The organism is Paeniglutamicibacter sp. ZC-3, assembly GCF_025847175.2.
Lineage (GTDB): Bacteria > Actinomycetota > Actinomycetes > Actinomycetales > Micrococcaceae > Paeniglutamicibacter > Paeniglutamicibacter sulfureus.
Map to the genome: position 1 here is coordinate 1 of NZ_JAOYTG010000001.1, position 115,343 is coordinate 115,343.

The 115,343-nt window shown below is 65.0% G+C and carries 101 protein-coding genes and 1 pseudogene (1 of these 102 running past the window's edge); 37 read left to right on the top strand and 65 right to left on the bottom strand.

Going from position 1 to position 115,343, the window contains the following annotated elements; translation table 11 throughout:
- On the bottom strand, positions 1-620 hold a 620-nt coding region (locus tag OIU93_RS00005; RefSeq protein WP_264268011.1), incomplete at its 3' end, for a transposase.
- A gap of 213 nt (positions 621-833) precedes the next feature.
- Here OIU93_RS00005 and OIU93_RS00010 point away from each other — a divergent pair.
- The 8 genes from OIU93_RS00010 to OIU93_RS00045 all read left to right on the top strand — a co-directional run bounded on the left by OIU93_RS00010 (position 834) and on the right by OIU93_RS00045 (position 9,443).
- Positions 834-1,691: an ABC transporter permease gene (locus OIU93_RS00010; protein WP_264268012.1), complete on the top strand. Its 858-nt coding sequence runs from the start codon at positions 834-836 to the stop codon at positions 1,689-1,691.
- Positions 1,688-2,500, top strand: coding sequence for an ABC transporter permease (locus tag OIU93_RS00015; RefSeq protein WP_264268013.1), 813 nt, complete (start codon positions 1,688-1,690; stop codon positions 2,498-2,500). Before OIU93_RS00010 ends, OIU93_RS00015 begins: the two co-directional genes overlap by 4 nt.
- 1 nt (position 2,501) lies before the next feature.
- Positions 2,502-3,335, top strand: a complete 834-nt coding sequence (locus OIU93_RS00020) for an ABC transporter ATP-binding protein (protein WP_264268014.1) — start codon at positions 2,502-2,504, stop codon at positions 3,333-3,335.
- Positions 3,336-3,356: 21 nt separating this feature from the next.
- On the top strand, positions 3,357-4,433 hold the full coding sequence (locus OIU93_RS00025) for an MBL fold metallo-hydrolase (protein ID WP_264268015.1): 1,077 nt from the start codon (positions 3,357-3,359) through the stop codon (positions 4,431-4,433).
- 70 nt (positions 4,434-4,503) lie between these two features.
- A complete protein-coding gene (locus OIU93_RS00030) occupies positions 4,504-5,460 on the top strand; it encodes an AraC family transcriptional regulator (protein ID WP_264268016.1) in 957 nt (318 codons plus the stop codon).
- 135 nt (positions 5,461-5,595) lie between these two features.
- The gene (locus OIU93_RS00035) at positions 5,596-7,398 is read left to right on the top strand and encodes an FAD-dependent monooxygenase (protein ID WP_264268017.1); all 1,803 of its coding nucleotides are present in this window, start codon (positions 5,596-5,598) and stop codon (positions 7,396-7,398) included.
- Complete coding sequence (locus OIU93_RS00040; RefSeq protein WP_264268018.1) at positions 7,395-8,474, top strand: maleylacetate reductase; 1,080 nt, start codon at positions 7,395-7,397, stop codon at positions 8,472-8,474. Before OIU93_RS00035 ends, OIU93_RS00040 begins: the two co-directional genes overlap by 4 nt.
- 135 nt (positions 8,475-8,609) lie before the next feature.
- The gene (locus tag OIU93_RS00045; RefSeq protein WP_264268586.1) at positions 8,610-9,443 is read left to right on the top strand and encodes a dioxygenase; all 834 of its coding nucleotides are present in this window, start codon (positions 8,610-8,612) and stop codon (positions 9,441-9,443) included.
- Positions 9,444-9,969: 526 nt separating this feature from the next.
- Here OIU93_RS00045 and OIU93_RS00050 read toward each other — a convergent pair.
- The 5 genes and pseudogenes from OIU93_RS00050 to OIU93_RS00070 form a co-directional block, all read right to left on the bottom strand.
- Positions 9,970-10,044, bottom strand: a pseudogene (locus OIU93_RS00050) (ACP phosphodiesterase); the annotation flags it as partial.
- Between the two features lie 149 nt (positions 10,045-10,193).
- Positions 10,194-11,219: a DUF808 domain-containing protein gene (locus tag OIU93_RS00055; RefSeq protein ID WP_264268019.1), complete on the bottom strand. Its 1,026-nt coding sequence runs from the start codon at positions 11,217-11,219 to the stop codon at positions 10,194-10,196.
- Positions 11,220-11,394: 175 nt separating this feature from the next.
- Complete coding sequence (locus OIU93_RS00060) at positions 11,395-11,679, bottom strand: MGMT family protein (protein WP_264268020.1); 285 nt, start codon at positions 11,677-11,679, stop codon at positions 11,395-11,397.
- A gap of 2 nt (positions 11,680-11,681) precedes the next feature.
- Positions 11,682-12,239: a DUF488 family protein gene (locus tag OIU93_RS00065; protein ID WP_264268021.1), complete on the bottom strand. Its 558-nt coding sequence runs from the start codon at positions 12,237-12,239 to the stop codon at positions 11,682-11,684.
- A 105-nt stretch (positions 12,240-12,344) separates the two neighbouring features.
- A complete protein-coding gene (locus tag OIU93_RS00070; protein ID WP_264268022.1) occupies positions 12,345-13,808 on the bottom strand; it encodes a YdiU family protein in 1,464 nt (487 codons plus the stop codon).
- A 237-nt stretch (positions 13,809-14,045) separates the two neighbouring features.
- Here OIU93_RS00070 and OIU93_RS00075 point away from each other — a divergent pair, with 237 nt between their 5' ends.
- Together OIU93_RS00075 and OIU93_RS00080 are read left to right on the top strand one after the other, a co-directional pair.
- Positions 14,046-14,531 carry a DUF4383 domain-containing protein gene (locus tag OIU93_RS00075; RefSeq protein WP_264268587.1) on the top strand — a complete coding sequence of 162 codons (486 nt, stop codon included), beginning with the start codon at positions 14,046-14,048 and terminating at the stop codon, positions 14,529-14,531.
- Positions 14,532-14,545: 14 nt separating this feature from the next.
- Positions 14,546-14,914: a hypothetical protein gene (locus tag OIU93_RS00080; RefSeq protein ID WP_264268023.1), complete on the top strand. Its 369-nt coding sequence runs from the start codon at positions 14,546-14,548 to the stop codon at positions 14,912-14,914.
- Between the two features lie 84 nt (positions 14,915-14,998).
- On the opposite strand, the gene OIU93_RS00085 is transcribed toward OIU93_RS00080, so the two are convergent.
- Together OIU93_RS00085 and OIU93_RS00090 are read right to left on the bottom strand one after the other, a co-directional pair.
- On the bottom strand, positions 14,999-15,370 hold the full coding sequence (locus OIU93_RS00085; protein WP_264268024.1) for a hypothetical protein: 372 nt from the start codon (positions 15,368-15,370) through the stop codon (positions 14,999-15,001).
- Positions 15,371-15,707: 337 nt separating this feature from the next.
- Complete coding sequence (locus OIU93_RS00090; RefSeq protein ID WP_264268025.1) at positions 15,708-16,130, bottom strand: Hsp20/alpha crystallin family protein; 423 nt, start codon at positions 16,128-16,130, stop codon at positions 15,708-15,710.
- Positions 16,131-16,280: 150 nt separating this feature from the next.
- Here OIU93_RS00090 and OIU93_RS00095 point away from each other — a divergent pair, with 150 nt between their 5' ends.
- The 5 genes from OIU93_RS00095 to OIU93_RS00115 all read left to right on the top strand — a co-directional run bounded on the left by OIU93_RS00095 (position 16,281) and on the right by OIU93_RS00115 (position 20,602).
- Positions 16,281-16,601: a MerR family transcriptional regulator gene (locus tag OIU93_RS00095; protein WP_264268026.1), complete on the top strand. Its 321-nt coding sequence runs from the start codon at positions 16,281-16,283 to the stop codon at positions 16,599-16,601.
- A 194-nt stretch (positions 16,602-16,795) separates the two neighbouring features.
- Positions 16,796-17,758, top strand: coding sequence for an alpha/beta fold hydrolase (locus tag OIU93_RS00100; protein ID WP_264268027.1), 963 nt, complete (start codon positions 16,796-16,798; stop codon positions 17,756-17,758).
- Between the two features lie 407 nt (positions 17,759-18,165).
- Positions 18,166-18,579, top strand: a complete 414-nt coding sequence (locus tag OIU93_RS00105) for a GNAT family N-acetyltransferase (protein ID WP_264268028.1) — start codon at positions 18,166-18,168, stop codon at positions 18,577-18,579.
- A 360-nt stretch (positions 18,580-18,939) separates the two neighbouring features.
- Positions 18,940-19,689, top strand: a complete 750-nt coding sequence (locus tag OIU93_RS00110; protein WP_372342835.1) for a histidine phosphatase family protein — start codon at positions 18,940-18,942, stop codon at positions 19,687-19,689.
- The gene (locus tag OIU93_RS00115; RefSeq protein WP_264268030.1) at positions 19,673-20,602 is read left to right on the top strand and encodes an NAD(P)H-hydrate dehydratase; all 930 of its coding nucleotides are present in this window, start codon (positions 19,673-19,675) and stop codon (positions 20,600-20,602) included. Before OIU93_RS00110 ends, OIU93_RS00115 begins: the two co-directional genes overlap by 17 nt.
- 103 nt (positions 20,603-20,705) lie before the next feature.
- Here OIU93_RS00115 and OIU93_RS00120 read toward each other — a convergent pair whose 3' ends face one another.
- The 3 genes from OIU93_RS00120 to OIU93_RS00130 are packed head-to-tail and all read right to left on the bottom strand — an operon-like array spanning position 20,706 to position 24,338.
- Positions 20,706-22,790 (bottom strand): xanthine dehydrogenase family protein molybdopterin-binding subunit, encoded by a 2,085-nt coding sequence (locus OIU93_RS00120; RefSeq protein WP_264268031.1) that lies wholly within the window; start codon positions 22,788-22,790, stop codon positions 20,706-20,708.
- Positions 22,783-23,778, bottom strand: a complete 996-nt coding sequence (locus OIU93_RS00125; protein WP_264268032.1) for a xanthine dehydrogenase family protein subunit M — start codon at positions 23,776-23,778, stop codon at positions 22,783-22,785. Before OIU93_RS00125 ends, OIU93_RS00120 begins: the two co-directional genes overlap by 8 nt.
- Positions 23,775-24,338 (bottom strand): 2Fe-2S iron-sulfur cluster-binding protein, encoded by a 564-nt coding sequence (locus OIU93_RS00130; RefSeq protein WP_264268033.1) that lies wholly within the window; start codon positions 24,336-24,338, stop codon positions 23,775-23,777. The genes OIU93_RS00125 and OIU93_RS00130 overlap by 4 nt, the downstream gene beginning before the upstream one ends.
- Positions 24,339-24,890: 552 nt before the next feature.
- Between OIU93_RS00130 and OIU93_RS00135 the strand changes: the two genes are divergently transcribed.
- The 6 genes from OIU93_RS00135 (at position 24,891) to OIU93_RS00160 (ending at position 31,773) form a co-directional block, all read left to right on the top strand.
- Positions 24,891-26,189 carry a sodium:proton antiporter gene (locus tag OIU93_RS00135; protein WP_264268034.1) on the top strand — a complete coding sequence of 433 codons (1,299 nt, stop codon included), beginning with the start codon at positions 24,891-24,893 and terminating at the stop codon, positions 26,187-26,189.
- Positions 26,190-26,283: 94 nt separating this feature from the next.
- A complete protein-coding gene (locus OIU93_RS00140; RefSeq protein WP_264268035.1) occupies positions 26,284-26,943 on the top strand; it encodes a cyclodeaminase/cyclohydrolase family protein in 660 nt (219 codons plus the stop codon).
- Positions 26,944-27,680: 737 nt separating this feature from the next.
- The gene (locus OIU93_RS00145) at positions 27,681-28,292 is read left to right on the top strand and encodes a DUF305 domain-containing protein (RefSeq protein WP_264268036.1); all 612 of its coding nucleotides are present in this window, start codon (positions 27,681-27,683) and stop codon (positions 28,290-28,292) included.
- 83 nt (positions 28,293-28,375) lie between these two features.
- A complete protein-coding gene (locus tag OIU93_RS00150; protein WP_372342836.1) occupies positions 28,376-29,239 on the top strand; it encodes a F510_1955 family glycosylhydrolase in 864 nt (287 codons plus the stop codon).
- Between the two features lie 44 nt (positions 29,240-29,283).
- Positions 29,284-30,012: a GNAT family N-acetyltransferase gene (locus tag OIU93_RS00155; RefSeq protein WP_264268038.1), complete on the top strand. Its 729-nt coding sequence runs from the start codon at positions 29,284-29,286 to the stop codon at positions 30,010-30,012.
- Between the two features lie 297 nt (positions 30,013-30,309).
- Positions 30,310-31,773 (top strand): amino acid permease, encoded by a 1,464-nt coding sequence (locus OIU93_RS00160; protein ID WP_264268039.1) that lies wholly within the window; start codon positions 30,310-30,312, stop codon positions 31,771-31,773.
- A gap of 376 nt (positions 31,774-32,149) precedes the next feature.
- On the opposite strand, the gene OIU93_RS00165 is transcribed toward OIU93_RS00160, so the two are convergent.
- Complete coding sequence (locus tag OIU93_RS00165) at positions 32,150-32,734, bottom strand: hypothetical protein (RefSeq protein ID WP_264268040.1); 585 nt, start codon at positions 32,732-32,734, stop codon at positions 32,150-32,152.
- Between the two features lie 599 nt (positions 32,735-33,333).
- Between OIU93_RS00165 and OIU93_RS00170 the strand changes: the two genes are divergently transcribed.
- A complete protein-coding gene (locus OIU93_RS00170) occupies positions 33,334-34,113 on the top strand; it encodes a type 1 glutamine amidotransferase domain-containing protein (RefSeq protein ID WP_264268041.1) in 780 nt (259 codons plus the stop codon).
- 412 nt (positions 34,114-34,525) lie between these two features.
- Here the strand turns inward: OIU93_RS00170 and OIU93_RS00175 are convergent, their stop codons facing one another.
- Complete coding sequence (locus OIU93_RS00175; protein ID WP_264268042.1) at positions 34,526-36,892, bottom strand: multicopper oxidase domain-containing protein; 2,367 nt, start codon at positions 36,890-36,892, stop codon at positions 34,526-34,528.
- Positions 36,889-37,518 carry a DUF4352 domain-containing protein gene (locus OIU93_RS00180; RefSeq protein WP_264268043.1) on the bottom strand — a complete coding sequence of 210 codons (630 nt, stop codon included), beginning with the start codon at positions 37,516-37,518 and terminating at the stop codon, positions 36,889-36,891. The genes OIU93_RS00175 and OIU93_RS00180 overlap by 4 nt, the downstream gene beginning before the upstream one ends.
- A gap of 311 nt (positions 37,519-37,829) precedes the next feature.
- Here OIU93_RS00180 and OIU93_RS00185 point away from each other — a divergent pair, with 311 nt between their 5' ends.
- Positions 37,830-38,564: a hypothetical protein gene (locus OIU93_RS00185; protein ID WP_264268044.1), complete on the top strand. Its 735-nt coding sequence runs from the start codon at positions 37,830-37,832 to the stop codon at positions 38,562-38,564.
- A gap of 214 nt (positions 38,565-38,778) precedes the next feature.
- On the opposite strand, the gene OIU93_RS00190 is transcribed toward OIU93_RS00185, so the two are convergent.
- The 4 genes from OIU93_RS00190 to OIU93_RS00205 form a co-directional block, all read right to left on the bottom strand.
- Positions 38,779-39,516, bottom strand: coding sequence for a YceI family protein (locus OIU93_RS00190; RefSeq protein WP_264268045.1), 738 nt, complete (start codon positions 39,514-39,516; stop codon positions 38,779-38,781).
- A gap of 413 nt (positions 39,517-39,929) precedes the next feature.
- Positions 39,930-40,199: a 30S ribosomal protein S15 gene (gene rpsO, locus OIU93_RS00195; RefSeq protein ID WP_264268046.1), complete on the bottom strand. Its 270-nt coding sequence runs from the start codon at positions 40,197-40,199 to the stop codon at positions 39,930-39,932.
- A gap of 169 nt (positions 40,200-40,368) precedes the next feature.
- Positions 40,369-41,184, bottom strand: coding sequence for a class I SAM-dependent methyltransferase (locus tag OIU93_RS00200; RefSeq protein ID WP_264268047.1), 816 nt, complete (start codon positions 41,182-41,184; stop codon positions 40,369-40,371).
- A complete protein-coding gene (locus OIU93_RS00205; RefSeq protein ID WP_264268048.1) occupies positions 41,177-42,124 on the bottom strand; it encodes a bifunctional riboflavin kinase/FAD synthetase in 948 nt (315 codons plus the stop codon). The genes OIU93_RS00200 and OIU93_RS00205 overlap by 8 nt, the downstream gene beginning before the upstream one ends.
- Positions 42,125-42,300: 176 nt before the next feature.
- On the opposite strand from OIU93_RS00205, the gene OIU93_RS00210 reads away from it, so the two are divergent.
- Complete coding sequence (locus tag OIU93_RS00210) at positions 42,301-42,915, top strand: DUF937 domain-containing protein (protein WP_264268049.1); 615 nt, start codon at positions 42,301-42,303, stop codon at positions 42,913-42,915.
- Positions 42,916-43,006: 91 nt separating this feature from the next.
- Here the strand turns inward: OIU93_RS00210 and OIU93_RS00215 are convergent, their stop codons facing one another.
- The 4 genes from OIU93_RS00215 to OIU93_RS00230 all read right to left on the bottom strand — a co-directional run bounded on the left by OIU93_RS00215 (position 43,007) and on the right by OIU93_RS00230 (position 45,380).
- A complete protein-coding gene (locus tag OIU93_RS00215; protein WP_264268050.1) occupies positions 43,007-43,504 on the bottom strand; it encodes a hypothetical protein in 498 nt (165 codons plus the stop codon).
- The gene (locus OIU93_RS00220; protein WP_264268051.1) at positions 43,501-43,875 is read right to left on the bottom strand and encodes a hypothetical protein; all 375 of its coding nucleotides are present in this window, start codon (positions 43,873-43,875) and stop codon (positions 43,501-43,503) included. The genes OIU93_RS00215 and OIU93_RS00220 overlap by 4 nt, the downstream gene beginning before the upstream one ends.
- Positions 43,876-43,949: 74 nt before the next feature.
- Positions 43,950-44,828: a tRNA pseudouridine(55) synthase TruB gene (truB, locus tag OIU93_RS00225; RefSeq protein ID WP_264268588.1), complete on the bottom strand. Its 879-nt coding sequence runs from the start codon at positions 44,826-44,828 to the stop codon at positions 43,950-43,952.
- 117 nt (positions 44,829-44,945) lie between these two features.
- On the bottom strand, positions 44,946-45,380 hold the full coding sequence (locus OIU93_RS00230) for an OsmC family protein (RefSeq protein WP_264268052.1): 435 nt from the start codon (positions 45,378-45,380) through the stop codon (positions 44,946-44,948).
- Positions 45,381-45,523: 143 nt separating this feature from the next.
- Here OIU93_RS00230 and OIU93_RS00235 point away from each other — a divergent pair, with 143 nt between their 5' ends.
- Positions 45,524-46,960, top strand: a complete 1,437-nt coding sequence (locus OIU93_RS00235; RefSeq protein WP_264268053.1) for an MFS transporter — start codon at positions 45,524-45,526, stop codon at positions 46,958-46,960.
- 157 nt (positions 46,961-47,117) lie between these two features.
- Here the strand turns inward: OIU93_RS00235 and rbfA are convergent, their stop codons facing one another.
- The 5 genes from rbfA to rimP form a co-directional block, all read right to left on the bottom strand.
- Entirely contained in the window at positions 47,118-47,552 is a 435-nt protein-coding gene (rbfA, locus tag OIU93_RS00240) for a 30S ribosome-binding factor RbfA (protein WP_264268054.1), read from the bottom strand.
- Positions 47,553-47,669: 117 nt separating this feature from the next.
- Positions 47,670-50,558 (bottom strand): translation initiation factor IF-2, encoded by a 2,889-nt coding sequence (gene infB, locus OIU93_RS00245; RefSeq protein ID WP_264268055.1) that lies wholly within the window; start codon positions 50,556-50,558, stop codon positions 47,670-47,672.
- Positions 50,559-50,719: 161 nt separating this feature from the next.
- Positions 50,720-51,049 carry a YlxR family protein gene (locus tag OIU93_RS00250; RefSeq protein WP_264268056.1) on the bottom strand — a complete coding sequence of 110 codons (330 nt, stop codon included), beginning with the start codon at positions 51,047-51,049 and terminating at the stop codon, positions 50,720-50,722.
- 230 nt (positions 51,050-51,279) lie between these two features.
- Positions 51,280-52,254, bottom strand: coding sequence for a transcription termination factor NusA (nusA, locus tag OIU93_RS00255; protein WP_264268057.1), 975 nt, complete (start codon positions 52,252-52,254; stop codon positions 51,280-51,282).
- Position 52,255: 1 nt separating this feature from the next.
- A complete protein-coding gene (gene rimP, locus OIU93_RS00260) occupies positions 52,256-52,834 on the bottom strand; it encodes a ribosome maturation factor RimP (RefSeq protein WP_264268058.1) in 579 nt (192 codons plus the stop codon).
- Between the two features lie 118 nt (positions 52,835-52,952).
- Here rimP and OIU93_RS00265 point away from each other — a divergent pair, with 118 nt between their 5' ends.
- The 3 genes from OIU93_RS00265 (at position 52,953) to ggt (ending at position 57,642) form a co-directional block, all read left to right on the top strand.
- Complete coding sequence (locus OIU93_RS00265) at positions 52,953-54,164, top strand: hypothetical protein (RefSeq protein WP_264268059.1); 1,212 nt, start codon at positions 52,953-52,955, stop codon at positions 54,162-54,164.
- Positions 54,165-54,463: 299 nt separating this feature from the next.
- Positions 54,464-55,411: an Ltp family lipoprotein gene (locus tag OIU93_RS00270; RefSeq protein ID WP_264268060.1), complete on the top strand. Its 948-nt coding sequence runs from the start codon at positions 54,464-54,466 to the stop codon at positions 55,409-55,411.
- Positions 55,412-55,818: 407 nt separating this feature from the next.
- Positions 55,819-57,642, top strand: coding sequence for a gamma-glutamyltransferase (gene ggt, locus OIU93_RS00275; protein ID WP_264268061.1), 1,824 nt, complete (start codon positions 55,819-55,821; stop codon positions 57,640-57,642).
- Between the two features lie 164 nt (positions 57,643-57,806).
- Here ggt and OIU93_RS00280 read toward each other — a convergent pair whose 3' ends face one another.
- From OIU93_RS00280 to OIU93_RS00305, 6 genes are all read right to left on the bottom strand, one after another.
- Positions 57,807-61,910 (bottom strand): Pls/PosA family non-ribosomal peptide synthetase, encoded by a 4,104-nt coding sequence (locus tag OIU93_RS00280; protein ID WP_264268062.1) that lies wholly within the window; start codon positions 61,908-61,910, stop codon positions 57,807-57,809.
- A gap of 46 nt (positions 61,911-61,956) precedes the next feature.
- Positions 61,957-63,342 (bottom strand): diaminobutyrate--2-oxoglutarate transaminase family protein, encoded by a 1,386-nt coding sequence (locus OIU93_RS00285; protein ID WP_264268063.1) that lies wholly within the window; start codon positions 63,340-63,342, stop codon positions 61,957-61,959.
- Positions 63,343-63,650: 308 nt separating this feature from the next.
- Positions 63,651-64,985, bottom strand: coding sequence for an aspartate kinase (locus OIU93_RS00290; RefSeq protein WP_264268064.1), 1,335 nt, complete (start codon positions 64,983-64,985; stop codon positions 63,651-63,653).
- A gap of 740 nt (positions 64,986-65,725) precedes the next feature.
- Entirely contained in the window at positions 65,726-66,541 is an 816-nt protein-coding gene (locus OIU93_RS00295; RefSeq protein WP_264268065.1) for a TSUP family transporter, read from the bottom strand.
- Between the two features lie 2 nt (positions 66,542-66,543).
- The gene (locus tag OIU93_RS00300; RefSeq protein ID WP_264268066.1) at positions 66,544-68,340 is read right to left on the bottom strand and encodes a proline--tRNA ligase; all 1,797 of its coding nucleotides are present in this window, start codon (positions 68,338-68,340) and stop codon (positions 66,544-66,546) included.
- Positions 68,341-68,861: 521 nt separating this feature from the next.
- Positions 68,862-69,872 (bottom strand): iron-siderophore ABC transporter substrate-binding protein, encoded by a 1,011-nt coding sequence (locus OIU93_RS00305; RefSeq protein WP_264268067.1) that lies wholly within the window; start codon positions 69,870-69,872, stop codon positions 68,862-68,864.
- A gap of 136 nt (positions 69,873-70,008) precedes the next feature.
- On the opposite strand from OIU93_RS00305, the gene OIU93_RS00310 reads away from it, so the two are divergent.
- The 3 genes from OIU93_RS00310 to OIU93_RS00320 are packed head-to-tail and all read left to right on the top strand — an operon-like array spanning position 70,009 to position 73,006.
- The gene (locus tag OIU93_RS00310) at positions 70,009-71,067 is read left to right on the top strand and encodes an iron ABC transporter permease (protein WP_264268068.1); all 1,059 of its coding nucleotides are present in this window, start codon (positions 70,009-70,011) and stop codon (positions 71,065-71,067) included.
- Positions 71,064-72,155, top strand: a complete 1,092-nt coding sequence (locus OIU93_RS00315; protein WP_264268069.1) for an iron chelate uptake ABC transporter family permease subunit — start codon at positions 71,064-71,066, stop codon at positions 72,153-72,155. Before OIU93_RS00310 ends, OIU93_RS00315 begins: the two co-directional genes overlap by 4 nt.
- Positions 72,152-73,006: an ABC transporter ATP-binding protein gene (locus OIU93_RS00320; RefSeq protein WP_264268070.1), complete on the top strand. Its 855-nt coding sequence runs from the start codon at positions 72,152-72,154 to the stop codon at positions 73,004-73,006. The genes OIU93_RS00315 and OIU93_RS00320 overlap by 4 nt, the downstream gene beginning before the upstream one ends.
- A gap of 67 nt (positions 73,007-73,073) precedes the next feature.
- Here OIU93_RS00320 and OIU93_RS00325 read toward each other — a convergent pair whose 3' ends face one another.
- From OIU93_RS00325 to OIU93_RS00345, 5 genes are all read right to left on the bottom strand, one after another.
- Positions 73,074-73,886, bottom strand: a complete 813-nt coding sequence (locus OIU93_RS00325) for a hypothetical protein (protein ID WP_264268071.1) — start codon at positions 73,884-73,886, stop codon at positions 73,074-73,076.
- 75 nt (positions 73,887-73,961) lie between these two features.
- On the bottom strand, positions 73,962-74,870 hold the full coding sequence (locus tag OIU93_RS00330) for a DUF4081 domain-containing GNAT family N-acetyltransferase (RefSeq protein WP_264268072.1): 909 nt from the start codon (positions 74,868-74,870) through the stop codon (positions 73,962-73,964).
- Complete coding sequence (ispG, locus tag OIU93_RS00335) at positions 74,824-75,969, bottom strand: flavodoxin-dependent (E)-4-hydroxy-3-methylbut-2-enyl-diphosphate synthase (protein WP_372342856.1); 1,146 nt, start codon at positions 75,967-75,969, stop codon at positions 74,824-74,826. Before ispG ends, OIU93_RS00330 begins: the two co-directional genes overlap by 47 nt.
- Before the next feature lie 165 nt (positions 75,970-76,134).
- The gene (locus OIU93_RS00340; protein ID WP_264268073.1) at positions 76,135-76,425 is read right to left on the bottom strand and encodes a YciI family protein; all 291 of its coding nucleotides are present in this window, start codon (positions 76,423-76,425) and stop codon (positions 76,135-76,137) included.
- 205 nt (positions 76,426-76,630) lie between these two features.
- Positions 76,631-77,026, bottom strand: coding sequence for a hypothetical protein (locus OIU93_RS00345; RefSeq protein ID WP_264268074.1), 396 nt, complete (start codon positions 77,024-77,026; stop codon positions 76,631-76,633).
- Positions 77,027-77,312: 286 nt separating this feature from the next.
- On the opposite strand from OIU93_RS00345, the gene OIU93_RS00350 reads away from it, so the two are divergent.
- The gene (locus tag OIU93_RS00350; RefSeq protein WP_264268075.1) at positions 77,313-77,816 is read left to right on the top strand and encodes a universal stress protein; all 504 of its coding nucleotides are present in this window, start codon (positions 77,313-77,315) and stop codon (positions 77,814-77,816) included.
- A gap of 156 nt (positions 77,817-77,972) precedes the next feature.
- On the opposite strand, the gene OIU93_RS00355 is transcribed toward OIU93_RS00350, so the two are convergent.
- From OIU93_RS00355 to OIU93_RS00415, 13 genes are all read right to left on the bottom strand, one after another.
- Positions 77,973-79,019, bottom strand: a complete 1,047-nt coding sequence (locus tag OIU93_RS00355; protein WP_264268076.1) for a hemolysin family protein — start codon at positions 79,017-79,019, stop codon at positions 77,973-77,975.
- Positions 79,012-80,364: a hemolysin family protein gene (locus OIU93_RS00360; RefSeq protein ID WP_264268077.1), complete on the bottom strand. Its 1,353-nt coding sequence runs from the start codon at positions 80,362-80,364 to the stop codon at positions 79,012-79,014. The genes OIU93_RS00355 and OIU93_RS00360 overlap by 8 nt, the downstream gene beginning before the upstream one ends.
- A 257-nt stretch (positions 80,365-80,621) precedes the next feature.
- Positions 80,622-81,674, bottom strand: coding sequence for a hemolysin family protein (locus OIU93_RS00365; protein WP_264268078.1), 1,053 nt, complete (start codon positions 81,672-81,674; stop codon positions 80,622-80,624).
- Positions 81,671-83,062 (bottom strand): hemolysin family protein, encoded by a 1,392-nt coding sequence (locus OIU93_RS00370; RefSeq protein WP_264268079.1) that lies wholly within the window; start codon positions 83,060-83,062, stop codon positions 81,671-81,673. The genes OIU93_RS00365 and OIU93_RS00370 overlap by 4 nt, the downstream gene beginning before the upstream one ends.
- Positions 83,063-83,288: 226 nt before the next feature.
- Complete coding sequence (locus OIU93_RS00375; RefSeq protein ID WP_264268080.1) at positions 83,289-84,137, bottom strand: universal stress protein; 849 nt, start codon at positions 84,135-84,137, stop codon at positions 83,289-83,291.
- Between the two features lie 153 nt (positions 84,138-84,290).
- A complete protein-coding gene (locus OIU93_RS00380; RefSeq protein WP_264268081.1) occupies positions 84,291-84,680 on the bottom strand; it encodes a CBS domain-containing protein in 390 nt (129 codons plus the stop codon).
- A 40-nt stretch (positions 84,681-84,720) separates the two neighbouring features.
- On the bottom strand, positions 84,721-85,071 hold the full coding sequence (locus OIU93_RS00385; RefSeq protein WP_264268082.1) for a P-II family nitrogen regulator: 351 nt from the start codon (positions 85,069-85,071) through the stop codon (positions 84,721-84,723).
- Entirely contained in the window at positions 85,068-86,549 is a 1,482-nt protein-coding gene (locus OIU93_RS00390; protein WP_264268083.1) for a DUF1538 domain-containing protein, read from the bottom strand. The genes OIU93_RS00385 and OIU93_RS00390 overlap by 4 nt, the downstream gene beginning before the upstream one ends.
- A 372-nt stretch (positions 86,550-86,921) precedes the next feature.
- On the bottom strand, positions 86,922-88,304 hold the full coding sequence (locus tag OIU93_RS00395; protein ID WP_264268590.1) for an RIP metalloprotease: 1,383 nt from the start codon (positions 88,302-88,304) through the stop codon (positions 86,922-86,924).
- Entirely contained in the window at positions 88,298-89,548 is a 1,251-nt protein-coding gene (gene dxr, locus OIU93_RS00400; RefSeq protein ID WP_372342837.1) for a 1-deoxy-D-xylulose-5-phosphate reductoisomerase, read from the bottom strand. The genes OIU93_RS00395 and dxr overlap by 7 nt, the downstream gene beginning before the upstream one ends.
- A 141-nt stretch (positions 89,549-89,689) precedes the next feature.
- Complete coding sequence (locus OIU93_RS00405; protein WP_372342857.1) at positions 89,690-91,300, bottom strand: tripartite tricarboxylate transporter permease; 1,611 nt, start codon at positions 91,298-91,300, stop codon at positions 89,690-89,692.
- A 21-nt stretch (positions 91,301-91,321) separates the two neighbouring features.
- A complete protein-coding gene (locus tag OIU93_RS00410) occupies positions 91,322-91,825 on the bottom strand; it encodes a tripartite tricarboxylate transporter TctB family protein (protein ID WP_264268085.1) in 504 nt (167 codons plus the stop codon).
- The gene (locus OIU93_RS00415) at positions 91,822-92,829 is read right to left on the bottom strand and encodes a tripartite tricarboxylate transporter substrate binding protein (RefSeq protein ID WP_264268086.1); all 1,008 of its coding nucleotides are present in this window, start codon (positions 92,827-92,829) and stop codon (positions 91,822-91,824) included. The genes OIU93_RS00410 and OIU93_RS00415 overlap by 4 nt, the downstream gene beginning before the upstream one ends.
- Before the next feature lie 258 nt (positions 92,830-93,087).
- On the opposite strand from OIU93_RS00415, the gene OIU93_RS00420 reads away from it, so the two are divergent.
- Both OIU93_RS00420 and OIU93_RS00425 read left to right on the top strand, forming a co-directional pair.
- The gene (locus OIU93_RS00420; protein WP_264268592.1) at positions 93,088-94,662 is read left to right on the top strand and encodes a sensor histidine kinase; all 1,575 of its coding nucleotides are present in this window, start codon (positions 93,088-93,090) and stop codon (positions 94,660-94,662) included.
- Positions 94,659-95,324 carry a response regulator gene (locus tag OIU93_RS00425; RefSeq protein WP_264268087.1) on the top strand — a complete coding sequence of 222 codons (666 nt, stop codon included), beginning with the start codon at positions 94,659-94,661 and terminating at the stop codon, positions 95,322-95,324. The genes OIU93_RS00420 and OIU93_RS00425 overlap by 4 nt, the downstream gene beginning before the upstream one ends.
- Positions 95,325-95,336: 12 nt before the next feature.
- Here OIU93_RS00425 and OIU93_RS00430 read toward each other — a convergent pair whose 3' ends face one another.
- Together OIU93_RS00430 and OIU93_RS00435 are read right to left on the bottom strand one after the other, a co-directional pair.
- Complete coding sequence (locus OIU93_RS00430; protein ID WP_264268088.1) at positions 95,337-95,867, bottom strand: MaoC family dehydratase; 531 nt, start codon at positions 95,865-95,867, stop codon at positions 95,337-95,339.
- Positions 95,868-95,976: 109 nt separating this feature from the next.
- Positions 95,977-97,140, bottom strand: a complete 1,164-nt coding sequence (locus OIU93_RS00435; RefSeq protein WP_264268089.1) for an acyl-CoA dehydrogenase family protein — start codon at positions 97,138-97,140, stop codon at positions 95,977-95,979.
- Positions 97,141-97,381: 241 nt separating this feature from the next.
- Between OIU93_RS00435 and OIU93_RS00440 the strand changes: the two genes are divergently transcribed.
- Together OIU93_RS00440 and OIU93_RS00445 are read left to right on the top strand one after the other, a co-directional pair.
- Positions 97,382-97,996 (top strand): TetR/AcrR family transcriptional regulator, encoded by a 615-nt coding sequence (locus tag OIU93_RS00440; protein ID WP_264268090.1) that lies wholly within the window; start codon positions 97,382-97,384, stop codon positions 97,994-97,996.
- Positions 97,997-98,033: 37 nt separating this feature from the next.
- Positions 98,034-98,498: a GNAT family N-acetyltransferase gene (locus tag OIU93_RS00445; protein WP_264268091.1), complete on the top strand. Its 465-nt coding sequence runs from the start codon at positions 98,034-98,036 to the stop codon at positions 98,496-98,498.
- 99 nt (positions 98,499-98,597) lie between these two features.
- Here the strand turns inward: OIU93_RS00445 and OIU93_RS00450 are convergent, their stop codons facing one another.
- From OIU93_RS00450 to pdhA, 11 genes are all read right to left on the bottom strand, one after another.
- Positions 98,598-100,301, bottom strand: coding sequence for an ABC transporter ATP-binding protein (locus OIU93_RS00450; protein WP_264268092.1), 1,704 nt, complete (start codon positions 100,299-100,301; stop codon positions 98,598-98,600).
- Positions 100,298-101,338, bottom strand: a complete 1,041-nt coding sequence (locus OIU93_RS00455; RefSeq protein ID WP_264268093.1) for an ABC transporter permease — start codon at positions 101,336-101,338, stop codon at positions 100,298-100,300. Before OIU93_RS00455 ends, OIU93_RS00450 begins: the two co-directional genes overlap by 4 nt.
- A 40-nt stretch (positions 101,339-101,378) precedes the next feature.
- Positions 101,379-102,896 carry an ABC transporter permease gene (locus OIU93_RS00460; RefSeq protein ID WP_264268094.1) on the bottom strand — a complete coding sequence of 506 codons (1,518 nt, stop codon included), beginning with the start codon at positions 102,894-102,896 and terminating at the stop codon, positions 101,379-101,381.
- A gap of 113 nt (positions 102,897-103,009) precedes the next feature.
- A complete protein-coding gene (locus OIU93_RS00465) occupies positions 103,010-104,812 on the bottom strand; it encodes an ABC transporter family substrate-binding protein (RefSeq protein ID WP_264268095.1) in 1,803 nt (600 codons plus the stop codon).
- A gap of 451 nt (positions 104,813-105,263) precedes the next feature.
- Positions 105,264-106,964: an ABC transporter ATP-binding protein gene (locus OIU93_RS00470; protein ID WP_264268096.1), complete on the bottom strand. Its 1,701-nt coding sequence runs from the start codon at positions 106,962-106,964 to the stop codon at positions 105,264-105,266.
- A gap of 4 nt (positions 106,965-106,968) precedes the next feature.
- Positions 106,969-107,955, bottom strand: coding sequence for an ABC transporter permease (locus tag OIU93_RS00475; RefSeq protein WP_264268593.1), 987 nt, complete (start codon positions 107,953-107,955; stop codon positions 106,969-106,971).
- A gap of 19 nt (positions 107,956-107,974) precedes the next feature.
- Positions 107,975-108,901, bottom strand: coding sequence for an ABC transporter permease (locus tag OIU93_RS00480; RefSeq protein WP_264268097.1), 927 nt, complete (start codon positions 108,899-108,901; stop codon positions 107,975-107,977).
- 165 nt (positions 108,902-109,066) lie between these two features.
- Entirely contained in the window at positions 109,067-110,710 is a 1,644-nt protein-coding gene (locus tag OIU93_RS00485) for an ABC transporter substrate-binding protein (protein WP_264268098.1), read from the bottom strand.
- Positions 110,711-110,927: 217 nt separating this feature from the next.
- Positions 110,928-112,322 (bottom strand): dihydrolipoamide acetyltransferase family protein, encoded by a 1,395-nt coding sequence (locus OIU93_RS00490; RefSeq protein WP_264268099.1) that lies wholly within the window; start codon positions 112,320-112,322, stop codon positions 110,928-110,930.
- Positions 112,319-113,326, bottom strand: coding sequence for an alpha-ketoacid dehydrogenase subunit beta (locus OIU93_RS00495; RefSeq protein WP_264268100.1), 1,008 nt, complete (start codon positions 113,324-113,326; stop codon positions 112,319-112,321). Before OIU93_RS00495 ends, OIU93_RS00490 begins: the two co-directional genes overlap by 4 nt.
- Entirely contained in the window at positions 113,323-114,453 is a 1,131-nt protein-coding gene (gene pdhA / locus OIU93_RS00500; protein WP_264268101.1) for a pyruvate dehydrogenase (acetyl-transferring) E1 component subunit alpha, read from the bottom strand. Before pdhA ends, OIU93_RS00495 begins: the two co-directional genes overlap by 4 nt.
- A 184-nt stretch (positions 114,454-114,637) precedes the next feature.
- Between pdhA and OIU93_RS00505 the strand changes: the two genes are divergently transcribed.
- Positions 114,638-115,153 carry an Lrp/AsnC family transcriptional regulator gene (locus OIU93_RS00505; RefSeq protein WP_264268102.1) on the top strand — a complete coding sequence of 172 codons (516 nt, stop codon included), beginning with the start codon at positions 114,638-114,640 and terminating at the stop codon, positions 115,151-115,153.
- Positions 115,154-115,332: 179 nt separating this feature from the next.
- On the opposite strand, the gene OIU93_RS00510 is transcribed toward OIU93_RS00505, so the two are convergent.
- Positions 115,333-115,343 carry the final stretch of a cation acetate symporter gene (locus tag OIU93_RS00510; protein WP_264268103.1) on the bottom strand. It continues 1,618 nt past the right edge of the window, so only the last 11 of its 1,629 coding nucleotides appear in the window; the start codon falls outside the window, past its right edge — the gene reads right to left on this strand; its stop codon occupies positions 115,333-115,335.

Genomic DNA, 115,343 nt, shown 5'->3' on the forward strand with positions numbered 1-115,343 from the left:
GCCTCGGTGACGAACTTCTTGGCTCCGCGGGCGGAGTTGGCTGCGCCCTTGCGCAGGCGTTGGGCGGCAATGAACGGCACCGCGTCCTTCGTGGATGCTGTGGCCAGCAAGGCGTTGAGACCGCGCACCCCGGAATATCCGTAGCCCGAGCCCTGCTTCTGGTAGCCGTGGACCTCGATGATGGTGTCATCGACGTCAAGGAAGATGAACTCGTTCTCCCCGGGGTTTCCCAGCAGCGGGGCCTTGCGGTTCAAGCCCACCAGGAACCGGGAGGCCACGGCATCGAGCTGGCGCACGTGCCCGAAGGTGAAGGATCGCAGGAAGGACCCCAGGGTGGAGGGGGCGTAGCAGGCATTGAAGACCTTCTTCATGGCCCCGTGCCGCAACAGGGCCATATCGTCAATGGAGTCGGCACCGGCCACCATCCCGGCCACGAGAGAAGCAACCTTTAGCCCGGCGTTGGCACCTTTGTCGGTGGGCACGCTGAGCCACTGGCCGGCCAGTTCATGCAGGCCCGAGTCCCGGGCCAGGACCATGGCCGGCAGCAACCCGGCGGCGGACACGAGGTTCGATTCGTCGAAGGAAACTGACACGGCGGAGGGATTGTGGGAAACTTGCATCTACGAGATGCCCTTCATTTCAGGAATGTTGTTACTGTCGCAAGTTCAATTTTCCCTGATATGACGGGCATTTCGTGGTTAAAACGCCGGGCAGGTCCCAAATCTCATCGGTGGATCAAGGCTTAGCGTCCCCGCCATGGAGCACACCGCAACACTCATGCAGGGGCTGGGCTTCCTGCCCGGGCCCGTCGACGTCGAAGGAGCCGTCTGGCAATGACCACCACCATGACCACCGCCCCGGTCGCAGGGCCAACCGCCCGGCGTACCCGCGCACACATCCGCAAGCGACCCGCCGCCACGCCCTTGGGGCGATTTGCCTTGGGTGCCGGCACGGTTGTCGTCGCGTTCGTGCTCTGGGAGGTACTCTCCCGCACCGGCGTCTTGCCGACGGAGGCCATCCCCCCGGCATCCGCGGTTCTCACGGAGTTCGCCGCGCAACTAGTGCTGCCCGCATTCTGGGCCTATCTCTGGGACACGTTGTCCGTGGCGCTGCTCGGCCTTGTGCTCATCATTGCGATTGCCACGCCGCTAGCCCTGTTGATCGGGTTGGTGAAGCCCTTCGCGGAGTCGACCTGGTTCCTGGTGGAGTTCCTTAAGCCCATCCCGCCGGTCGCCCTGATCCCCCTGGGGCTGCTTCTGTGGGGCCCCTCGCCCGGGATGAAGCTGTTCCTGATCATCCTGGGTGCCATCTGGCCCTTGCTCACGCAGCTGGTCTACGGCGTGAAAGAAGTTAACGGCGTGGCCACCGACATGGCCCGCAGCTACCGGTTGGGCTGGTGGCTGACCACTTCCCGGCTCGTCGCACCCTCGATCCTTCCGTTCGCGCTGACCGGCCTGCGCATTTCCGCCGCGATTGCGATCATCGTCGCCGTCGTCACCGAGATGATCGGGGGCGCCGCCGGACTCGGCCAGGGCATCGTCGTCGCCCAATCGGCCGGGGCACTCACCGAGATGTACGCGCTGATCCTCGCCGCCGGGCTTTTGGGCCTTGGCCTCAATGCTGCCTTCCGGGCGGCCGAAAAGCCTCTTTTGTTCTGGCACCCGTCCATCCGCGAGGAGTCATCCCGATGAGCACCACCGCCAACACCCGTGAGACCGCACGCCGCAATTCCCTGCGGCTCTTTCTCCTGCGCTCCTGGCTGCCCGTCGCGCTGGTCGTGCTGTGGTGGGTCGCCTCCGCCGGCAGCACCTCGCTCTACTTCCCGTCACTGTCCACGATCCTTGAAACACTGCGGACCGACTGGCTGGGAGCCGGGCTGACCGAGCACCTGCTCCCTAGCCTGGGCAAGTTCCTGGCCGGATTCCTGATCGCCGCCGCCGGCGGGATCGTCTTCGGGCTGCTGATCGGGATGTCGGGCACCCTGGCGGCCGCCGTCGAACCGATCGTGCAGTTCCTGCGTTCCCTTCCACCTCCTGTGCTGTTGCCGATCGGAATCCTCGTGTTCGGCATCGGCGCACCCATGAACATCGCCATTATCGCCTTCGGCGCCATCTGGCCGACCCTGCTGAACACGATTGACGGTGTGCGCTCACTGGACTCCCAGGTCCGGGACATGTCCCGCTCCTACCGCCTGACCACCCCCCAGCGTGTCCGCTACGTCGTATTGCCCAACGCGGGACCACAGATCTTCGCAGGCCTGCGCACCACCCTGCAGATCTCGATCATCCTGATCGTCGTCTCCGAGATGGTCGCCTCCGTCAACGGCATCGGCTACTACCTGCTCAACTCCCAGCAGACGTTCGCCGTCGCCCAGACCTGGGCGGGGACGCTGCTTCTGGGCATCCTCGGATATCTCGCCAACCTCATTTTTCTCCGCATCGAGGCCCGCGTCCTGCGCTGGCACTCCGGAATGCGGGCAGCCTCCGGAAAGGACGCATGACATGACCATCTCACCGAACACCACCGGGGATGCAACAGCCCCCGCCAACGACTCGCCCTTCGGCGAAGTCCTCATGGAACTGGAACAGCTGCGCAAGAGCTACGGATCCACCCGGATCCTCGACGGCGTGGACCTGTGCATCCGCAAGGGTGAATTCGTTTGCATCGTCGGGCCTTCGGGCTCCGGAAAGACCACGTTGCTCAAGTGCATGGCCGGCCTGCTCGATCCCACCGACGGCAGGACCATTTTCGAGGGCGAGACCGTCACCGAGCCGCCGGCCAAGCTGGCCGTCGTTTTCCAGGACTACTCTCGCTCGCTGTTGCCATGGTTGAGCGTGGCGGCCAACATCGAGCTTCCGCTGAAGAACAAGCTGCCCAAGGCCGAGCGACCGGCACGCATCGAGGAGGTCCTGCGGGCTGTGGGCCTGGCCGGCAAGGGCGCGTTGTACCCCTGGCAGATGTCAGGAGGCATGCAGCAGCGTGCCGCCATCGCCCGCGGGCTGGCCTACCAGCCCGACGTATTGCTCATGGACGAGCCGTTCGCTGCGGTCGACGCCCAGACCCGCATCGAGTTGGAGGACCTCGTTTTGCGCGTTCGCCGGGACTTTGACACCACGGTCGTCTTCGTCACCCATGACATCGACGAGGCCGTCTACCTCGGGGACCGCGTGATCGTGCTTTCCGGCGCACCGACCACGGTCAACCGCAACATCGTCGTGGACCTCCCGAGGCCTCGAGACCAGCGCGACACCAAGTTGTTGCCAGAGTACGCGCGGCTGCGCGCCGAGGTCTTCGAGCTCATCCAGTCCGCCCAGTCCCACGCCTCCATCTCCTAGCGCCAGGAAGGAAAATCCCCCATGGCACACCTCCCCTTGAGCGCCGAGCAAGCCGCCCGGCACCGCACCCGCGTCACCCTGTTGGGCACAGCCGGCGGCCCACCCTGGTGGGACGGCTCGGACCGCGCCGGCATCTCCACCGTCGTCTCGGTGGGCGAGGACCACTACCTCATCGACTGCGGCGAGGGCTGGGGCCCGCAATTCCGCAAGTCGGGTCTGGGGCCCACCGGCTTCCAGAAGGGCCTGGACAACCTGCGGGGCGTCTTCATCACGCACCACCACTCCGATCACATGATCGACTATCCCAACCTGTTGCTGCTGGCCTGGCACAATGGCTCCAACGGGCTCAAACAACCCATCCAGGTCGTGGGGCCCGGCGACCGCGGCACCCTGCCCCCGATCTTCGCCGAGGAGAAGCGCGAGCACCTGCCCGAGGTCTTTCACCCCGGCTCTCCCACCCCGGGACTCGTCGAGTCCACCCAGCGCCTCCTTGAGGCATACGCCATGGACATCAACGACAGGATGCGCGACAACGCGAAGCAGGACCTTCGAGAGATCTTTGAGTTCCGCGACATCGAGTTGCCGCCCGGCACCGGCCTGGACCCGAACGGCGACCCGACCCCCGCCATGGAACCCTTCGAGGTGTACCGCGATGAGAACATCCGGGTCACCGCGATCCTGGTGGACCACCGGCCGATCTTCCCGGCCTTCGCGTTCCGCTTCGAGACCCCCGACGGGGCCATCGTGGTCTCCGGGGACACCGGGGTATGCGAAAACCTGGTGAACATCTCCCAGGGTGCCGACATCCTCCTGCACGAGTGCATCGACATGGACTGGGTCGACGGGCTCATGGGCCCGGACTCCCCCATGCCCGACCCCAACCTGATGCAGCACATGCTCGCCGCGCACACCGCCATCGAGGAGGTCGGCCCACAAGCCGAAAAGGCAGGCGTCGACACCCTCGTGCTCACCCACCTGGTCCCGGGCAATACGCCCGTCGAGAAGTGGGAGAAGGCCCAAATCGGATTCTCCGGAACCCTCGTGGTCGGCGAAGACCTGATGGTCTTCGGACTCGGCGCCCCATCCGGGAGCGAATAGCCACGGTGTGTGTCCAAGCCCTGCACCGCCGCTGGTGCCGGGCTTGGGCACAGACCTACACTGGAGACACATGTCACATTCCAGCGCCACGCTCCCGGCGGGTTTTAGCCGTTTTTCAACGGACGGCCTGCCGAGCGAGCGGCGCATCCCGCAGTGGGAACGCCACAACGCCCGCGCCCTGGTCGGCCTCACGGCAGCGACCAAGGGTGCGGCATCCCTGCGTGCCACGGAGCTGAACCTTTCCCTGCCGCGCCTGGGCCTGGCCCGGGTCACCGGCACGGCGCACCGGGTACTCCGCGACGAGGCGCAGGTCGCCGCCCACCCCGCCGGTGGCCTCGTCGCCTACCTCGCGCTCCGCGGGACCGGCCGCTTTGTCCACCGCGACGGCACCGAGACCGTGACCCCCGGTCATGGCATCCTGATCGACGCCGACCAACCCTTCGAACGCGACTTCGCCGACGGGCTGACGGAATTGGCGCTCAAGGTGCCCCGCGGTGTCCTGGCCGGCCGAACCGGTTTCGCCCACCTGGCCGGCCCGCGCCTGTTCGACTTCGGGGGCACGGCCGGGTCTCCGGGTGCCCGGCTCGCGGCGGCCGCCGCGAACGCCCTGTCAGGTCGCCCCGCTGCCTGGGAGAGCCTCGAGGAAAACCTCATCGGGCTGGTCGCCGAACTGTTGACGGACGGACCGGCCGCCGGACACCTCGAGGCGGCCGAGGCCTTCATCGCCGACCACTACCGCCGGCAGGAGCTGTCCGCTTCCGGCATCGCCACAGGGATCGGCCTGTCCGAGCGCCAGCTCTCCCGCGTCTTCGCCGCCTCCGGGCAAAGCGTTCCCCAAGCGATCCTCGCCGCGCGCCTTCAGGGGGCGCAGCGGCTGCTCGCCACCGAGGCGTTGGCCCACATTCCCATGTCCGACCTCGCCACCCGGTGCGGATTCGCCTCGCAGGCGCAGTTCTCCCGCAACTACCGGGACTTCTTCGGCACGCCCCCGTTGCGGCACCGGCGCGAGCTCCTCGCGGGCCGATAGCGGCCGGTTGCGGCCAATCACATTTTTGCGTTTTTCCGCCGTGATCGCCGCCACTTCACCGTGAGAGGCAAATCACGGCCATGCTTGAGACAACCCCCCGCCGGCACGATCGCCGGCCGAATCCAAGGAGTTCCCATGGTTGTCTTCCATGACGGCGTAGCCGAGACGCAAACCCCTGAGACCTCAGTCGTCGAGACTGACGTCCTGATCGTCGGATCCGGGCCCGCCGGCTCGTCTGCGGCTCTCTTCCTGTCCTCGCTGGGCGTCCCGAACATCATGATCACCAAGTACCGCTGGACGGCCAACACGCCCCGGGCGCACATCACCAACCAGCGCACCATGGAGATCTTCCGCGACCTGGGCATCGAGGACCAGGTCCTGGCCGAGGCCACCCCGCACGAGATGATCGGCGACACCGTCTTTTGCACCTCGATCGCCGGGGATGAGATCGGACGCATCCTCACCTGGGGCAACCACCCGGCACGCCACGCGGACTACGAGCTCGCCTCCCCGTCGTTGAACTGCGACATCCCGCAGACCTACCTGGAACCGATCCTGGTCAAGAACGCGACCATGCGCGGCACGCAAGCCCAGTTCTCCACCGAGTACCTCTCCCACGTCCAAGACCAGGACGGCGTATCGGTCCGCGTGCTCAACCGGCTCACCGGCCACGAATACACCATCCGCGCCAAGTACCTCATCGGCGCCGACGGCGCGCGTTCGAAGGTCGCCGCCGACATTGATCTGCCCCTGGAAGGGCAGATGGACATCGCAGGTTCGATGAACATCACCTTCAAGGCCGACCTCGCCAAGCTGGTGGGCCACCGGCCCTCGGTTCTGTACTGGGTGGTCCAGCCCGGCTCCAACATCGGCGGGATCGGCGCCGGCCTGGTCCGCATGATCCGTCCGTGGAACGAATGGCTGATCGTCTGGGGCTTCGACATCTCCCAAGGCACCCCCGAGGTCACCGAGGAGGACGCCCTACAGGTGGTCCGCAACCTGATCGGGGTCCCGGACCTGGACGCCGAGATCACCGGCATCTCGCTCTGGGGCAACAACGAGCAGTACGCCACCACACTTCAATCCGGCCGGGTCTTCTGTGCCGGGGACGCCGTCCACAAGCACCCGCCAAGCAACGGGCTGGGCTCCAACACCTCCATCCAGGACTCCTACAACCTGGCGTGGAAGCTCGCCGCGGTGCTCAACGGCCAGGCCCCCGATTCCCTGCTCGACACCTACACCGCCGAACGGGCGCCGGTCGCCCAGCAGATTGTCACCCGCGCCAACCAGTCCGGACGCGAATTCGTGAAACTCTTCGAGGCCCTCGGGCTCACCGAGGCGGAGAACGAGGCCCAGATGCACGCGGCCATCGAATCCCGGAAGGACAACACGCCGGAGGGTGCAGCCAAGCGCACCGCGATCCGCGAAGCGATGGAAATCAAGAACTACGAGTTCAACGCACACGGCGTGGAAATGGGCCAGTACTACCATTCGGCAGCCATCGCCCCCGACGGCACGCAACGGCCCGCGCCGACACGGGACGCCGAACTCTACTACGAGCCCTCCACCCACCCGGGCGTCCGCCTGCCCCATGCGTGGGTCGGCGACTGGAAGCAGAAACTCTCGACCCACGACCTTGCCCCGTACGGGCAGTTCACGCTCTTCACCGGCATCACCGGCGAGGACTGGGACACCGCGGCCCAGAAGGTCTCTGACCAGCTCGGCGTCACGGTCAACGCGGTCGTCATCGGTCCCGGGCAACAGGTCACCGACCTATACTTCGACTGGGAGCGCCTGCGCGGCGTAGCCGAGGACGGCGCAGTCCTGGTCCGCCCCGACAAGCACGTAGGCTGGCGATCCCAAGGCCTCCCGGCGGATCCCGAAGCCGCACTGCGCGGAGCCATTTCAACCATCCTGGGCAACGGAGACGCATCATGAGCCTGACGTTCGAACACACCACCCTGGGCCAGCGCGTCCTCTTCGGTTCTGGCAAGGCCGCCGAACACCTGGCCGCTGAGGTGGCCCGTCTCGGGGCCACCAACATCATGGTGATCGCCTCCGACTTCGAGCTGAAGATGGCGCGATCGGTCGCCGCCGGAATCGACGTCGCGCTCTGGCACACCGACGTGGTGATGCACGTGCCGATCGAAACGGCGCAGGCCGCCCGCACGGCCGCCGGCGATGCAGGCATCGACCTGGTCGTCTGCGTCGGCGGCGGATCCACCACCGGTCTGGCCAAGGCGGTCGCCCTGACCACCGGGATCCCGGTCGTTGCGGTCCCCACCACCTATGCCGGATCGGAAGCCACCAACGTCTGGGGCCTGACCGAAGCCGCGCGGAAAACCACCGGGGTCGACGACCGAGTGCTGCCGACCGCGGTCATTTACGACGCCGAACTCACGCTTTCCCTTCCGGTGGACATGTCCGTGGCCTCCGGATTGAATGGAATGGCCCACTGCATCGACTCGCTCTGGGGCCCGCGTGCCGACCCGATCAACGCGGCACTGGCCGCCGAGGGCATCCGCGCCCTGGCGCAGGGCCTGCCCAAAATCAAGAACGACCCGAGTGGTCTCCCCGGCCGGGAACAAGCCCTCTACGGGGCCTACCTCTCCGCGGTCGCGTTCGCCTCCGCAGGATCCGGCATGCACCACAAGATCTGCCACGTGCTCGGCGGAACCTTCAACCTCCCCCACGCACAGACCCACGCCACCGTACTGCCCTACGTCCTGGCCTTCAACGCCACCGAGGCCCCCGATGCCGAGGCACGCATCGCGGCGGCATTCGGTGCCGACACCGCCACCGACGGGCTGGCGCGGCTGCGCGAGACCTTGGACGCACCGAAGGCGCTGAAAGACTATGGTTTCACCGCCGCGAACATCGCCGAGGCCGTGGCGGTGGCCCTGCCTTCCATCCCGGCGAACAACCCCCGCAAGGTGACCGCCGCGAACCTGACAGCCCTGCTCACCGCGGCACTGAACGGCGAAAACCCCAAGTCCCTTTCCGACCTTTCCTGACCGATTCCCAAGGAGATCGACATGAGCGAAACAACGGCTCGCCAGAGCCACAATGGCGGCATCACACAGATCAGTGACCACGCCCCGATCACCGACCAGCAGCGCCACGTCGAAGAGGAACTCACCGAACGGGTGATGGCGTCCTTTGACGGTTGCACGGACCCCCGGCTCAAGCAGGTCATGCAATCCCTGACCCGCCACCTACACGCTTTCATCCGCGACGTGAGGCTGACCGAAAAGGAGTGGGAGGCTGGAATCGGGTTCCTTACCGCCGCCGGGCACATCACCGACGACAAGCGCCAGGAATTCGTCCTGCTCTCGGACGTGTTCGGTGCCTCGATGCAAACCATAGCGGTGAACAACGAAGCCCAGGGCAACGCGACCGAAGCTACCGTGTTCGGCCCGTTCTTCGTCGAGGACGCACCCCGGATCCCGATCGGCGGTGACATTGCCGGCGGCGCCACGGGCCAGCCCTGCTGGATCGAGGGCACCGTCACCGACCTCGCTGGCCACCCCGTGCCGAACGCGAGGATCGAGGTCTGGGAAGCCGACGAGGACGGGTTCTACGACGTCCAATACACCGATGCGCGCGTCGCCGGACGTGCCTACCTCTACTCCGACGCTGAGGGGAAGTACGCTTTCTGGGGCCTGACCCCGACCCCGTACCCGATCCCGCACGACGGCCCCGTGGGCCAACTGCTCGCCTCCGTGGGCCGCTCACCGGTGAGGGCCTCGCACCTGCACTTCATGGTCACTGCCCCGAGCCTGAGGACCCTGGTCACGCACATCTTTGTCGAGGGCGATCCGCAGCTGGCGATCGGCGACTCCGTCTTCGGCGTCAAGGACTCGCTCATCAAGCGGTTCGAACCTCAGGCACCCGGCACCCCGACCCCCGACGGACGCGACCTCGACTCCGTAGGTTGGGCCCGCACCCGCTTCGATATCGTACTGGCCCCGGCCGACGCCTAGCCTCTCCAATCCCAATTCCGCGGCACCCGTAGCCACGCCACGGGTGCCGCGGGATGGCAACGGACGGCAATGGGTCCTGCACCCGTTGTCGTTTCACACCTTGCGGCCACATTCTGGGTCGTTGATGTGGAATTCCCCCAAGAATTTTCAAACCCCCGGCAACAGTAGGCGCGGGCCTACCGAATCAGGTCAGACAGTGGGCAAACCCTCGGCAATGCCAGAAAGAACCATTGGATTGTTCAGGCACGTCCGATACGGCCTCATCATGTATCCAATGACGTGCACAGTCGTTTGCGCCGCCAGCTGGCTCTGGGCTCACAGGTTCGGGGGGGCAGGGCAAAAATTCAGGTTCTGACAGGCACCGGGCATTGGTTCGCGTGCGGCGTCGTTCATGTACCGGGACAGGCCAGAAGCCCGATCCCGGCACTTTTCGATGGAATTTATCGCTACGGTGCTTCGACAGGATCCGCATCGCCGATGTGGCCTTCGGCATTGGTGTCTAGGACGCGCTCCACGAACGCCGCGCGCTGGGCTTGCGGGCAAAGGAGTTGGCTCCCCAGGGCCGGGAGCCCCAGTCGGTGGCGTTCTTCAGTGCGCCGGGCCCCAGAGCTGGGATCCGGATCATGGCAGCCAGCAGGAGGCAGGCCCTTGCAGCTCGTCAAAGAACCCCTGAGTCACCGAAAGAGAGGCACCGTGATGCGCCGTTAAGGCAACGCGCGGTGCCGCTCCCCCGGCAGCAGCTGTTACCGGCTACGGCGCGGGATCGACGTTGTCTTTCCCCGGCCGGAACCCGGCGATTGCTGCACGGACGTCGCCCTCCTCGTGGTGCCCGCCCGTCTTCTTGCCGAACGGCAGCACCTTGAGCAGCGGGTGGAGGATGGCCATGACGACACTGCCCCAGATGATTCCGAGGATGGCCGAGCACAGCGTGTTCACGAGCCAGGCCAGGAAGCCGCCCACTACGGGGATCCCGGCGAAAGGTGTCTCGAGGGCATGGACCAAGTCATAGGGAGCGTGCCACCCCAGATCGTGGGCCCCCTGCAACATGATGTGGCCGCCGACCCAGAGCATGGCGATCGTCCCGACAAAGGTGATCGCTGCCAGCACGGCGGGCATGCCCTTGACCAGCATCTCGCCGAAGCGCTTTGTCCCTGCGGAGTCCTTGGTGGCCAGGTGCAGGCCGATGTCGTCCATCTTCACAATGAGTCCGACGGCGCCGTACACGAGCACCGTGATCGCGAGGGCCACGACGACAAGGATGATGGCCCGCGACAGCAGGGACTCGGTGGCCACCTCGTTCATGGAGATGACCATGATTTCGCAGGACAGGATGAAGTCGGTGGTGATGGCGCCCTTGATGACCTTGGCCTCCGCCGCCGGACCGCGTTCGACCGCCGGGGACTTCTCGGCCTCGTGGTGGCCGCGGAGCTTGTGCCAGACCTTCTCGGCACCCTCGTAGCAGAGATAGGTGCCGCCCAGCATGAGGATGAACGGAATGGCCCCCGGAAGGAACGCGCTGACCAGCAGCAGCGCCGGCAGGATGATCAACAGCTTGTTGCGCAACGAGCCCCAAAAGATCTTCTTGATCATCGGCAGTTCGCGGGACGGGTCGGCCCCGGAGACGTACTGCGGGGTGACGGCGGCGTCGTCGATGACCACGCCGGCGGCCTTGGCCCCCGCCTTCGCGGCTCCGGCGGCGACGTCGTCCACCGAGGCGGCCGCGATGCGGGCCAGGGCCGCAACATCGTCCAGCAGGGCGACGAGACCGCCGCTCACAGGGCGCCCCGCTGTTGCTCGAGGGCGGACGGCTGAGCATGGGAGCCTCTGTCAAGGCGCATCATTGGCATGCTCCGAGTATATGTTGGCGAACAAACCGGCGACGAGGGAAACGGGAGTCGGCGGTACGGGAAAGGCTGATCCGGCCGGACTTTCCCCCAGCGCACGGAGGCCGTTAGCGGTTGCCGGTACGGCGGATCCTGGCCATGTCCACGTGGCCGTTGAGGAACGGAACGCCTTCGGCCTCAAGCAACGCCCGGGATTTTCCGCCGTGGCATGTCGCCGGCGTGCCGTCGGCATAGACGATCCGCCACCACGGTACGTCGTCATCCAGGGCCGACACCGCGCGACCCGCCTGGCGGGGGCCGATTCCCACCGCCCTCCCGATCTCGCCATAGGTCGCGACGCAACCGGCAGGGATCGACACCACCACTGCCCTGACCTCCTCGCCCACGTCCATGCTCAACCTTCCCCGGATGCGGGATAGGTGATTTTCCCGCCGTGCACCTTGGCGAACGCTGTCATGCTCGCCGGCCGGGTCAAGGAGGGTGACATGATGTCGGAGACCTCCACCCCGGCGACAAGGAGCCCGTCGGTGACCAACCTCCGGTGGCAGCGCCACGGCACCGCCTCGCTGCACATAATGGCCGGCACGGATTCGTCCGCGAGATCCAACAGCTCGGCGAGCCCGGACCCAAACTCGGCACTCGCCATGTAATCGGCGTAGTCACGGAAGGCCTTGACCCTCCACCCCGTGTTCGGACTGGCCACGCCGGCCGGTGTGTGCCTGCGACCGCCCAGATTCCGGATCCATCGGTACCCGATATCCTCGGGCAACGCTTCCTTGATCGCGTCCTGGTTCCACTGCGGAAACTTCCGTGACGCCGGAAAGGAACGGACGTCCACCAATTCGCTCACCCCGTTGGTTCGCAACATCTCCAGCACCTCGTCAAAGCCGCGTGTGGAATGGCCAATCGTGAAGACGCGCGGCTTGCCGTGGCCGGCTGCCCGATTCTCCATCGTCGAACCTCCCTCACGTGGGCCTGTGGATTCCGTACCGTGTGGGCATCCTTCCGCCCTGTACCAACGTTCCTATTCAGTCTGGCATGGCACTGCGGCAACGGCTCAGGTTCCGCAGAAGGTCCGGTAGGGGCCGAAGTCTTCCGGGGCCGCGGCGGCGAACCGCTCGAAGCCCGGACGCTCCTCGAAGGGTGCGGCGACCGCAGCCAGGAGCTTCGAGAACGGCTCCAGGTCACCCTCGACGGCGGCAGCGAGCGCCTCCTCGACGAGGTGGTTCCGTGGGATGTAGACGGGGTTGGTCCGGTCCATCAGCTCCGCATCCGGATCCAGTGCCCGCCAGCGCTGCGCCCAGGCAGCGAATGCGGCCGGGTTCGAGAACATGGAACGCGCGGGTTCGGCATCCCCGCGCGCGGCCGTGCCCAGGCTCCGGAAGAAGGACGTGTAGTCGACGCGGTCCTCCTGCAGGAGGTCGAAGAGTTCCCCGGTGAGTGAGGTGGCTGCTTCATCGTCGAGGTTGTGGGCCAGGCCGAGCTTGGTTTTCATGCCGGCCAACCACTCGGCGCTGTACTTGCCGTGGAAGGCGCCGAGCGATTCCTGTGCCAAGGCAACGGCCTGTTCCTGGTCCTCGTGGAAGAGGGGCAGGAGGGACTCCGCGAGACGGGCGAGGTTCCACTGCGCCACGATGGGCTGGTTGGCGTAGGCATAGCGGCCGCCTTCGTCGATCGAGCTGTAGACCGTGGCCGGATTGAATACGTCCATGAAGGCGCACGGCCCGAAGTCGATGCTCTCCCCCGAGATGGTCATGTTGTCCGTATTCATGACGCCGTGGATGAAACCCACCAGCATCCACCGGGCCAGCAACGATGCCTGGGCCTCGACCACGGCTTCGAAGAGCGCGAGGTACGGGTTCTGTGCCTGGGCCGCTCCGGGATGGTGGCGCGCGATGGCATGGTCTGCGAGACGACGCAGCAGGTCCTGATTGTCCATGGCCCGGGCATACTGGAAGATGCCGACCCTCAGATGGCTGCTTGCCACCCGGGTCAGCACGGCCCCGGGAAGCATGGTTTCGCGGCGCACCTGCTGTCCTGTCGCCACCACGGCCAGGGAGCGTGTGGTGGGAATGCCCAAGGCGTGCATCGCCTCGCTGATCACGTATTCGCGCAGCATCGGACCGACTGCGGCAAGCCCGTCACCGCCGCGGGCAAACGGGGTACGTCCGGAACCCTTGAGGTGGATGTCCCGAAGTCGGCCGTCGGCATCAAGAATCTCGCCGAGCAGCAGCGCCCGGCCATCGCCCAGACGCGGCGAGTAGGAGCCGAACTGGTGGCCGGCATATCCCTGCGCAACCGGAGTGGCACCTTGGGGTAGCGCGTTGCCGATCAGCAGCCCCAGGCCCCCTGCGTTGCGCAGGGACTCGGGGTCGAAGCCAAGCTGGGCGGCCAGCGGCTCGTTGAGCACCAGCAGCTGCGGATCCGGGGCCTGCTCCGCCTGCCAGGGAATGGCTAGTTCGGGAAGTTCACGGGCAAATTGGCCGTCAAAGGTGACGGCGGCTTGTGCTTCGACGCTCATCTTCCAAGGATACCGTCGAGGTGGTGCTGTCGGTGGGGGACGACGTCACCAGGCAACGCCCACGGCACCGATCTTTCACATGGCCGTCGGTTCGCCCATGCACGGGTGCCGGTGCCAGGTTGGTGAACCCAATTCGCGGAACCGCATTGCAAAAGAGTTCCCTCATCGGGTCCGATGATGCAACATGTGAGAACGCAGCAGGTCGCTGCAGCCACGATCCTCGGAAAGGGCCACACCATGACCAGCCACACTGCACGTACAGGCACAGAGCGCACCAATGTCCAGAAGGCGGCATTGGCCGTCGGCGCAGTCTTTCTACTCGTCGGGATCCTGGGATTTGTTCCGGGGATCACCTCCAACTACGACCAGCTTTCCTTCGCCGGCCACGACTCCGACGCAATGCTGATGGGCGTGTTCCAGGTTTCCATCCTGCACAACGTCGTTCACCTGCTCTTCGGCATCGGAGGCATTGCAATGGCCCGAACCCCCGGCACGGCCAAGAACTACTTGCTGTGGGGCGGGGTGGTTTATCTCGTGTTGTGGATCTACGGGCTGCTCATCGACCACGACACCGAGGCCAATTTCGTGCCGGTGAACGATGCGGACAACTGGCTGCATCTGGTCTTGGGTCTGGGCATGGTTGCCCTCGCCCTGTTGCTGACCCGCACCGCGGATGCGGGCACCCGCAGGCCCGGACACGGAGATCCCCACAAGAACCTGTGAATGGAGGTGCCACAATGAGCAGACACGAAGAACTCGAGCCACTGCGCATCGACGGACTCGAGGCAATCCCAACCGGGCGTTTCCAGTATTCCGTCCGCGTTGTCCGCAGCGGAAGGGAGCTGGGTGCAGTCCGCCTCTGCGACGACCACCGCTTCGAGGCCACGACCCGGACAGGAAGCTTCGCCGGGGTGCACAGGACATTGGTCGAGGCCATGGAGGCCTTGGCCTCGGGGGCGATGGACGACACCGCCCAGGTGCCCGAAGCACGCCTTGCCCCGGATCCTGCCTCGGTTCATCGGAATCCGACACCCTTGGAGCGCATCCGTCCGGTCCGCCGCGGCGTCTACATTGGTCTCATGGCCAGCCGCAGCGCTGCCCCGTGATCAGGCGCATAGCTCTCCCCGAACGCCGAGACCCGGATGGCACACCGGGTCTCGGCGCGGTGCCGGGTGCTCCCCGGATCGACGTCAGAGGTTTCCGGATCCCTCGATGAAGGCCTTGGCGTGGTCGACTGCCTTCTTGAAGGCGTCGTTGCGCAAGCTAATACTTCGCAGGTTCTCCGATTCGATGTAATCAGGGATACCCGGGCGCAGCAGCCAAATGTCGCCGGCCGGTGGCAGGTAAAACATGGCGAAAGACCTGCGATGCTCGTCGTCTGTCCATACGGGGACGACCGCCAGCGCGGCACCCGTGTCAATGTTGATCCACTGGGCCCGCGGCATGGGCTGTTCATGGACTTCCGGGTCCAAGAAAGGGGCGGTGCCCTCGCCCCAACGTTTCTCGAACCGTTCATGGAAGGCCGGCAGTAACGGCGAATCGTAGCGACGCCATGCGCTCATCTAAAAACACCTCCTGGCGGCGGTCCGACAACGGGACCGATGGTGACTGACTGGCCCTGCGCCCGCGCGAGCCAGGCGGCCCGCGGAACGGAAGGGACATCGTGTTCGACGGGAACGCTTCGGTTCCCCTCGAAGATGTCCTCCCCTTTGGGCTGTGTTTGAATGTGAGTTGGTCCCCGGCCGGGGGCCGGGGACCAAGGAGCGGAAGGCAATTCCAACGGACAACCGTGGCCCTTGCTGCGCCGTAACGTGTCCCATGGCAACCGCCTATGCCCAGGCACGGCAGGCCGTCGGCGTGCCTTCCAACTGCGGAACGTGGAACCTTGGGTATCGCGGTCTAGCTTCTAATGGCCTGACGCTCCCCGTCCTTGCTGGTGATGGCAATCTTGCGCGGCTTGGCCTGCTCGGCCACCGGGATGCGCAAGCTCAGCACGCCGGAGTCGTAACTGGCTTGGATGTTCTCCGTATCCAGGTTTTCTCCCAGGACCAGCTGGCGGCTGAACACGCCCCGAGGCCGCTCGGCGGCAAGCATCTCCACGTTCTCGTCCACATCCGGGCGTTCGGCCCTGATGGTCACCACATTGCGTTCCACGTCCAGGTTGATCGAGTCCGGGCTGACCCCGGGCAAGTCAAACTGAACCTCGAAGGTATCTCCGTCACGCCAAGCGTCCATGGTCATGGTGGTCGGTCGGGCTGAAGTCCCCAAAACCTGCTGGGCGAGCCGGTCGATTTCACGGAAAGGATCTGTTCGCATCAACATGGCTTTCTCTCCTTTGTGGTGTCATTTGATGCCGTTTTGGATGGTGGATCTCCACCAAAACCTATATCGGTGGAGATAGATTTTTTATAGCATGCGTGACAGTCTGGTGCAAGAGGATTTCTTGGAATTAAGTCTGGAAGGGGATCGACCATGGTCATCGGGGATCCAGGGGCGCGCGGGGTCTATGCCATCTCGGTCGCGGCCGAGCTGGTGGGGATGGGGCAGCAAAACCTGCGACTGTACGAACGGGCGGGACTGTTGGAGCCGGGACGCACCGAAGGAGGAACCCGCCGCTATAGCGACAACGACATAGTGATCCTGCGAAGGATTGCCGAACTCCTTGCCCTCGGCCTCAACCTCTCCGGCATCCGTTTGGCACTGGCCCTCGAGGCGGAAAACACGGCCTTGCGTCAGGAACTCTCACGGTACAGCGACGGTCCCGACGACGCGGAACCTGCAGCACAACCCTAGGGCCAGCCTCACCCACCACCACTCATCCAAAAGGCCAACGGCCGTTATCCAGGCATCGATGCCATGGGACACGGGCTGACCCCTCCCCCCCAACATCGCGGCCCAACCCCAGCACAGAGCATGGACTACAGGAGCAGGCACGGCTACTGTTTTCCCGAAGAGGACCGGTCATGGGCAAGAAACGAGGGGCTGGCATGTCCACAATTGCTGCAACGAACGCCGGCAACCGGGAAACTGCGTCCAAGACATTCATTGGGCCCGACATCGTTCCCGGTGTCCTCCTGGGCGTGGGTCTTGGCTTGGTCGTCGGCGGAATCTTGTTGCACCGACGGACCGACTCGGGGGCATCCCGAGGGACTGACCGCGGCCGTGGTCCGAGGTTCCATGTGGCGGGACGGCCCGGCACCCAGGTGCACGTGCATAGCGAGGGAACCGGCCCGGACACCTATGTCCTGATTCACGGCATCGGCGTCTCGTCGCGCTATTTTCGCCCACTCGCCAAGGAATTGGCACGCACCGCCACGGTCCACAACATCGAATTGCCAGGCCACGGAAGCACGCCGAAACCACGTCGAACCTTGAGCGTGCCGGATTACGCACGCGCCGTGTGGGACGCCCTTGACGAATTGGGGGCAGATCGGCCCATCCTGGTCGGGCACTCCATGGGGTGCCAGATAGCAGTGGAGATGGCGAACATGCGCGCGGCAGCGGCTCCCCGCCTCGTGCTGCTGGGGCCCACCAATTACCCACCCGAGCGCGGATTCTGGCTCCAGGCCCTCCGGCTGGGGCAGGACACCCTCCGAGAGCCATGGCGAATCAACGCCGTCGTACTGAGCGACTACATTTTCCGTTGCCGCCCGCCCTGGTACTTCAGGACAGTTCCAGCGATGCTTTCGAATCACATCGAAAACGGAATCGCCAATGTGCAGGTGCCCGTGGTGGTCATCCGCGGGATGAAGGATCCAATCGTCCCGGCAGCATGGACCTCCGCCCTCGCGCACCTGGCGCCGCAGGGCTCGATGGCGCAGATCGACGACGAGAGCCACGTCATGATGTACCGTTCCGCAGCCGAGGTTGCAGCGCTGTGTCGCGCGCCGGCTTCGCACGGTAGCTCCCGGCCAGGAGATACACGGCGGAAATTGGGTGCCGCAATGTGAGTTTCCAGTTGTTTCCAGTGCGGCCCAAGGTCTCGTGCGCCTGAACGTCCAGAACCGTCCCATGAGTGTCGCCATTGCCCGATGTCTGGCGGCCCCACAGGCGCCCTACCCCTCCCCCGGACGAAGGGACAGAGACTTCCAGCCCGCGGATTGGCTTGTCAGGTGAACTTCACCAATAGGGCATCAACTGATGGTTGCAAAGGTACTGGTCAGTGCGTGTCGGGTTTTCGGCGGACAGCGAAAATTCAAAACCCATAAGGTCTGGTCACGGTAAAAATATGGATAAGCGCTCCGGCGCCACACTTGCAGATGACTGTCCTGTTCATTTTCATTTACAACGCCTTACCTGGACCAAGGCGATGAAACGTTCGCCTTGGGGCCCGGGATGGCAATGGAGGTGTAGTGGTGTGTTTGTGATCCAGAACAATACCGAGGCTCAGAGGTACGAATTTTTTGAGGCCGGAAGTCGTATTGGATTTGTGCAGTACGAAATGCATGAGAAGCAGATGTGGGTGCTCTTCACCGAAATGCGGCGCAAGTTCAAGAGCGCTGCTCGGGCAAATAGGGCGATGGGTTTCATCCTGGAGGATGCCAGGCGCAGCCGTATCGAGGTGGTTCCATTCTGTCCCGCCTTTCGGGTGTTCATGTGCCAGAACCCGGTCAATCCCGCGTTGGTGCCGGAGGAGTGGCACGAACGGGTCGACGGTGCGATCAATGGCGAGCAGGACGAGCCCGATCGGGCGGTATTGAAGTACATCCGCTTCACCGGGAGCCCTTGGCGAAAATCATCGGCTGCGCAAGCTGCAGCCCTCGCCTCCTAAACAGCGGATCGCTTTTCCCTCCCCCTCGGCGTGTGCCGTTTCTGTCTGCGCAGGCGAAGCACGCACGATACCTGCACGAGAAAGCGGCACAACGTCGAGGGGGGTGGGTTCGATCCCCACATGTATCCCGTCGAAGGCCAAGCCCGAGGATCCAAATCGGTCCGCGCCGACGCGCTGCGCAATGCCCGCCGCGGCGCGCAGCGAGCCGCCGTGGATTTACGGGACAAAGACCTCCATCTTGGTGCCAGGTCGCGTACGTTTCGCTTCTCCCGTAAGTGCTGAGTTGGTAGTCTTCCAGCAATCGCAAAGACCGCAGAATGAGGGGTGGTTTCCTTGAATGAAGGTGGGCTGACTGACGCTGTGCAGGAAGCGGGAGCGGTGGAGTTGCTCTTGATCCGGCACGGAGAGAGCGAAGGCAACGTTGCTGCCACCGCCGCGCGCCTGGCCGGCGCGGAGGTCATCGAGGTCCCCGCGCGGGATGCCGACGTGTATTTGTCCGGCACCGGGCAGGAACAGGCCACGGCGTTGGGAGCCGCCCTGGCCCGGGTCGATGATGATGTCCGGCCCGATACGGTGGTGTCCTCGCCCTACACACGAGCCAAGCAAACAGCGGAAATCGCTGTGCAGACAGCCAATTGGCCGCTGGCGGTGCGCACCGATGAACGGCTGCGGGACCGCGAGCTGGGCATCCTGGACCGGCTGACGAGGCTGGGCGTGGACAGGCGTTTCCCGGAGGAAGCCGAGCGGCGGCTCTGGTTGGGCAAGCTGTACTACCGGCCTCCAAGCGGGGAGTCGTGGGCCGATGTGGCGCTCCGGCTGAGATCCGTCCTGGAGGAGCTGAACAGGCTCGGAAGCGGACGAAGGGTGATGCTGGTATGCCATGACGCGGTGATCATGCTATTCCGATACATCCTGGAGGGCATGTCGGAGGAAGAGCTTCTGGACCTTGCCGCAAGTACGTCCATCCTCAATGCCTCGATCACACGCTACGTGCGTCCCTCCGGCTCGGGGCCGTGGACATTGGAGAGCTTCAACGTAGCCGACCATCTCATCGAGCAGGGCGTGACGGTTACCGAGCACGCAGGAGACACCAATGTCCACCCGCATTGATCGCAAAGGCGGGGATCCCACGCCCGTGACACCGTCGCTGCTGCGCGACTGGCCGCTGCCGGCACCAGGGGAAGACAAGTACTCCCGCGGCACGGTCCTGGTCATCGGCGGTGGACGTACGACGCCCGGGGCCGCGGTGCTTGCCGGAACCGCCGCACTTCGTGCAGGTGCCGGAAAGCTCACGCTGGCAGTCGCCGAGTCCGTGGCAGTGCAGGTGGGAGTCGCGCTGCCGGAATGCGGGGCCATGGGCTTGCCGGAAAACGCCAACGGGTCCGTCACTGGAGAAGGGCTGGACCGGATTTCCTCGGCCCTGGATCGGGCCGACACCATCCTGGTCGGTCCCGGTTTGGACGATCTGGACCTGGCCGAGGAGTTGTTGCGCAGGCTGCTCGAGCGGGAAGATTCGGCCGATATGTCGGAAGGCGCACACCGGCCCGCCTTGGTCGTCGACGCCTACGCGTTGGCCGGGCTGCCCAAACTCGAAGAGAGACTGGAGCCGTGGCGGGGCCGGCTCATCCTGACCCCCAATATGCATGAGGCGGAAATCCTGTTGGGCCGGGGTCTGAAGGACCTGGAATCCGATGTGATGTCCATAGCCCGCCGTTTCGACGCGGTGGTGAGCTGTCAAGGCGTGATCGCAGGGTCCCCCGGAGACGGGTCCGGGAACGCCGAACTGTGGAGGATCACGACGGGATACGGGGGGCTGGGGACATCAGGAAGCGGAGACGTTTTGGCGGGTGCCATCGCCGGCGTCCGGGCACGCGGAACCAGCGGTCCCCAAGCCGCCTGCTGGGGAACCCACCTTCACGCGGCCGCAGCCGACCGCTTGGCCAGCAAACTCGGGCCTCTTGGATTCCTGGCGCGCGAACTGGCCGATGAACTCCCCGCGCTGATGCTGGAACTAAACACCTGACACCGCCCCCGATGCGGACGAGCCCCCCCGGCTCGCCTCGTCCTGCCGCACCCGGTTCCCGAAGATGCCGGGCATTCAGCCCGTTCACCACCGGGCCCACCGGTCAGGAAAGGAACTTGTCCGGGGTCAGCGGCAACTCGCGAATCCGGATTCCGGTGGCGTTGTAGGTGGCGTTGGCTATGGCCGCCGCCGCACCCACAATGCCGATTTCACCAATCCCCCGCGCCCCGAGTGGACCGGCACGGTGGTCGGTTTCCTCGAGCCAGATGGCATCCACGTCCTCAATGTCGGCATTGGCGGGTATGTGGTACTCGGCCAGGTCGTGGTTCATCACTTTCCCGAACCGGGCATCCATGACGCCGTCCTCGTGCAGCGCCATGCCGATTCCCATGGTCATGCCGCCAATGAACTGGGAGCGCGCCGTGCGGGGGTTGATGATCCGGCCGGCGGAGAACACCCCGAGCATCCTGGAGACCCGCACCTCCCCGGTGTCCGCGTGCACGCGGGTTTCGGCGAATTGTGCGCCAAAGGAGTGCATCGCGTAGCGCTCGGTGTCCGGGTCCTTCATGCCCTGGGCCTGCGCCTGCGCCCCGGCCTCCGGATGGTCGCCATGCTGGTTGCGGAAGGCCGCGGCTGCGGCGATGATCGCTCCTCCCCAGCTCGCGGTGCCCGAGGACCCGCCGGCCACCGAGGCAACGGGCAGGGAGGTGTCGCCGATTTCAAGTTGTATTCGCTCCACCGGGCATTCCAGTGCGTCAGCCGCGATCTGGGTCAACGTGGTCCAGGTCCCGGTGCCCAGATCCGCAGCACCGATTTGCACCGCATAGTTGCCGTCGGCATTGAAGCGAATCCGCGCGGTGTTCTCGGGAACGCGGGAGAACGGGTAGGTCGAACTGGCCACGCCCAACCCCACGAGCCAACCGTCTTCTTCCCGGCTGCCCGGCCGGGCATTGCGCCGGTCCCAACCGAAGCGCTCGGCCCCCTTGGCCAGGCACTCCAGCAGATGGCGGCTGGAGAACGGCTTCCCGGAATCCGGATCGATCTGCGGTTCGTTGCGGACCCGCAGCTCGATGGGGTCCAGCCCGCAGGCCTCGGCCAATTCATCCATGGCAACTTCCGGACCGAACATGCCAGGACATTCCCCTGGCCCGCGCATCCACGACGGGACGGGGATATCCAACTTGGCCAGGCGGTGGGTGGTCTTGCGGTTCGGCGACGCGTACATCATCCGTGCCGGCACGCCCGTTTGCTCGGCGAACTCCTTGATCCGGGACGTCGGCTCCACCACGTCCTGGCAGACCGCGGTGAGGCGGCCGTCCTCGGTGGCGCCCAGGCGCACATGCTGGATGGTGGGGGTCCGGTAGCCCGCGAGGGAAAACATCTGCTGGCGGGTCAGGGCGAACTTCACCGGCCGGCCATTGCTGCATTGGGCGGCCAAGGCTGCCAGAATCACGTGTGCGTGCGGCAGTCCCTTGGATCCGAAGCCGCCGCCCACATGGGGTGCAATGACACGGACGTTTTCGGGTTCCAATCCGAAGATCGGCGCAATGGTCTTCCGCACCGGATGCACACCCTGGGTCGAGTCGTACAGCGTCAGCGCATCGCCCTCCCACACCGCCACGGTGGCGTGCGGCTCCATGGGATTGTTGTGCTCGGCCGGGGTCGTGTAGACGTGGTCAATAACGACGGCGGCATCGGCGAGCGCTGCCTCGACGTCGCCTTCGGCGGTATCGGTGTCAAACCCCCCGTTGACCTCTTCGGGTGCATAGAGGCCCGGATGGTCGGAGGTCAGCAGGGCGTCGTGCTCGTCCGCCTCGTATTCGACGGTCACCAACCCGGCCGCGTGACGCGCGGTTTCGAAGCTCTCGGCAATCACCGCGCCCACGAATTGGCCGCGGAAACCCACCTCGGGGCCCTGCAGCACGGTGTATTCGGCATCATCGGTCTGGGCCAGCTTCGGGGCGTTAAGATGGGTGATGACGGCGATCACGCCGTCAAGTGCCTCGGCATCACCCGTGTCGATCCGGCTGACCTTGCCCCGCGCGATGGTCGCCTGAACCGGGTAGAGGTAGGCAGGGTTCTCCACCTCTTGGTCAAAGGCGTAGGGCGCGGTGCCGCGCACCTTGGCAAGGCCGTCAAGGCGACGCAGGTCGGTGCCGATGGCCTTGGAATCGATCAATTCAGACATTGCTCGTCCCTCCGGTGACCTCACGCAGCACGGCCACCATGGTGTTGCGGGCCATGGGTATCTTGAAGGCGTTGTCCCCGAGCGCCGAGGCCGATTCAAGTTCGGCCTCGGCTGCCCGGCGAAAATTCTCCTCCGAGGCCTGCGCCCCGCGCAGGATCTCCTCGGCGCGTTCTGCCCGCCAGGGCTTGTGTGCCACTCCCCCCAGCGCCATGCGGACCTCGCGGATGGTTCCGTCCCCGTTCATGGAAATCACTGCAGCCACGGACACCAGGGCGAAGGCGTATGAGGCGCGGTCCCGCACCTTCCGGTATGCCGAGTGGCTCTGCGTGGCCGGCGGCAGCAGCACCGCGGTGACCAGCTCCCCATGTTCCAGGACGGTGTCGCGTTCCGGTTCGTCGCCGGGAAGCCGGTGGAACTGCGCCAGCGGAATGTTGCGTTCCCCGCTTGGTCCCCGGACCACGACTTCGGCATCCAGTGCCGCCATCGCGACCGCCATGTCCGAGGGGTGGACGGCCACGCAGGCTTCCGAGGCGCCGAGGATGGCGTGGTTGCGGGTGTAGCCCCCAATGGCCGAGCAGCCGGTACCGGGCTCGCGCTTGTTGCACGGGGTGCTGACGTCCTGGAAGTAGAGGCATCGGGTGCGCTGGAGCAGGTTCCCTCCGGTGGTGGCCATGTTGCGCAGTTGGCCGGAGGCCCCGGCCAGCAGTGCCTGGGAAAGCACCCGGTAGCGTTCCCGAATGAGTGGATGGGCGGCAAGGTCGCTGTTGCGCACCGTCGCGCCGATCCGTACGCGGCCATCGGGCAGCTCTTCCACGACGTCCAGCGGAAGCCTGCTGATATCGACCAGCAGGTCCGGGTTGGCAATTCCGAGCTTCAGGTGGTCCACGAGGTTGGTGCCGCCTGCCAGGAACATGGCGCCGGGTTCTCCGGCCACCGCGGCCACCGCATCGGCCGGGTCCTCGGCACGCCGGTACTCGAACGGCTTCATGATCCTGTACTTCCCTTCGGTGCCGGGGCTGCGACACCGGTTGTGGACGCCGCTTCCTTCGCCGCCACGTCCCTGATGGCAGCAACGATGTTCACGTAGGCGCCGCAACGGCAAAGGTTCCCGCTCATGCGTTCACGGATCTCTTCATCGGTGAGTTCCACCGGGGCGCCGGCATCTGCGGTGACGTGGCTTGGGTGGCCCTGGGCTGCTTCCCTCAGCATTCCCACGGCGGAACACACCTGGCCGGGGGTGCAGAACCCGCACTGGAAACCGTCCCTGTCCAGGAATGCCTCTTGCATGGGATGCAGCTGCTCTCCCTCGCCCAGCCCCTGGGCCGTGGTCACGTCCGCGCCGTCCTGGGCCACGGCGAGCACCAGGCAGGAGGTCACGCGCCGTCCCTCGAGCAGCACCGTGCAGGAGCCGCACTGGCCGTGGTCGCAGCCCTTCTTGGGAGACGTGACCGCCAATCTGTCCCGGAGGGCGTCCAAGAGGGTCGTGCGGGTGTCAACGGTCAATGACCGCTCGGCACCGTCTACTGTCAGGGTGATCTGAACGTCCATGGATGAGCAACTCCGTTGGTCCGAGCGGATTTTTCGGCCATTCGGACTCGCGCCGAATGCCAAACGTGCTTGTCCCGAACCTATCCCAGCGCTCCGGGGCGGACAACCCCTTTGTGCATGGGCCCGGTTGGCCCCGACCCGGCGCTGGCAGTGCGGAGTGCGCCGCGGAAAGCTCCTTGTTTCCCGGGTTCCAGGGTCGCTGCGCTCGCCGGTGGGTGTTCATGGGCAACGCGACGAAACCTGCCCGCCGATCCTCCATGGGGGGGTCCGGTCGAATCCGAAGGGACGATGTCTGGAACATTCCGGCAACCACCTTCACGTCCACGGAATTGGTGCCCGGACAGTGTCCGCTGTCGAAGACGCACCCCGCCCTTGTGTGACAGGCCCCGGTACGTATACTCCGAAAGGACAGCAGCGAAAAAGGGATGGCTCCGATGCCCGTTCCGCGATTCGCCGGAGGGAACCTTGTCAGATCCCCGCCACCCGGGCGGGAAGTAGATGATGCATTGCTCTTTCAGTCCAGGAAGTGCGTGACCAAGCAAGGAGCCGCCGGTGTTCGAACCTCCCAGCATTGTCTTCGCCGCGGCGGGGGTCGCCGTCTTCGCCGCCGCTGTGCTGCCGCGGATACTGAGAAAAGTCCCGGTATCCATGCCGATGGTCTTCCTGGGGGCCGGGCTACTGGCCTTTACCGCGATCGGAACCCTGCCGGACCCCGATCCGGTCAAGTACGGGGAATTCACCACCCACTTGACCGAAATCTGCGTCATTGTCTCGCTGATGGGTGCCGGCCTGGCCCTTGACCGTCCCGTGGGCTGGCGGCGGTGGTCCACCACCTGGCGGATGCTGGGTGTGGCGATGCCGTTGTGCATCGCGGGCTTGGCACTGCTGGGGTTGTGGGTACTGGGACTCGGGCTGGCGGCTGCCGTGCTGGTCGCCGCCGCTCTTGCGCCCACGGACCCGGTACTGGCGTCAGAGGTCCAGGTCGGGGAACCAGCGGATGAAGATTCAGAAGCCGATCAGGAGGACGAAGTCCGTTTCGGGCTCACGTCCGAGGCCGGAATGAATGACGGACTGGCCTTCCCTTTCGTGTATCTGGCAATTGCGCTCAGCATGGCCGGGGCCTCCCCGGCGGAATGGTTTCCGCAGTGGTTCGCCGTGGATGTGCTGTGGCGGATCGGCATCGGAATCCTGGCGGGCCTCGGAACCGGAAAGCTGCTGGGGCGGATTTTCTTTACGGCAAGGCATGGCAGTATCCGTCTGGCTGAGCATTCCGAGGGGTTCGTGGCCTTGGCGGCAACGTTCCTGGCCTATGGCGTGACCGAGATGATCGAAGGTTATGGCTTCGTCGCCGTCTTCATCTGCGCGGTCACCATCCGGGCCGCCGAGCACACCCACGGCTACCACCGGGTGTTGCATAGCTACGTCGAGCAGTTGGAACGACTGATGACTGTCCCCATCCTGGTCCTGCTCGGTGGTGCCATCGCGCGGGGGCTGTTGCACGGCATCGGGTGGGCGGAAGTGCTGGTGGCCCTCGCTTTTCTTCTTCTTATCCGGCCGGTGGCGGGCTGGATTGGTCTTGCCGGAGGCAGGACCGGTCCGAGGGACCGCATCGCGCTTTCGTTTTTCGGCGTTCGTGGCATCGGTTCGTTGTACTACTTGGGCTACGCGCTGGGGGAAGGGAACTTCGAGGGCCAGGCCGAGAGGCTGTGGGCTATCGTCGGTTTGGTTGTGACACTGTCCATTGTCCTGCACGGGGTTTCCGCCGGACCGGTCATGACCTCGCTGGACCGACTCCGCGAACGGCGTGCCCAGCAGCAGTTCGGGGACCAAGGACAGGCCCCGACCGTCTAGCAGCAGCCAATCGTCGGGGTGAATCAGCCTCCGGATCATCCATCCACGGCGCAAAATGATGCGGCAGCCCAAGCTTCTGGGCAAAATTGGTGTCATGGACATCAGCGACGAAGTTACCACCCAAGGATCAACGGTCGAGGACTGGACGCGGGCCTTGGCGCAATCCACCGGCTCCCCCGGCGGGGGCGCCGGGACGGGACTGATGCTCGCCATCGCCGCTTCGCTGACTTCCATGGTGGCCGGCTACACCGAAGCCGAAGAACATGAGCGCGGGGAGCTAGACAGCATTCGGGCACGGGCCCGGTCCCTCCGGAATGACGCTCTCGAATTGGCCGATCAGGATGCGTCCGCGTCCCGCGCCTTTGGAGCCGCATTTCGGCTGGAACCCGGACCGGAACGGGAAGCGGCCATATCCCGGGCATCCGTCGATGCTGCCCAGGCATCCGCCGTGCTCGGCAAACGAGCCATGGACGCCATCAACGATTTGGCGTGGCTCGCCGCCAACGGCAACCCGGCACTAGTTGCCGACGTCGTTGTCGCGTTCGGCGCCCTCAGGGCAACGGTGGCCGGCGCGCGCACCAACGTCAGTTTCGACCTCGCTTCGCTCACCTCCGGCGGCAGCACCATGGAGCAGATCCGCGAGGAACATCCCGTCCTGTGGGCGATGGTCGGCGATCTCAACGACGCCATCGAGCGGATCGACACACTCACGGCCGAGATCGATCACCATGCCGCCCCAACCGACGCCGTCTAATCCGGGCCGCGTCTGCCGTATCCGGATACCCGTGGCCACCCTTGGATCCGTCCTGAACGCTTAACTGCTGTGTCGGATCGGAGTTGTCCCGACCACCGGCCGACGACCCCTGCGACCACCGCCCAAAACATCCCGGTAGGCTGGGAGGGCAGACCAACGATGGAAAGGCGGTACACATGGGCACCGGCAGAGCACCGCGCCGCCATCCCATTGCGGCTTTCCTCCCTTTACCTGCCCTTCTGGGAATGGTCCTGCTCATCCTCGGTCTCATGGGGATGCACACCATCTCCGGCAGCCACGCCGAAACATCCAAACCCACCTCTTCGGTGTCGGCTTCCACGGTTGGCGAGGGCCATCACCATTCCGGCCCCGCGGACCACACCCACGTTCCGTCCGCGTCTTCCCCCGCGTCAGCATGGGCGGATTCGCCTTGCCTAAGCTGCTGCGGCGACATGTCGCAGGCCTCGGCGTGCGACCTGGTGCCGGTGGCCAGTGGCCTGTCGTGGCTTTTGCTCCCGGTACTCATGGTCATGCCCGGCGGCCTGGGATTGCGTGGCCCACCAATGGTCACCGGAGCCACAAATCACGTCCCACCTCCTCCTTCACTGATCGAACTGTCCATCAGCCGTACGTAAGACACCGGTCCCCCGCCACAGCGGACGGGCCAGCTTGCGCACGCCCGCACCGCCGCGGGCCGATAGACAGAATCCAATCGATTTTTGAAGGAAAACTCTCCCATGAAACGCCTTACCCTTATTTCAGCGACGGCCGTTGCAGCCACCTTGGCACTTGCCGGGTGTGCCTCGGAGACCGGATCGGAATCCCCCATGCCGGGCATGGACCACGGCACCGCTTCCGCATCCCCGTCCGCCGAATCATCCGCAGCCGCAGCCGCAGAGCACAACAGCGCCGATGTGATGTTCGCCCAAATGATGATCCCGCACCACGAGCAGGCCGTGGAAATGAGCGACATGGTGCTGGCCAAGGACGGCATCGACCCGGCTGTCACCGAGCTGGCCGAAGATATCAAGTCAGCCCAAGGCCCGGAAATCAAGACCATGACCGGCTGGCTCAGCGCCTGGGGTGAACCGGTCGCCATGTCCGGGGACCACGGGATGGAGGGCATGATGACCGAAGACGACATGGCCGCCCTTGAAGCAGCTCAGGGAACCGAGGCAGCCAGGATCTTCCTGACGCAGATGGTCAAGCACCACGAGGGCGCCGTCAAGATGGCCCAGGAAGAAACCGCCAACGGGTCCAACCCGGACGCCGTCGCCCAGGCGGAAAAGATGGCCAAGGACCAGAGCGGGGAAATCGACAAGATGAAGGAACTGCTGGCCGGCCTCTAAGGCAGCATGCCGTTTGGTTGCGGGGCGCGATGCGCCCCGCAACACCCTCGTCATTTCTTTTTTCTGTTCTGGAGACTCCATTCATGATCCGCCCTGCCCTTTCCCCTGCCCGCACTAGGTGCCGTGCGGCTGCTGCCGCCGCCGCCCTTCTCCTCCTGCTAACCTCCTGCACCCCGGCGTCCCCCCAAGGCCCGCAACCCGAAGAGCCTGCCCAACCCTACGCCCACATCCATGGCATGGCTGTCGATTCCGAGACCGGAAAAATCGTCCTGGCCACCCACGACGGGCTCTTCGGCCTCGGCTCCGGAACCCCGGAAAAGATTGGCCCCGCCATCGACCTGATGGGCTTCGCACCCGCCGGCAATGACCACTACTACGCCTCCGGACACCCGGCACCGGACACCGGTCTGCCCGAACCGGCAGGACTGCTCCGCTCCCAGGATGGCGGGGAAACCTGGCAACAGGTCTCCTTGGGCGGCGTCTCCGATTTCCACGCCCTGGCGGTCACCCGCAGCGGAATCATCGGTTTTGACGGAACCCTGAAGACCACCGCGGACCTGGAAACCTGGACCACCCGCGAGGTCGGGTTCGACCCCTATCACCTGTCTGGGACACCGACCGGCGATGTCGTCCTGGCCACCACGGCTGCTGGCGTGCACCGTTCCACCGACGGCGGCAAGACCTGGGCGGCACCCTCGACCGGGCCGGTCCTGCTGCTGACGGCCTTTGCCACCGCTTCAACGGTCATCGGCGTGGCACCGGACGGGGCAGTGCATGTCAGCTCGGACGCTGGCCGGACCTGGCGGGCAACCGGGACCGTCCCCGGCCACCCCTCGGCACTGGCCGCCGCTGGCCCGGATGAGCGCCCGCAAATCTGGGTTGCCACGCCCACCGGCATCGAGCATTCCGTCGACGGCGGAGAAACCTTCAGCACGGAGACCAAGTGAATCCGTTCGGTAACGGCCCCAAAACCCGGAAGAACACCAAGCCAATGCCCCTTCCTGCAGGCGTCACGATTCGCCGCGCCTCATCCTCCGATCTTTCCCTGACGGGCCACTGGCAATGCCGATACCTCCGCGACGGGCTGTTTCCCCGGCTGGGTCCCAGGTTCGTCCGGCACTGGCATGCGACCTTCCTCGACGCACCGCGCGGGTTCGCATTCATCGCCGAAGCCCAGGGCCCGGACGGCCAGGTACCGTTGGGCTTCCTCTTCGGCTCCAGCGACCAGCTCCGCCACGTCGATGACGTGCTCCGAGTGCACCGGACGCGGCTGGCCGTCCAGGGTGGCCTCGCCCTGGTGATTCGGCCCAAGCTGTTCCTGGGATTCTTGCGCACCCGCGGCAGGTCCTACCTCAGACGACTGCTCAAGCGACCGGTCACCGTGGTGGCTCCTGCGGCCGTCCATGGGCCTGTGCCCGTGCCTCGTGTCGCTGTCATCACCGCTCTTGTGGTGCATCCGGAATCCCGGGGCCACGGCGTGGGCGAACGGCTGGTGAAACATTTCCTCTCCCAGGCTTCGGATGCTGGGGCGCCGTTGGCCGAACTGGTGACCAAGGCAGGTCCGGGCGGAGCCGGGCGCTTCTACGAACGGCTCGGATGGGCACCCGTGCATGCACATACAACCAAGGACGGAGAAACAGCGAAGACCTATCGTCTCGATTTGTCCCAGGGGAAACCCGAGGGGGATCGCCCTTCAGCGCAGGAGTTGCCGCAGGAGTAGTCGCCGAGCAGTCATTGGCCGAACCTTGGTTTGTGCCCGGACCCCGTCCGTCGTGATCTCGGTGCGAGCATCCATCGTCCATTGGTATCCCCTCGCCCAAGAACACCAGCGTGTCCAACAGCCGGGTAGGGTTTGGCGAGCATCTGCTACATGAGGCACCGATCGAATGTGCGAGTGCTCTCGAAGAGTTCCGGCGAAGTCTTCATAAATGGCCATGAGGCTCACATACTGATTTGACGGGACCGTCCCCGATGCGGGGCGGCCGAAATGCTGGACACGTCAGAGCAGGAGTCCCTCATGAATTCCAAAGACAGATCGCAGTCAATCATGCGGCGCAAGCCCATCGACGAGATCGAGGAAGAGAACAAACACAGCGGCCTGCACAAGTCCCTCGGACTGTGGCAGTTGACCGCAATCGGTGTCGGCGGCATCATCGGCGTCGGCATCTTCTCCCTGGCGGGCCTGGTGGCCCACGGCAGCGGCACCGAGCCCGGCGTCGGCCCCGCCGTGCTGATCTCCTTCCTGATCGCCGGACTGGCATCCGCGGCTGCGGCCCTGTCCTATGCGGAGTTCGCCGGCATGATCCCCCGCGCCGGCTCGGCCTACACCTATGGGTATGTGGCCCTCGGGGAAATCATCGGCTGGTTCATCGGCTGGGACCTGTTGCTCGAATACATCGCCATCGTGGCGGTGGTGGCCATCGGCATCTCCGGCTACTTCGATGCCTTCCTCGCCGGCATCGGCATCGACCTGCCCGACTGGGCGGCATCCACAGCCGACGAGGGCCGCGGCGGCATCGTGAACATCCCCGCCATCGTCGTCTGCGTCCTGGTGACCTGGATCCTCTCCCGCGGCACCCGGACTTTCGGGCGCTTCGAACTGGTCGCCGTCGCGATCAAGGTCGTGTTGATCCTGTTCATCATCGGCCTAGGCATCTTCTACATCAACACCCAGAACTACGACCCCTTCATGCCCAGCGGATTCGGACCAGTCGTCGCCGGCGCCGCGACCGTGTTCTTCGCAGTCTTCGGCTACGACGCCATGAGCACGGCGGCAGAGGAGTCCACCGACGGCAAGAAACACATGCCCAAGGCCATCATCTTCTCCCTCATCATCGCCATGCTCCTCTACGTCGCGGCCACGCTGGTGCTCACCGGCATGCAGAACTACCAGGACATCGACCCGACCGCCGGATTCGCTTCCGCCTTCAACGGCGTGGGGCTCCCGGTCATCGCGACGATCATCTCAGTCTTTGCTGTCCTGTCCATCCTCACCGTGATGCTGACCTTCCTTCTCGGCGTCACCCGCGTCTGGTTCTCCATGAGCCGCGACGGTCTCCTGCCCGGCTGGTTCTCCAAGACCGACCGCCACGGCACACCGCAACGCGTCACCTGGATCGCCGGCATCGCCTCCGCCTTCCTGGCCGGCGTCTTCCCGATCAAGGCCGTCGCGGACCTGACCAACATCGGCATCCTTGCCGCCTTCGTGGTGGTCTGTCTCGCCGTCATCATCTTCCGCTACAAGAAGCCCGACGCCCCCCGCACCTTCCGACTCCCCTTCATGCCGGTGGTCCCGGCCTTCGGCGTGCTGGCCTCCGGATTCCTGATGCTGCAGCTGCACTGGGAAACCTGGCTGAGGTTCGGCGTCTGGCTCGTGGTCGGCCTGGCCATCTACTTCTTCTACGGCCGCAAGCACTCCCTCATGAACCCGAACAGCCCGCGGCACGACGAACGCGTGGTCCTGCCCCACGGGGATACCTAGGCCGCCACGGAGCAATATTTTGCAGACCCATCCCCGCTGCGACCACGTGCTCCGAAGAAGCCTGGCACTACCTGAACGACAAGATGCAGCCCTGGTGGGATCGCCAGGTTGGTGCCATGTGCCGACGCTGCGCCCACAAGCCGATGAGCTGGCTGTGGGTTGTCCCCGTCCACGGTGGCTGGGGACATCTTGGCCCGAGCTAAATGGGCGGGAAGTGAAATTCCTTGGGCCATTCTCTATCAGATTTGATAAGTGAGAGAGCCCGGTTCGGAGTCCTGCAGATATTGAAGGGTCTCCGCAGCCGAGGATGCCATCGGGGGGGTGCCCATCAACTTGAACTCATTGAACCAACACCTACCACCGGCAGGCACCTGAATCATCCTCTGTGTGTCAGTCTAGGCAACACATCGGTGACGTCGTCCTGGGCCCGGAAGGCAGGGACAGGGAAATTGCCGGCAGCGATCTGTAACTTGACCTGCTCAAGCTCAATTTTGAGCTGGTCAACGGTGGCACGGTACTTTTCGAAGTCCGCTTTCCGGCGCCGGGCGCGGTTGAAACTGATGATGGCTGCGACGACCGCCAACGGGACTGACACCAGCAGGGCCCAGCCGGACGTGGCAAAGAATTCAAGCGCTACGGGAAGTGCGTGCTTGAACGCTAGGAATTCGTTCACCCCGCCAATCACTGACTGCAGAGCCGAATCCAAGGGGGCCAAATACTCCCCCACGACGGGCGTCCCGGAAAACGACGGAGCGCTCAGCGACGGCTCTCCCCCGGCAGACCAGCGCGAATCACCAATATGGCCTAGGACGTAGATCCCGGCACCAGCATTGAGTGCCGCGAAAAGCACGACGGAACCGAGCGCGGTCCAATGGAGACTGCGCCAGCGCAGGATTCCGAACACAAGCAAGTAAACGGCGGCGATACCCCACGAATAGATGTGGAACTGATCGCGGCTCATGCTGCCCAGTGGATCCAATGACTTCCCCGCCCGTTGCCGTTGGAGTCAATGCTTGCTCCAGACCGAAGCGATCCTATCCCAGTCATCCCCGGAATGCCGCGGAGGTTACTGGCGCAGAGACCTGAAGTCTGCAGGTGTCATCGATGCCTGGTTCTCGCGGTTTTAGCGAGCACCAATGCGTTTCCGAATCGGAGGACTGTCACCTCCGAACGATCCGGGATCGATATCAGGTCGACGTTGAGCAGCCTGCTCCACTCTTCGCTAACGACTCTGCCAATGTGTGGTGACGTCTGGACCCGTGCCAAGGGACCTGGTGACAACTTCGACGCGGCCAGGAGGGTGGCCGATATGTATTGGCGCGCCAACGCACTTGATAATGCAAACATCGCAGAGCTTCGAGATCGGCGCATCCGAGTCCGGCGCCGTCGTGCGTGGGCAAGAAGCTGCAAAAATCATGGCCGCTCCATCCAGCATCCGACACTTGTATATGTGCAGTATTCAAAGTTCGCGGCGGCGCAGATCCCATGGGGGCCCTGCATTCGGCTAGCCACGTTGTCAGGCACTCGCTTAGGGTGGGAAGTGGACGAAAGGAGCACTTCATGAAGAAAATCCTCATGGTACTTACCAGCGTTTCCGAGATCGGCGATACAGGAGAGAAGACCGGCTACAACGTGGCCGAGGCTGCACATCCCTGGAAGGTCTTCAAGGACTCCGGGCATTTCGTCGACTTCGCGTCCATCCAGGGCGGACAGCCTCCGCGCGACACGGTGGACTCCGAAGATCCCATCCAGGTTGCCTTCACGGAAGACGAGACCACCCGCGCCGGCCTCTACAACACGGCCCGGGTCGACGTCGTTGATCCCGACCAGTACGACGCGGTGTACCTTGTGGGAGGCCACGGCACCATGTGGGACTTCCCGGACAGCGAGGGCCTCCAGAACCTGGTGGCCAGCGTCTACAACACGGGCGGAGTGGTCGGCGCGGTCTGCCACGGACCAGCAGGCTTGGTGAACGTGGAACTGCAGAACGGGCTTCGCCTCGTCGAAGGCCGAAGGGTAGCCGCCTTTACCAACGACGAAGAGGTTGCCGCGGAGAAGGACAAGGTCATCCCATTCTTCCTGGCAGACCGGCTGGAGGAACAGGGTGCCACCCACGTGTCCGCGGGCGTCTGGGCGGAAAACGTAGTGGTGGACGAACGCCTGGTGACCGGCCAGAACCCGGCCTCCGCTGCCGGCGTGGCCAAGGAAATGGAGAAGCTTCTGGCCGAGGTCATCCATCAGGAGAAGGCCGCCGAGCATGACGAGGCCGATGCGCTGCGTGCTGAGAAGGACGCAGAAAAGGCAGCCAAGAAAGCAGCCGACGCACACACGGAGCACTGACGCCAACAGCGCACTGAGACTGGCGGCCGCCCCGGACAACGGGGCGGCCGCCAGTGGCAGCTTCACCGACCAAGTGCGACAGTCATGTCAGGTTGGGGGTAAACCAGCCTGACATGAGAAGCCGATTTCACACTATGTCGGCGCAATGGCGACGGGCATGATCAACGACTCTGAAAACTGTTTCCCCCGCACGTCGGGCGAAGGTTCCGTACCTAGCGAACTGAGAAAATGTGCGGTTGGAGTAACTCCAACCGCGAGGCAGCGATCCCACGACTGCCAACGGCACCAGCGGGCGGATCGATTAACTGCCCGTGTGAGCTGGTGGGCAGGTTTCTAAGAACTTCAAGACCACTGAACACCCGAGCCAATTAGCTGGAGATGCACCCGGCACCGGTGTGTGGAGGCACGTTTCTTAGGCTGCGGTGACGGCCACTGTGCGGGTGGCCTGCACCGCGCCGGTGACCCAATGCAGGAAATCGACAGTGATCGTGTACTTCCCCGCGGCTGGCGGATGCAGTAGAAAGTCGAATTTCTCGGCCGCCCCGGAGAGGATGGTGCTCGTTAGCAGGGGTTGTCCAGCCGTGCTCGGGTGCACAGCCGGCCCGTTGGCCGTCGGTGTATTCCAGAATGGCCGCCCGTCGTGTCCGAGCAATTCGACGATGGGCACAAGCCGGCCGGCCGCGTCCATTACTCTTGTGCGTGTGGGAAAGTAGTCGACATTGATCATCCGCACCAAGGTGGGCCGCTTCGTCCCTCCCGCAACATTGGCCCGCATTGACTTGATGGACCAGACCCTGTCGCCCCTTGGACGGGACGCGACCGCTCCGCCAAGCAGGTAGAAGTGCTTGGGAAGGTATCGGTTGAGGCCCGCGTCCTCACCGGAGAGCCCTGCGGCATGGTTCATTTCATGCCAGCGCGGATCGAGGGAGTAGGGGGCGAGCAGCGTCTCGGTTGCGATGTCGTAGTACGGTCCCTCGGCCGAGTAGCGGCGCGTCCCCGCCGGTGCCGGCGAGGCTGGATCGAGGCGCGGGTCAACGATGATGGGCCCGAACATGCCCATCTGGACGTGCAGCGGCGTGTTGACGTGGCAGTGGTAGAAATAGGTTCCGGAGGACCCGCGGTTGGGATTTCCCCGCTCTGCGACATCCGGCCGCCACTGGTAGGTGTAGTCGCCAGTGACCTCGTAGGAGGTATGGCCGACCCCATCGTTGCGCGGGTCCGGTTCGATGCCGTGCCAATGGATGGTGTGCACCTTCTTACTGGGCTTGATCGTCCCGTGGAACAGTTGGCCCTCAGTGAGCCGCACCAGCGGGCCGGGTAGCGCGCGGCCGGACTTGCCGTTTTCGAAGCTCCAGACGTCATGCTCGGACCCATCGGGGAAATCGAGTTCGCGGCTGAAGAAATCGAATTCCATCTTCACATCTGGCCGGAGCTTGAATTCCGTTTCCGGGCTGCCTTCGTGGGGCTGGTCCGAGGAGAAATCCACCTGGCTGCGGAACTCATGGTGGGCATCGTCTTCGACGGTTGCCGGCAAGCCGGACTCCGGCGTGGTTTGCGCGCCGAGCGTCCAGTCGCTCATCAGGCCACCCGGGTAGAGGCCTCCCGCCGCCGTCTGTGACGGTTCCGCGTGACAGTGCATGGGGTACTTCCAATCCCCGCTCCTCGCATTCCACACTTCATCCACCGAGTCGGGCGGACGGCGTACCGGGAGCATGGCCTCGGTACGTTCCAACGGACTCAGATGGATGGTGTCCTCCCAGTGCTGCAGGACCACCCGGCCGGCGGCCGTCACATGGCCTCCGCTGCGAGGAAAGTCCTCGCCATTGGAACGGACGGTCCAGACGTGGTTCCCGTGGTAGTGCAGCTGGTGATCCACGATCCCCGCGTTGACCATTCTCATCAGGTGGCCGGTGCGGACGGCGCCGGCGGACGGGGAGGCGCTGAAGTTGCGCACGTCGGTTTCACGTGGCAGCCCCGAGGGCAGGGATTCCTCCTCCCGGCGTTTGTTGAATTCCTCGTCAATCGTGATCCCAAGCCCCTGGAATCCCGAGTAGCCGTTGAGGGTGAAATACCGCGGCTGGGCCTGCACCCGGGCCGGATCCACGATCTGCCCCTGCGACGCGATCCGGGCCCAGTTGGCATCCACGTCGTGGCAGATCCAGAGCCACTGGCGCTCGAACTCGGGACCGCGCGCACTGAGCCGCCAAGCGTCCCGGGGGTCGATGACCAACAGTACTCCGTAGAGTCCCAGGGTCCGCTCCACCGAAGCGTTGCCCGGGTCCGAATAGAGGTACGTCCCCGGCGCGGGAGCTGGGAACTGCAGGAGTCTTGAGGCTCCTGGCGCGATTGGACCGGTCCCGACGTGCGGCCTTGCGGTCCCGGGGGCACCGGCGGCACCGGCATTGTGGAAACGAAGCTCGTGCGACTGCGGAAGATTGTTGCGGACCCGCACCGAAATCGTGCTTCCGGTCTCCGCGATCAGGGTCCTGTCCGGGAAGAAGCTCGCCCAGTGAGCCCGCCTCACCAGATACTGCCGCGGGTTCACAGGATCGAGGCGCAGCGGGGCGGGCCTGCCGCGCGGTGGCTTGGCCGCGTCCACGGGGTAGGTCCTGCTCGCGACGAGGGTGCCTTGGGCCGTGAAGACACGGGGGCTGATGGCCAGCGCGGGCCGTGCATCCCCCCGAGCACTCCGCCGGTCGCCGAAGCCCCTGTGGTAGACCAGTGATCCATCCACCATCGGCAGAAAGCCCTCGTTGATGTGGACATCCAGGGTACTCATGTTGCGCCTCCGATCATCATGACCGGCAGATCCAGCGCCAATCGCTCATCACGTTGCACGTCGTTGAATTCGAGTTGCAGGCCGGCACCCGTGCGCGGAGCGAGGTAGCTGACATATATGCTCTCGGAGGCTCCAACCGCGACTGTTCCCGTCGTGTGGTCGGAATCCTGCGGCGTGATCGTGGTTTCGGTTCCGGCCAATCTCAGGCGCAGCTGCCCGGGGCTGAACAACAAGGGTTCCTTCCCGTCGTTTCGGATGCTGATTTCCAGCACGACCACATCCGGCCACGTCAGGTTCATCGGTTCGGTCGATCCCGGTAGTGAGGGAACCGGTGCTCCCCCGCCATGGCCGTGGCCACCCCCGGCGGTCTGGGCCATCTTCATCGGCAGCACGCCGCCGCCGTGTTCGATGATGGAAACGGCGGCTGCCAGTCCGCTGAATGCCGGTTTTCCCAGTCCGTCCAAACGGGCCAGTCGTCCCGAGCGCACCACGGTTATTGAGCCGAAGGTCGTGGAGACTCGTGTTGCCAGGCTCGCGGAGCTCTTTGCCACGATGCCGTAAACGCCCGGCGCGGCCACCAGGACGGCACCCCAACCGAGTAACAGGCCAAACTGGCGCCGGCTCAATCCCCGTTCCGCCGCCCTATCACCATCTTGATACATAGACTCCCCCAAAAAAGCTATGTCGCGTGCTTCAGCTTCACCGTTGGACCTTGGGAAAAGGTTGTAAAGGCATCCGGGACAGCCCGATTCACGGCGCGCAGTCACCGCGTGCCAAGTCGCGGTCATCGCCCCGGAACCTCCCAGCGCCTCAGGAAAAGGGGATTCGTGACGAGGCGGTGCCCATCACGTCCAAATCGTCGCGGCCACTAGGTACGCTTTGTGTGTCAGGCATGTCGTCCGCTGCATGTCACTCGCACTTTCCAGGGGGAACCAGCATGTTCAAGTCATTACTGAGCCGTGGCACCGGCCTCGGCTTCGCCGTCGCGTTGGCCGTCGGCCTGCTCGCTACGGCGACACCGGCCCAGGCCAGCGAACGGCCCATCGACATCACCGGCTACAAGGTCTCGGACATCACCGTTTCGGATTCAAACTGCCGGAACCTCACCGTCACAGCTTCCACCAAGGTGAAGTCGGACTTTGTCGATTCCTTCGGGTCAATTGACGTCACCCGAAACGGTGGATTGGTCAGCATGCTCGGGTTTGAAGGACGCAAGATCATCGATCGCGCCATGATTTGTCCCTCCTTCAGCGGACTGGGCACATACAAAGTTGGTCCTGCCGAAATCTTCGCGGAGTTCGACTACTACGACTCGTACTTCGGGGAATACTGGAGCGATTACAGCGACTACACGGACAACACCAGCAAGACCTTCTACGTCCGCGGAAAGACCAAGAGCACGCTGACCGCAAAGCGGTCGGGTTCCAAGGTCACCCTGACCGCCAAGGCCGACGTCTACTCGCCGGAGAAGTACCGCTACGCGCAGTACAACGCCAAGGGTGCCAAGCTTCAGGTGAAGTCCGGCAAGACGTGGAAGACCATCAAGACGGTCAACCTGTCCAAGGGCAAGGCCACCGTCACCGTCAAGCAGTCGAAGAAGAAGACCTACCGTTTGCACGTCCCGACCGCCACCTGGGCAGCGTCGACGACCACGAAGAGCGTCTCGAAGTAGTCTGTTCCTTCGCGGGCCCGGGAACCTCGGTTCCCGGGCCCGCGGCATCTGCCCGCACGGTTCCGACCCTGTAGACCGACTCTGCACAAGTAGAGTCCCCGGCTCCCAACGAATCGGGAACCGGGGATCGGTACCCCCGACCATGCGCGGGTCCGAGAACTGCTATTGGCCAATCCACTAATGCCGATTCATGGCCCCACCCTGCATGCGGTTCTTAGTCTTGCGTGACGTTCAGCGAGAATTCGATGAAGCCGGTGTCCTCCACGGCAACGAACCCCAGGTTCGGTGCTTCGACACCGAATTCCTCCCAGGTGCTGGGGATCTGGCCAACCAGTTGTGCTTCACCATCGCTGAATGCACCCTGCACGTTGGCCTTGACGGACACCGTCTGGCCGTTGAGCGTCAAGTCACCCGTGATGGGGAAGGCCTGGTTACCACCCTCGAGTGTCGCGGACACGTCAACGGGCTCCGTGAGCGTGAAGCTCGCCTCGGGGAATTGCGACGTATCAACGGCCGAGGTGCGGAAGTACTGGTCGCGTCGGTTCGAGTCGGTGGTGATGGTGTCCACCTGAAGCGTGAGATCCGCGGCCGTGAGCTGGTCGTCGGCGACAGTCAAGGAGCCACTGACAACCTCGGTGCGGCCGGTGACTGTCACGTCTGCGCCATTGAGGACTTCGTCGAGTCGGTATCCTGCGTAGGACCCGGAACCAACGGTCCAGGTTCCTTCGTGGTCAGCGGAAGCCGCTGCCTCTCCCGCGTCCAGCGAACCACTTGCCGCCGCAGCGCTCGGCGCCCCCGTCAGCGTTGGCACAGCTTCGGCCTGTGCCGAGACGTTGGAGGCATAGATGCGGCTGCCAATGAAGGCACCGGCGATGACCACCACCACCGCAATGGCGATGATCCATAAGAGTCGCTTGTTCTTGGGGCGGGATGGCGCTTGCTGGTCGGTCATGAGATCTCCTGATCGATCGCGCCGTCCGGCGGCGAACTTTACTTGACTCTAAAAGTATTCCATCGCTTGCAGGACCTCTTCCCGAGTTGGGCGCTTCCCCGCCATCTTCACTCAAAACGCACAGACCACACACAGGGAAGATGCAGAAGCACGGCTGCAATGGTTCCCTGCGTGCAGCGAGCGGTCATCCCACCGACCTATGGGGCGTGAATAATGCCTCGGTCATCGATCTCTCTGTGTATCCGATCTCGTAGCGTGAGCAGTGCTCACAGCGGAACACCGGCTGTCTTGAGCGATGCTGCGAGAGTCACTACCCGTTGCGCGTCGATAACCAGAACCCCTTGGAGTTCTGATTTCGGGCAAAAAAAATTCCCCGGTTCCCTTTGACGGGAACCGGGGAATTTCAATCAAACCTAGCGACGCAGGCCGAGGCGCTCGATCAGCGCACGGTAACGCTCGATGTCGGCACCCTTGAGGTACGCGAGCATACGACGACGACGACCAACCAGGGCCATCAGGCCGCGGCGGGTGTGGTGGTCATGCTTGTGCATCTTCAGGTGCTCCGTCAGATCCAGGATGCGGCGCGACATCACGGCGATCTGGACCTCGGGGGAACCGGTGTCGCCTTCGCTGGTGGCGTAGGCCTTCATGATTTCCTGCTTGATAGCGGCGTCTAATGCCACAATAACTCCTAGAGTTGTACCGCGTTTCAAAACACCGTCACCGGCAGGTGCACTCGCAACCGCGGACTGCAGCGGGCACCGCAGATAAGTCTAGCAAACGGATGCCTGCCCTCGGCACCCTTGCGACCCAAGCCACATGAATCCGGGTGTCCGTCTTCGTGCTTGACACTTAGGCGCGCAGGCGGGCCCGCCATGCATGGGTCAGGTACGGCAAGCCAAATGGGACGCCGGGGACATGCCCGAGGTGGTCGAAGAGATACCACGTCAGGTTGTGTTCCACGCGGGCCCGCGTCGCCGCCCCGGCGCGCAGGTAGTAGCTGCGGGACTTGGCCAACGCAATGACCTGCTCAGGGGTCAATGCCTGTTCCCAGGTCCAGGCCCCGGATTCGGGCGCGTGGAACTCGGGACCCAGAGGAGGTACGAAGTCGGGGCGGTGCACATCCCCGGCATGCATGATCCGTGCCAATCGGTGGACCCAGGGCACCGAGACATCAAGTTGGTTCCAGACCAAGGCGAGCTGGCCGTTGGGGCGCAGCAACCGTGAGGCCTCGGCGCTGGCGGCCTTCGGATCCACCCAATGCCACGCCTGGGCATAGGTGATGACATCCGCACTCGAAGCATCCAGCCCCGTCTCTTCCCCGGTGCCGGGAACAGCGTCAACCTCGGGCAGCCGTTCGCGCAGCACGGCGAGCATGTCCTCGGAGGGTTCAACGGCGCCGACCTTCAGGCCGCGGCCCAGCAGCTGCGCGGTGAAGATCCCGGTGCCGGCCCCCACGTCCACGGCATCGCGCGCGGCCGGCGGCACCATGAAGTCCAGGGCGGCATCCGGATAGGACGGGCGCACGGCATCGTAGTGCGCTCCCCCGGCCTTGAACGCCCTGGCCAGTTCCCGGCGGCGCTTGGCATCCATGGTGAAGGCGCGGGCCGGCAACCCGGGGACCGGCCGCGGGGTTGCCCCGGTTGGCCCGGGGCCCGAATCAGGCATCAAGAAGGACGGTACGGGTGCGTGCCACGTCCTCACGCATCTGTTCGATCAGTGCCTCTATGCCGCGGTAGGCCACCATCGGTCGCAGGTGCTCGACGAACTCCACCGCTACCTGCTGCCCGTACAGGTCGAAGTCCTCCACGCCCTCGGCCGGGCGGTCGATCACGTGGGCCTCCACCTGGCGGCTGACGCCCTCGAAGGTCGGGTTCGATCCCACGGAGATGGCGGCGGGCCAGCGCACCTGGGCCTCATCGACCAGCCACCCGGCGTACACGCCGTCGGCGGGGATGATGCCCGAGGCCGAAGGGTCAAGGTTTGCGGTGGGGAATCCGAGTTCGCGGCCGCGCGCGGCCCCGTGCACTACCTCGCCGCGCATCCGGTGCGGGCGGCCGAGGATCTGGGCGGCGGTGGCAACTTCCCCGCGGTTCAGCGCCTCGCGCACCCAGGTGGAGGACCAGCGGCGGTGCTCTCCCACGTCTTCGACGCCAATGACGTCAAAGGCGTACTGCTTGCCGAGTTCGACCATCGCGTCGAAGTCCCCGGAATTGTCGCGCCCGAAGCGCACGTCGTGGCCAACCACCACGGTGCAGGCGTTCAGCGCGCCGACAATGACCTTGGCGACGAATTCCTCGGCGGTGGCGCGGGCAAAGTCCAGGGTGTAGCGGATCATGAGCAGTCCGTCGAGGCCCTCCTCGGCGAGGGTCTCGATGCGGTCTTCGAGTCCCATGATGAGTTCGGGGGCGTCGTCGGGGCGGTGCACCTGGGACGGGTGCGGGTCAAAACTGATGGCAACGGCCTTGGCCTTGCGATCCCGGGCGGTGGCCACCACGGCGGCGAGTACTTCGCGGTGCCCGCGGTGGACGCCGTCGAAGTTGCCGATGGTCACTACCGAGGGGCCGATGCCGGGCGGTACGGCTTCGAGGCCTTTCCAATAGTGCACGTTGCTCCTTCGCTGGTCATCCGGGCGGCCGCGTTGAGACCGGCCATAACCATTATGAACGACAAATACGCCAAGTGCCGATTCCTGTGTCCCCCTTGCGCCCATTGACGTGGCGTGAGACATAGGATGGGCGCGTGGCCGCAATTCCGACCGGCCCGTTTGGCAAAGGAGCCCTGATGGCCGACTTGAATGAACTGCTTGACATGATCCCCCTTGACCAGCTCGGCGCGAAGCTGGGCGTCGATCGCGACACCGCCCGCGCCACGGCAGCCACGGCGCTTCCCTCGCTGCTGGCCGGGCTGCAAAACAATGCCGCCACGCCCGAGGGCGAGGACGCCTTGGCTTCCGCCATCAAGCAGCACGACGCGACATTCCTGGACGGCGGAGTCGACATCGACGCCGTTGACACCGCGGACGGCCAAAAGATCGTGCAGCACGCCCTGGGAGAGAACCAGCCGGCGCTTGCCTCACAGCTCAACGGCGCAGCACCGGGCGGAGTCGACCTGGGATCGCTGGTGCAAAAGGCGTTGCCGATCCTGGCCCCGATCGTCATGTCCTATCTTGCCAAGAAGCTGTCCTCCTCGCAGGGCGGGCTGGGCGGCATGCTCGGCGGGCTACTGGGCGGCCAGGGCGGGGCCGCAGGACAACAGCCCGGCGGACTTGACCTCGGCGGGATCCTGGGCGGACTGATCGGCGGCGGAAACACCCAGCAACAGCAGCCCCAGCAGGGCCAGGCTGCCGGAGGCCTGGACCTCGGTGGAATCCTCGGCGGGCTCTTCGGCAAAAAGTAGCCCGGTCTCCACAAACACGGGAGCCGGAGTTCCCGCGCGCTGCCCCCATGGGCGGGGCGCGGGAACTCCGGCTCCTTGCATCAGTGGGGAACTAGGCCGCGGGTTGCGCCTGTCCGCGGTTCATGCGGTGGCGCGCCAGCCACCACAGGCCGATCAGCGGCAGCACCAGCGGCACGTAGCCGTAGCCGGAACCGAAGTGTGACCATACGGCGGGGTGGGCAAAGAGGCTCGGCAGGACGAAGCTCAGCGTCCCGACCACCAGCACGCCGATGAGCTCAAAGAGCACCGCGTACCACGACAGCCTCCAGCTGCCCGGCTTCTTCGAGGCCATTGCGAGGGTCGCCACGATGTAGACCAGCCCGGCCAGGGCGCTGAGCAGGTAGGCCAGAGGAGCAGCGGAGAAGTCCTGCATGATCTGGTAAACGGCCCGGACCGTGGCCGAAAGCGCCAGCACCCCGTACACGGCAATGATGATCCGGCCCAGCCCCGAGCTGCGCCCGCCGTTGGACCGGCCGGCCTTTTTTCCGCCGCGTGTTGCGGCGTCGGCGATGCGCGAACGCTTCACCGTGTTCTTTCCCTGCTCGCTCATGCCGGCAGTGCTCCGTCCCAAATTTGTTCCATCCTGTACAGCATGACAAAGACGATCGCCCCGGAGACCGCCAACACCGTGTTGGAGTACCGGGATTTGTCGGTCACCGCCCAGATGAACGCGAGCGCCGGTATCAGCAGCGCCGTAAGCAGGTAGCCCCAGAACTCCCACGGTTCCCCGCTGATCGGCTGTCCCCCGGCCTGTCGGATGGCCGCGGCGATCCCGTAGACCACCAGGAACACCTCCAGCAGCGCCACCGACACCAGGGCAAAGTCGTCCGGGTAGGTGCGGATGATGGTTGCGACCACGCCCAGCAGCACGGCCACGGCACACAGGATGGTCCCGGCAATAAAGAATCCGTCAACGATCACGGCGGAAGTTGCTCCTTAGAAGATTTTCGTTCATCCAATACCCCGGCCACCGGTGCCTTCCGGTGCGTGGGCACCTAGGATGCGGTGGCAAACACCAGTTCGGGTTTGGCGTTCTCGCCCTTGTTCTTCAGCAGCGCCACCAGGGTCCCGTCCGGGGCAAACGCCGCGGTCACGTCCTCGGTCTCGTTCAGGCCGATCCTCCGGCCGAAGGAGAGCTCGGTGCGCTCATGCTCGGTGAGGTCGCGCCGGGTGAAGAGCGCATCGGCGGCCTTTTCCATGGGCAGGTACTCGAAGTCCTTGGCCAGCTGTTCCAGCGTGCGCGCCCGTTCCAGCGTGTAGGGCCCGACCTCGGTGCGTCGCAGCGCGGTCAGGTGTCCGCCCACCGCCAAGTCCTCGCCCAGGTCGCGGGCCAGCGCCCGGATGTAGGTGCCCGAGGAGCATTCGACGGTCACGTCGATGTCCAGCACCTTGCCGCCGCGTTCGCGGCGGATGTCGTGCACCTCGAAGCGGTGGATGGTGACCGGGCGGGAGGCCAGCTTCACATCTTCCCCGGCGCGCACCCGGGCATAGGCGCGCTCGCCATTGACCTTGATGGCACTGACCGAGGAGGGCACCTGCTCAATGGGGCCGGTGAGCTTGGCAATGGAGTCGCGGATCGCGTCCTCGGTGACGGCAGCGGCGATCCGCACCTGCACGATCTCGCCCTCGGCGTCGTCGGTGACTGTCGACTCGCCCAGGCGGATGGTGGCGGTGTAGGTCTTGTTGGCGCCAACGATGTAGGTCAGCAGACGGGTGGCCTTGTTGATGCCCAGCACCAACACGCCGGTGGCCATCGGGTCCAGCGTGCCCGCGTGACCGACCTTGCGGGTGCCGGCCAGGCGGCGCGTACGGCCCACCACATCGTGGCTCGTCCAACCCTGCGGTTTGTCGACAATGACCAGGCCTGAGCCAATGGGTTCCGTGGGGTTCTGCGCGGCTGTTTTCACGCCCTCCAGTATAGGCCGGTTCCCTGGGCGCTTTTGCCTTGCCGAGTTCCACGCCACGGCCCATCGCCGGTGTCGCGCCTGGACTCAGTCCTGCTGCACGACGGTGCTGGTGACAGCCGCACCCAATTCGACGGTGCGTGAGACGGTGCAGTACTTGTCGTGGGATAGCTTCACGATCCGCTCGACCATGCCGGCGGCCTTGCGGCCTTCCTCCGAATCCGGGAACGCCAAATCGAAGGACATGCGGATATCATCCATCCGGCCGGCGCCGTCCTCGACGATCTTGTCCCCCTGGGCAGTCACCACGAAGCGCTCCGGTTCGGTGCGGCGCGTCGTGGCAGCGTCAACGTCGATCGAGGAACAGCCGGCAATGGCCGCCAACAGCAGCTCCACCGGGGTCATCAGCCCCTCGCCCTGCCCGAACTCGACGGAGGCTCCTTCGGGGTTCGTCGCGCGGTAGTGCATGGAGGAGAGCCGTTCGAGGCTGATCTGTCGAAGTTCTTTGCTGTTTTCGCTCATGAAACCATCCTCGCATGAAGGCCCGCCCGCAATGTCGCACTGCGTGGCCCCGTAGTCGATCCAGCGGGGCATTGACTTGCCTTGGGCCCGGCCCCTACCGTCGGGGCAAGGGATGCCGGGGAATCACAAGGGGGATGGAGATCATGAGTGGGCACGAGCGCACCGTGCTGTGGGTCGCCGTCCTTGCATCCTTTGTCGCCTTCCTGGACGGCTCAATCGTCAATGTGGCCCTGCCGGCCATCGCCAGGGAGCTGGGCGGAGGCATCACCACCCAGCAATGGGTACTTGACGGATACCTGCTCACCCTCGGTTCGCTGATCATGGTCGCCGGAAGCCTGTCAGACATTTTCGGGCGGGTGCGGATCCTGCGGATCGGGCTGGTCCTTTTCGGAATCGCTTCGCTCCTGTGTGCCGCGGCGCCGACCGGGGCCGTGTTGATTGTCGCGCGCCTGTTGCAGGGAGCCGCCGCAGCGTTGCTGGTCCCCAGCTCGCTGGCCTTGATCACCTCCACCTTTCAGGAGGGACCCCGGGCGCGGGCCATCGGCAACTGGACCGGGTGGACGGGCACCGCGTTTGTTGCCGGTCCGCTCCTTGGCGGGCTGCTGGTGGACACCGTCTCCTGGCGCCTGGTGTTCGCCATCAACGTCCTGCCGATCACCCTCACCATGCTCCTGTTGGCCAGGCTTCACGACCCGGCCGGGAATGGCACCCGGAGGTCAATCGACATCCCCGGCGCCCTGTTGGCGGCCTTCGGGCTTGGCGGAATCGTGTTTGCCTTGATCTTCCAGCACGAGCGGGGCTGGGGAGATCCGATCGTCTATGTGCCGTTCGCTGCGGGCCTGGCGTGCCTTGCCGCTTTCATCCGGCGCGAGGCCAGGATCCCGCATCCGATGATGCCGTTGCATCTGTTCCGGGAGCGGAACTTCGGCATCGGGAACCTGGCCACCGCGGCGTTTTATGCCGGCATCACGCTGGGGACGTTCATCATTCCGGTCTTCCTGCAGGAGGCTGCGGGCTTCACCGCGTTTGCCGCGGGGATGGCAACCATCCCGCTGACACTCATGTCGCTGGCCCTGTCCGCATTCTTTGGGACGTTGTCCGGCAAGTACGGGCCAAGGCTGTTCATGTCCGTGGGACCGGTGATCGGAGGAATCGGCTTCCTGCTGATGCTCGCCGCCGAGGACCCGGTGGACTACTGGCGGCAGATCCTGCCCGGTGTCGTGGTGTTCGGGCTTGGCCTCGCGGTGACCGTTGCCCCGCTGACCGCCGCCATCCTCGGTGCGGTCGATCCGGCGCAGAGCGGCATCGGTTCGGCCATCAACAATGCGGTGTCCCGGGTGGCGGGGCTGCTGGCCATTGCCGCCGTGGGCCTGATCGCGGGCCCGGTGCTGGACTACACGGCCTTCCACCGTGTCGTATGGGTGGCCGCGTTGCTCATGATCGGTTCCGGCATTGTCTCGGCCCTGGGCATCAGCAATGCCAGGCCCGCCGGCGCCCCACCCGTTCCGCCCGAGGCCACTGCCGCCTGTCATGACCGTGTGGTGCCGGACGGGCCCCTTCCGGGACACCACCACAGGTGAGATCGCGCTTCGAGGCACTGATGCCCTCCGGAAAGCTGGTGATCACCCGGATCAAGTAGCCACAACAAGGAAACCCCGCAGCGGGAACCCTGTCGAAACAGGGCACCGCAACGGGGTTTCCTTGTGCCCGGGACTCCGGGCGGAAGATACGGAGGACCTAGGCGTCTTCGTCTTCCTCGTCATGCTTGTACGGATCTGCGTCGCCGGCGAAGTTCTTGCCTGCGGCCAGTGCTGCAACCTCTGCGTCCTTGGCCTTGGCCACCCGCAGCAGCGCCTCGAGGTTCGAGGCGTTGACAGGGATCTCGTCGGCAACGAATTCCAGGGTCGGGGTGAGGCGAACGGTCACGTTCTTGCCGACCTCCTTGCGCAGGACGCCCTTGGACTTCTCCAGGGCGGCTGCCGCGTCGGATTTGGCTTCGTCGTCGCCGAAGACCGTGTAGTAGATGGTTGCGTGCTGCAGGTCGTTGGTCACGCGCGCATCGGTGACCGTGATGGCCTCCACGCGTGGATCCTTGACGGCCTTGCCCAGGGCCTGGGCAACGACCACCTTGATGCGTTGGGCCAGTTTTGCGGCGCGAGCTGAGTCAGCCACGTTCACTCCTTTTCCCGGCACCCGCCAAGGGTGCCGCTTAATGCGCTTCGACGGCGGGGAGCCGCAACCCCTGTGCGGTTGCGGCCCCCACCGTCGATGAGCAGCGCTTGATAATGACTAAGCGCGCGGCTTTTCGCGCATCTCGTAGGTCTCGATCGTGTCGCCGTCCTTGACGTCGTTGAACGAGCCCAGGCCGATACCACATTCGAAGCCCTCGCGGACCTCGGTGGCGTCGTCCTTGAACCGCTTCAGCGAATCCACGGTCAGACCCTCGCCGATGACCTTGCCATCGCGCAGGACGCGTGCCTTGGTGTTTCGGCGGATGGTGCCCGAACGGACGATGGAGCCGGCAATGTTGCCGAACTTCGAGGAACGGAAGACCTCGCGGACCTCCGCGGTGCCCAGCTGGGCCTCCTCGTATTCCGGCTTGAGCATGCCCTTGAGAGCCAGCTCGATGTCATCGATGGCGCCGTAGATGACCGAGTAGAAGCGCATGTCGACGCCTTCCTTGTCGGCCATGTCTGCAACGCGCTCGGCAGGCTTGACGTTGAAGCCAATGATGATGGCATTGTCAACGGTCGCCAGGTTGACGTCGTTCTGGGTGATCGCACCCACGCCGCGGTGGATGACGCGCAGCTGCACGCCTTCTCCCACGTCGATCTTGAGCAGCGAGTCTTCCAGGGCTTCCACGGCACCGGAAACGTCACCCTTGAGGATGAGGTTGAGGGTGTCGATCTTGCCGTCGGCAACAGCCTGGTCGAAGTCTTCCAGGGTGATGCGCTTGCGACGCTTGGCCAGGGCCGCGTTGCGGTCCGCTGCTTCGCGCTTCTCGGCGATCTGGCGGGCGGTGCGCTCGTCGTCGGTCACCAGGAAGGTGTCGCCTGCACGCGGCACCGAGGACAGGCCGAGGACCTGGACCGGGCGCGAGGGCAGTGCGACGTCGAGGTTCTCGCCGTTCTCGTCGAACATGGCACGCACACGGCCGTGTGCGGTGCCGGCAACGATGGTGTCGCCGACGGCCAGGGTACCGGACTGGACCAGCACGGTTGCAACCGCACCGCGGCCCTTGTCGAGGTTCGCCTCGATGGCGATGCCGCGAGCATCCTTGTCCGGGTTGGCACGCATGTCCAACGCGGCGTCGGCGGTCAGCAGCACTGCGTCGAGCAGTTCGTCGATGCCCATCTTCTGCAGGGCGGAGACGTGGATGAACATGGTGTCGCCACCGTATTCCTCCGGAACCAGGCCGTATTCGGCCAGTTGGCCCTTGACCTTGTCAGGGTTCGCCGCGTCCTTGTCGACCTTGTTCACTGCGACGACGATCGGAACACCGGCGGCCTTGGCGTGGTTCAACGCCTCAACCGTCTGCGGCATGACGCCGTCATCCGCTGCAACCACGAGCACGGCGATGTCGGTGACCTTGGCACCACGGGCACGCATGGCGGTGAACGCCTCGTGGCCCGGGGTGTCAATGAAGGTGATCGCGCGATCGATGTCTTCGTGGATGTGGTGGATCTGGTACGCACCGATGTGCTGGGTGATGCCGCCGGCTTCGCCCTCGATGACGTTGGACTTGCGGATCGCATCGAGCAGGCGGGTCTTACCATGGTCGACGTGACCCATGATGGTGACCACCGGCGGACGTGCCTCAAGCATGTCTTCGGTCTCGGCATCAAGCTCGGCGTCAAAGTCGATCGAGAACGAGGCGAGCAATTCGCGCTCTTCGTCCTCGGGGGACACGACGGTGACAACGTAGCCGAGCTCGGCACCCAAGACGTCAAAGGTCGCCTCATCCAGGGACTGGGTGGCGGTGGCCATTTCGCCCAAGTGGAAGAGCACGGTGACCAATGCTGCCGGGTTGGCGTTGATCTTGTCGGCGAAGTCGGTGATCGAGGCACCACGACGCAGACGGATCTCGGTGGTTCCGTTGCCGCGGGGCACGCTCACGCCGCCGAGGCTCGGAGCACTCATCTGCTCCAATTCCTGGCGCTTGGCGCGCTTGGACTTGCGCTGCTTGCCGCGGCCTGCGCCGCCCTTGCCGAAGGCACCCTGGGTTCCACCGCGACCGCGGTTGGGACCGCCGCCGCCCTTGTAACCGCCGCCGCCACCGGCTGCACCGGGAGCTGCGCCCGGGGCGCCGCCCGGACGTGCCGGACCGCCGCGGCCGCCCGCTGCCGGACGTCCTCCGGCCGGAGCCGGACGTTCGGTGCGGTTGGGCATCATGCCGGGAGTAGCGCGAGCGCCTCCCGGGGTGCGCGGGCCTGCACCGGGGGCACCGGCCGGACGCGGTGCGCCCGGACGTGGTCCACCGGCACCTGCCGGGCGGGGACCGCCGGCACCTGCTGCGGGACGGGGTCCACCGGCACCTGCCGCGGGACGCGGGCCACCGGGACGGGGACCGCCCGGACGGGGGCCTCCGGCGCCGGGACCGGCAGCGCGCATGCCCTGCTGGGATGCGAACGGGTTGTTGCCCGGACGCGGTCCGCCGGGCTTGGCACCCGGACGCGGGGCTGCTGAACGATCGGAACGCTCGGGGCGGTCCGTACGCTCGGTGCGCTCGGGACGTGCGTTCTCACCGGCCGGGCGCATGCCCTGCTGGGAGGAGAACGGGTTGTTGCCCGGACGCGGTGCGCCGGGCTTGGCACCCGGACGCGGTGCGGCCGGAGCCGAGGCTGCCGGAGCGGCCGGGGCCGCCGGGGCCGAAGCAGCAGGTGCCTCGGGAGCGGCAGGGGCCGGGCTCGGCGTGGTGCCGGCCGGCTTGGGTGCGGAAACGGCAGGGGCTGCAGGCGCTGCGGCCGGAGCCTTCGCTGCCGGTGCTGCCTTGGGTGCTGCCTTTGGAGCTGCCGGGGCAGCGTCGGGGAACGCGGAGCGCAGCTTGCGCACTACCGGTGCCTCGATGGTTGAGGATGCGGAACGGACGAATTCGCCCATTTCCTGCAGTTTGGCAACTGCATCCTTTGAAGTGATTCCGAGCTCTTTGGCGAGCTCGTGTACGCGGACCTTAGCCACATTTCTCCTGTCTGAAGGTCCGCACCACTTCTAAAAAGTTTCTGGCACGAACCAACGTTTGCTGTCTAGCCCAGCATCCAAAACGGATGCCACAGGCGCTGCGACGCATAACCGATTCATCATCGTTAGGCGCTCATCGCTTGGAACTCATCGGGTTTCCATCAGATTTCTGACCCGCTTTCAGGTTGGACGTTTATACAGGCAGGTTTCCCAGGTTGGGCCCTTGCCTTGGCCCGCTGCTCCGCCACAAGTGCGGAAACATCCACGTTGGTCCGAAAGGACCGTGCGAATGCCCCGCGTTGCACGGCGCGTTGGGCACATTCCGGATGGGGGTGCAGCCAAGCACCCCGACCGGGGAAGCTCCGGGTGGGATCGGGAACCGGAACGAATTTTCCGTCCCTTGCCCTCAACACCCAGCGCTCCAGCTGGTTCTGGTCCGCCACCACGCGGCAACCAATGCACGTGCGCTGCGGCTGTTGCTGCAATGACACGTTGGTTCTTCTTCCGACATTGATTTACCACGATGCATAGTGGACCACAGACAAGTCTAGCGCGTTTCGTCAATCCGTGGAGCGTGCCGTGGAACACTAGGGGCCGGCTCCCGGGTCGGGCCTGCGGGGCCGGGAACCGGGAAGCAAAAGGCCGTCGGCCCGCGGCCTTTTGGCACCCAGGCGGTGCCGAAAGTCCACGGGGCGCGACGGCCCTGTTGCGGGGGGTGCGACTACTTGGCGTCGACCGCGTCCGAGATGATGTCGATGCGCCAGCCGGTGAGCTTGGCAGCCAGTCGGGCGTTCTGCCCTTCCTTGCCGATGGCCAGCGAAAGTTGGTAGTCGGGAACCACGACGCGCGCCGAACGGGTTGCCTCGTCGGTGATGGTCACCGAGACGACCTTCGACGGGGAGAGCGCCGAGGCGATGAACTTCGCCGGGTCCTCGTTGAAGTCGACGATGTCGATCTTCTCCTCGCCCAACTCGTTCATGACTGCCCGCACGCGCGAACCCATCTCGCCGATGCAGGCACCCTTGGCGTTGACGCCCGGGATGTTGCCCTGCACGGCGATCTTGGTGCGGTGTCCGGCCTCGCGGGCCAGGGCGATGATTTCCACGGCTCCGTCGGCGATCTCCGGTACCTCAAGCTCGAAGAGGCGGCGCACCAGGTTCGGGTGCGAACGCGACAGCGTGACGGCCGGGCCCTTGGGGCCGCGGTTGACGTCCACCACGTAGCAGCGGATGCGGTTGCCGTGGGTGTACTTCTCCCCCGGTACCTGCTCCGGCGGCGGCAGCAAGGCCTCGACGGTGCCCAGGTTCACCTGGATCATGATCGGGTTGTTGCCCTGCTGGATCTGTCCGGAGACGATCTCGCCGATCTTGTTCTTGAACTCGCCCACGACGTTGTCGTCCTCGGCGTCGCGCAGGCGCTGCAGGATGATCTGGCGTGCGGTCGAGGCCGCGATGCGGCCGAACCCGGTGGGGGTGTCGTCGAACTCGCCAATGACCGTGCCGTCTTCCTCGGTCTCGGTGGCGAAGATCGTCACGTGGCCGTTGCGGCGGTCGACCTCGGCGCGTGCCTGAGGCATCGCGCCCGGGGACTTCTGGTAGGCAATGAGCAGTGCCTGCTCAATGGTGGGGATCAGCACCTCGAGCGGGATTTCGCGTTCTTTTTCGAGCATGCGCAGCGCGCTCATATCAATGTCCAACTCAGGCCTCCACGTTTTCGTCGTCTTCGTCGTCAAGTTCTAATTCAGTCAGGTCCGCGCTCTCGGCACGGGCAAACTCCACCTCGACGTTGCCGCGGCGGATCGATCCAAATTCAATGGTGCGTGGTTCGCCGACCTTGGGCTTCATGCCCTTCTTCACGGTGATCTCCGGGACGATGGTGATTCCCGTTTCGGTGACCTCCATGAGGCGTCCGAGCAGGTTGTCCTCGCCAATCACGTTGACCTTCACCATGCGCCCGACATTGCGGCGCCAGTGGCGCGGCAGGGTCAGCGGGCGGGACGTGCCCGGAGAGGAAACCTCGAGCTCGTAGGGGTCGGCGGTGTCGTGCGGGTCCTTGTCCAGGGCCTCGGAAATGGAGCGGGAGACCTCGGCCACCTGGTCGAGCAGGATGCCCTCGGTGCCTTCGGTAACGTCGACCACCACGTGCACGATGCGCTGGTCCCCGGCACGGCGGACCTCGACTTCTTCAAGCACCAATTGGTGGGAGGCAACGGTGGGCTCCAGTAGTTCGGTGAGGCGGGCCGCCTCGAGCTGGATGTCTGCCGGCTTGCCGGTCATGAAAGTCCTCCCACATTATTCGATGTTGTGAATCCTAGGGTAGCGACTTTTGGGGTCATCCGTCTGCCCGATTCATCACGGGCATGCCCACGGCCGGGTCCATGGGATGATCAAGGTGATGGATCAGCACCCAATTGACCCCAGTGATCGCGTTTCCCGCCGACCCCGCCGCGGTGCCGCCCGGCGGCTCCTGGTGGCCTTGGCGGCGATGCTTGCCGTGGCCGCCGGAACGCTCGGCACGGCGGTCTACCTGAACCGTGATTCCCCTACATGGCAGGCGATCCTGGGCACCGAACCGGTCATCGAGGCGGCCCCCGATCCGGCCGCGGACCTGCCCGTCCTGCTTGATGCGCTGGAGAACATGGCGGCCACCCCGGAGGCCTCCGGAACCGCCAGGTTGGCCACTGCGCTGCAGGGCACACGCACCATGCTGGCGGAGCATGTCGAATTACTCACACCCGGGATCCCGGCGGCCTCGCAGGCCGCCGCCGAGGGTGACGGAACGGAAGCCTCGGCCGCCGATCCGGCTGCGGTCCCGCTGGATGCCGTCGATTTTTCCCGGCGCCTGGCGCAGACCGGCAACGCCCTGCTGACCCAGTCGCTGGGGGCCCCCGAACAGCAAGCCCGCAGGCTTTCCGGGGCCGGGATTGAGCTGCTGGTCCAGGCCCGCACCGTGCTCTCCGCCTCCGGGGCAACGCAGGCGGCCCTCGATGCCCTCCCCGCTCCCGGCATCGCCGAAGAGTCCGCAGCGGCTGCGACGGCAACGAAGGATTCTTCCACCGAATCCGCGCCGGCCGCCGACGGCGCCACCACCAGCCGCGCCGCCTTGGCGACGATGCCCGAATTCTCCGCCTCCGCCTGCCCCTCCCCCGCACCGTCGAATCCCGAGGCACCTGACTCCGGCCAGCTGCTGGGCAAGGTAGCCGACGCCGCCTATCGGATGGGCTACGCCTACGACGTTGCCGGGGCGCGGACCAGCGCCGGTCTGCGCACCGCCGCCTGGGACAGGTCCGGGTTGCTGGTGGACTTCGCGCAGGCGGTGGAAGGCCAGTTCGCCGAAGAGCTCGACTGCGAACCCCTGCGGCAGCCCGCCTACCAGCTGCCGGCCGACGCAGCGCAGAACCCCATGGATGCGGCACGCAGCGGCGAGGCGCAATTGGCCTTGCTGTTGCGGGACGCCGCGGCAACCCAGACCGGGGATTCCCGGGCATACCTGTTGAAGGCCGCCTGGGCCCAAGCGCTACACGCCCGCCAGGTCACCGGCGTCGCGCCGGACTTCACCCAGGTCGACGGCACTACGTCCCCATCCCCCGCACCTTCGGCCGGGTAGCGTCCAGGGGCACACCGTTTTACCCCCAAAGGGGGTCCGCACCGGACTCCGGCTGCCTCGTGTGGATCTGTATCTCATCGGGCCTGAAACGGCGATGCCGGAAGCGACTCGGGGCTGCCCAATGACGTTCGTGGCCATCCGTGGCACCGGCAGGACGGGGCGGAAGAGTCCGCCACAGCATCGAAGAAGTGCTTTGTCACTACAGATCCCAAATCGTCTGTGCCTCTGGCTACGATCTGCGTAGGGGCTGCCGGGGGAAGTTTGGGAGTTCCGATTCGCAATCGTCACTAGGGGGAATCATGTCTGTCCGTTTCAATACACCACCGCTTTGGCTGCAACACCTTCCTGCCGGTTTCCAACCCACACCGTCGTGGGTGCCGGAAACCTCGTGGGGCGCCCCGCCAGCCGGCTGGCCCATGTGGGTTCACTCGGAGAATGGCCACCCGGCCTTGCCTCCGGAAGAGTTCTCCGCCAACCCGTATCTGTACATGTCAGTGATGCCCGGTGATCCCGCATTCATCGCAACTGGAGCGCATGCCTCACCTTCCACCGGATCCGCAGGCGGCCGTCCACCAGTCGCAGGATTTTCGGTCCCCGGAAACCAAGAACCGAAGAAGCCAATGAGCCGGGGCAAGAAAATTGGGATCGGCGTCTCCGGTCTTGTCGTGCTCTCGATCATCATTGGCTCCTGTGGTGGCAGCGACGAGCAACCGTCCTCCGCTCCGACAGCCACGGAGTCGGCAGTCTCGTCTCCCAGCGAGACAGCCGCAGCGGCACCCGTAGTGTCCTCCGCTGACGCCTCAGCCAGCGCCAAGGCCGAAGCAGATGCCAAGGCAAAAGCCGCGGCTGCGGCCGAAGCCAGCGCCATGGCAGAAGCAGACGCTGAGGCGGAAGCCAGTGCCAAGGCCGAGGCGGAGGCCGAAGCGAAGGCAGAAGCGAAGGCAGAAGCCGCGGCTGGAACGCTCAGTCAGCAGAACGCGCTTCGGTCCGCGGAGAACTACCTCGGATTCTCGGCATTCTCGCGCACCGGACTGATTTCGCAATTGGAGTTCGAGGATTACTCAACCAAAGATGCAACGTGGGCGGTCGACCGTGTGACGGTTGACTGGAATGAACAGGCTGCCAAGTCCGCCGAACAATACCTTGAATTCACCGCCTTCTCGCGCAAAGGATTGATTGAACAGCTCGTTTACGAGGGTTACACGAAGAAGCAGGCAGAGTACGGCGTGGGCAAGACCGGTCTCTAGCTCTCTGACCGACAGTAGGTTCCTACGCCAAATGTCGCAGTCCGCTGTCTCGGGACTCCTCATGGTTGCGCCGTCCCAATCGGCAATTGCCTGAAGCCTGTCATGCCGGAACCGGCATGACAGGCTTCGCCTAGCCGCCCGGTTCGGACCGTCGATCGCTATCGGCGTTGGATAGACGGCCGGGAACAGCAATTCCTGGCCGTGGCCGATGAGCAGCCTGACGACACTTGGAATCGCCCCAAGCCCGCGGGACTTTTGGCGCCTTTCCGATTCCGCTGCCCATGCCACGGGCAGGAGGGCACTTCCCAAACCAAACCCCCATGTGAGGCGTGTCACGGCAGGTCTGACGGCTGCCGCGCCCATACGTTGGCAGTGTCCCACTCGCACAGCCATCAAGGAGAAACCCTGTGTCACGCAGATTCATTCATGCCTCGGCCTGCGCCGCGGCACTCACGCTGGTCGCCGGAGCGATCACTGCCGCCCCCGCCGTCGCGGAACCGCGGCAAACCGAAAAACAGGCCACTGCCACCGGCACCGGAGGGGCGGTGAGCACCGTCGATGCCGAGGCTTCGGCGGCCGCCATCGCCGTGCTGCGCAAGGGCGGCAACGCGGTGGACGCCGCCGTCGCCGCGGCGGCCACCCTCGGTGTCACCGAACCCTACAGCGCCGGCATTGGCGGAGGCGGGTATTTCCTCTACTACGACGCCGCATCGGGAAAAGTCAGCACCATTGACGGACGCGAAACCGCTCCGGCGACCATGCCGACGGACGCGTTCATCGATCCCGAGACCGGCGAACCCTACCCGTTTACCCCCGAACTGGTGACCAGCGGCGTATCCGTGGGTGTTCCCGGCACGGCAGCCACCTGGCAGCGGGCACTGGAAAAGTGGGGGTCGCTCAGCCTCGGGCAGGCCTTGCAGCCTGCCATCAAGGCAGCCACCCGCGGCTTCGTCGTGGATGAGACATTCCGCGAACAAACGCTGGACAACAAGGAGCGCTTCGCCGCGTTTGATTCCACCAGCGAGCTCTACCTGCCCGGGGGCAATGCCCCTGAGGTCGGCAGCACGATCAAGAACCCGGACTTGGCCCGCACCTACCGGCTGTTGGCCCGCGACGGTATCGAGGCCTTCTACAACGGGGCGCTGGCGGAGGACATCGCGGAGGCCGTCCAGGCGCCGCCGATCTCCGATGACACCGAGCTTCCCGTGCCCGTTGGCCACCTGAGCACACAGGACCTTGCCGACTACACCGTGATCGACCAGGCTCCCACCAAGGTGGACTACCGCGGGCTGGAGGTCTTCGGCATGGCTCCCTCCAGCAGCGGCGGAACCACCATCGGGGAAGCCCTGAACATCCTGGAAAACTACGACCTCTCCGCCATGGAAGACCCGGCCGCCATCCACCACTACCTCGAGGCCAGCGCGCTGGCCTATGCCGACCGCGGAAAGTACCTCGGGGACCCGGCGTTCGTGGACGTTCCCACCAGCACCTTGACCGATGCGCTCTTCGGCGCCGAGCGCGCCTGCGCGCTGGACCCAGAGCAGGCTGCCACCAAGCCCGTGGCCCCCGGCGATGTCGCCGACTATGACGGTCTCTGCCCGGCTGCCGCCGCCGCACCGGCGGAGGAAACCGACACCGAGAACATCTCCACGACCCATCTGTCCGTGGCCGATGCCCAGGGCAATGTGGTGTCCTACACGCTGACCATCGAGCAGACCGGCGGATCGGGCATCGTCGTTCCGGACCGCGGCTTCCTCCTGAACAACGAGTTGACCGATTTCTCCACGGTCTACAACCCGGCCGACCCCAACCGGATCGAACCGGGCAAGCGTCCGCGCTCGTCGATGGCCCCGACCATCGTCCTCTCCGACGGCAAGCCCCTGTTGGCCTTGGGCTCGCCGGGCGGTTCGACCATCATCACCACGGTGTTGCAGACCTTGGTCAACCGCGTGGACCTTGGCATGAGCCTGCCCGAGGCGATTGCCGCACCGCGTGCCTCGCAGCGCAATTCGGCCAAGGTCACTGCCGAACCGGAGTTCATCGAATCCCAGGGGGCCGGGTTGGAAGCCTTCGGCCATGAGTTCGTCGCCTCGGGCGATTCGTTTACACCGCAGGCGGAGATCGGCGCGCTCGAGGCAATCGAGTTCGGCCCTGATGGATCGATGACGGCTGCGGCAGAACCGACGCGTCGCGGTGGCGGCTCGGCCATGGTGCTCAAGCCGGCGCGTTAGCCACGCGGGCAGGGCCCAACCCCACGGTGCGCTGCTCCGTCGAAAACCGACACTGGATTTCCAGGTCCGGCATTCGGCGGAGCAGCGCCATTCCACCGGCCAAGGCAGGGGGCAACAGCGAGGCCCATAACGCATGGGAACAGCACGGCACCCCCTGGCAGCGTTCAGCCGGCGACCGCGTTCCGCAGGCCACGGGTCGACAATTCCTGTGCCGGGTTGCCGCCGAATAGGCTGTCCTCGGGTACGTCGGAACCTTTCATCAGGAACGAATCGGCTTTGAGCTCCGCCCCGTCCTGCATGGTCACGCCGTAGTGCACAAACGCGCCGACACCTATCGTGACCCTGGAGCCGATCGAGATGGGCTCGAGCTTGAAGGCCCCGTCTTCCATCGAGTGGCATTGGAAGATGCTCCCCGAATTCAGGGTCACATCATCGCCTATGGAGACGATTGTCTTCTCCGGGATTGCGCATCCGTCATCGAAAAGCCTCTTGCCCACGCGCACACCCAACAGTCGCAAAATGATCGATTTGAAGGGCGTGCCGCTGAACAGGCCAAGTGCTGCACCGCCGATGAACTTCCAAAAACGCTCGTGCTCCCAAAAGTAGACCTCGTAGATGGAGCAGAAGGTCGGGACAAGCTTGTGGCGGATCTGGGTGATGCGTTCGATCGCAATGGTGAGGGCTTCCAAGGCCACGCCCAGGGCCAGCGTTCCGATCATGACGGCCAGTGCACCGACCTCTTCAAAATGGGTCAGGACGACCGATGCGAACCATAGGGAGACAAAGACCTCGAACCAACGGAGCAAAAGGAACAGCGCAATGGTGAGACCGTTGTGGCGGTTCTTTGCTGGAAGCCTCAATTTGAGTTGCTCTGCCGTTTTCATCTCATCGAAGGCGCTGTCCCGCTGGACCGAGCGCGGGATCTCGAAAGGCGGGGACCCCAGGAGTCCGACTCCTTCACGGATGGGCCCGTCGATCGGGACCATGGTCATGGTCCCGAACAAACAGTTCTCGCCGGTCTTTCCCGCAGGTGGATAGGTGATGGCGTTGCCCAAAAAGTTCTTGGCACCGATGGTGCTGGGTGCGATGCGGAATGAGGTGTTCGATACCTCTGCGGTAATCATTGACAGACCATCCGACACCATCGTTCCGGAGCCGACGGTAACAGCATAGGGTGTGTCGTGTTTGACTGCGGGTCCGAAGTTGGACCCCGTTTGCACCGGGTTCGGCTGGTGATACCCGAGATAGCTCAGGTAGTAGAGAATCAGCGAGCTGTCGCCCGTGAGGTTTGCGAAGAACGGGATATTCGTGAGGCGCGTGACCGTCCGGTGAAGGGCATAGTGGAATCCGTAAAGGGGATAGACCTTGCCGGGTGTCAGGAAAAGATATAGCAGCCGCGGTACGACGCCCACTGCCACCAGGCCGGTAAAAATACCGCCGACTGTCAGGCCGAAGGAAATGACAACCAAGTCGGCATAGAACCCACCGGTCTCGTTCCAAAGCAAACCCGATGCGAGGTAGTCCGGCAGGAACAACGCGATCAGGAAGGTAACGAGGGACCCGAACCCGGCAATGCTGAGGCACACGACCCAGAAACTATAGGTGATCTTCCTTCTCATGGTGACACGCGCCGGGTCGACAGACTTGTAATTGGAATCGCAGCGCCGCCCGGGCGAGCCATGCCACGTTTCATTGGGCGGCACCGTCTGCCCACGATGCAGCGACGATGAATGACCTAGCTGGGAGTTGTCTCCCATCTCCGTATAGATGTCGATGACCGTTTGCTCACCCACCAAGACGTTTTTGCCCAGGGTCACCGGCCCCACTTGAATGATTCCCCGTTGGGCGCGATAGCCCTTGAACACGCAGTCCTTTCGGATCACGGTGCCATCACCAATGGTGAGCAAATCGCTGCACAGCGGCACTGAAGTGGAGAAGATCGCAACGTCGTGCCCGATCTTGGCCCCCAGCGCCCGCAAATAGACGTTAAACAACGGTGTCCCGGCAAACATTCGAAGTGGATTGCTGCTGATGAGCACCCGCACAAACCAGAAGCGGACATATGCCAATGACCAAACGGGAATTTCCATTTCCTTCCACCGCCCGACAATTACCCATTTCAGGGCAATAGGTATCACTGACAACGCGACAAACATCGCGACGGTGAAAATGAGGGATCGTTCCCAAACTTTTATTGCGTCCGTTGCCGCAGCTGCCCAGTGATATCCGGCGACCGCCAGGACCGTCAACCCGTAGGTGTACGCAAGGAAGATCAGGGCTTGCAGAACGCCTGTCGTCACGAACTGGCGGGTGCTGGCCAGTCTGACTTCCATTGTCTCGGGATACGCGGTCGACGGCGTGGCGGCGCTGCTGTTTTCGAGCACCCCGGCCAGCTTTTCAATGGTCGGGTTTTGGTAGGCATCCCTCATGGCCAGCGGGGGCAGGTCGGTGTTCTTTCTGGTCAGGGAACAGAAGTGCGCAAGTAAAAGGGAATTGGCCCCGAGATCCGTAAAAAAATTCGCCCGCGTCGATACCTTCTCAACGTGGAGCACCTGTGCCAAGGCCAGCGACAGCTGTTCCTCGGTCTCATTTGCCGGAGCCACATATTCCTGGCCGCCGGCATTGGGGCTGGGTGTGGAAGGAGGGGGCAGGTTTTTTCGATCGGCCTTGTCGCTGGGTAGCATCGGAATGGCTTTCAGGCACTCAAAGTACGCCGGCACCATATAGCTGGGGAGCTGGGATTGCAGCCGTTTCCTGAGATCCACGGCATCGATTCCAGGGGTGTCTTTCCTCAGGCTGTAGTACGCCACCAGCTCGGTAAAACCGGGTTCCTGTTCGTAGGTGTCAACGACCGCTTGGGCAACTCCGGGCACCTGCAACAGCACCGATTCGATCTCCGTGAGTTCGATCCGGTAACCGCGGATTTTCACTTGGGTGTCGATACGGCCAAAATATTCGATCTCACCCATATCATTGATCCGCCCCAGGTCGCCGGTGCGGTAGATCCTGCCCGAAGGGTTGTTGTCTATCCCCAGAAAGTCCGGGATAAAGGCCTTCCCTGTGAGGTCGTCACGCTTGACGTAACCCTTGGCCAACCCAATGCCTGCCAAGCCGATCTCGCCCTGGGTGCCGGCCGGCAGCGCCTTGGGTTCGTCGGGATCGAGGATGACCACGGCATAGCTGGGCAATGGCACTCCCAGGGTGACAGGACGTGTGGGATCGGCAATCGCGTAGGTTGCCGTGACAGTGGCCTCGGTGGGGCCGTACACATTCAAGAAGCGACGACCCGGCCGATGCCACCGCACCATCAGGTCACGTGGACACGCTTCCCCGGAGACCAAAAGAAAGCGGAGGGATGGAATATCCTCATCGAGTGTCGCCAACAACGTTGGAACACAACAAATGGCCGTGACCTTGTGGGCAACCAGAAACTCTGCCAGCTCCAGTCCAAGCAGCGCGGTGCCGCTGGGTTTGGGAACCAGGGTGGCCCCGGACATCCACGGAACCCAAATCTCTTCAACCGAGAAGTCAAAGGCTATGGTCATGCCCTGATAAACCCTGTCCTGCTGCTCGTACCCATAGGAGAGCGCAGCCACCCTCACGAAATTGCAGATGCTGGCATGCTCAATGGCCACACCCTTGGGCCGACCGGTCGTTCCGGACGTGTAAATGATGTAGGCCAACTGGTCACTTGGGGATCCCTTTTCCTCCGCTGCAAGTCGCGTGGAATCCATCGACTCGATCCTTGGGTCCTCCTCATCCAGGCAGCGGACCGAAGCCATGACATCCACGAGCCGATCCCTCAAATGCGACAGCGTCAAGACCTGGGCGACATCGGCATCGGCGATGATGTAAGCGATCCGGTCGGCGGGATAACCGGCATCCAGGGGCACATACGCAGCGTGGATCTTCAACACCGCGAGCATCCCCACCAGGGAACGAACCGGTTCGTCGAAAAGCAACGCTATCCTGTCCCCGGGATTGCACCCGTGGGCGATCAAGTACCGGGCCAGTTGGTTGGCCTTGGCGTCCAACTGATCATAGGTGAGCCTGACCGCACCCGTGTCCACAGCCAGATGCAACCCTTTCCCGGTCTTGCGCAACAGGTCGCACTGTCCCTCAAAGAGGTGATCCAGGCGTTCCCCCGGGACCCATCCGGCTGACTGGTCCACCTCCACGGAGTGCAATACAGGCCCGTGCATAAGGCTAAGTGCCCTGTGTCTTCCCGGATAGGCAAGGTTTTCCCGCGTATCAACTTGCTTGCTCAAAGCGACCTCCCTGGTCATGTGTGTTCCAACCAATCGAGCCGGGTGATTACGGTGCGGGCACATCGAGCATCGATGCCAACCGATCGATGCAATCGACCAGGATGTAACAAGCGGTCTCCATGACTTCCGCGGTGATATTGAGCAGAGGCAGCAGGCGCACGACGCTGCTGTCGCGGCCGCCGAGTTCCAGGATCAGCCCCCGGTTCAAGGCCTCGCTCTGCACTTCGGCGGCTAGATCTCCCGCTGGCATTCCGGTTCGTGGATCCATGAGCTCGACGCCCACAAGCAATCCCTTCCCGCGGATTTCCCGAACCCACGGATGCCGCTTCAGCGGCTCCAGCAGGCCAAAGCATTGTTCGCTGCGGCGCCGGACGTTGCCCAGGATGTCGTCGCGTTGGAATATTTTCACTGCTTCGACACCGGTGGCGAAGGCGAGCTGGTTGCCACGGAAGGTACCGATGTGTGCGCCGGGCTCCCAGACATCCATCGCCTTGTCGTACATGATCAGCGCGATGGGCAGACCCATGCCGCTGAGTGCCTTCGAGGCAACGATGACATCTGGTTCGATTCCGTACTGCTCAAACGAGAACCAGGTACCGGTACGTCCGCAGCCCGTTTGCACTTCGTCGACGATCAGCGGGATCCCCAGTTCTCGGGTCACTGCACGCACTCGCTGGGCGAACTCGATTGTGGCGGGAATTGATCCGCCCTCGCCTTGAACGAGCTCAAGAATTACGGCGGCGGGCAGCGGAATTCCGCTGAGATCGTCCTTCAGCGAATGCTCCAGGAAAGTCGCGCAGTTCGTGGAACAGGTGGCGGGGCTCATGCCGAGAGGGCATTGCGAACAGTATGAATAGGGAAAGAAGTGGACCCCTGGCATGCCATTTTGCACGTGACTTTTTGGTGCGACCAGTCCGGTGAGGGCCATTGCCGCGGCAGTGCTCCCATGGAATCCTCCCTGAAAGCTGATGATCTCTCCGCGACCGGTAGCCGTCTTGCACAGCTTTATCGCAGCCTCTACGGCATTGGCGCCGGTGGGTCCGCAGAAGTGGATCTTCATCCGGTCCTGCATATCCACGGGAAGCATCGAGAGCTGGGTATCGATGAAGGCGTCCTTTACCGGCGTCGGGAAATCCAGGCCGTGGGTTTCAACCAGCATTTGGTCGGCGGCAACACGTACCAATTCCGGATGGTTGTGCCCGAACGGGAGCACCCCTGCCCCGTTGAGGAAGTCTATGAACACATTTCCGTCAACATCCCGAACGAAACTCCCTGCGGCTTCGGCGATCGCAATCGGCAAATGGCGTGGGTAAGTCCGGGCGTTGGATTCCCGGGCTTCTTGTCGCGCCAAGAAGGCGGCGGACTGTGGCCCCGGTATCGGGCCCGACACGAGCGGACCCGTCCAGTCCGCGAGTTCTGTTTTATTTGTCATTGAAATCTCCATTCAGCAAAGAAATAGAGGCAGGCAATCTGGAATCGAGGAAATTGTTTAGAGGAGATTCGGAACCGAAAAATATCGCCGATGTTGGCCAAAATCCGGCACTTTCCCAAGCAATCGACGGCATTAGCACGGATGCCCCTGCAGGCCGACGTCTCCGGTGGGCTCGTAAATTGCACAGATGTACCCTCGGCCGATCAAAATGCCCCAAGTCCCAAGTCCCCTGATTCCATCGCTACTTCACATAGACTGTCTGCCCAAGCTGGAATTAATCGGCTATTTCTTGATCGTAATCAAGATTCCTAGCCTTTGTGATTAACGGATTGATTCATATGTTTTTCCTTATACCCTTTCCCCAAGTCGTCGGATAAGTTGAACGTTTCGCGCATTGCCCGGACCCCAAGCCCCAGCATCTCTAGGTCCGTTACGGCGGATAGGCAAACCGAAGAGTCGGAAAATAGCCGAATCTTGATGCCGGCATCGGAAAGCACACCCAAGAACCGGCAGAGCACATCGGGCTCCAGACGCATGCCGAAACCCGACAGCGAAAGTTTGCCCACTTCTTCGCATTTCAACCACTGGAAGCCAATGGTCTCCTGAGCCTTCGAGACATCAGCCACCACAGGGGGGATTTGGTCGGCAGGCAAGATGAATGAAATGTCCGTAGACCCGTCCGCCACGTCATTTTTATGGGTGATCATTTCTGGGCAAACACCTAAAGCCGCGGTGACACCGAACAGCTGCGCCGGGCCTGGCCCCATGGGGACACCGGCCACGGTGACTTGGATCTGGGTCCGGTCTTGGATGACGCCCATGATCAGCGGTTCTTCCAAGGTCGCCGAATGCTCGGCGCCGGGCTCGTCTTCGAGCCCGGAAACGACCATCGTCCCCTCATCCGGATTAAACGGTGAACGCACATGGATCGTTACTCCAAGGCGGCGCGCATATTCAATGCACCGCCGCGGCAGAACCTTGGCTCCTGCAGCGGCCAGTTCCATCATTTGCACGCTTGTAATCGTTTGGACCTTGCGAGCTGCCGGAACGATGCGTGGATCTGCCGTGTACAGGCCGTCAAAGTCGGAATAGATTTCACAAACCAATGCATTCAAGGAGGCGGCGAGAGCAACCGCCATCAGGTCCGATCCATCTCGTCCCATGGTCGTGACCATATTGGCCTCACGGTTTGTTCCCTGGAAGCCGGCCACGATGGGGATCTCCCTGCGAGCAAGGGAAGCCGCCACGGCCAGTGGATCCACGCCAACTATGTGTGCTTTGCCGTGGATGCCATCCGTGATCAGCCCTGCTTCTCCGCCCGTAAACACATGGGAGGCTGCACCAAGCTTGGAAATGGCCATTTCCAGCGAAGGCTCGAAGATCTGCTTACGCCGACCCACCGCAAGGTCCAACCCACCTGATTCACCCGACGGGGCGAGTCCAGCTGGATGGGTCGCTAATTCATTCGTGGCACTTTCCATCTCGGGTAGCACCACCACCACCGAAAATCCCGCGCGTTGCGTATCCACGATCCTTCGCGCAACCCGCTGAATTCCTCTGTGGTCTGCTACAGAGGAACTACTGTATTTTTGGATGATCAGGCTTTCACGAAGCCTCCAAGCAGGCCAAGTGTCCGATTGCATGGGAATTTCCTGTCACTAGAATTACTAGTTTTTCCCGGCCCCAAGATTCTTGCAAATGACAAGTCATGGCCGTGATTCGGCTCCCCAGCCGAATGAGACGATTCATTCAATTCAAGCGAATACGGTATCACTGGCCGGTAGTCCCCCCGGAACCGACCGCGACTTCTCCATATGGAGTCGCATCATTGGGTCAGTCTTACACCGCGTACGGGGAGATGCAAGGCAATGGCAAGTCGCGCGAAAGAAATCTCCGCAAGAAAGGGAACATCGCAGCAGACGAATCTTCCGCGCGTAAATATTGGCGATGTGCGTATCGTTGCTCCCGGTTGGGAGCGGAATCGGAAAACCCGTCAGGCAATGGCGCCGTCGATGACCAGGCGCGATCGGAGGCCCATCGCCATGGGCAGGCTCTGCCTCTATGGGCGCCGCACCCGTTGGAAATCCAGGACATTACCGACACAGGTCTCCCTCCGAGGGCTGATTGATCAGCTGATTTTCGAGGGCTACTCACGGAAATGGACGGCGCACGGGGTCAGCAAAACTGGCCTTTAGCGCTCTGACCCGAGGGCAACCTGAAGAGAGGGATTGACCCACCGCGGCGGCCCGGAGCATGGCGCACATGTGGAGCTCGCCGATGCCTGGTCTGAGCCCCGGAAAGACGTGGTGTCTGTAAGGCGCACAGCGCATTACAGACACCATCGCCCGCGAAAGTGGCTGTCCGGGGCAAAACGGGGACCCTTCTAAACGGCTGGAAACAACACGTCGTAGCCCAGCTTGAGGATCAGCGCGCCCACCACGGCAAGGAAGACAATGCGGATGAACTTGCTGCCCTTGGACACAGCCATGCGCGCGCCGAGGTAGCCGCCAACCATGTTCGCCGCCCCCAGCACCAGGCCGATCCCCCACAACAGGTGCCCGGAAGGCAGGAAGAACGCCAGTGCGCCCAGATTGGTCGCCATGTTCACGATCTTGGCCTTGGCACTGGCTGCAAGGAAGTTGTAGCCCATGAAGGCGACCATCGCGATGATCAGGAACGAGCCGGTGCCCGGGCCGATCAGCCCGTCGTAGCCGCCGATGACCAGCCCGATCACCGCCGCCACCGCGTGGTGGCGGGACCCGGTGTGGCGCAGGTTGGTCAGTTCCCCTGCCGTTGGTTTGAAGAGCGTGAACAGGCCAACCGCGATGAGTGCGGCAATGATGACGGGTTTGATGACTTCTTCGGGCAGCAGCGTGGCCAGGATCGCCCCGCCGAAGGAGCCCGCCAGCGCCACCGTGGCCATTGGGATCGCGGTCTTCAGATCCGGATGGGCACGGCGGTAATAGGTCACCGCACTGGTGGTGGTGCCGAAGACGGATCCCAGCTTGTTGGTGGCAAGCGCCTGCACCGGGGAGATCCCCGGGACCAACAGCAGGGCGGGGAGCTGGAGCAGTCCCCCGCCGCCGACCACCGCATCGACCCAGCCCGCGGCGAATCCTGCGAGCACGATCAAGGCGATGGTTCCGGGCTCCATTCCCTGCAGCCCGGAACCATCAAGCAGGGTCGCCGCCTCGATCATCCCTAGCCCTTGGCGAGGGCGATCAGCTGCGCGACAACCTCGTCGACGGAGACGTCGGTGCGTTCCCCGGTGGCGCGGTCCTTGACCTCGACCACTCCGTCGGCCAGGCCGCGGCCGATGACCACGATCGTGGGCACGCCGATGAGCTCCGCGTCGGAGAACTTCACGCCTGCCGAGACCTTGGGACGGTCATCGTAGATGACCTCGACACCGGCTGCGTGCAGCTCGTCGGCGATCTTCTGTGCCGCCTCGAAGAGTTCTGCCTGCTTGCCGGTGACCACCAGGTGCACGTCGGCCGGGGCCACGTTGCGGGGCCAGACCAAGCCGTTCTCATCGTGGTTGGACTCGGCCAGGGCGGCGACGGCACGGGTGACACCCACGCCGTAGGAGCCCATGGTGACGACCTTGAGCTTGCCGTTCTGGTCCAGCACCTTCAGGTCCAGGGCCTCGGCGTACTTGCGGCCGAGCTGGAAGATGTGTCCCATTTCGATGCCGCGGGCGGTTTCCAGCGGGCCGGATCCGTCCGGGGCCGGGTCCCCGGCGAGCACCTCGACGCACTCGATGGTGCCGTCCCAGGTGAAGTCGCGTCCGGCGACCAGGCCGAAGACGTGCTTGCCGGCCTCGTTGGCGCCGGTGACCCAGCTGGTGCCGGCAACCACGCGCGGGTCAACCAGGTACAGGATCTTGGAAGCGCCTTCCAGGCCCAGGACCGCCGCATCAGTGCCCAGCGCCGGGCCGATGTAGCCCTTGATGAGCGTCGGGTGCTTCTTCAGGTCATCCTCGGTCGCGGCCTCGAGGCCGACCTCGCCGCCGGTTTCCAGGTGCGCGGAGATGTTTGCCTCGACGCGCTTAAGGTCCACGTTGCGGTCCCCGGGCAGGCCGATGGCCACCAGTTGGCGTTCGCCGGTGGGCAGCGTGGCGGCCAGCACGACGTTCTTCAGGGTGTCAATGGCGCTCCAGGCGCCGGCGCGCGGGGCGATCTCGTTGGCGCAGGCCACCAGGGTATCGATGGTCGGGGTGTTCGGGGTGTCCAGGACCTCGAAGGCCGGGGCATCGGTGAAGTCGATGTCCTCGGGCACCACGGTGGTCACCGCCTCGACGTTGGCGTAGTAGCCTCCGGGAGAGCGGACGAAGGTGTCCTCGCCGACAGGAGTCGGGTGCAGGAATTCCTCGGACTTCGATCCGCCCATGGCGCCGGCCGTGGCGAAGACCGGAAGGATCTCCAGGCCCAGGCGGCCGAAGATCTTCAGGTACGCGGCGCGGTGGGCCTGGTAGGCCTCTTCCAGGCCCTCGTCGTCGATGTTGAAGGAGTAGGAGTCCTTCATGATGAATTCGCGCCCGCGCAGCAGGCCCGCGCGGGGACGTGCCTCGTCGCGGTACTTGTTCTGGATCTGGTAGAGGTAGGCCGGCAGGTCCTTGTAGGAGTTGTACAGGTCCTTGACCAGGAGGGTGAACATCTCCTCATGGGTGGGGGCCAGCAGGTAGTCGGCGCCCTTGCGGTCCTTGAGGCGGAAGAGTCCGTCGCCGTACTCGGTCCAGCGGCCAGTCGTCTCATAGGGTTCGCGCGGCAGCAGCGCCGGGAAGTGGACTTCCTGGGCGCCAATGGCGTTCATCTCCTCACGGATGATGGCTTCCACCTTGCCCAGGACGCGCAGGCCCAGCGGCAGCCAGGTGTAGATCCCCGGTGCCGCGCGGCGGATGTACCCGGCGCGAACCAGCAGCTTGTGGCTGGCGACCTCGGCATCGACCGGATCTTCGCGCAGCGTGCGCAGGAACAGGGTGGAGAGCTTTAGGACCACGCTAACTTTCCATTTCCGCGGCCATATTCCAGGCCACAACATAGTGGTGGGGTGCAAATCTTTGGTGCCGCGGCTTTCGCCCCGGGCGGGCAACCGCTTCCGTGCACGGGGTTCCGCGTCGGGGCACGGCGCCGCAAGGCACTTGTCCCATCCTACTTTGCCGACCCGGTGCCCCTTGGCATCGAGGGCAACATGGCTGTGGCCGAACGGCAATGACCAAGGCGTGCCCGAGGCCCCTTGCGAACTGATCGTATGACGCGGGATAAATTGCCGCTGTTGGACCCGGCCCGGCGTTTCTGGCCCCACTTCATGAATACTGCCTGCACGGAGCGGTGGCGACACCTCCGTCGGCCAGTTACTTGCAGCGCACTCGGCGCCGGTAGGCCATGGGCAACATGGCCCACCCCTTGAAGTCAGCCGCGGGAGGAAGAATCCGCACGGAATCCGGCGGCCCCGAAACACGGCACGGCCGGGCCGCCCGTGACGGGAGGCCCGGCCGTGCCGGTGGAGCATGCGGGGTGTTACTGCTTGGGCAGCTGCGGGTCCACGCCGTAGTGGTTCGCCAGTTCGGTGATCACCGCGTGGGCGCCCTGGATGCTGACCGAGGCCAGGAAGGTGGAGTCGTCGACCGGAAGCTTGTCGCCCTCGAGGCGGTTCCAGAGCGGGTTGGACTCGTATTCGGCCTTCTGGGCGCGCGAGGCGTCGCCTTCGGCGCCCGGCGGGGTCCAGGCGCTGACCATGATCAGGCGGGCGTCACCCTCCAGGATCTGCTCCGCACCCAGCGGGGCAAAGATCGAGTCCGTGGAGTCAAGTCCGCCTGCGGGGCGCGGGATCGCCATGTCGGCCATGATTTCGCCGATGAACGAGTCGGTCGCGTAGAGCCGGGCGGTGTCGCCGCCGGAGAAGCGGATCAGCGAGTAGGTCAGCTTCGGGTCCTTGGCCAGAATGGACTTGCCGACGGAGGCGGCGCGGTCCTCGTATTCCTTCACCAGGGTCTCGGCCTTGGTCTTCTCCCCCAGGGCCTCGCCGAGGAAGACGACGTTTTCCTTCCAGGTCGGGCCGGTGCTGTCGGAGAAGATGGTCGGCGCGATCTTGGAGAGCTGCGGGTACAGCGCCTCGTGGCGCACCTTGGCCGAGACGATCAGGTCCGGCTGCAGTTCAAGGATCTTCTCGAGGTTCGGCTCGGCGAGCGTGCCCACGTTGACGGACTCGGCGGTCGCCTCCTTCACGTCGCCCAGGTAGGGGGCGAAGGGGTCCTTCGGGTCCTGGCGGTACTGGACATAGCCGACCAGGTCGGCGTCGAGCAGCAGGGCCGCGTCGATGTAGCTCGGGTCCAGGGCGACGACGCGCTTGGGCTGCGTCTCCAGGGTGGTCGACCCCATGATGTGGTCCATGGTCAGGGGGTAGCCGGCGGCGTTGGCGGCCGGGGACGCCGCGGGGGCTTCGGTCGCGGGGGCGGCGCAGGCGGAGGTGGCGAGCAGGGCAATGCCGGCAAGGGCGGCGGCCACGCGGCGAACGGTCGACTTTTTCATGGGCGGGTACTTTCAGCGAGTGGGAAGTTACGCGGCAGCGGCACAAAAAGTTAGGGTTGCCTTGCCAAGGCAGTACACTAGCACAGTGCCGATACATAGGGCACGAAATTGTTTCGTAATCAAAAAGGGAGTCCTCGTGCCCGTCCTCGCCACCGCCGCGCAGGCGCCCGCTGCGGATCCGCGCACCGGCGGCCGTCCCGTCGGGCGGGCCCGCCGCCTGCGCCGCCTGGGGCTGGCCGCGGCGGCGCTGCTGCTGGCTGTGCTCGCCAGCATCTGCATCGGCGGCCAGCCCTCCTCGCTGGCCGAGGCCTGGCACGCCGTGGCCACCCCGTCCGGCACCGTCATGGACGTAACAATTCGCGAACTGCGCTGGCCGCGCACGCTGACCGGGATCGTGGTGGGCGCCTGCCTCGGGCTGGCCGGCACGCTGGTCCAGGGACACACGCGCAACCCGATCGCCGATCCGGGGCTGCTGGGCATCAACCAGGGCGCGGCGCTGGCGATCGTTGCGGCCACCACCTTCTGGGGCCAGCAGACCGCCGGGGTCGAGGCCACTCTCGCCTTCACCGGCGCCCTGGCGGCCAGCATCCTGGTCTTCCTGCTCGGGTCCGCCAGTCGGCACGGGGCCACCCCCATCACCCTGGTGCTGGCCGGGGCGGCGGTGACGGCCCTGTGCCACGGCCTGGTGTCCGGGCTGGTGCTGCTCAACGAGGAGGCGCTGGACACGCTGCGCTTCTGGCAGATCGGCTCGCTGGCCGGGCGGGACGGCGGCCTGGACCTGGTGGCCCCCTTCATCCTCGCCGGCCTGCTGCTGGCGCTGGCAAACCTCGGCGCGCTGAACACCCTGGCCCTGGGCGAGGACACGGCCACCGCGCTGGGCACCGGCGTGTTGCGCTCGCGCATCGTCGGGATTGCCGCGATCGCGCTGCTCTCCGGCTCGGCGGTGACCCTGGCCGGACCGATCGCCTTTGCCGGCCTGGTCATCCCGCACCTGGCGCGCGCCGCCATGGGCGGGGACCACCGCTGGCTGATGCCCTTCTCGCTGCTGGCCGGCGCCACCCTGGTGCTGCTGGCCGACACCGCCGGACGGGTCGTGGCGCGGCCCGGCGAGCTGTCCGTCGGCGTCGTACTGGCCGTGATCGGCGCGCCGCTCTTCGTGCGCCTGGCCCGGCGCAAGAGGCTGGTGGCCCTGTGAGCGCCGGGACGTCGGGGACCGGCACGCGCTTTGCCTCGGTGCGGGCGCTGCGCCTGGGGCCGGTGTCGCTGCGCACCGACCCGCGCACGCTGGCCGTGACGGCGTTGCTGCTGCCGCTGGTGCTGGCCGGCGCGGCCCTGCACATCGCCTTCGGCGGCACCCCGCTGGCCTTCGGCGAGGTGGTGCGCGCCCTGCTGGGCGATGACTCCAATCCCCTGGTGCACCTGGCCGCCACCGAGTTCCGCGCCCCGCGCATGGCAGCGGCCGTGCTGGTGGGCGCCGCCCTGGCCGCGGCCGGGGCGCTGACCCAGACCGTGGCCCGCAACCCGCTGGCCAGCCCCGACGTGCTCGGGGTGACCTCCGGCGCCGCGGTGGGAGCGGTGGGCGTGCTGGTGCTGGCCGGCGGCGGGCATGCCGGGCTCAGCGGCGCCGCAGCGATGCTGGGCATGCCCGCGGCGGCCTTCGCGGCCGGGCTGCTGGCCGGAGGCGCGGTGTACCTGCTGGCCTACCGCCGCGGCATCGACAGCCAGCGCCTCATCCTGGTCGGGCTGGGCGTCTCCGGCCTGGCCGCCAGCCTGACCACCTGGATGCTGACCCTGGGCGATGTCACCAGCGCGGGGCTGGCCCTGACCTGGATGATGGGCTCGCTCAACGGCAAGGAATGGACGCTGGTGGCACCGCTGGCCGTGGCCGCGGCGGTGCTGCTGCTCGCGGCGCTGGGCATGGGCCGCTGGCTGGCCCTGTCCAGCCTGGGCGACGACGTCGCGCTCGCCCTGGGCTCGCGGATCGGGACGGTGCGCACCGTGGCACTGCTGCTGGCGGTGCTGCTGGCCGCGGTCGCCACCGTGGTGGGCGGGCCGATCGCCTTCGTGGCCCTCGCCGCCCCGCAAATCGCGCGGCTGCTCTGCGGCGCGGCGCTGCCCCCGGTGGGCGCCAGCGCCCTGGTCGGGGCGCTCTTCGTGCTGCTCTCCGACGTGGCGGCGGCGAACCTGCTGGCCATCCCGCTGCCGGTGGGCGTGGCCACAGCGGTGCTCGGCGCGCCGTTCCTGATGTACCTGATCCTCAAACACCAACGGAGAACCTCATGATCCCGGCCGCATCCCGCCTCTGCGTGGAAGAGGTCACCCTGGGCTACGACGGGGACGACATCGTGCACCAGCTCAGCCTGGCCGTGCCCGACGGCGCGGTGACCTCGATCATCGGCCCCAACGGCTGCGGCAAGTCCACCCTGTTGCGCGCCATGGCCCGGCTGATGGTGCCGCGCTCCGGGCGCGTGCTGCTGGACGGGGAGCCGCTGCACCGCCAGCCGACCCGCTCGGTGGCCACCCGGCTGGGCATGCTGCCGCAGAACCCCACGGCCCCGGCCGGACTGACCGTGGCGGACCTGGTCTCGCGCGGGCGCAATCCGCGCCAACGCTGGTATCAGCAGTTCTCCGTCGGCGACGAGCGCGTGGTCGCCGAGGCGCTGGAAGCCACCGGCATCGCCGCGCTGGCCGACGTGCCGATGGACGAGCTCTCAGGCGGACAGCGCCAGCGCGCCTGGATCTCGATGGTGCTGGCCCAGGAAACAGACATCGTGCTGCTCGACGAGCCCACCAGCTTCCTGGACCTGGCCCACCAGGTCGAGCTCCTGGAACTGGTGCAGCGGCTGAACGCCGAGCACGGGCGCACGATCGTCATGGTGCTGCACGACATCTCACTGGCCGCCCGCTACTCGGACCACATGGTCGCGATGCGCCAGGGCCGGATCCATTCGGCGGGTTCCCCCTCCGAGGTCGTCACCGAGCGCGGGTTGAGGGAAATCTTCGGGCTGAACGCCCGCGTCGTCACCGACCCGGTCGCCGGACGCCCCCATGTCATCCCGCTGGGCAACGGGCCGCTGCCCGAAGCGCTGGCCTCCTCCACGGAACGGACCGCGGAGGCCGCGGCGAAAGCCTAGCGAAACCCCACGGGCATTTCCGCTGCGGCCCGGGGCTCCGTGCGTGGCTTGGGGCCGCCCGGCCGGGTTACGGGGCGGGAGTCGCCGCGGGCGGTGCCGCGCGCAGGATCGCCAGCAGGCCCTCGGCATCCTTTAGCGCCTGCGCGGTGGCTGCTTCGGGGGTACTCTTCACGGCGCGGGTAGCCGTCAGCATCAGGCTGCCGTCAATGAGTCGGACCGACACCTGTTTGTTCTTCGCATCCCCGTTCACGCTTTCCAACATGGTGGCAGTGGTGAAGGGAGCGGAACTCGTGACCTCAAGCGGGGTCAGCTTGGAGGTGATCGTTTGGCCGCCCGCGGTGACCGCGTAGGTGCTGCAGGACTGGTCCAGGTGCTGCTGCGCCGCCACGTTGGCCACCAGGCCGGCACGGTCGCGGTAGGAGGCAATTGTCAGGTCGCCGCCGGCGTTCTGCGGCAGGACGGCTGCCGCCATGGCCGCCTGGTCCAGCTGGTCGGTCAGGCTGCCCACCCCGTAGAGTCCGCACTCGGCAGGAACCACTGTGACACCCTCAAGCCACTTTTGCGCCTCCGGCAGTTGCTTGCGCAGCGCTTCCTGGTCATTGACGACTGTTCCGGGGGTCGCTGCCGCCCATTGCTGCACAGCGCTTTTCAGTGCAGCGGCATCCAGGTAACCCAGTTCGGCCCTGCCCGACGGACCAGCGGTCGGGCTGGCGGAGCCCGACTCGGTGACGGGCACCTCGACGGCGGTCGGCGATGATGCGCTGGGGCCCGGCACCGGCGCATCGGTGCAACCGGCAAGGGCCAGCAACAGGCCTGCTGCCGCCAGTGCGGTGGAGGTCCTGCGAATGGTTTCGTTGGTCCTTGGCATATGGGACGTCACGTCTAGCTTTCAGGTCGGCGGTCCTCAAGGGGCACGCTATGGCCGTGGTGGATGGTTCCGGCACCCGCCGGAAGGTCAGAAGAGGATGGTGGCGAACTCGCCGACCTCTTCGAAACCGACTTTGCGATAGGTCGCAAGGGCCGGTGCGTTGTAGTCGTTGACATAGAGGCTGGTGGTGGGGGCAAGTCGCAGGGCGTAGTCGGCGACTGCGGCCATGTAGCCGGCAGCCTTCCCGCCGCCGCGGTGCTCGGGGTTCATCCAGACCCCCTGGATCTGTGTGGCCCGGGTGGTGACGGTTCCCAGTTCGGCCTTGAACCGGATCGCGCCTTCAGTGTCCAGGGCGATCAGCGAATGTCCCGAATGGATCAGCGAGCGGACCCTCGAACGGTAGAACGACCCCCCATTGACCAGCGGGGAGTAACCCAGCTCTTCCTCGAACATCAGCGCGCAGGCCGGCAGCACCAGGTCGTACTCCCCCGCGTGGCTGGCCCGCAGGGAGGGCTCCGGCTCGATGGCGGGGGCCTTGGAGAGCGTCATGAAGGGCTGGTTGGGCCGCACGCTGAAGGCCTGCTGCGGACCCTCGGCGAGGACCTTCCACATCCCCATGACGGCATCGGCCGGGCCGAAGCAGGAAGCAAAACTCCGGTTCAGCGATTTCACCACGTGCCCAAATTCCCCGGCGTCCTCGGCGGTGACATTGATCGGCACGATATTTGCACCGATCCAGCAGGCCGAGACCAGCAGCGCCCCGTCGAACCGGCCCACGATGAGCGATCCGCCCAGACCCGGCCTGGCGGATCCGGTGACGGCCAGCTGCGCATCCATGAAGATGTTGGCGACCGGATCGATGGAAACGAGGGCGCGGAGAGCCGCGGTATCGGCGTCATCGAGGACACGGATACTTGCGGAGAGCGACTCTCCGGCGCCCGGGTTGCGTCTAGCTGACGGTAACCACGGGGCCACCTTGGACAGGATTTTCTCCATCCACGTTCCCCATTTCCTCGGCGATGCGCATCGCCTCTTCAATCAGTGTCTCAACAATTTGGTCTTCGGGCACCGTCTTGATGACTTCGCCCTTCACAAAGATCTGCCCCTTGCCGTTGCCCGAGGCAACACCGAGGTCGGCTTCGCGCGCCTCGCCCGGGCCGTTGACGACACAGCCCATGACTGCCACGCGCAGCGGGACCTCAAGTCCCTCCAGCCCGGCGGTGACCTGGTCGGCCAGCGTGTAGACGTCGACCTGGGCGCGTCCACAGGACGGGCAGGAGACGATTTCCAGCTTGCGCGGGCGCAGGTTCAGGGATTGCAGGATCTGCGCTCCAACCTTGACCTCCTCGACCGGCGGGGCCGAGAGCGAGACGCGGATGGTGTCGCCGATGCCCTTGGAGAGCAGCGCGCCGAAGGCGGTGGCTGACTTGATGGTGCCCTGGAAGGCGGGTCCCGCCTCAGTGACGCCCAGGTGCAACGGCCAGTCGCCGCGTTCGGCCAACAGCTCGTAGGCACGGACCATGACGACCGGGTCGTTGTGCTTGACCGAGATCTTGAAGTCGTGGAAGTCGTGTTCCTCGAAGAGCGAGGCTTCCCAGACGGCGGATTCGACCAGCGCCTCGGGGGTCGCCTTGCCGTACTTCTCCATCAGGCGCGGGTCCAGCGAACCGGCGTTGACTCCGATGCGGATGGAGGTGCCGGCGGCCTTGGCGGCCTCGGCAATCTGCTTGACCTGGTCGTCGAACTTGCGGATGTTGCCCGGGTTCACGCGGACGGCGGCGCAGCCGGCGTCGATGGCGGCAAAGACGTACTTCGGCTGGAAGTGGATGTCGGCGATCACGGGGATCTGCGACTTCTTTGCGATGATCGGCAGCGCCAGCGCGTCGTCGGCCGACGGGCACGCAACACGCACGATGTCGCAGCCGGTGGCCGTGAGTTCGGCAATCTGCTGCAGCGTGGCGTTGATGTCGGTGGTCGGCGTCGTCGTCATCGACTGGATGCTGACGGGGCTGTCGGAACCCACACCGACGGAACCGACCTTGATCTGTCGGGTCTTGCGCCGCGGCGTGAGGACCGGGGGTGGCGTCGATGGCATGCCGAGACTGACCGGGATCGAGGTCAAGATTTCCTCCGAGGTGTAGAGAATGGAAGCTTTTTCCATTATCCCCCCGCAACCCGGCCCGCGGGGCCGTAATCTCGCAGGGCGAAGCCGGACGCGCGTCCGCGACATCAAAGTGCCGTGATCACGCGGGTTTGCTACCTAGGCGTGGTGACTGAGCTCACCCGTGACCGGGCTCCATTCGGTGATCCGCAGGGCGGCAATGGAGCCGCTGACCGCGAACGGGTCGTCCTTCAGGGTCTCGGCCAGTGCCGCCTGGCTCGGCGCCGACAACAGCAACAGGGCGCCGGATCCGTCCACGTAGGGGCCGGAGGCGACCAGCGCAATTTCGCCGGCCAATCCGGACAGGAACTCGCGGTGCCCGGGGCGGTGCTCATCACGGATGGCATCGGAACCGGCCGCGTATACATATTCGACTGCAAAAACACTCATGAGCTACAGCCTAATGCTTGCGAAAGCCAAATGGGTTGCGTGGCACAGTCAAGCCGCGCGGAGGGCCCCTGCCATGTCCCGGGAGGGACCTCAGAGGCGCCGTTTAGGGAATCATCCGGTCAGCCAAGGAGCGAGATGTGCGGCCTTGCGGTGACGGCCGTAATGAATGTGATCGATCCCAGGCTCAGGGAAAAGCTTCCAGGGGTCAGAACATCATCAGCATGAATCCCGCCACGGTACACAGGATCCCGGTCCCCGTGAGTATCCAGCCGATGAGCAAGGCGTGGTTGTCACGCGGGGGCGGCCCCAGTCCCCACCGGGCGGGATGGCACTTATCGTAATGGAGTTCGACTTGCGTTCCCACATCCAGGATTTGGACTTCTGCGGGGTCGTGCAGGGCGAGGCGCGGCGTGTTTTCACTATCTGACCAGCGGAAGCCTTGAAATCCACCGGCTTCGAAGACCTCGGCAGTGGTCGTGGTCCACTGGCACCGGCGCCTTGCCACGATCCAGCCCGCGATGAGCAGCGGAATCCCAGGGACAAATCCCACCCACGTCATCATTTCCAACATGGGGCCCAAGGCACCTGCGGGTCCGGTCATGCTCCAATCTTATCCGCTGCCAAGTGCAGTCATCGTTGCCGGCTGCCGCTGCGTTGTAGCACTACGACTGGCTGTGGTGATAAGCGTCGGGGTGCACCGAGTCGGCCTCGTGGGACTTGACGGACAGTGAACACTCGTCTCGGCAATCCTAAGGCGCGGAGCGGGGTACCGGTCACCTGGACTGGACCCAAATCCACGGGAGACGCGGGCACTTCCGTCGAGGGCGACTTTCCGTCATCCTGAAATCGGAACGACACGGAGTCTCGCGAAGGATTCAGGGGTGGTCATGTCACCGAAAGGCGGGGGGACATGGGGCCCCTTGATCGTGGGGGTCATTCCCCGGCAGCACCCCGAGGTCATCTCACACGGGTTGGTGCTTGCCGAGCAGCTTGATCGTGCCATGATCTTCGCTTACGTGGAGACCAACAGTTACCTGACGGAGTGGAACCTCCAGGAAGACATCAGGGATCTTTCGTTGCATCCACGCGACCTCGATGAGGACATGACCGCGGATGCCCTGGAAATCCTTGCCGTTGTTGAAGCGAGGATGGAGGGAAGTTCTACCGTCTGGACCTTGCGTATCCTGGCGGGCGAGATCTGGAAGGCATTGGCGCGCCTGGCCTCGGAAACCGACGCTTCAATGATCATTGTGGGGACCAGGAAGCCCACGTTTGGGGCGCATGTTTCCCAACTGCTCAACGGTGCCACGGCTTCACATCTCGCCGCGCACCAGCACCGGCCGGTTCTGGTGGTGCCAAGCATGGCCAAGCCCAAAGGGCGCCGGGTGTAGTCCGTGTATGTTTGCGCTGTGGGCCCACAAGGGGCCGGCGGATACACGGCGCCGGAGCGCCGTCGGGCACTCCTGCCGTCCTAGAGAAAGGGTGCGCTCCTTCACGAAGCGCACCCTTGTGTACGTAGTTATGAGGGCATGGATGGATTTAGCCGGCTACGACGAGGCGCTGGTACTGTCCTGCACCTCTCCGACCAGTTCCTCGATGATGTCCTCCAGGAACAATACACCGGTGGTGTTCCCCGCCGCATCGAACACGCGAGCTACGTGGGCGCCGGTGCGGCGCATGGCGGCCAGCGCGTCCTCCAGCTCGCCGCCGCAGAAGGTGGAGGCCAGGGAGCGGATCCGCTTGGTCGGAACCGGCTCGTGGAGCTTCTGGGTCGTGGTCAGGTCCATAACGTCCTTCAGGTGCAGGTAGCCAACGAGTTCCCTGTCGTCGTTCACCAGGATGTAGCGGGAATAGCCGTGCTGGGCCACCGCGGCCTGGATGGCGGCCGGGGAGGAACCTTCCGGCAAAAGGACCATCGCATCGAGCGGCACCTCCACGTCGGAGACCTTCTTCGTGGTGAATTCGAACGCCTTGCCCAGGGTGCCGCTGGCATCGGACAGCATTCCGTCGCGGGTGGATTGCTCCACAATGGCCGCCACCTCGTCCAGGGTGTAGGCGCTGGTGGCCCCGTCCTTGGGCTCCACCCGGAAGAGACGCAGGATGGAGTTGGCGATGCCGTTCAGGGTCCAGATCACCGGTTTGACGATGCGGGCCACCATGACCAGCGGCGGCGCCAGGATCAGGGCGGCGCGCGTGGGCACCGAGAAGGAGATGTTCTTCGGAACCATCTCGCCGATCACCACGTGCAGGAACGTGACCAGCAGCAAGGCCGCGACGAAGGCGATGATGCCGATGGCCTCCGCGCTCAGTGAGGTGAAGCCGAGCGGGATTTCGAGCAGGTGGTGGATCGCCGGCTCTGAGACGTTCAGGATCACCAGCGAGCATACGGTGATGCCCAGCTGGCTGGTGGCCAGCATCAGCGTCGCGTGCTCCATGGCCCACAGCGTGGTCTTGGCCGCCTTGGAGCCGGCCTCGGCCTTCGGCTCGATCTGCGAACGCCGGGCGGAGATGACGGCGAATTCGGCGCCGACAAAGAACGCGTTGATGACCAGCAGCACGACGAGCCAGATGATTCCGGGAAGATATTCACTCATGGGTCAGGTCCTGGGTCATGTTCTCGATGATTTGGTCGTGTTCGCTCTGGGAGGGGTCGCCCGGGGTGAATTTCAGGCGTTCGATGTGGGTGCCCAGCACGCGTTCGACGCGCAAGGTGCCCTCGGGGAGGGTCACTTCGTCGCCGAGTTCGGGGATCCGGTCCAGTTGGTCGGTGACGAAGCCTGCGAGGGTGTCATACTCCTCGCCGTCCGGGACGTTGATCCCGGTGCGGTCCAGCAATTCGTCGGGCCGCAATGAGGCATCGAAGGTCACGGATCGTCCGGTTTTCACGACGCCGACACGGACCTTGTCGTGTTCGTCCTCGAGTTCCCCTACGATCTCCTCGACGAGGTCTTCGAGGGTGACGATTCCGGCAGTGCCGCCGTGTTCGTCGGAGACGATGGCAACCTGCAGGCCCTGCTGGCGGAGCAGTCCCAGGAGCGATTCAACGCCCATGGACTCGGGGATGCGCAACGGTGCATGCATCAGGTCGGTGGCGAGCAGTGTCGCGCGTTGCTCCATGGGAAGGGCAAAGGCCTGTTTGACGTGCAGCACGCCCAGGATCTCGTCGCGGTCCCGGCCAATCACCGGGAATCGGGAGAACCCGGTCGCGATGGCCAGGGCGATGATGTCCTCGGCGTGGTGCTCCGCATCCACCGCGACCATGCGCACCCGCGGGGTCATGACATCGGCGGCACTGTGTTCGGAGAAACGCAGCGTGCGGTGCAGCAGCGTGGCGTGGTCCTGGTCAAGGACCCCCTCCAGTGCCGATCGGCGCACCAGCGAACTGAGCTCCTCGGCACTGCGCGCCCCGGAGAGTTCTTCCTTGGGCTCGATGCCGAAGGAGCGGATGATCCCGTTGGCAGTGTTGTTGAACAGCAGGATCACCGGCTTGAAGACGGTGGTGAACAAGGCCTGGAAGGGCACAACGATCTTGGCGGTGGCCAGCGGCAGGGCGAGGGCGAAGTTCTTGGGGACCAGTTCGCCGATGATCATGGAGAAGACGGTGGCGAGGAAGATGCCGATCACCGCTCCGATGCCCGGCACGATCGCTTCAGGAACCCCGGCGCCCAGCAGTGGCCCACGCAGCAGGGAGCTGATAGCCGGTTCGAAGGTGTAACCGGTGAGCAGCGTGGTCAAGGTGATGCCCAGTTGGGCGCTGGAGAGGTGGGTGGAGGTGATCTTCAGGGCCTTGATGGTGGGGCCCAGGCGTTTTTCACCGCGCGCGGCGCGGGCTTCAAGGTCGTTGCGGTCCAGGTTGACCAGCGCGAATTCGGAGGCAACGAACAAGCCGGTGCCCACGGTGAGGACCAGGCCAATGCCGATCATGATCCATTCATACATTGGGGCGCCCCTCTCCGGTGGGTGTCGGAATCAATCCGGCAGACGTGGAGAAGGGCCAGGGCATGTGGGAAGGGGGGTCATCCATAGTGGAACAAACTATATACGAATTAGGTGCGAGGCTTCTGAGCACCCCCGCTCGTCGCGGCAGCAACGAGCTGTCGCCGGCGTCGGCAATCCCAGACGGAATGAATCAACGGACTGGCTGCCTTGAATCCAGCACCACCGGTGAAAGCATAGGCGAGACATTGGTTAGGCGCCTATCCCCGACTGGACGTAGCATCCCGGACCTCACCAACGAGTTCCTCCAAGACATCCTCGAGCGCCACGACACAAATGCCACTGACCGGATTCGAAGTTCCCTCAATGAGTGCCAGATGGGCGTTGAGTTTCTGCATTTCCTGCATCACCGGGCGCAGCTTCGCATCTCGTGGAACCGAAACCAAGGGGCGGATCGAACCCGGGGGAAGCGTTTCGTGGCGATGCTCTGCGGACATGGAGAGGATGTCCTTGACATGTACGTACCCCACCAGCAATCCGTCATCGCCTTGTACCGGAAAGCGCGAGAAGCCGGTTTCCACGCACAGCTTTTCCAGCTCGGTGACGGTGGCGGAACAGGAAACGGTTCGTAGCTGATCCGCGGGAATGGCTACATCGGCCGCGGTCAAGCTCTCGAAATCCAGGGCGCCGGTAAGCAGCGCAATTTCGTCCTCATCCAACAATCCTTCCCTGCCGGATTCGGCGATGAACCCACGGACATCCTCGGAGGTGAACGCAGAGGCTACTTCGTCGCGGGGTTGGGCCTTGAAAGCCCAGCGCACCACCAGGTTGGCGCTGTGGTTCATGGTCCAGATCACCGGACGGAAGACCATAACGAACACCCTCAGCGCCGGGCCAAGGATGAGCGCCGAGGGGACCGGACGGACGATTGCCATGTTTTTGGGCACCATTTCCCCCAGCACCATGTGCAGGAAGGTCACTATCAGCAGGGCCAACAGCAATGCGACCGGGTGTATGAGCTCCACCGGCACACCTACAGAGGTCAGCGGACCTTCGATGGCTGGGGCTATCGCGGGTTCACCGACGGCGCCGATCAACAGGGAACACGCGGTGATGCCCAGTTGGGTGGCGGCCAGCGAGGTGGAGACGTCTTCCATTCCCTTGAGCGCCCAGCGGGCGGTCCAGGCGCCGGTGGCGGCCTTCGGTTCGATCTGGTCGCGGCGGGCCGAGACCATGGCGAACTCGGCACCCACGAAGAAGGCATTGCCAGCCAGCAGCAGGGCCAGGAGCAAGAACGCGGTTCCCTCGATCACCGGCGCTCACCTTTGTCCCCGTGCCCGCCAACACCATCAGGGGTGCGGCCCGGGGATCGGCGGGCAATGATCCGGTCCACCCGGTGCCCGTCCATCTTCAGCACCACCAGGGAAACCTCGATGGGTGTGGGCAGGCCGTTTTCGTCAAGGTTCACCCGGTCGACCGCGTGGAGGGTGACCTTGTCTCTTGTGCCGGGCAGGTGGTCGAGCTCTTCGGCCATGAGCCCGCCGAGGGTGTCGGATTCCTCGCCCTCGGGTATTTCCAGGGCCATGATGTCACCGAGTTCGTCCGGACGCAGCAATCCGGAGATCCCGAGGGCACCGTCTCGGTAGCGGCGGTAGCGTTGGACCTTGGCGTCCTGCTCGTCATCGATTTCCCCGACGATTTCCTCGATCAGGTCCTCAAGGGTCACGATGCCTGCGGTCCCGCCATATTCGTCGATGACCACCGCCATCTGGAGCCCCGGCTGGCGCAGCTCGCGCAGCAACGGGTCGAGGGTCATGGATTCGGAGACCACCGGTATCGGGACGGTGATCTCCCGGACCAGGCGGGTTGCGCGCTGCTGGAAAGGGACGGCCAGGGCGTGTTTGAAATGGACCGCCCCAAGGATCTCGTCCACGGTGTCGCCGTGGACAGGGAAGCGCGAGTATCCGCTGGAGGCCGAGAGGTCGATGAGTTCCTGCACGTTGTGCCGACTCAGGAACATCACCTGTGGGCGAGGGCGCATGACATCCGAGGCGGTGCGATCACCGAATTCGATGGAACGGGCCACCAGTTCGGCCGTGCCCGGATCCAGGGTACCTTGCTGCCCGGAACGAGAGACCACTGCGGCAAGTTCCTGGGGGGTGCGGGCGCTGGCAAGTTCTTCCGCGGGGGTGAATCCCAGGAGCCGCAGGATCCCGTTCGCCGAGGAGTTCAGGATCTTCACCAACCAACCGAACAGGAACATGAAGATCCTCTGCGGGTGCACCACTAGTTCGGCCACTCGCATCGGTTCGGCTATGGCCCAGTTCTTGGGCACGAGTTCACCGAACACCATTTGCGTGAACGTGGCGATGATGAAGGCCGCGGTGAGTGCCGTGCCCGTCGCGGTGGCCCGTGGGATGTGGGCCAGGGCAAACGCCTCGGTGAGCAGGACGCCGAGGGACGGTGCCATGAGGAACCCGGCAACCAAGCTGGTGAGGGTAATGCCCAACTGCGCACCGGAGAGATTGGTGGAAGTCTTCTTGAGGGACCGTTCCAGCACAAGGGCGCGTCTGTTACCGGATTCCCCGGCCGCACGCACGGTGTTTCGGTTGACGGTGAGAAAAGCGAACTCGACGGCCACAAACAACGCATTGGTCAGAATGAGAAGAACAAAAACCCCCAGTAGTATCCAAGCGCTCACCAGGTTCTCCCACCCCTGGACACCGTGCAGCGAAGGCTACTCGGAAGCTCACTGTTCAATCTGCAGGAGGGGAGGCAACGCCACGGTAAGCGCCGGCAGTCGGCACCGGCCATCTGTCCTCGAGGTTGCTCTGTCCGGGGGACGAAGGACCCGCCTTCGAGGACATCACAACCCAGGCGGTCTTGAGCAGCGGAACTCCTCTGGGTGGCCGGGGTCATGTTGCGAACTATTCAGGGGCTCTGTTGGGCACCACGAGCATTGGCAAAGAAATATGCTGCAACAACGCTTGACTGACCGACCCGTGCATCCACCCGGACAGGCCGCCGAAACCCCGGGTCCCGACAACGAGGAGGACCGCGTCCCCGGCGGCGTGAGCGATCTCGGGGACCGGCTTGCCTGCCACGTAGTGGACGCTGATTTCCAGCCCGATAAACCGCTCCTTGGTGTGGGTCAGAAGCTCGGTCAGGGAAGAACCATAGGTTTCCTCATGTTTGGTGGCAGCAACGGTCACCACGCTCAGGGAAAGACCATCGCGCTGCGCAAAACCCGCTGCGGTGTGGAGCAGGCTCATCGCCCCGGGCCCGGGTTCGACCGCAACGACGACGCGTCCCACGGATAGAGCATGCCCGTTCTCCGTACCTTGGCTGGACGGGCGGGACTCCCAGCCATGGGGAATGACGGCCGTGGGACTATGCGCGTGTGCGGCCAGTGCAGAGGAGACACTGCCCAGCCGGGCGCCGATTGCCGAGTGGTGTCTTCGTCCAACCACAGTTAGGCCCGCGTCGTTCGAAAGCTTCACCAAGACTTCGTTGGCGCGTCCCGGGAGCGCGATGCCCTGCGACGAGACGCCTAGGCGGCGGGCCTCGGTTTCCAAGCCTTGAAAGAGTCGTTCCGCATCACGATGGGCGGTTTGCAAGTACGCTGAGTCAATCGACGGATCTGCAATCGTGGGACTCGGAAAGACGTTGGCGAACCATACGGGCCATTGTCGGAACCCCGCCTCACGCACGGCCCAAAGGGCTGCGCCTCGGCTTTCCGGCGAACCATCTACACCAGCGAGAACAACGTTCTCCATGGCTTCATCCTAGTGGAAAACCGCTCAGCATCGTATGCCCCGGACCATCATTCATGTCATGTGGACTACTCAGGCCTTGATGTGAGCGGGAACCGCTCGGTAGGTCCGCGTAAGATCGGGGAAATCACTGCGGCCATCCAACGGCCCGTGCCCCTAGACCAGGTCGTCCATCAGCCGGGCGAGGATGTCGTTCATGGCGAGCAGACCGACCAGCTGGCTGCCTTCAACCACGATGAGCCGGCTGAGTTGGTAACGGCTCATCAGGGCCGCCGCCTGACGCACGGAGAGGTCCTCGTTCACGGCGATGGCCGGTATCGTGGCGGTGTCATAAACGTTGAGAAGATCCACGTCCCCTTCTTCGGCGACGACGGTCTGTAGGAGTTCCCGGTAGCTGAGCATCCCATAAGCGTCATGGGCATGCTGCCGCTCCACCACCAAGCTCTTCACCTGGCGATCCTTCATCATTGACAGTGCTTCCCGCAGCGTGTTGTACGGGGAAATCGTGACGACATTGGGGACCATGACGTCCTTGACGGTGAGCATGTTCTTCCTCCTCGTTTGTCGGGCCCGGATGGGCACGGCGTCAGTCTTCTCCGCGGCGCAGATGTTCTTCAAAACTTTGCACCTGGTGCGGGTCGATCCCCGTCAGGTGCTCGATGGGCACAGCGAAGGCCAGACCACGGGAGTCGGTCCCCCGCACCAATATGCCGTGCAGTTCTTTCAGGATGGGTGCTGTCAGGTGTTTTCCCACAACCATCAGCAACACCGACTGTGTACCTTCAAAGGTCAACCCGAAGAAGGTTTTTCTGGATTCGCCCCCGATGCCTTTGCCCGACAGGATCGTCACGCCCGTGGCCCCGACTTGCTGGGCATGCCTGATGACCTTGTCTTCCAGTTCCTCCGGGGCGATGACGATGATGGCGGTGAATTTCATGTCGGTTCCTTCCTCAGCCGGGGAAATCTCTCCATCACCATGGCATACACCATGACGGCAATGACAGGGAAGATCGAGGCAAATGCGATCAATCCGAACCCGTCAATGAGTACGTCGCGTCCTTCGACAGCCGCGGCAAGGCCGATGCCCAGAGCGGTGACCAGCGGCACCGTGACTTCCGAGGTCGTCACTCCTCCCAGGTCAAATGCCAAGCCGATGATATGTCTCGGGGCGAAAAAGACCAGAACAACCGCGACCGCGTAGGCGGCCATGATGAAGTAGTGGAAGGGTCCCCCGGTCAAGATGCGGTATACGCCGAAGCCGATCCCCAGCCCTACCCCGACGGCGACAATAACCCGCAAGGTGACCGCGCCGACTTTCCCTGGGGATGCGGCCTGTGCCTGCTCGCCGATCGCCACCAGCGCGGGCTCGGCCATGGTGGTGGCAAAACCAATCAGGAGCGCAAAGAGCAGGATCATGGCCGGCACCCCCTGGGCGATGAGTTGCTCCGCCATGAGCGTCCCCAGGGGAAAGAGCCCGATCCGCAGCCCCACGACGAAGGCGTACAGACCCACCAAGACCATGGCGAAGCCGGTGACGACCCGTAACGGGTGGGCCAGTCTGCGACGAAGCGCAACCCACTGGAAAAATAGGACCACGGCCACGATGGGCAGCACCTCCCGGATCATGGAGGCCAGCCCAAGGATCATGCCCACTACCCAGCCCGTCGGATTCGCCGCGGGCTCCGCGACCGGCCCCGCCCCGATATCGCCGAAGCGGAAGACCCAGATCCCGTACAGCTGCACGCCGATCATGGGCACCATCACGCTCAGCGCCACCAGGCCGAACCCGTCCGACAGCAGGCTGCGCCCCCTGATCGAGTTGGCCAGTCCCAGTCCGATGGCAGCGATCAGCGGGACGCTCACAATGTTGGTGGTCACCCCGCCGGAATCGTACGCCAAGCCGATGATCTCCGCCGGGGCCACATAGGTCAGCGACAGCACCACGGCGTATCCGGCGATCAGCAGCCAATGCACCGTCCAGCCGCGCAGCACGCGCAGGATCCCCACCACCAGGACCAGTCCCACCGAGCCGGCAATGACAAAGCGCAGGGCCAACCCGTTGATCCGCCCGTCGCTGACCAGCTGCGCCTGCTCGGCGATGGCGATGACGGCAGGCTCCGCGACGGAGGCTGCGAATCCGATGGCAAATCCGAAGGGCAGCAACAGTCCCAGTGCCCCGCGCCGGACGAACTGGTTGGCCAGGTTCTTCCCGACCGGGAAGATGCTGAGGTCAAGGCCAAACAGGAACAAGGCAATGCCCACCGCCACGATCAACAATCCCGCCAGCAGGGTCAGGGGGTCATCGGGCATGGAGCGGAACACCAGCCACTGGAACAAGACCACGACGGCCACGATGGGCAGCAGGTTCCGCAGCGCCTTCAGGAATTCGCGGGCGAATCGGCCGAGGTGCTCCATCGGGTCCTCTCCCGAGATCGTTCCTGCACATATCTTGACCTTCAGTCTGCAGGTCTCACCGGGCAGTGTCCACCACCCGGAAACCGCGGAAGCGCCCGCATTTCACTCCGGACGCCACCTTCTGCCGGGTGCCATTAACCTCGGCCCCGGGGCGGGCCATGGTGGCCTGGATGCGGGCGGAAAACGGTAAGTTGACCGTAGACGGGTCGAGGGCACTGGTCCCGGTGGGCCGGGGCGACGGCGCGCCGGATCACCAGGACGTTGAAGCGCTCTGGCCGGGCTGGCAGTGCAGCCTGCCCAGTTCCAGGACATCGAAGGATTCGCCGACGTCGGAAGGCTGCTTTGCACCGGGGTCAGGCCTTCCTGACAAGGTCAGCCGAAGATCGACACCGGCTTGACGATGTCTGCGTAAATCAGCACCGCGCCCATCACCAGCATGCCCACCGCAACGACGTAGGTCAGCGGAAGCATCTTGGCGATGTCCACCGGCCCCGGATCGGGTCGCCTAAAGACCTTGGAGAAGAACCGGCGCACCGATTCGAAGAGTGCGCCAAGGATGTGCCCGCCATCCAGCGGCAGCAGCGGGATCAGGTTGAAGACGAACAGGGCGATGTTCAGCCCGCCGATCAGCGAGATCAGGCTGGCTGCCTTGTCGGCCACCCCGATCTGCTCCATGGCGCTGATTTCGCCGGCGATCCGGCCCACGCCCACCACGGAGATCGGTCCATTGGGATCGCGCGGGGTGTCGGAGAACGCCGCCTTGCCCACCGCGGCAACGCGGGCGGGCAGGTCGAGCACCACCGCCGCGACACCCGACACCTGCTGTCCCACCGCAGGGAGGACGGCCGAGACCGGCTGCTGGATGTTTCGCACGTCCGAGCCCATGCCAATGAACCCGACCTCGACGGTCTGTGGGTTCCCCGCGGCGTCGGTGACGAGCTGCCCCTGGTCGTTGATCACCGGACGTTCGGTCTTGTAGGGGGTGATGGTGGTGGAGTGTTCCACGCCCTCGCGCTCGTAGGTCAGCGGGACGGACTCGCCGGCGTGGCCGCGGATGGCCTGGGTCAGCTCCACCCAGTCGGTGGTGCCCACCGGCGCGCCGTCAAAGGAGGTGATGGTGTCCCCGGGACGCAGGCCCGCCGCATAGGCAGGGCCCGGGGCGTCGGAGGGCAGGCAGCCGTTGTTGACCGAGGAGTCGCGGGAGGATTCCTCGCCCAGGGGCACTACGCACTGGTAGACCTCCTCGACGGTGCTGGTCTGGGAGGGCATGCCGAACCCGACGGTGACGATGCCGATCATGACCACGCCGATGAGCAGGTTCATCACCGGGCCGCCGAGCATGATGATGATGCGCTTGTAAACCGGCAACTTGTAGAACAGCCGGTTCTCGTCCCCCGGCTGCAGCTGCTCGGCGGCGGCGTGCCTGGCCTCGTCGGCCATCTGCTGGAACATGCCGGTGGAGGACTTGCGCAGGATCGGAGCGTCGGTGGCGCCCACGACCCCCTTGTTCTTGGCCGGCGGGTACATCCCGATCATGGCGATGTAGCCACCCAGCGGGATGGCCTTGAATCCGTATTCGGTCTCACCGCGCTTGAAGGACCACAGTGTCTTGCCGAAGCCGATCATGTACTGGGGCACGCGCACGCCAAAGCGCTTGGCCGGGACCAAGTGCCCGACCTCGTGCAGGCCGATGGAGAAGGCGATGGCGACGACCATGACCAGGACGCCGAGGATGAAAAGGAGGGTGCTCACAATGATTCCAAACGCTTGGCGGCTTCTGATCGTGCCCAGGACTCTGCGGCCAGCACGGAATCCAGGTCCAGGGTGCCGGGCTCGGGGTCGTAGCCCTGCAGGATGGCGTCGACCGTTTCGACGATGTCGGTGAAGCGGATGGCCCCGGCGTGGAATGCCTCGACGGCTTCTTCGTTCACGGCGTTGTACACGGCCATGTGCGTGGGCGAGGCGGCCGCGGCGGCCTTGGCCAGCTCGATGGCCGGGAAGGCAGCGGCATCCAGCGGCTCGAAGGTCCAGGAGGAGGCCGTGGACCAGTCGCACGGGGCGGTGGCCCCCGGCACCCGCGCCGGCCAGCCGATCCCCAGGGCGATGGGCAGGGCCATGTCAGGCGGGGAGGCCTGGGCGATGGTGGAGCCGTCGATGAATTCGACCATGGAGTGCACGATGGATTGGGGGTGCACCACCGCCTCAATGCGGTCCAGCGGCACGTCGAAGAGCAGGTGCGCTTCGATGACCTCCAGGGCCTTGTTGACCATGGTGGCCGAGTTGGTGGTCACCACCTTGCCCATGTCCCAGGTCGGGTGGGCCAAGGCCTGTTCCGGGGTGACCTCGCGCAGCTGCCCGCGGTCCCAGCCCCGGAAGGGTCCGCCGGAAGCTGTGACGATGAGCTTGTGCACTTCATCCGGGGTGCCGGCGCGCAGCGCCTGGGCCAGGGCGGAATGCTCGGAGTCCACCGGAACCAGCTGTCCGGGTGCGGCGGCGTCCTTGACCAGCGCGCCTCCGACGATCAGCGATTCCTTGTTGGCCAGGGCCAGCAGGTGGCCCGCATTCAGCGCAGCGAGCGTGGGGGCCAGGCCGATGGAGCCGGTGATGCCGTTGAGCACCACGTCCGCGTCAGGGAAGGAGGCGATTTGCGTTGCCGCGTCGGGCCCGGCGAAGAGCTGCGGGTCGTAGCCCTGGAGCCCGGCGGCGTCCTTGGCCGCGGCGATCGCGGCGGAGAGCGCGTCGATATCCGGGTGGGCGCAACCCACCGCGGCGGCCCGCGTGGCCACGGCCTGGGCTGCCAGCAGGGGCAGGTTGCTGCCGCCCGAAAGGGCTGCGACGGCAAATCTGTCGGGCGCCGCGGCGATGACCTCCAGGCCCTGGGTGCCGATGGATCCGGTGGAGCCGATCAGTGTGATGCGGCGGATCGTGCCGGGAAGCGGAGGCGTGAAAGCCGTGGCCGGGCGGGGGGCGGAAAACTGCGCAATGTTCACCTGACCCATTATGTCCGCTCTTCCTGTGCCTACCCAATGGGCGGCGGGCGCAACGTCGCGGTACGCGCTGCCGCCCTTAACCGGGAATGGCCCCCGTTTCCCTCCGTGAAGGGGGAATCGGGGGCCACTTCCGGATGGCACGTGCCGCGACTAGCGGCGCGTCTTGCCGCTGTGGCGCGGACCGTGGATGTCCATGACCTGAACGTCGGCGGGCTCTTCGTTCTCGCCGTTGGCGGTCCCGGCCTCGGGTACCACCTCCACCGGCTCCACCAGTTCCCCGACCTCGGCCGCGGCCTTCGGGAACAGGCGGCGCAGCGCCTTGGCCAGCAGCGGCCAGAGCAGCACCAGGGCGATGATTACGTAGACGACCACGGCGATCGGCTCGCTGAACAGGCCGGCCGGGTCCCCGCCGCTGAGCTGCAGGGACTTGCGCAGTTCCTCCTCGGCCCGGGGGCCAAGGATCACGCCGATGATCAGCGGCAGCACCGGGATGCCGAAGCGGCGCATCGCGAAGCCCAGCGTGCCCAGCACCAGCAGGATGACCAGGTCAAAGGCCTGCAGGTTCACCGCGTACGCGCCCAGCGTGGCGAAGAACAGGATGCCGGCGTAGAGGTACTGGCGCGGCAGCTGCAGCAGCTTGGCCCACAATGGCGCCATGGGCAGGTTGACCAGCAGCAGCAACGCGTTGCCGATGAACAGGCTGGCGATCAACGCCCACACCAGCTTCGGTTCCTCCTCGAAGAGCAGCGGGCCGGGCTGGACCCCCAGCTGCATGAGCGCCAGGAGCATGACCGCGGCGGTCGCGTTGGTCGGCAGGCCCAGGGCCAGCATCGGGGTCAGCGTTCCGGCGGCCGAGGCGTTGTTGGCCGCCTCGGGACCCGCGACGCCTTCGATGGCGCCGTGGCCGAATTCCTCCGGGTGCTTCGAGAGCTTCTTCTCGGTGATGTAGGACAGGAACGTCGGGATCTCCGCGCCGCCGGCGGGCAGGGCGCCGAAGGGGAAGCCGTACGCGGTGCCGCGCAGCCAGGGCTTCCAGGAGCGCTTCCAGTCGGACTTGCCCATCCAGGGGCGTCCCACGGGAATCGTCTGGCTCCGGGTCTTGCGCAGGTGCGCGGCGATCCACAGTGCCTCGCCGATGGCGAAGATCGCCACGGCCACCACTACGATGTCCAGCCCGTCGGCGAGCAGCGGCTGGCCGAAGACCAGCCGGCCCTGTCCGCTGACCGGGTCCAGGCCGACCAGGCCGATGGCCAGGCCCAGCCCCAGGGCGGCAAAACCGCGCAGCTTGGAGGTACCCAGCACGGCGGTTACGGCGATGAGCGCCAGCAGCATGATGGCCAGGTAGCTCGGGTTGCCCAAAGACACGGCGAACTTCACCACCCAGGGGGCGATGGTGGCCAGCAGCGCGGTGCCGATGGTGCCGGCGACGAACGAGCCGATGGCCGCGGTGGCCAGTGCCTGGGCGGCGCGCCCCGCCTTGGCCATCTTGTGGCCCTCAATGGCGGTGATGACCGTGGCGGACTCGCCGGGGGTGTTCAGCAGGATGGAGGTGGTCGAGCCGCCGAACATGCCGCCGTAGTAGATGCCGGCGAACATGATCATGGCGCTGGTGGGTTCCAGCCCGTAGGTCACCGGCAGCAGCAGCGCGATCGCCATGGCCGGGCCGATGCCCGGCAGCACGCCGATGGCGGTGCCCAGCAGCACGCCGATCACGGCGAAGAGCAGGTTGACGGGGGTCACTGCGGTGGCGAACCCCTGCATCAGCAGGTTGAATGTATCCACTTAGAGCACTCCCTCGAGCAGGCCGGCCGGCAGGTGGATGCCCAGCCCCAGATAGAAGCCGTAGAAGGTGCCCACGGCCAGGGCCACGGAAATCAGTCCATCACGGATGTAGTTGCGCCCGCCCAGGGCCAGGACGCTGCCCCAAAAGAGGATGGTTCCGGAGATGGGCCAGCCCACCAGGTCGATGAAGACGATATTGAGGATAAAGACCAGCATCAGGGGAACGACGACCTTCCAGTCGATGGGCGTTCCGAGCTCGATGTCCTCGCCGTCCTCAGGCTCCGCCGCTCCCCCGCGCAGGATGTTCACGGCGAGCAGGATGGCGCAGCCCAAAAGCAGGGTCCCCACGATGTAGGGAACGGTCTTGGGACCCAGCCCGTCGGACTGCTGGAATGGCACATTCAAGCCAATGGCATCGATCACCACCATGGCCCCGACCGCCCCGAGCAGGGCCGCAAAGCCCAGCTCGGGGCGGTCCTTGAGCCAAACGGCTACTGGTTTCATGCCAATCCCAGGGCGGCCAGCACGTCGGAAACCCGCTTGTCCTGATCCGTGAGGAAGGTGGAGAACTCATCGCCGGTGATGAAGGCGTCGGTCCAGCCGTTGGTCTTCAGTGCCGCCTTCCATTCCTCGGAGGCGTGCATCTTCTCCATCGTGGCGATCCAGCGGGCCTTGGCCTCGTCGCTGATGCCCGGAGGGGCCACCAGGCCGCGCCAGTTGCTGAACTCCAGGTCGATGTCCGATTCCTTCAGGGTCGGGGCGTCGACGCCCTCGAGGCGCTCGGCGCCGGAGGTTGCCAGCACGCGGACGTCGCCGGACTGGATCTGCTTGAGGAATTCCCCTGCACCGGAGGCCGCGAAGCCCAGCTTGTTGCCCAGGATCGCCGGCAGCAGGTCTCCGCCGCCGTCGTAGGAGACGTAGTTGACCTTTTTGGCGTCGATCCCCACGGCCTGGGCCAGCTGCATCGGCAGCAGGTGGTCGGGGCCGCCCGGCGAGGAGCCGCCGCCCACGGCCAGCTTGGACGGGTCCTTCTTCCAGGCCGCGACGAGGTCCTCGATGGTCTTGTACGGGGAGTCCTTCGAGACCATGATGGCCCCCGGCTCCTGGATCAGCCGGGCGATCGGGGTGGTGTCGGTCAGCCGGGCGTCGGTGTCGTTGGTGTAGCTCGCGCCCACCACGCCCAGGCCCATGAGCATGCCGAGGTCGTTGTTGCCCTTTTCGTTGACGATGCGCGAAAGGCCCACGGTGCCGCCGGCGCCGGCGAGGTTGAAGACCTCCACCGACTTGGCAATCTCAGCTTCCTCCATGACCTTGGCACCGACGCGGGCCGTGGTGTCGTAGCCGCCGCCGGGGCTGTTGGGGACCATGATCCGCAGGCCCGTCACCGGGCCGGATTCGGCCGCGCTGCCGGAGGCGCCGGCGTCATTGCCGGTGACCCCGCAGCCGGTGGCGGCGAGCATGATACCGGCGGCAACCGCTGCCAGCTTCAGGATATTGGTTCGTCCCATGGTGATTCCCATCTCAGATGCGAGTGAATGATGTGCACCACACTAGGCCGCCGCCAAGGCCGGGCAATTCTTGTGGTCGCAAAGAAAGTTGTGTACATAGTGTTCACGGTCACATTCGGTGCGGGTGCGCGATGTCGGTAGAGTTCACGCCGAAGGCGCATGCCGGACCGGGCGATTGGCGCCGGGTGCGTCATGGCACGGAAAGGACCGCCGGTGTCCGGCCACTCCCCCGCCCCGCGTTGGGGCCGCACCGCCCGACTGAGCCTCGCGGGCCAGTTCCTGGGACTGCAATTGCTGATCCTGCTCGCCGTCATGGCCGGGGTCCTGGCCATGTCCCTGGCCCAGGCCACCCAGACCTTTGAACGCGTCGAGTCCCGGCGCTCGCTGGCCGCTGCCGAAAACCTCGCCGCGACCCCGCTGGTGCGCGCCCTGCTGCCCGAGGCCAGGCCCCGCTTCGGCTCGGCCCTGCCCTCGATCACCGAGTCGGTGCGCTCGGTCTCCGGCAGCAGCGAGGCGGTGCTGGTCAACGCCGAGGGGACCGTGGTGACAGCCTCGAATCCCGCCCTGCTCGGTGAGAAGTTCCCGCTGGGCGAATCCGAGGTCATGGAGGGCCGCGCGTGGACCGGGTCCACGCAGCGCGGCGGCATCAAGATGCTCGAGGCACACGTCCCGGTGCTCGACGACGGCGGACGGCTCGTGGGATTCGCCGCCATGGGGCGCAGCTATCCCTCGCTGCTGGAGCGCCTGCTGGAGGCCACCCCCAACCTGCTGGTCTACCTGGGGGTCTCGGTGGCGCTGGGCACCCTCGGATCGCTCCTGCTCTCCCGCCGCGTCAAGCGCCAGACCCTGGGCCTGGAGCCGGCGGAAATCACCGGGCTGGTCGAACACCGCGAGGCCATCCTGCACGGGGTCAAGGAGGGCGTGGTGGCCATCGACCTGCGCGAGCGCATCACCCTGGCCAATGACGCGGCACGCCGGCTGCTGGGCTGGCCCGATGACTGCGAGGGCCGGACCCTGGCGGACCTTTCCATCGACGCGGCCCTGCGCGAGGTGCTGACCATGAAACAGGCCGAGGCCGACCGGCTGGTGCTGGTCGGCGAGCGCATGGTGGTGTTCAACCGCCGCCCCATGGAGGCCCGCGGCCGGCTGGTCGGCTCGGTGACCACGCTGCGCGACCGCACCGAACTGACGACCCTTGAAAAGGAACTGGGGGCCACGCGCATGACCACCGAGACGCTACGCGCGCAGACCCACGAGTTCGCCAACCAGCTGCACACCATCTCCGGGCTGATCCAGCTGGAGGAATACGACGAGGTGCTCTCCTACGTCAACGGGGTGAGCTTCAGCCGCACCCGGCTGCTGGACGACGTCACCCACCGCGTGGCAGACCCCACGGTGGCCGCGCTGCTCATTGCCAAGTCCGCGCTGGCCTCGGAACGGGGCGTGGGCATAGACCTGGATCCGGGCTCGCAGCTGGGGCGGGTGGACGAGGCGCTGTCGCGGGACCTGACCACGGTGGTCGGCAACCTGGTGGACAACGCCATCGACGCGGTGGCGGGGCGCCCCGACGCGCAGGTCAAGGTCCGGCTGGCCGAGGAAGACGGGACGGTGGTGGTCACGGTGCAGGACTCGGGCGAGGGGGTCGACGAGTCGAACGTTGCTAAGATCTTCGTGCAGGGCTACAGCACCAAGGCCTCCGCCTCCGAGGCGGGGCGCGGCTTCGGCCTGGCGCTGACCCGCCTGGTGTGCCTGCGCCGCGGCGGCGACGTCACGGTCGCCAACGACGAGGGGGCGGTCTTCACCGCCCGCCTGGGAAAAAGGGTTCAGCCATGATCAAGGTGCTCATCGTCGACGACGATTTCATGGTCGCGCGAATCCATTCGGGGTTCGTGGCGCAGATGCCCGGCTTCGAGGTTGCAGGGGTCGCCCGCACCGGGGCCCAGGCCCTGGCCGAGGCCCGCCGCCTGCGGCCCGATTTGGTGCTGCTGGACATCCACCTGCCCGACATTTACGGGCTGGAGCTGCTGGGCCAGTTGCGCGCGGAGGTCCCGGAGCTTGACGTGCTGGTGATCAGCGCCGCCCGCGAGGCCGAGACGGTGCGCCGGGCGCTGCGCGGGGGCATCGTGCACTATCTGATGAAGCCGTTCACCCAGGAGGACCTGCACCAGCGCCTGGAGCACTACCGGCGCACCTATCGTTCGCTGGGTTCGGCAGCCACCGCCGAGCAGTCCGACGTCGATGCTGTCTTCGGCATGGCCGGGACCGACAAGCCGCTGCCCAAGGGCTGCGCGGCGGAGACCATGGAACGGGTGCAGGGCATCCTGCGCGATGCGGAGGCGGATCTCTCCGCGCTGGAGGTCGGCGAGATGCTGGGCCTGTCCCGGGTCAGCGCGCGGCGCTACCTGGAGTACCTCAACGAGGTCGGCCAGGCGCAGGTGCACCTGCGCTACGGCGGCGGGCGTCCCGAGCGCAGGTACAGCCGGCGCGGGGCCTGAGCCGCGGCCCCGCTACAGCCAGTCGTCCTCGCCGAAGGACCCGTTCTGCAGCTTCTGGTGCGCCTCGCGCGTGAACATCAGGCACACGCGCGTGGCCTCGGCCACCGTGATTCCGTCCTGGTTCTTGCCCACGTGGGAGAAGGTTGCCACCCCGAGCCCCGGCCGGGAGTTGGAGGGACGCAGGTCAACGATGTGCGTCTGGGTGTAGAGCGTGTCCCCCGGGAAGAGCGGGTGCGGGAACCGCACGTCTGTCAGTCCCAGCTGGCCCATCAGCGTCCCCTGGGTCAGCTGCGACACCGACTGGCCGACCATGGTGGCCAGGGTGAACATCGAATTCATGACCCGCCGCCCGAAGGGCTGGGTCGCGGCGAAGGCGGCATCCAGGTGCAGCGCCTGGGTGTTCATGCTCAAGGTGGTGAACAGGACGTTGTCCGCCTCCGTCATGGTGCGTCCGGGCGAGTGCACGTAGACGGCCCCGGCATCCAGTTCCTCGAAGTAGAGGCCCCGCTCATGGATTTCGCGCACTTCGTCCTGCTCCGACATGTACCTCACGCACCCCTCGTGCTTGTGTGCGGTTGACCGGCCCCGCGGGTGCCGGTCAATCCCCTTGTCTTGCCATCCTACAAACTTCCCGGCCCTCCGGCCGCGATCCCTACAATCCCAGCGAGCGGGCGATGAGCAGCAACTGGACCTCGGTGGTTCCCTCGCCGATTTCCAGGATCTTCGAATCCCGGTAGTGCCTGGCCACCAGGGACTCGTTCATGAACCCGTAGCCGCCGAAGATCTGCGTGGCATCGCGCGCGTTGTCCATGGCGGCCTCCCCGGCAACCAGCTTGGCTATCGCCGCATCGGTCTTGAAATCCTGGCCCGCCAGCATCTTGGCCGCCGCCGCATAATAGGCCAGGCGCGAGGTGTGCACCCGGGCGGCCATCCGCGCGATCTTGAAGGAGATCCCCTGGTTGGAACCGATGGAGCGCCCGAAGGTCGTCCTGGTCTTGGCGTAGGCGGTGGCCTCGTCCAGGCAGCCCTGGGCCGCCCCGGTGCCCAGCGCCGCGATGGCGATGCGTCCCTCGTCGAGGATGGACAGGAAGTTTGCGTAGCCGCGCCCGCGCTCCCCCAGCAGGTTTTCCTCGGGCACCGTGGCGTTCTCAAACCTCAGCGGGTGGGTGTCGGAGGCGCGCCACCCGACCTTGTCATAGGCGGGGTCCACGGTGTACCCCGCGGTGTCGCGCGGCACCAGGATCGTGGAGATCTCCTTGGCGATGGAGCCGTCGGCTTTTTTCATGGTGCCGGTGACGGCGGTGACCGTCACCAGGGTGGAGATGTCGGTGCCGGAGTTGGTGATGAATTCCTTGGATCCGTTGATGACCCATGACCCGTCCGCCAGGGCGGCGGTGGTGGCCGTGCCCCCTGCATCGGAGCCCGCACCGGCTTCGGTCAGCCCGAACCCGGCCAGTTCCTGGCCCGAGCACAGCGCCGGAAGCCAGCGTTCCTTCTGCTCCTGGGTGCCGAAGCGGTGGATGGGCATGGCGCCCAGGCTGACTCCCGCCTCTAGGGTGATGGCGACCGACTGGTCGACCCGCGCCAGTTCCTCGATGGCCAGCGAGAGCGCGAAGTAGTCCCCGCCCATGCCGCCCACGTCCTCGCCGAAGGGCAGCCCGAACAGGCCCATCTGCGCCATCTGGGCGATCACCCCATAGGGGAAGGAATGCGCAGCATCGTGCTTGGCCGATACCGGCGCCACGACCTCGTTGGCGAACTCGCGCACCGTCTTGGCGAGTTCCGCGTAGTCCTCGTTGAGTTCCAGGTTGATCATGTTCCCCGGTGCCCCTTTCGCTGGTAGGCGTGGATGCCCGGTGGCCGGCGGCCGGGTGGGCCGCACCGCCGAACGGTGCGCGGTTGCGCGCCGCTTGGGCTTTGTCCATTGACCACGTATTGTTAGTGATCATTAACTGAGTCCGAGGCTAGTGGCGTACGGCACACTTGTCCAGCCTCCCGGACAAGTAGTATCAGCGGCCTTTGGCGGGCCTGGCAGAAGCATGAAGGAGCGGTGGAGCGTGAGTTCACATCCCAAGGACGTCACGGCGACCGACCGCGAACGCGCCAAGGCGCAGCGACGCGAAGACCTACTGTCCGAGGCAACCCGGCTCTTTGCCATCCACGGCTACGCTGGGGTCTCGCTCGAGGACCTCGGGGCCGCCTGCGGCATCAGCGGCCCCGCCGTATACCGCCACTTTTCGGGAAAGCCGGCGGTCCTCATTGCCTTGTTGGTGGGGGTCAGCCAGGACCTTCTGGACGGCGGCCGGGAGGTTGCCGCCACCGGCGACACCGCCGCCGAGACGTTGAAGCGGCTGATTGCCTTCCACACGGATTTCGCGTTGGCCCGTCCGGACATCATCCAGGTCCAGGACCGGAACCTGGAAACCCTGCCGGCCCCCGAACTGCAATTGGTGCGCAAACTGCAGCGCGAATACATCGCCCTGTGGACCGAGCAACTGCACCGGATCCACCCGCAGGAGACCAACGCCGTCATCCGCTTCCGGGCCCACGCCGCCTTCGGATTGCTCAACTCAACAGCGCATTCCGCGCACTCCCCGCGCACCTCCAAGGCGGGATTGCGCAGGCTGCTGAACCAGATGGCGGCATCCGCCCTGTTCACACCGGTAGGCTAGGACCTAGACGATCATCACAACTAGAGAGGCAGTGACCGTGCAGCTACGGCCTTTGCAGCCCGAAGACCTGGACCAGTTCTTCGAACACCAGCAGGACCCCGAAGCCAATCTCATGGCTGCCTTCACGGCCCGCAACCCGGCGGACCGCGGGGTCTTCGACCACCACTGGGGTTCGATCATCAACGATCCCAAGGTCATTGTGCGCACCATCGAACACAACGGAGAAGTCGCCGGTTCGATCCTGGTCTTCGAAAACGACACCATCCCGGAGATCAGCTTCTGGACCGCCAGCCGTTACTGGGGCCAGGGCATCACCACCTCGGCCGTGGACGCGTTCCTGGCCGAATACACGGCACGTCCGCTGCGCGCCCGCGTGCCGCAGGACAACATCGGCTCCATCAAGGTCCTGGAACGACGTGGTTTCAAGGTCATCGAGGAGTCTGCCGATTTCTCCAACGCCCGCGCCGCGGTCGTAAAGGAATTCATCATGGAGCTCAGCTAGCTCCTCCCCGCAGTCTTCGCCCCCGCCGGGGGCACGGCAACGGCCGGGATTCTCCCCTTCTTCGGGGGGACCCGGCCGTTGGCATGTGCGGATGCCCCCCTAGTTCCCCGGGGTCTCCACTTCGAGCAGCAGGCGGCGCGCCTCGCGGCGGATGGCTTGTTCGCCGGGCTCCGGAACCGGGGCCGCGGCCAGCAGCCGGCGGGTGTAGTCGTGCTGCGGTGCATGCAACACGTCTGCCACCCTGCCCTGTTCCACCGATTTGCCGTCCTTCATGACCACCACGCGGTGCGCCAGCAGGTCCACCACGGCCAGGTCGTGGCTGACGAAGAGGCAGGCAAACTCGTAGCGGGCCTGCAGTTCCTGGATCATCTCCAGCACCGCCGCCTGCACCGAGACATCCAGTGCACTGGTCGGCTCGTCGGCGATCAGCAGCTCCGGGTCAAGGGTCAGCGCCCGGGCGATGCACACGCGCTGGCGCTGGCCGCCGGAGAGCTCGTGCGGGTAGCGGTTGATCACCGTGCGTGGCAGGTGCACGGCCTCGAGCAGCTCGGAGGCGCGGCGGATGCGCTCGGCGCGGTTGCCGACCTTGTGCACCACCATGGGTTCGGTGATGCAGTCGCCGATCGGGAAACGCGGGTTCAGCGATGCCGCGGGGTCCTGGAAGATGACCCCGATCTTCGCGCGGATGGCCCGCGCTGCCTTGGGCGGCAGCGTCGCGAGGTTGGTTCCCTGGACGGCCAGCACCCCCGAGGCCACGGGCAGCAACCCCAGCACGGCCTTGGCCACCGTCGACTTTCCGGAGCCCGATTCCCCCACGATGCCCAGGATCTGTCCGCGCCCCAACTCGAAGGACAGGTCGTCCACGGCCCGGAACTTGGTGCCGCGCATGTCGTATTCGAGCACCAGGTTCCTGGCCTCGAGGACCAGCTCGCGGTCCGCGCCCAGGGGTGCCTCCGGCTCGGGCACCCACTCCGCCGTCACGTCCACCGCCTCCAGCCTGGGCACCGAGGCCAGCAGCTTCTGCGTGTAGGGGTGTTCCGGGTGGTTGAGCACCTGGTCCACGGTGCCGGTTTCCACCAGCGAGCCGTGGAACATCACCGCGACCCGGTCGGCTAGGTCCGCGACCACGCCCATGTTGTGGGTGATCAGCAGGATGCCGGTGTTCAGCTTGTCCTTGAGCTCGCGCAGCAGGTCAAGGATCTCCGCCTGCACCGTCACGTCCAGGGCGGTGGTCGGTTCGTCGGCGATGATGACCTTCGGGTCGCAGGAGATCGCCATGGCGATCACGATGCGTTGGCGCTGGCCACCGGAGAACTGGTGCGGGTACTGCTTGATGCGCTTGGCCGGATCGGGGATGCCGACCATTTCCAGCAGTTCGATGGCGCGACGGGTGGCATCCTTGCCATAGGCCAGTCCGTGCAGTTCCAGGGATTCGGTGAGCTGGCGCTCGATGGTGAGCACCGGGTTCAGCGCGGTCATCGGTTCCTGGAAGACCATGGCGATGTCCGTGGCGCGCATCTTGCGCATCTTGTTCTCCGCCAGGCCCACCACGTTGACCCCGCCCACCAGGGCCCTGCCGGTGATGTAGGCGTTGGAGGGCAGCAGGCCGATGGCGGCGGTGGAGGTCACCGACTTGCCGGAGCCGGATTCACCCACCAGGGCCACGACCTCGCCGGGGTACACCTCCAGGGAAATTCCCTTGACGGCGTGCACGTCGGAGAACTCCGTCTCGAAGGAGACGGACAGGTTCTCAAAGCTCAGCGCGGTGGACCGATCGCCTGCCGATGGTGCGGAGATGCTCATTCGGAAACCTCGTCTTTCTGCTTGCGGCGCCTGGCCTTGCGGGTCTGGCGCGGGTCAAAGGCATCGCGCAGCCCATCGCCCAGGAAGTTCACGCTCAGCGCGATCGCCAGGATGATCATGCCCGGCCACCAGAACAGCCACGGGCGGTTGGTGAAGGCGTTCTGGTACTGGCTGATGAGCAGGCCCAGGGAGGAGTCCGGGGCCTTCACCCCGAAGCCGAGGTAGGACAGCGAAGTCTCCAGCAGGATGGCCCCGGCGATGGCGAACGTCGCGTTCACCACGATGACGCCGATGGTATTGGGCAGCAGGTGCTTGAAGATCACCCGGCTGGTCTTGGCCCCCATGGACTGGGCGGCCGCGACGTATTCGCGTTCACGCAGCGAGAGCACCTCGCCGCGCACCAGCCTGGCCAGGCCGGTCCAGGTCACCAGCCCCAGCACCAGGGCCAGGGCCACGGTGGTGTTGCCCGAGCGCGAGGCGATCTGGCCCAGCACGGCGGCGAGGACCAGCAGCGGAATCACGATGAACAGGTCGGTCATGCGCATCAGCACCGCATCGACCCAGCCGCGGTAGTATCCGGCCACGGCGCCGACAACGGCACCGATCACGGTGGCCACGAACCCGACGATGACGGCGATGATGATCGACTGCTGCGTTCCGCGCATCACCAGCGCGAAGTAGTCCTTGCCCGTGGAGTCCTGGCCGAACGGGTTCTCGCCCCAGCGCAGCCCCTCCCCGCCGAGCCAGCCCGGGATCAGCGAAAGCGTGGGACGTCCCCCGTCGACGACGGATCCGGCCAGCGTGTAGTCCTTGTCCCACCAGCCCGGGATGCCCGCATAGCCGATGGAGGTGAAGGCCATGACGGCAATGAAGGCCAGCATCAGCGTCGATATCATGGCGGCCCGGTGGGCGAAGAAGCGGCGGCGGACCAGTTGGCCCTGGCTGAGCGAGACGCTGTCCTTGCGCGCCAGCGCCGCGTCCTCGGCCTCGGCCAGCAGGACGGCCGGGGTTTCGGTCGGTTCTTTCTCGATGGTCATCGCCGGCCCTCCCGTGCGTTGTGGTGGTTCGTGTGCTGGTTCATACCCTGATCCTCGGATCCAGAATTGCGTAGAAGATGTCGGCCAGCATGTTGAACACGACCGCGGCGGTTCCCGTCACCAGGAAGAAGGCCATGACCGGGGCCGGGTCCACTTGCAGCAGGCCGGTCCGGAACAATTCGCCCATGCCTTTCCAGCCGAAGACCGATTCGGTGATCACCGCTCCGCCGATCAACCCGGCGAAGTCGAAGGCGGCGATGGTGGCGATGGGGATCATGGCGTTGCGGAAGGCGTGGCGGAAAATCACCGTGCGTTCGCTCAGTCCCTTGGACCGGGCGGTGCGGATGTAGTCCTGCTGTCCGACTTCCAGCATCGAGGAGCGGGTGTAGCGGCTGTAGCTCGCCAGCGAGATGATGGCCAGCAGGATGGTGGGCAGCAGCAACTGGGTCCCCTTGTCCAGGAAGTCCTCCCAGAAGGTCCCGGCGAAGTTCGGGGTCTGCGAACCGATGGTGGCGATCGGCCGGGGCTTGAGGAGCAGGAAGCCGGGCCAGGCGCGGAAAATGTGGTCAAGGGTGGTCAGTCCGGCCATGACCAGTCCGGTGGCCACCGAGACGCCCATGGCGGGACCGCGAAGGTGCGCCCCCATGTACTTGCCCAGGAGGGCAGGGATGAGCACTGCCAGGATGCCGCCGCCGACGAGGACGAACCAGTTCGGGTTCTCCAGCACGCCGAAGGCCAGGTAGTAGACGACCGCGCCCAGCGCCACCGTGGCCAGCGCCGGGTAGAGCACCTTGGTGTTCCGCAGGCCCACCGTCATGGCGGTCCCGCTCAGTGCCACGCCAAGCCCCAGCACCAGCACTCCGCCGAATCCCAGTTGCGGGAAGCGGAAGAAGTTCAGCCAGGTGAGGTAAGGGATGACGACGGCAACGAATCCGGCTGCCACGGCGAAGGTGATGATGCGCCGCTTGAGCGGGCCGGCCAGGAAGATCTGCATCAGGAAGCCGACAAGTAGCGCGATCGCCGCTATCTGCAGCGGCGAGAAGGCCGGGTCGCGCATCCAGTCGTTGTAGCCAATGGCCAGGTATTCCTTCAGCAGCACGGCTGCCCAGAAGACCGGAAGAGAGAAGAAGAGGAAGGTGATGAAGGTGACGCCGTAGTCCAGGCCCGAGTATTGGCGGACCGCTGTCAGCACGCCGATGGCGATGCCGAGGATCGCTGCCAGTACCGTGGCCAGCAGCACCAGGCGCAGCGTGGAGCTGGCGGCCAGGCTCAGCAGGGCCCCGACGTCCACGCCCTGGCGGCTGGTGCCCAGGTCGCATTGGAGGGCGAAGCACTTGCCCACACCCACCAGCCAGGTCCAGTAGCGCTGGTACCAGGGCATGTCCAGGTTCATGAAGGTGATGCGTTGCTGCATCAGGGTTTCGCGGTTTTCCGCGTTGCTTTCCCGGAGCTCCGCCAGCGGGTCGCCGGAGTTGATCACGAGGACGTAGAGCAGGAGCGAGGCCGCAAACAGGATCCCTATCGACGCGCCCAGCCTGCGGAGAATAAATCTCAACACTGCAAGTAGCTACCTTTCTAGCCGATGTGTCCGCGGCTCGTGGGCCGACGGACACGTGGGGCCCGACGCTGGTTGCGCCAGGCCCCACGTTGTTGCCGTTTTCCGTCAGTCGGCTATTCGGCGCGGACCCACTGTTCCGCGTTCCAGACCAGACCGTTCTGGGTGGCCGTCTTGCGGACGTTCAGCACGTCCTCGGCGGATGCCCCCAGTCCCGGGTGGGCGAAGAGCGGGATGCCGAAGAGGTCATCCCAGAGCAGCTTCTCGATCTTCTTGGTTTCCTCCGCGTGGACGTTGGTGTCCAGGGTGGTGGTAAGGCGCTCCCAGGCCGCGTCGACCTCGGTGTTGGAGTACTTGCCGTAGTTCTGCGGCTTGCCCGTGGCGTAGATGTTCTCGCCGGAGGTGATCTGGCCGGATCCGGCCCAGGCGAACAGTGCCACCTCGTAGTCGCCGCGCTCCTGGGTGCCGCCCGGTGCGAAGAACTTCGGGTCGCCTGCATCGACGATGTTGAAGCCAGCCTGGTCGCAGGAGGACTTGATCATGGCCACTTCCTCGGTGCGGCGCGGGTTCGGCGCCGAGTATCCGATCCGGACCTCCGGCTTGTCGACCCCTTCGGTCTCGAGGATCTTCTTGGCGCCTTCGATGTCGACGTTGTCGTACTGTCCGGCGTAGGCCGCGGACACGACGTCGCCGTAGCTTTCCTGGAACGGGAAGACCTCGCGGGTGTTCATGACCTGGGCCTCCGGGTTCAGCGGCTTGATCAGGTTCTCGACGATCTGCTGGCGCGGGACGCACATGGCGAAAGCCTTGCGAAGCTCCAGGTTGTCGGCGAAGAGCGCACCCTTGGTGAAGTTGAAGTCGAGGTGCTCCCAGGTGAGCGTGTCACCCTGGTGGACCTGCACCGTGTCACCGAGGGCGGTGAGCTGTGCGAGCGTGTCGACTGTGGGCTGCGGTTCGATGACGTCGATGTCGCCGTTCTGCAGGGCCTGGACCATGGTGTCCGGTGCGGCAAAGCGAATGACCAGTTCCTTGGTTGCCGCCGGGGTGCCGTAGTAGTTCTCGTTGGCCACCAAGGTGATGGACTGTCCGGCTTCCCAGCTGCCGAGCTTGTACGGGCCGGAAACGGGAATGAGGTCGGCGGCCGGAAGCGTGCCCGGGGAGGTGTTCCACCCCGTGTTCCAGAATTTTGCGGCCTCCTTCAGCGCATCGGAGTCGCCCGCGCGAATGGCATCGACCATTTCGGTGGTGCTCATGCCGGCTTCCTTGGCCACGATATGTGCGGGGCTGTAGATCATCGTCTGGATGGCGAAGTCCGGATCGGGGTTCGCGTAGGTGACGGTGAATTCCTTGCCGGCCGGATCCCCCTCGGGACCCTTGGGGATGGTCTGGCCCAGGTCCTGCGACACCGAGTCGAAAAGCGGCTTGTCGCCATCGGCGAGATTCGTGTTCTGTACGGCCCAGGCAAGCACCGAGTCGGCGACGGTGATGTCGGTGCCGTCGGACCACTTGGCCTCGGGGTTGATGGTGTACTTGACGGTCATCGGGTCTTCGCTGATGACCTCGTATGAGCCGAGGTCCTCGTTCGGGTAGACCTTTCCGTCGGTGCCGAAGTACGTGAAGCTGGCGAAGAGCCTGTCGGTGACGGCGGAGTTGTAGGTGCTGTAGGACTGCGGAGTCAGGCCGTTGTAGCTGATGAAGTCTTCGGCGCCGACCGAGTAGCTGACCGAGTCGTCCTTGGTCGTGATATCGCCGAGGTCGGCAAGGCCGGTGTCTGCCGGTTCAACGCTGAACTTGCCGCTGGCCCCTGCCGCCGGTGCGGACGAAGCTGTTTCACTGGGGCCGCCGGGGGCACATGCACTTAGCGCGAGTGCGAGCGCAGCACCCACCGCGACAGCCTTGGAAATACGTTGGAAACGCATTTCTCCTCCTAATTAGCTTGATCTAAATGAAGCCGGGGTTTAATCCGGATGCGGTCCATGCAGTGTGCGATGCCCCACAATTTAGAACCATAGCCCCGATTTCAACGTATGGATATAAAAACACCCCTTCATATTTACCTGCCATCCGTGCCGCCACTTGGCCGCTCGTGCCGCGCTTAGCGCCGAACTCCGATGTGACGGGCGCTACAACCGCGAAAAATCAAGGATTCACTTCACATTGAGGTTTGCCAATTACTACCCGCAAGTAGGTGGCGGTGGTCCGCCCGGATTTATAACAGTTTGGAAACACGGCCGCGAATGGCGCTCCGCGCCATCCGGAGCGGCTTGTTTCAGGGGCAGACAGGGTTAAGTCAATGGAGGGGCGAACCTTCCGGTTCACCCCTCCACGTCGCATCTCCTACTGCCGAATTGTCAGCAATTCCTCACTCGACTACAAGCTCAAGGTGGACCCCGGGATCGAGCGGAGCAGGTTGCTGGTGTACTCGCTCCGGGGGTTGTTGAACACCTCGTCCGTGGTGGAGTGCTCCACGATCTTGCCGTACTGCATCACGCAGACATCGTCGGCGATCTGCCGCACCACGGCCAGGTCGTGGGTAATGAACAAGTAGGTGAGGTTCAGCTCCTCCTGCAGCTTGTTCAACAGGTTCAGGATCTGCGCCTGCACCAACACATCCAGTGCCGAGACGGCCTCGTCGCAGATGATCACTTCCGGGTTCAACGCCAGGGCGCGCGCGATGGCAATGCGCTGTCGCTGCCCGCCGGAAAGCTCGTTGGGGAACCGGTGCATCGTGGACGAGGGCATCGATACGTGTTCCAGCAGCTCCTTGACCCGTTTCTGCCGGGACTTGGCGTCACCGATTCCGTGGATCCTCAGCGGCTCCTCAATGGTTCGATAGATGCTGTACATCGGATCCAGGGAACCATAGGGGTCCTGGAAGATCGGCTGCACCCGTCGACGGAACTTGAAGAGGTCGCGTTCGGACCGGTCGGTCATGTCCTGGCCGTCAAAGCTGATGGATCCGGCGGTGGGCTTCAACAGGCTCAGCACCATCTGGGCCACCGTGGACTTGCCCGAGCCGGACTCCCCCACGATCGCCGTGGTGGTGCCGCGCTTGACGGAGAAGGACACATTGTCCACAGCGGTGAAGTCCTCGCTGCGGCCCAGTCCCTTGCGGATCTTGAAGACCTTGGTCAGGTCCTTGATCTGCAGGACGTCGTCGTCTGTCATCTCATGCTCGGCCTTGACCACCGCATTGACTTCCTCGGCCACCTCCGCCGGCTGTGATTGCAGCCGCTTGGAGGCCAGCGACGGAGCCGCGGCAACGAGGCGCTGGGTGTAGGGGTGGACCGGGTTGCGCAGGATTTCCAGGGCCGGCCCTGATTCAACGACCTGCCCCTTGTACATCACCACGATCTTTTCGGCGCGCTCCGCCGCCAGACCCAGGTCGTGGGTGATCAGCAGCACGGCCGTGCCCAGCTCGCTGGTCATGGTCTCCAAGTGGTCCAGGATCTGCTGCTGCACCGTCACGTCGAGGGCGCTGGTTGGTTCGTCGGCAATCAGCAGCCGCGGGCGGCAGGCCAGGCCGATGGCAATCAGCGCGCGCTGGCGCATGCCGCCGGAGAACTCGTGCGGGTACTGCCCGGCTCGCTTTGCCGCATCGGGCAGCCCTGCGTCCGAGAGCACCTGGGCGACTCGTTCCTTGGAGTTGTTTCCCGCCAGGCCGTTGGCCTTGAGGGTTTCCTGGACTTGGAAGCCGATCTTCCACACCGGGTTCAGGTTGGACATGGGGTCCTGGGGAACCATGCCGATCGAACTGCCGCGCAGCTCAATGATGCGCTTCTCGTTGGCGTGGGTGATGTCCTCGCCGTCAAAAATGATCTGGCCGCCGGTGACCTTGCCGTTGCCGGGCAGCAGGCCGATGGCCGACAGCGCGGTGGTGGACTTTCCGGAACCGGACTCCCCCACGATGGCCACGGTCTCGCCCGGCATCACCGTCAAGTGGGCCTTGCGCACGGCGTTGACCGGCCCCTCGGGGGTGGTGAAGGTGATGGCCAGGTCCCTGATTTCAAGCAGCGGAAGGTCGTCCCGGACCGAGTCGAACATAGTGGGTTTCTTCAATAATTCGCTCATGGTGCTAGCCCTTACGTGACTTTGGATCGAGTGCGTCGCGCACGGCGTCACCGAGCATGATGAAGCTCAACACCGTGATGGACAGGGCCAGTGCCGGCCACATGAGGATCTCCGGGTTGTTGCGCACGGAGATCTGCGCCGAGGCAATGTCATTGCCCCAGCTCATGATGCTCGGCGGCAGCCCCAGGCCCAGGAACGACAGCGTCGCCTCGGCGACGATGTAGATGCCCAGCGAGATGGTCGAAACCACGATGACCGGTGCCAGGGAGTTAGGCACCACGTGCTTGACCAGGGTCTTGAACTTGGACAGGCCCAACGAGCGCGAGGCCATGACGTAGTCCGAGCTCTTGGCCTCAATGACAGCCCCGCGGGTGATGCGGGCCATTTGCGGCCAGCCGAAGATCGCCAAGGTGATGATGACGGTCCAGATGCTGCGGTTCTCCCTGAATGCCGGCAGCTGCATGATGATGATGGCGCCAAGGATCAGCGGCAAGGCAAAGAAGATGTCGGCCAGTCGGGCCAGTACCGCGTCGAGCCAGCCGCCATAGTAGCCGGCCAGGGCGCCGAGGATGCCGCCAAAGACGACCACCGCGATGGTGGTGAACAACCCGACCAGAACCGAGGCTTGGGCGCCGTACATGATGCGCGCATAGATGTCGCAGCCTTGGAACGTGAAGCCCAGCGGGTGCCCGGCTGAGGGGCCCTGACGGGCAAAGGAGAGGCTGCAGGCTGTTGGACTGGTGCTGGTGAACAGCCCGGGAAAGGCAGCCACGGCAATCACCAGGAGGATGAGCAGAGCGGAAATGATGAACAGCGGCTGCGTGCGCAACGAGCGCCAGGCCTGGGCCCACATGCTCAACGGCTGCGCGGTTTCGTCCACCTTGTCCACGGACTGCAGCGGGGTTTCCTCCAGCGGTGCCACATAGTGCTCGATGTGGCGACTGGAGATCTTTCCGGCGCGGACGCGGGGAGCCTGCGTGGTCGGTTCGATGATTTCGGGAGTTGGATTCTCAGACAAGGCGGATCCTTGGGTCAAGCCACGCGTAGAGCAAATCAACGACGAGGTTAGCGATAACAAAAACAACTACGAGGACGCTGACGACTGCCACGACGGTTGGGGTTTCACCCTTGAGTACGGCCTGGTACACCAGATTGCCGATCCCGGGGACGTTGAAGATGCCTTCGGTGACGATGGCGCCGCCCATGAGGGTTCCGAGGTCGGCACCGAGGAAGGTGACCACCGGAATCAGCGAGTTGCGCAGAATGTGGACCATGATCACGCGGCGGCGGCTCAGGCCCTTCGCGGTTGCGGTGCGCACATAGTCTGCCTGCTTGTTCTCGATGATCGAGGTGCGGGTCAGTCGCAGCACGTAGGCCAGCGAAACCAGCCCGAGGACGGTAGCCGGCAGTATCAGGTCACCCCATGGAGCCGTGGAACCGACGGTCGGTTTGGCCCAGTCGAGCTTCACTCCGACGATAAACTGCAGCACGAAACCCAGGACGAAGGTGGGTACGGCGATGACGATCAGCGAGGCAACCAGCACCGTGGAGTCGAAGAGCTTGCCTTTTTTCAGGCCGGCGATGACGCCGAAGATGATGCCGAAGAAGGCCTCGATGGCCAGGGCCATCACGGCCAGGCGCGCGGTCACGGGCATGGCCCGGGCAATGACGTCCGCCACTGGCTGGCCGGAGAAGGTCTGGCCCAGGTCGAAGGTCACCAGGTTCTTGAGGTACAGGAAATACTGGACCCAGAACGGCTGGTCCAGGTTGTACTGGGCACGCAGCGCGGATTCAACCGCGGGGCTCATCGGCTTGCCGCCGGACAGTGCGGCGATGGGATCGCCGGGGGTGGCAAAGACCAAGAAATACACCAGCAGGGTGGCCCCGAAGAATACCGGGATCAACTGCAGGAATCTCTTGAATGTAAACATGATCATGGAACTGCCACCGTGGGTGTTGTGGGGGTGATCGAATCGATCAAGGGACTACTCCTTGTAAGGAAGTTCAGGTTGGCTGGCGGGGATGCTTTGCCGGTTGACGCAAGAAGGGGGACCCTAGGGCGGGTCCCCCTTTCTCACGTGGTGGATCAGCAGCGGGACGGGCTACTTGCCGACAATGGCGTTGTAGACCGGGACACCGTTCCATCCGAACTTCACATCGGAGACGCTTTCGCTCCAACCGCCCTGGACCGCCTGGTACCACAGCGGGATGACAGGCAGATCCTTGAGCAGGATCTCCTGGGACTCGTTGAAGATCTTGTTGCCTTCCTCGACGGAGGTGGCGGCAAGGCCCTCGGCCAGCTTCTGGTCGAATTCCTTGCTTGAGTAGTCGCCGTCGTTGGAACCGGCACCGGTGCCGTACAGCGGGCCAAGGAAGTTGTAGAGCGACGGGTAGTCAGCCTGCCAGCCGGCGCGCGAGGCGCCCTTGAGATCCTTGGAGACCACCAGTTCACGCATTTCCTTGAACGTCGGGATCGGGTTCAGCTCGGCCTTGATTCCCAGGGTGTTGGAAATCTGGTTGGCCATGGCCTCGATGTATTCCTTGTTGCCCGCACCATCGATGTTCGAGGTGATGGTGAAGGTTTTGTCGGCCGGCCACGGATCGATCTTCTCGGCCTCGGCCCACAGTTCCTTGGCCTTCTCGGCGTTGAACGTCAGCACTTCGTTGCCAGGGAGGGCATCGGAGTAGCCGTCGAGCACCGGGGAGGTGAAGTCCTTCGCGACCTGCTTGCCACCGAAGAAGATGTTGTCGATGATCTCCTGGCGGTTGATGGACATGGAGATGGCCTGGCGGCGAAGCTGGCCGGCCTCGCCCTTGAACTCTGGCAGGTAGCTGGCGATCGTCATGGTCGCGTTGCCCGCGTAGGCCTGGTTGACCCAGCGGTCGCCGAGGTCGTCCTGGTAGTTCTGCAGGGCGCTCGGCGGGATCTGGTCGAGCACGTCCAGGTTGTTGGCCAACAGGTCCTGGTAAGCAGCATCAAAGGTGCTGTAGATCTTGAACGACACGCCGCCGTTGGCCGCGGTGCGTGGACCGGAGTAGTCGGCATTGGGAACCAGGTCGATCTGGACGTTGTGCTTCCAGCCGTCCTCGGCCAGCTTGTACGGGCCGTTGCCTGCGGGCTTTTCGCCGAAAGCCTTGGGATCCTCGAATGCGGCGGCCGGCAGCGGGTAGAAGGCGGTGTAGCCCAGGCGCAGCGGGAAGTCGGACTCGGCGCGCTTGAGTTCAACGGTGAAGGTGGTGTCGTCGACGACCTTCAGGCCCTCCATGGTCTCCGCGGTGGCACCCTCGGCACTGACCTCGTCATAGCCCTTGATGGACTCGAAGAAGTACGAGTTCAGCTGGGCATTCTTGGCGGCTGCACCGAAGTTCCAGGCATCCACGAAGGACTTGGCCGTAACGGCCTCGCCGTTGGTGAACTTCTGCCCGGACTTGATCTTGATGGTGTAGTTCATGGCGTCGGTGGTCTCGATGGACTCCGCCAACTCATTGACCGGCTTGCCGTCGATGTCGTAGCTGACCAACCCGGTGAAGAGCAGATCCATCACGCGTCCGCCGCCGACTTCATTGGTGTTGGCCGGCAGAAGACCGTTTTGCGGTTCGGTCGAGTTTGCCGTGATGACCTTCGCCGGGTCTCCGCCTGTGGTTTCGTCGGCTTCGTTTCCTCCGCCGCCGCCACCACAGGCGGTCAGGGTCAGGGCCAGGGCTGCGGAAAGCACAAGGGCCTTCGAGGTGCGGTTGTAACGCATTCTTTCTCCTCAACGAGTTTGTTGGTTGGCGTGGGTGCCTGTTTATGCACCGCCAAACCAGGGTGAGTCTCATCACTCACATGTGAGACTACTCATAAATCTCTGAAACAACTAATGAACGACTGCACTGAAACAGAATCTTAATGATTCTGCAACTTATGACTGGATGACATTTCACCTCATTCATTGTCGGGACCCTGACATCGACCAGCCCTTCCTACAACAAACCGATCAGCATCGACGGGTCTTCAAGGACCCGTCCGATTTCCGCCAGGAACCGAGCGCCTTGCTCCCCGTCGACCACGCGATGGTCGAATGACAGCGAGAGCACCATGATGTGTCGCAGGGCAATCTCGTCCCGGTGTTCCCACGGCATCTTGCGTATCTGGCCCATGGCGAGGATTCCTGCCTGGCCCGGCGGCAGGATCGGGGTGCCTCCATCCACGCCGAAGACACCCACATTGCTGATGCTGAAGGTTCCTCCACCGAGCTGGGCCGGGGTGATCCGTCCGTCCCGCGCCGCTGAAGTCAGTTCCCCGATTTCGCGTGCCAGTTCCGCAAGGTCCATGCCCTGGGCGCCGTGGACGACAGGAACCATCAGCCCGCGATCGGTCGCCGCGGCGATCCCGAGATTCACGTGGCCGAACTCGACAATTTCGTTGTTTTCCCCGTCCCAGTGCGAGTTCAGCGTGCGGTGCCGGGCCAGCGCGAGGACGACCACCTTGGCCACCAGGGTGGTCACCGTGATCTTCACGCCGGAAAGCCGCGGCGAGGTGCGCAACCGCTCCAGCAGCGCCATGGTCTCGGTGACATCCACGCTCAGGAATTCGGTCACGTGGGGGGCGGTGAAGGCGCTGGCCACCATGGCGGCGGCGGTGGCCTTGCGCACGCCCTTGATGGGGGTGCGTGTTTCGCCCCGGGTGCCGGCGGTTTCGCGCTGCGGTTCCGCCTCAACGCCGACGCCCTCGGAGGCACGCACGACATCGTCGCGCGTGATTAGCCCGTTGGTGCCGGTGCCCTTGAGCGAGCCCAGGTCAATGTTGTGGTCCCGGGCGTATTTGCGCACCGGCGGGGTGGCCCGCAGGTGGCCGATCCCCCGCGGCACCTCGTCACCGGCATCAACCATCCGGAGCCCGGGTTTCGGCGAGGCGGGTTTCGCCTCGGATGACCCGCCGGCACCCCGGCCGACGGAAGCCGGAGCTGTGTGCGCCGGTTCCTGCCGCGGTGCCTGGGCCTTGCGGGCCCGGCGCGTCGGATGCCCGCTGTTTTCGACGGCAGCGCCGTATCCCACCAGGGTCGGCTGCCGCTTGGCCGGCTCATCTCCCCCGTCCCGGGGTTCCCGCCCGGAAGTTCCGGAATGGTCGGGCACGTCGAAGGAAATGAGCGGGTTGCCGACCTCCACGACGGCGCCGACCTGCTCATAGACCTTTTTCACGACCCCGCTGAACGGAGAGGGAAGTTCCACGATCGCCTTGGCGGTCTCGACCTCGGCGATGACCTGGTTCAGTTCCACGGTGTCGCCCTCGGCAACGCGCCAGGAGAGGATCTCGGATTCGGTCAGGCCCTCACCGAGATCGGGCAGCTTGAAGAGTTTCTCCATGGTGGTGTTCATCCTTCCTCTCCCAGCAGGTCGCCGGTGCGTCGCATGGCCCTGTCGACCCCATCAAGGATCCGGTCAAGATCCGGAAGATGGTGGTGTTCCAGCTTCGAGGGCGGGTAGGGGATGTCGAATCCGGTGACCCGCACCGGGGCGTGGTCCAGGTGGTCGAAGCAGCGCTCGGTGAGGCTTGCGGCAAGCTCCGCGCCGATGCCGCCGAACTTGGAGGCCTCATGGGCGATGACCACCCTGCCGGTCTTGCGGACGGATGCGGAAAGCGTGGCGAAGTCCACCGGTTCGATGCTGCGCAGGTCGATGACCTCGATGTCGATTCCCTCGTCTTGTGCCGCTGCAGCGGCATCCATGGCGGTTTTCACCAGCGGACCATAGGCAATCAGCGTCAGGTCCGCGCCCTCCCGCACCACCTGCGCGTTGTAGAGCGATCCGGACTCCGGGACCAGGTCCGTGTCAACCTCCCCCCGCACGTGGTAACGCCGCTTGGGCTCGAGGAAGATCACCGGATCGTCGTCGGCGATCGCCTGCTGCAGCATGGTGTAGGCGTCCTGCGGGTTCGACGGCGAGACCACCCGCAGACCCGCGGTGTGGGCGAAGTAGGCCTCGGGCGATTCGGAGTGGTGCTCCGGGGAGCCGATGCCACCGCCGAAGGGGATGCGGATGGTCACCGGCAGCTTGACGTTGCCGCGGGAACGGAAATGCATCTTGGCCAGCTGGGAGACGATCTGGTCGAAGGCCGGGTAGACGAAGCCGTCGAATTGGATTTCCACCACCGGGCGGTAGCCGCGGAATGCCAGGCCGATGGCGGTGCCGACGATGCCGGATTCGGCCAGCGGTGTGTCGATGACACGGTGCTGGCCGAAGTCTTTTTGCAGTCCGTCGGTGATGCGGAAGACGCCGCCGAGCTTGCCGATGTCCTCGCCCATGAGCACGACCTTGGAATCGTGTTCCATGGCCGAACGCAAGGAGGTGTTCAGGGCCTGTGAGAAGGTGAGGGTTTTCATTTGGTTCCCTGCCCTTGGACGGCAAAGCCGGCGAGGTAGTTGGAGTAGTTTTCGCGTTGTTCCTCCAGCCCCTGATGGGGATGGCTGTAGACGTGGGCGAAGAGGTCGTCCACGGTGGGGTCCGGCATGGTGGTGATGGCCTCGCGCAGTCCGGCGGCCAGCTCGTCGGCCGCGGACTCGGAGCGTTTCTTCAGCTCCCCCAGGTCCGCGCCCAAGCTGTCCAGGTGCGCGGCGACCCTGTCCAGGGGGTCCTTCGCAGCCCATTCCTCCAGCTCCAGCGCATCGCGGTAGCGCGTGGGATCGTCCGCCGTGGTGTGGGCGCCCATCCGGTAGGTGACCGCCTCGATGAATGCCGGGCCGCTGCCGGTGCGCACGTGGGCAAGGGCCGCGCGGGTGGCCGCCATGACCGCAAGGACGTCGTTGCCGTCGACCCGCCAGGTGGCCAGGCCGAAACCTGCTGCCCGGTCGGCGATGTGCCCGGTGGTCTGCCTGGCGACGGGTTCGGAGATGGCCCAGTGGTTGTTCTGGCAGAAGAACACCAGCGGCGCCTGGTAGCTGGCGGCGAAGACCATGGCCTCGCTGACATCGCCCTGGCTGGTGGCCCCGTCCCCGAAGTACGTGATGGCTGCGGCGGCCGAGCCGTCGAACTTCAGCCCCATGGCATAGCCGGCAGCGTGCAGGGTCTGCGCCCCGATGACGATCTGTTGGTTGGCCATGTTGACCTCGTAGGGGTTCCACCCGCTGGGAGCCGCCCCGCGCCACATGCGCAGCAGGTCGTGCGGGTTCACCCCGCGGCAATAGGCGACCCCGTGTTCGCGGTAGGAGGGGAAGATGAAATCGTCGGTTTCCAGCGCGCGGCCGGATCCGATCTGCGCGGCTTCCTGGCCCAGCAGCGGTGCCCAGAGCCCCAGCTCGCCCTGGCGTTGCAGGGCGGTGCCTTCGGCATCCAGGCGGCGGATGCAGGCCATGTCGATGTACAGCTTTTCCAGCGCGGGAACATCGATGTCACCGACCCATTCATCGAGCTCGGGGCATGGGTGGCGGGTGCCGTCGGGGGAAATCACCTGGAGGTAGGTATCGGGGCCCTCGGGGGCCTTCGGGTCAAACGTGGGGGACACGGTCGGCATCCTTTGCGTCGATGGCGAATCAGGATTGGCATTCCGGTGGGACGTGCCGTTCCTGCGGGTGCGGCCTCATCGCCGCCACCTATCTGTGATGCTACTCACGTTATGCAGAGCGCACAATCCTTGGACGACCAATTGCGCAGCTTGCACTATTCGCAGAGGTCACGCGGTGCTAATCTTGCGCATTATGCAGCAACTTGATGCCACCGACCTGCGGATCCTTTCGGCCCTGTGCCACCGCCCCAAGGCCAGCGCCGTGGCGCTGGCCAGCGAACTGGGACTCAGCCGCAACACCGTCCAGGCCCGCTTGGTGCGACTGGAATCCAACGGCGCACTGCTGCCCTTCGAACAGCGCGTGAACCCGGCTGCCCTTGGCTTCCCGCTGGTCAGCTTCGTGCACATCCACGTGCGCCAGCGCTTGCTGGGCAACATCGTGGAACGGCTGCGCGCGATCCCGGAAATTATCGAGGCGCACGGGGTGACCGGATCCGCCGACATCCTGGCGCGCGTGGTGGCGGACAGCGCGGAGGAGCTCTTCCGCGTCAACGGCCAGATCCTGGCCATCGAGGGAGTGGAACGTGCCGACACCTCGCTGTCGATGGCCGAGTTGATTCCGCACCGCACCACCGCCCTGATCCAGATGCGCCTGGCCTCCGGCCCTGGGACCAAGTCCGCGGGGAACGGCCCGGACGCCGACGACTGATCGGCGACTTCCCAAACCAGTACATGCGCCCGCCCCCGGTGGCGCGTGATAGTTGCCAGCGAACTTCGGGGCACGACAAAGGCGGCGCCGTCTCCCTATGGGGGAAGGAAACGACGCCGCCCATGTGCCTCGGTGGAGCCGGGCCGCAGCCCGGCTCCACCGCGGATCTTGCCCGGCTGCTAGTGGTCGA

Bases quoted from the DNA above. Each gene is read 5' to 3' on its own strand.
- OIU93_RS00075 (WP_264268587.1), top strand. From the start codon at position 14,046: ATGACCAGCCACACTGCACGTACAGGCACAGAGCGCACCAATGTCCAG.
- OIU93_RS00140 (WP_264268035.1), top strand. From the start codon at position 26,284: ATGGACATCAGCGACGAAGTTACCACCCAAGGATCAACGGTCGAGGAC.
- OIU93_RS00015 (WP_264268013.1), top strand. From the start codon at position 1,688: ATGAGCACCACCGCCAACACCCGTGAGACCGCACGCCGCAATTCCCTG.
- OIU93_RS00070 (WP_264268022.1), bottom strand. From the start codon at position 13,808: ATGAGCGTCGAAGCACAAGCCGCCGTCACCTTTGACGGCCAATTTGCC.
- OIU93_RS00010 (WP_264268012.1), top strand. From the start codon at position 834: ATGACCACCACCATGACCACCGCCCCGGTCGCAGGGCCAACCGCCCGG.
- OIU93_RS00405 (WP_372342857.1), bottom strand. From the start codon at position 91,300: ATGCAGGGGTTCGCCACCGCAGTGACCCCCGTCAACCTGCTCTTCGCC.
- OIU93_RS00355 (WP_264268076.1), bottom strand. From the start codon at position 79,019: ATGAGTGAATATCTTCCCGGAATCATCTGGCTCGTCGTGCTGCTGGTC.
- OIU93_RS00085 (WP_264268024.1), bottom strand. From the start codon at position 15,370: ATGAGCGCATGGCGTCGCTACGATTCGCCGTTACTGCCGGCCTTCCAT.
- rimP (WP_264268058.1), bottom strand. From the start codon at position 52,834: ATGACCGGCAAGCCGGCAGACATCCAGCTCGAGGCGGCCCGCCTCACC.
- OIU93_RS00030 (WP_264268016.1), top strand. From the start codon at position 4,504: ATGTCACATTCCAGCGCCACGCTCCCGGCGGGTTTTAGCCGTTTTTCA.
- OIU93_RS00040 (WP_264268018.1), top strand. From the start codon at position 7,395: ATGAGCCTGACGTTCGAACACACCACCCTGGGCCAGCGCGTCCTCTTC.
- OIU93_RS00080 (WP_264268023.1), top strand. From the start codon at position 14,546: ATGAGCAGACACGAAGAACTCGAGCCACTGCGCATCGACGGACTCGAG.
- OIU93_RS00215 (WP_264268050.1), bottom strand. From the start codon at position 43,504: ATGAGCGAGCAGGGAAAGAACACGGTGAAGCGTTCGCGCATCGCCGAC.
- OIU93_RS00270 (WP_264268060.1), top strand. From the start codon at position 54,464: ATGTCTGTCCGTTTCAATACACCACCGCTTTGGCTGCAACACCTTCCT.
- OIU93_RS00115 (WP_264268030.1), top strand. From the start codon at position 19,673: ATGTCCACCCGCATTGATCGCAAAGGCGGGGATCCCACGCCCGTGACA.
- OIU93_RS00350 (WP_264268075.1), top strand. From the start codon at position 77,313: ATGTCACCGAAAGGCGGGGGGACATGGGGCCCCTTGATCGTGGGGGTC.
- OIU93_RS00185 (WP_264268044.1), top strand. From the start codon at position 37,830: ATGTTCAAGTCATTACTGAGCCGTGGCACCGGCCTCGGCTTCGCCGTC.
- OIU93_RS00390 (WP_264268083.1), bottom strand. From the start codon at position 86,549: ATGGAGCACCTCGGCCGATTCGCCCGCGAATTCCTGAAGGCGCTGCGG.
- OIU93_RS00330 (WP_264268072.1), bottom strand. From the start codon at position 74,870: ATGGAGAAAATCCTGTCCAAGGTGGCCCCGTGGTTACCGTCAGCTAGA.
- OIU93_RS00200 (WP_264268047.1), bottom strand. From the start codon at position 41,184: ATGCCTGATTCGGGCCCCGGGCCAACCGGGGCAACCCCGCGGCCGGTC.
- OIU93_RS00470 (WP_264268096.1), bottom strand. From the start codon at position 106,964: ATGAGCGAATTATTGAAGAAACCCACTATGTTCGACTCGGTCCGGGAC.
- OIU93_RS00150 (WP_372342836.1), top strand. From the start codon at position 28,376: ATGATCCGCCCTGCCCTTTCCCCTGCCCGCACTAGGTGCCGTGCGGCT.
- OIU93_RS00495 (WP_264268100.1), bottom strand. From the start codon at position 113,326: ATGAAAACCCTCACCTTCTCACAGGCCCTGAACACCTCCTTGCGTTCG.
- OIU93_RS00455 (WP_264268093.1), bottom strand. From the start codon at position 101,338: ATGACCATCGAGAAAGAACCGACCGAAACCCCGGCCGTCCTGCTGGCC.
- OIU93_RS00410 (WP_264268085.1), bottom strand. From the start codon at position 91,825: ATGAAACCAGTAGCCGTTTGGCTCAAGGACCGCCCCGAGCTGGGCTTT.
- OIU93_RS00450 (WP_264268092.1), bottom strand. From the start codon at position 100,301: ATGAGCATCTCCGCACCATCGGCAGGCGATCGGTCCACCGCGCTGAGC.
- OIU93_RS00130 (WP_264268033.1), bottom strand. From the start codon at position 24,338: ATGGACGTTCAGATCACCCTGACAGTAGACGGTGCCGAGCGGTCATTG.
- OIU93_RS00065 (WP_264268021.1), bottom strand. From the start codon at position 12,239: ATGGAGAATCGGGCAGCCGGCCACGGCAAGCCGCGCGTCTTCACGATT.
- OIU93_RS00035 (WP_264268017.1), top strand. From the start codon at position 5,596: ATGGTTGTCTTCCATGACGGCGTAGCCGAGACGCAAACCCCTGAGACC.
- ispG (WP_372342856.1), bottom strand. From the start codon at position 75,969: ATGCCATCGACGCCACCCCCGGTCCTCACGCCGCGGCGCAAGACCCGA.
- OIU93_RS00155 (WP_264268038.1), top strand. From the start codon at position 29,284: ATGCCCCTTCCTGCAGGCGTCACGATTCGCCGCGCCTCATCCTCCGAT.
- OIU93_RS00025 (WP_264268015.1), top strand. From the start codon at position 3,357: ATGGCACACCTCCCCTTGAGCGCCGAGCAAGCCGCCCGGCACCGCACC.
- OIU93_RS00485 (WP_264268098.1), bottom strand. From the start codon at position 110,710: ATGCGTTACAACCGCACCTCGAAGGCCCTTGTGCTTTCCGCAGCCCTG.
- OIU93_RS00385 (WP_264268082.1), bottom strand. From the start codon at position 85,071: ATGAAATTCACCGCCATCATCGTCATCGCCCCGGAGGAACTGGAAGAC.
- OIU93_RS00190 (WP_264268045.1), bottom strand. From the start codon at position 39,516: ATGACCGACCAGCAAGCGCCATCCCGCCCCAAGAACAAGCGACTCTTA.
- OIU93_RS00305 (WP_264268067.1), bottom strand. From the start codon at position 69,872: ATGAAAAAGTCGACCGTTCGCCGCGTGGCCGCCGCCCTTGCCGGCATT.
- OIU93_RS00210 (WP_264268049.1), top strand. From the start codon at position 42,301: ATGGCCGACTTGAATGAACTGCTTGACATGATCCCCCTTGACCAGCTC.
- OIU93_RS00360 (WP_264268077.1), bottom strand. From the start codon at position 80,364: ATGTATGAATGGATCATGATCGGCATTGGCCTGGTCCTCACCGTGGGC.
- OIU93_RS00145 (WP_264268036.1), top strand. From the start codon at position 27,681: ATGAAACGCCTTACCCTTATTTCAGCGACGGCCGTTGCAGCCACCTTG.
- OIU93_RS00125 (WP_264268032.1), bottom strand. From the start codon at position 23,778: ATGAAGCCGTTCGAGTACCGGCGTGCCGAGGACCCGGCCGATGCGGTG.
- OIU93_RS00425 (WP_264268087.1), top strand. From the start codon at position 94,659: ATGATCAAGGTGCTCATCGTCGACGACGATTTCATGGTCGCGCGAATC.
- OIU93_RS00340 (WP_264268073.1), bottom strand. From the start codon at position 76,425: ATGAGTGTTTTTGCAGTCGAATATGTATACGCGGCCGGTTCCGATGCC.
- OIU93_RS00095 (WP_264268026.1), top strand. From the start codon at position 16,281: ATGGTCATCGGGGATCCAGGGGCGCGCGGGGTCTATGCCATCTCGGTC.
- OIU93_RS00090 (WP_264268025.1), bottom strand. From the start codon at position 16,130: ATGTTGATGCGAACAGATCCTTTCCGTGAAATCGACCGGCTCGCCCAG.
- OIU93_RS00160 (WP_264268039.1), top strand. From the start codon at position 30,310: ATGAATTCCAAAGACAGATCGCAGTCAATCATGCGGCGCAAGCCCATC.
- OIU93_RS00480 (WP_264268097.1), bottom strand. From the start codon at position 108,901: ATGATCATGTTTACATTCAAGAGATTCCTGCAGTTGATCCCGGTATTC.
- OIU93_RS00320 (WP_264268070.1), top strand. From the start codon at position 72,152: ATGATCCCGGCCGCATCCCGCCTCTGCGTGGAAGAGGTCACCCTGGGC.
- OIU93_RS00380 (WP_264268081.1), bottom strand. From the start codon at position 84,680: ATGCTCACCGTCAAGGACGTCATGGTCCCCAATGTCGTCACGATTTCC.
- OIU93_RS00020 (WP_264268014.1), top strand. From the start codon at position 2,502: ATGACCATCTCACCGAACACCACCGGGGATGCAACAGCCCCCGCCAAC.
- OIU93_RS00490 (WP_264268099.1), bottom strand. From the start codon at position 112,322: ATGAACACCACCATGGAGAAACTCTTCAAGCTGCCCGATCTCGGTGAG.
- OIU93_RS00285 (WP_264268063.1), bottom strand. From the start codon at position 63,342: ATGACAAATAAAACAGAACTCGCGGACTGGACGGGTCCGCTCGTGTCG.
- OIU93_RS00045 (WP_264268586.1), top strand. From the start codon at position 8,610: ATGGCGTCCTTTGACGGTTGCACGGACCCCCGGCTCAAGCAGGTCATG.
- OIU93_RS00120 (WP_264268031.1), bottom strand. From the start codon at position 22,790: ATGTCTGAATTGATCGATTCCAAGGCCATCGGCACCGACCTGCGTCGC.
- OIU93_RS00230 (WP_264268052.1), bottom strand. From the start codon at position 45,380: ATGAGCGAAAACAGCAAAGAACTTCGACAGATCAGCCTCGAACGGCTC.
- OIU93_RS00060 (WP_264268020.1), bottom strand. From the start codon at position 11,679: ATGGACGTGGGCGAGGAGGTCAGGGCAGTGGTGGTGTCGATCCCTGCC.
- OIU93_RS00175 (WP_264268042.1), bottom strand. From the start codon at position 36,892: ATGAGTACCCTGGATGTCCACATCAACGAGGGCTTTCTGCCGATGGTG.
- OIU93_RS00505 (WP_264268102.1), top strand. From the start codon at position 114,638: ATGCAGCAACTTGATGCCACCGACCTGCGGATCCTTTCGGCCCTGTGC.
- OIU93_RS00345 (WP_264268074.1), bottom strand. From the start codon at position 77,026: ATGACCGGACCCGCAGGTGCCTTGGGCCCCATGTTGGAAATGATGACG.
- OIU93_RS00170 (WP_264268041.1), top strand. From the start codon at position 33,334: ATGAAGAAAATCCTCATGGTACTTACCAGCGTTTCCGAGATCGGCGAT.
- OIU93_RS00165 (WP_264268040.1), bottom strand. From the start codon at position 32,734: ATGAGCCGCGATCAGTTCCACATCTATTCGTGGGGTATCGCCGCCGTT.
- OIU93_RS00435 (WP_264268089.1), bottom strand. From the start codon at position 97,140: ATGATCAACCTGGAACTCAACGAGGACTACGCGGAACTCGCCAAGACG.
- OIU93_RS00235 (WP_264268053.1), top strand. From the start codon at position 45,524: ATGAGTGGGCACGAGCGCACCGTGCTGTGGGTCGCCGTCCTTGCATCC.
- OIU93_RS00375 (WP_264268080.1), bottom strand. From the start codon at position 84,137: ATGGAGAACGTTGTTCTCGCTGGTGTAGATGGTTCGCCGGAAAGCCGA.
- OIU93_RS00415 (WP_264268086.1), bottom strand. From the start codon at position 92,829: ATGGGACGAACCAATATCCTGAAGCTGGCAGCGGTTGCCGCCGGTATC.
- OIU93_RS00100 (WP_264268027.1), top strand. From the start codon at position 16,796: ATGTCCACAATTGCTGCAACGAACGCCGGCAACCGGGAAACTGCGTCC.
- OIU93_RS00430 (WP_264268088.1), bottom strand. From the start codon at position 95,867: ATGTCGGAGCAGGACGAAGTGCGCGAAATCCATGAGCGGGGCCTCTAC.
- pdhA (WP_264268101.1), bottom strand. From the start codon at position 114,453: ATGCCGACCGTGTCCCCCACGTTTGACCCGAAGGCCCCCGAGGGCCCC.
- dxr (WP_372342837.1), bottom strand. From the start codon at position 89,548: ATGGGTCAGGTGAACATTGCGCAGTTTTCCGCCCCCCGCCCGGCCACG.
- OIU93_RS00265 (WP_264268059.1), top strand. From the start codon at position 52,953: ATGGATCAGCACCCAATTGACCCCAGTGATCGCGTTTCCCGCCGACCC.
- OIU93_RS00290 (WP_264268064.1), bottom strand. From the start codon at position 64,985: ATGCAATCGGACACTTGGCCTGCTTGGAGGCTTCGTGAAAGCCTGATC.
- OIU93_RS00295 (WP_264268065.1), bottom strand. From the start codon at position 66,541: ATGATCGAGGCGGCGACCCTGCTTGATGGTTCCGGGCTGCAGGGAATG.
- OIU93_RS00465 (WP_264268095.1), bottom strand. From the start codon at position 104,812: ATGCGTTTCCAACGTATTTCCAAGGCTGTCGCGGTGGGTGCTGCGCTC.